The organism is Edwardsiella hoshinae NBRC 105699 = ATCC 33379, from assembly GCF_000474215.1.
Taxonomy (GTDB): Bacteria; Pseudomonadota; Gammaproteobacteria; order Enterobacterales; family Enterobacteriaceae; genus Edwardsiella; species Edwardsiella hoshinae.
The window spans coordinates 57,672-156,192 of sequence record NZ_BAUC01000022.1 but is presented as its reverse complement, the minus strand read 5'-3'; the positions used below and the strand labels follow the sequence as shown (position 1 = coordinate 156,192).

The window sequence follows — 98,521 nt, the reverse complement described above, 5'->3', positions numbered from 1 at the left end:
CGCTGGCGGTATGGTGTCTCCTCTGCGCGCTGGATGAAAATTTCTCACGCAGTGCACTCTGTACAAGCTGGTTAAAACTGATTATTTTGGCTATCCAGATGTCTAAAAATAAACATGGACTGTCTTTCCTTACCGCTGGAGCGCACGCATGCCAATCAGGATCCCCGATGCCTTACCCGCCGTTAACTTCTTGCGTAATGAAAACGTATTCGTCATGACGCATTCGCGTGCCGCAGGACAGGAGATCCGTCCGTTGAAGGTATTGTTGTTGAACCTGATGCCGAAGAAAATCGAGACAGAGAATCAATTCCTACGCCTGTTATCGAACTCTCCCCTACAGATCGACATTCAATTACTCCGTATCGATCGACGTGAGTCGAAAAATACCCCGAGCGAGCATCTGAATAACTTCTATTGTCATTTTGAAGATATTCAACAGCAGAATTTCGATGGTTTGATCGTTACTGGCGCACCACTAGGATTGGTCGATTTCGGTGATGTCGCTTACTGGACGCAGATTGTGCGGGTAATCGAATGGGCACGAGCTCATGTGACGTCGACGCTCTTCGTCTGTTGGGCGGTACAAGCGGCGCTGAATGTGCTATATGGGCTACCCAAGATAACGCGTAGCGAGAAGCTCTCTGGCGTGTACGGTCATCAAACGCTGCAACCCTTGGCATTGTTAACCCGTGGGTTCGATGAACGTTTTTGGGCTCCGCACTCGCGTTATGCCGATTTCCCGACATCGTTGATCCGCTCGGCTACTGACTTGCAGATCTTCGCTGAATCGGAGCAGGCGGGGGCTTACCTGTTTGCTAGCGCCGATAAGCGCATGGTGTTTGTCACCGGTCATCCGGAGTATGACGCCTATACGCTGGGTGATGAGTATCAGCGTGACGTGAGCGCCGGCCTGGAGCCAATGCTACCGTGCAACTATTTTCCACAGGATGATCCCGCGCGCACGCCGACGGCGACCTGGCGCAGCCATGGTCATTTGTTGTTTACGAACTGGCTGAATTACTATGTCTATCAGATAACCCCCTATGATCTACGCCGGATGAATCCAACCCTGGAGTAAGCCGCCGCTCCAGATGGCGCTCCATCGTCGCACTGCGTTGGGTGTCAGCGCCAGGCCGTCACGCGCCCTCCCGTTTGGGGATGGCGCATGGGCTAACATCCTCTTGATTTCTTTTCTTGGCCGTAATGCGTATAATCGCCGCCCTGATCCTGATGATTTGTTCACCAGACCCGCCTGTCTTACCAATACAAGAGTAGCGTCATGAGTAGTGTCAGCCTAATCCAACCGGAGCGCGATCTGTTCTCCTACACCCCTTATTGGGCCGAATGCTTCGGCACCGCACCGTTCTTACCGATGTCGCGTGAAGAGATGGATAAGCTGGGGTGGGACAGCTGCGACATTATCATCGTTACCGGTGATGCGTACGTGGATCACCCCAGTTTTGGAATGGCCATTGTTGGCCGCATGCTGGAGGCGCAAGGTTTCCGCGTTGGCATCATTGCCCAGCCGGACTGGACCAGTAAAACTGATTTTATGCGCCTGGGTAAACCGAATCTGTTTTTCGGTGTAACCGCTGGTAATATGGATTCGATGATCAACCGCTATACCGCCGATCGCAAGCTACGTCATGACGATGCCTATACGCCGAATAACGAGGGGGGAAAGCGCCCGGATCGCGCCACCCTGGTGTATAGCCAGCGTTGTAAGGAGGCGTTCAGTGATGTGCCGGTGATCCTGGGCGGTATCGAAGCCAGCCTGCGCCGTGTAGCGCACTATGACTATTGGTCGGACACCGTGCGTCGTTCGGTCTTGGTGGACGCCAAGGCCGACATGCTGATGTACGGTAATGGGGAGCGCCCATTGGTCGAGGTCGCGCACCGCCTGGCGGCAGGCGAGCCGATCGCCAGCATCTGCGACGTGCGAAACACCGCCATCATACGTAAGGAGCCGCTAGTGGGCTGGAGTGGCGTCGATTCGACCCGCCTCGATACGCCGGGGCGGATTGAGCCGATCCCAAATCCGTACGGCGACGATCTGGCCTGTTCCCCCAAAAACGCCGAAGAGGCGACGCCGATCACCGTTCGGGCGCCTAAGCCTAAGCCGTGGGAAAAAACCTACGTCCTGTTGCCGTCCTTCGAGAAGGTGAAGAGTGATAAGGTGATGTACGCCCACGCCTCGCGCATTTTGCACCACGAAACTAACCCGGGTTGCGCGCGAGCCCTGATGCAGAAACACGGCGATCGTTACGTCTGGGTTAACCCGCCGGCCATTCCGCTGAGTACCGAAGAGATGGATAGCGTCTATGCTCTGCCGTTCCAACGGGTGCCGCACCCGGCTTACGGCAAGGCGCGGCTACCGGCCTATGACATGATCCGTTTCTCGGTCAACATTATGCGTGGTTGTTACGGCGGTTGTGCCTTCTGCTCGATCACCGAGCATGAGGGACGTATCATTCAGAGCCGCTCCGAAGACTCGATCATTCGCGAGATCGAAGAGATCCGCGATAAAGTGCCGGGTTTTACCGGGATTATCTCCGATCTCGGCGGACCGACCGCTAACATGTATATGTTGCGTTGCCAGTCACCGCGTGCCGAACAGACCTGTCGTCGTGCCTCCTGTGTCTACCCAGATATCTGTCGCCATATGGATACCAATCACGAGCCGACAATTAAGCTCTATCGTCGCGCCCGCGATCTCGCGGGGGTGAAGAAGATCCTGATCGCTTCCGGCGTGCGCTACGATCTAGCGGTACAAGATCCGCGCTACATCAAAGAGTTGGCGACCTATCACGTCGGCGGTTATCTGAAGATTGCCCCAGAGCATACGGAGGAGGGGCCGCTGTCGAAGATGATGAAGCCGGGGATGGGCAGCTATTACCGCTTTAAAGAATTGTTCGATAGTTATTCGAAGCAGGCGGGCAAAGAGCAGTACCTGATCCCCTATTTCATCTCTGCCCATCCGGGGACGCGAGATGAGGACATGGTGAACCTGGCGCTATGGTTGAAGCAACATCGTTTCCGCCTCGATCAGGTGCAGAACTTTTACCCGTCGCCGTTGGCTAACTCGACCACCATGTATTACACCGGTAAAAACCCACTGTCTAAGGTGGATTACAAGAGTGAAGAGGTCGTGGTTCCGAAAGGAGAGCGTCAACGCCGTTTGCACAAGGCGTTACTACGCTATCATGATCCGGCTAACTGGCCGATGATCCGTGCCGCGCTGGAGGAGATGGGGCTGCAACACCTGATCGGCAATCGCCGCGAGTGCCTGGTGCCGGCGCCGACACTGGAAGAACAACGCGCCGCTCGCCGTGGTTATCAGCGCAACATGACGCCAGCGATGACCAAACACACCGGTGCGCCTCGCCGCTCCGCTGCGCGTCCCCAGGGTGCGGGACGCGCGGCAGCGATGCGTGGGGAGACGAAGGGGACGGCACAACCCACCCCGCGTTCGGGAGGAAAGGGCGATCATAGCCGTCCCGCTCGTCCCGCAGAGCGAACGTCCCGCCCGACACGCCCCGCCGGGCAGGCTAAGAAACCGCGCTAAGCGCTTCGGCGGCGGCCTCAATGCTTGGCGTTAGGGCCGCCAGAACGCTTCTTAGCGCCTACAGGCGCATATAGGTGGCAGGATCGGAACCGAGCCGCTTGCCGCACTCCAAACGGGCGATCTGTGCCAGCTCGCTCGCCTCCAGTTTAAAGTCGAACACGGCGATATTCTCCCTCAGGCGCATGGCCGAGACGGTTTTCGGAATGACGATGCGCCCACAATCCAGATGCCAACGAATGACGATCTGTGCCGCGCTCTTGCCATACTTGGCCGCCAGACGGCGAATCGGCTCGGCGTCAAACACGCCCTCTCCCCCCTGAGCTAAGGGGCTCCAGGCCTCGGTCGCGATGCCATGGCGGCGGTTCCAGGTTTGCAGCGTCGTTTGTTGCAGCAAGGGATGGAGTTCGATCTGATTGACAGCCGGCACGACACCGGTCTCGTCCAATAGGCGCTGGAGATGCTCAGGGTTGAAGTTACACACTCCGATGCTCTTGACTAACCCTTGTCGTCGCAGGGCGATCAGATGGCGCCAGGCGTGAACGAAGGTATCTTGTAGCGCCATCGGCCAATGGATCAGGTAGAGATCGATATACTCCAGGCGAAGTTTATGCAGGCTAGCATGAAAGGCCCGCTCGACCTCCAGATGGTCGGCATTCCACAGTTTGGTCGTGATGAAGAGCGACTCACGCGCCAGGCCGCTCTGCTGTAATGCCTGGCCGACGCCATGTTCGTTACCATAGATAGCGGCGGTATCGATGGCACGATAACCGACACGCAGTGCCTCGGCGACAACATCACGCGCCAGGGTATCGCTGACCTGCCAGACTCCTAACCCTAATTGGGGGATGCGGTTGCCGTCATTCAGCGTAATCGAGGGATAGGTGGGCATGGCGATCTCCATTGCGGGTTGCAGCGAATGATTTCTCGTCAGATTTTTTACCTTATCACACTCTTGTGTATCGGGGATCGCCTGGGCGGCTCGGCATGCGTAACGCGTGAGCCAGCTAGTATTTTTCTGTGATATGGGGTTATGTTATGGCCATCAGCCAAAAGGAGAGCCACCCCATGTTTGAACATGTAGATGACTATGCCGGCGACCCGATCCTCTCTCTCATGGAGCGTTTCAAGCAGGATCCCCGTCCCGAGAAAGTAAACCTGAGTATCGGCTTGTATTATGACCAACGGGGTGAAGTCCCGATGCTTTCTTCGGTCGCGAGCGCCTTAGCCCGCGTGAATGCCGCGCCCGCGACGGCGCCGCTCTACTTGCCGATGGAGGGACTGGCCAGCTATCGCAGCGCCGTGCAGTCGTTGCTACTGGGGGCCGATCATCCGGCGCTGCGCCAGAAACGGCTGGCAACGGTGCAAACGGTCGGGGGATCGGGGGCCTTGAAGATCGGCGCTGATTTTTTGCGGCGCTATTTCCCCACGGCAGAGGTGTGGGTCAGCGATCCGACGTGGGAGAACCATGTTGCCATCTTCGAAGGCGCTGGTTTTCGTGTTCACCACTATCCCTATTTCGATGTCCAAACCTTGGGGGTGCGTTTCGACGCCATGCTGGCGACGCTGGAGCGGTTAGCGCCGCAGAGCATCGTGTTGTTACATCCCTGCTGTCATAACCCGACGGGCGCGGATCTGACGCCTGCACAGTGGGATACGCTGGTGGCATTGTTGCGTCGGCGTGCATTGATTCCTTTTCTGGACATCGCTTATCAGGGATTGGGAGGCGGAATGGATCAAGATGTCTACGCCATTCGCGCCATCGCCGATGCCGGACTACCCTGCCTGATCAGTAACTCCTTTTCCAAGATCTTCTCACTGTATGGCGAACGGGTTGGCGGCTTATCGGTGCTATGTAGCGACAGTGCCGAGGCGGCGCGGGTCTTGGGGCAGTTGAAGGCCACCGTGCGGCGTAACTACTCCAGTCCGCCGTTGCACGGCGCCACCCTGGTGGCAGGGGTGCTCTGCGATCCCACACTCCATCGCCAATGGCGGGAAGAGGTCGAGGCGATGCGCTTGCGTATCATCGACATGCGTAAGCAACTGGCTGCCAGGCTCAATCAGGCGCTGCCACAGTGTAATTTTGATTACCTGCGTCGTCAGCGCGGCATGTTCAACTACACCGGGCTATCGCCTCAGCAGGTGGCGCAGTTGCAACAGCAGGATGCGGTCTATCTGGTGGGCAACGGTCGGGTCTGTATGGCTGGGTTGAATGAGCACAATCTTGAACGCGTCGCGGCGGCGTTGGTTCGTGTGATGGCCTAACCCCCGCAGAGGGGCGGACTGGAGGGGCGGCACGACGCCCCCCTATGCATCGATGGTGGTTGACGTAGATTCTGCGTTCACTCCCGGCGCTTCGGTCCCCTTATCCTTTTCTGACGCTGCGTCTGCCTATCTTTACAGAACTTTCCGCTGCGTTTTCTTGCCGCTGGCTGTACAAAGAATATACTTATCGAGGACGTTATCGACATGTGGTATCAGCAAACCTTGACGCTGCGGGCGAGAGCGCGCGGTTTCCATCTGATCACGGCGGAGATCACCGCCGCCTTACCGGCCTTGGGGCAGGTTCGGGTGGGGCTGTTGCATCTGTTGTTACTACATACGTCGGCGTCGCTTACCCTCAATGAAAACTGTGATCCCACAGTGCGTCATGACATGGAACGTTATTTTTTGCGTGCGGTGCCGGAAGATGCTCCCTATGCACACGACGATGAAGGGGCGGACGATATGCCCGCGCACATCAAGTCGTCTCTGCTGGGAACCTCGCTGGTGGTGCCGATACGCCAGGGCGCGTTACAGCTTGGAACCTGGCAGGGTATTTGGCTTGGCGAACACCGTATACAGGGCGGGATACGCCGTATCGTAGCAACCATACAAGGGGATAGGATTGATGGATAATTCGGCATTTATGCAATATTGCCTGTCGAAGCCCGGGGCGCAGCAAACATTGCAAAACCGCTGGCGCACCCACCAGGTGCGCGTCGGCGGCGTATTATTTGCGATGGTGGAGAATGGTGAGGCGCGTCCGGCAGTGGCGGTGAAGACTAGCTGTGAGCAGGCCGTCAGACTGCGCAGCCTCCACAAGGACATCGTGCCCAGCCGCCGCCTGAATAAGGCGCACTGGAGTACCGTATTCCTCGACGGTGCCCTCAACGATTCATTGCTCTATCAACTGGTGGATGGCTCTTACCAGTTGGCGCTGCACCAAGCCAGCGAGCAGCACTCGTTACAGTAATTGCTCTCCGTTCAAGCGGGCCCCAGCGCCGGATGTTACGCCTGACGCTGGGGCTCGTGTCAGCCTTGCTCGAGGATGGGGCGCAGGAAGCGCGCCGTATGCGAGGTGTCACACTGCGCGACGGTTTCCGGTGTCCCGGCGACCAAAATCTGTCCGCCTCCACTGCCGCCCTCCGGCCCCAGGTCAACGATCCAGTCCGCCGTCTTGATCACATCCAGGTTATGTTCGATGACGACAATGGTGTTGCCCTGATCGCGCAGTTGGTGCAGCACCGCGAGCAGTTGTTGAATATCGGCGAAGTGCAGACCGGTGGTGGGCTCATCCAGAATGTACAGGGTTTGCCCGGTGCCACGCTTAGAGAGCTCACGCGACAGTTTGACGCGTTGCGCCTCACCGCCGGAGAGGGTAGTCGCCGATTGCCCCAGGCGGATATAGCCCAATCCGACATCCATCAACGTCTGTAGCTTACGCGCCAGCGCCGGGACGGCGTCGAAGAAGCTGCGCGCTTCCTCAATCGTCATCTCTAGCACCTCATGGATGTTTTTCCCTTTGTACTTAATCTCCAAGGTCTCACGGTTATAGCGCTTGCCCTTGCAATGATCGCACGGCACGTAGATGTCCGGAAGGAAATGCATCTCCACCTTGATCACCCCGTCGCCCTGGCAGGCCTCACAGCGCCCGCCGCGCACGTTAAAGCTGAAGCGACCGGGGGTATAACCGCGAGCGCGCGACTCCGGTACGCCAGAGAACAGCTCGCGGATCGGGGTAAAGATACCGGTGTAGGTCGCTGGATTGGAGCGTGGAGTCCGCCCGATAGGGCTTTGATCGATGTCGATCACCTTATCGAAATGCTCCAGTCCCGTGATACTGCGATAGGGGGCCGGTTCGCTCAGCGTGGCGCCGTTTAGCTGGCGTTGTGCGATGGGGAATAGGGTATCGTTGATCAGTGTCGACTTGCCGGAGCCGGAGACACCGGTGATGCAGGTAAATAGCCCAACGGGCAGGGTTAACGTCACCTCTTTCAGATTATTGCCGCGTGCACCGCTCAGCTTGAGTACCCGCGCGGGATCGGCCGCGACCCGCTCGCTGGGGATGGCAATCTTACGTTGTCCGCTAAGATATTGACCGGTGAGAGAGGCGGGGGTCGCCATGATTTGCGCCACGTCGCCTTGGGCGACGATCTCACCGCCATGCACTCCGGCACCGGGACCGATGTCGATGATGTGGTCGGCGGCGCGGATGGCATCCTCATCGTGCTCGACCACAATCACCGTGTTGCCCAGGTTGCGTAGGTGCATCAGCGTATCGAGCAGGCGCTCGTTATCGCGTTGGTGTAAGCCAATAGAAGGCTCGTCGAGCACATACATTACCCCGACCAACCCGGCGCCGATCTGGCTGGCCAGACGGATACGCTGCGCCTCACCGCCGGAGAGTGTCTCGGCAGAGCGCGACAGGGTCAGGTAGTTCAACCCGACGTTAACCAAAAATTGCAGGCGCTCGCCGATCTCTTTCAGTACCTTCTCGGCGATTTTAGCGCGCTGTCCACTGAGTGCTAGTTGCTGGAAGAAACGTAAGGCCGCGCCGATGCTGAGATCGGCGATCTGCGGTAGCGTGGTGTCCTCAATGAAGACATGACGCGCCTCTTCGCGTAGTCGGGTCCCACCGCAGGCGGCGCAGGGGCGGTTGCTGATAAACTTGGCCAGCTCCTCGCGCACGGCGCTGGATTCGGTCTCTTTGTAGCGGCGCTCCATATTGTGCAGCACCCCTTCGAAGGGATGATGGCGCACGGTGGTATCGCCACGATCGTTAATGTACTTGAACTCGATCGCTTCTTTTCCCGAGCCGTAGAGCACCACCTTCTGTATTGCCTCATCCAGTGTGTCGAAGGGCGCTTCAATATCAAAATGATAATGGTCGGCCAACGAGCGTAGCATCTGGAAATAGTAGAAGTTACGACGATCCCAACCGCGAATAGCGCCGCCAGCCAACGAGAGCTCGCCGTTCTGCACCACCCGCTCCGGATCGAAGTACTGCTGGACGCCTAGGCCGTCGCAGGTGGGGCAGGCCCCGGCCGGGTTGTTGAAGGAGAATAGGCGGGGCTCGAGTTCGCGCATGCTGTAGCCGCATAAAGGACAGGCGAAATTGGCGGAGAAGAGCAGTTCTTCCGCCTGGGGATCGTCCATATCGGCGACCACGGCGCTGCCGCCAGAAAGCTCCAGGGTGGTCTCGAATGACTCGGCCAGACGCTGTGCCATATCGGGGCGAACCTTAAAGCGATCGACCACCACGTCGATACTGTGTTTCTTTTGCAGCTCCAGCTTCGGCGGATCAGAGAGATCGCAGACCTCGCCATCGATCCGCGCCCGGATATATCCCTGCGCGGCCAGATTTTCCAATGTCTTGCTGTGCTCACCCTTACGATCCTTGATGATCGGTGCCAGCAGCATCAGACGCTTACCTTCCGGCTGCGCCAATACATTATCGACCATCTGGCTGACGGTCTGCGCCGCTAGCGGCGTGCCGTGCGTTGGGCAGCGTGGCTCACCGACACGGGCGAACAACAGGCGCAGATAGTCATGGATTTCGGTGATGGTGCCGACGGTAGAGCGCGGGTTATGCGAGGTAGACTTTTGTTCGATGGAGATGGCGGGCGATAAACCTTCGATATGATCGACGTCGGGTTTCTCCATCAACGATAAAAACTGACGGGCGTAGGCGGAGAGTGACTCGACATAGCGCCGCTGTCCTTCGGCATACAGGGTATCGAACGCCAGAGAGGACTTACCGGATCCGGACAGACCGGTGATGACCACCAGTTTATCGCGGGGAATGATCAGGTTGATATTCTTGAGATTGTGGGTGCGAGCACCCCGTATTTCTATTTTATCCATTACCGACTTCCCGGATTAACAGTTACCGATCTCTGCGTGCACAAGCGTGATCAATAATTATGACATATTAAAAACTGAATGAATATCCAGTATTCAATAACCGTGTTCGTGCCGGATTACGGCGTACGCCGCAGAAACGATCGAGGATGCTCAAGCGTCGCTGGCGTGTTAGAATTTACCGTTTAGACTGAATAAATTTACTACATCAGGAGAGTCGATATGGCCAGCAGAGGCGTAAACAAAGTGATTCTTATCGGTAATCTGGGTCAGGATCCGGAAGTCCGTTATATGCCGAACGGCGGCGCTGTTGCCAACTTGACGCTGGCGACCTCTGAAACCTGGCGCGACAAGCAGACCGGTGAGCAGAAAGAGCGGACTGAATGGCATCGTGTCGCGCTGTACGGCAAGCTGGCGGAGATTGCCGGCGAGTACCTGCGCAAAGGCTCTCAGGTATACGTTGAGGGGCAGCTGCGCACGCGTAAGTGGCAGGATCAGAGCGGCCAGGATCGCTATACCACCGAAGTCGTCGTCGACATCAACGGCTCTATGCAGATGCTGGGGGGGCGTCAGGGCGGTGGTGCTCCGATGGGGAACCCAGGTCAGCAGGGGGGGTGGGGCCAACCACAGCAGCCGCAAGGCGCGGCTTTCAGCGGCGGGCAATCCGCACCGCGTCAGCAGCAGGGAGGCTATGCCGCACCGGCACAACCCGCTGCGCCGCAGAGCAGCGAACCGCCGATGGATTTCGATGACGATATCCCATTCTGATTGCGCGGATAACCGATTTGCAAGCCCCGCGTCGCGGGGCTTTTTATTAGGCATCGTTCGCCCTGGCGGGTAGAGGTATTGCAGACGGCGATGCGGCGGCACGGGGTCGTCGCTCCCGCCGCCCGGCAAAGATGAGAGAGGATGATGGTACTACGACGACTTTCTTGGATGGTGGGCAGCGGTGCTTGGCTGATGCCCTGGGTACTGTTGCTCTGGCAGTGGCTGGAGACCGGGCGTTACCAGGCGGCGCACTCCGCCCAGGCGTACCGTAGCTGGCAGGTGACGGTGTTGCTGGCCGATGCCGCCTTTGCCGGCGGTCTGTCGTTGCTGGCGCTGTTGATCGGGGCGCTCGCCCTGGCGCGTAGCACACCGGAAAGCGTGCGGCCTGGCCGGCGTATGGCAGAGTTGGTCTTGCTGGCCTTACCGCTGCTATTCGCCCTGTTCGTTGTCGGGCGATTCTGGCTACACGGTTGAGCGGGCCCGCTTAGCGAGCCCGCAACGTATGCGGTTATGGCGTGGTGAGCTCGTATTTTTTGATCTTGCGGTAGAGTGTCGCGATACCGATCCCTAACTCTTCCGCCGCCTGTTTCTTGTTACTGTGACGAGACAGCGCCTCGCGGATCATCTGCTTCTCCATCTCCTCCAGCGCGGTGCTGCCATGATCATCGCAGGCCACACTGCTCTGATAGTGGCTGGTGTCTTCGCGGTAGACCGGCGTGACTTGGCCGTTGACCAAGTTCGGCGGTAGCAGTGCCGTATCGATCACCTCGCCGCTTGGCACCACGTTGATCAGGTATTCCATCAGGTTGCTCAGTTCGCGCACGTTGCCCGGCCAGCGGTAGCGTTTGAGCAGCATCATCACCTGAGGGGAAATGCCGGGATAGACCAAGCCGATGCGTTTGGTATGTAGATTGAGGAAGTAGTGGATCAACAGTTCGATGTCGCCATTGCGTTCGCGTAACGGTGGCAGCGCGACGGGAATGACATTGAGACGGTAGTAGAGATCCTCGCGGAACTTCCCCTCGGCGATGTATTGCTCCAGATTTTGGTTGGTCGCCGAGATAATGCGGATGTCGACGGCGATTGGATTGCTAGAGCCGATCGGTTGAACCTCACGAGCCTCAATGGCACGCAGCAGCTTGGCTTGGAGCGTGAGTGGCATATCGCCGATTTCGTCTAAAAATAGCGTACCGTGATTGGCGGCCTGGATCAGGCCGACCTTACCGTTGGCGGAGGCGCCAGTGAAAGCGCCCTTCACATAGCCGAACAGTTCGCTCTCCAGCAGTTGGTCGGGAATGGCGGCACAGTTGATGGCGATGAAGGGTTTGTTGTTGCGATCGCTCAACTGGTGGATCGCGCGTGCGACCACCTCTTTCCCGGTGCCACTCTCGCCGACGATCAGCACGCTGGAGGGGCTGGGAGCCACGCGGCTGATTAAACGTTTGAGGGTGCGCATCGGACGGCACTCCCCCACCAAATGTTCGATGCGGGGATCGTCCGGATTCAGCTCGACGCTCATCGGTGAGTGAGACTGATGGAACGCCATCAGGAACAGCTGGTGGTCCTGTATATCGTGGAGTTGGCCGATGACCAATTCCTGGTGCTGATCGAAGGTGACGATATGTTGCAGATGGCCGCTCAGATAGTTCTGTTGATAGGTCAGTGGCCGAATATTAAATGTTTTACCAATAACTTGCTCATTAATGGCATTCAGTTGTTTTAATGCGGTGGCATTGGCAAATTTCGCTTGGTTATTTTCGTCAAGCACGATCACGCCCTGATCCATATTCTCGATCAGGCTAAGCAGTATTTTACTGACGCCATCGTTTGCTCCTTGGCTTTCCAATAGTTTAGAGACGAATATGTTGGATATATGACGAACATAGTCGGAGAACTCGTGTAAATTATCTTTTATTCGCTCCTGTTGCTCCTGGGTAAAGGCGACCAGACTGATCACCCCGATGCAGTTTCCTTGGAACAGGATGGGCGTACCGAGGAAAGCTTTCTCCTTACAGTTATCCTTACTGTTGCACCCCTCACAAACGGGATCGAAACGTGAGCGGATCACCACCTTTTCCTGTTTAGTATCGAGGACGTAACGCAGTAAGCGCGAGTTGCTGTTGAGCTTGCGGCCGAAGAACTTGCCGTAAGGTCCGGTGCCCGCGACGCGTGTCATGGTGGCATCGACGATTTCAACTTCCAGTTGCAGTACGCTCGAAAGCATCTTGGTAAAGCGCAGAATGATGGGTTGGATCTGCATCAAAACGGATTGCGTGTTTGCCGACGTCATAATTAAACCTTTCTTTTAGCACTTAACCAGTTACCTGTTGATATGGGTATATTGGCGGTGGTGACAACCTATTCCATTAGGTCACATGCATCTTCGTTTATCGCATGATACTAACTCAGCAAAATTGAATTTTGATAAAGATGGATTTCTTTTCGTGCGCGATACGACAAATATGTAATAGCCATCACACTTTATTATCAAAATGAGAGCGATGGCGGAGAGGTTATCAATATGGGTTGCTGATGGGTGAAAAAAAAGTGCCGCCGCAGGCCAAGCGAGTAAGTATTTAGTGTATTTACTCTGCTGATAATATGCACCCAACAGATAAAGCTGACCGCCTTTCAGGGCTTTTGAACATTATTTTGTGATGGCTCTCGCACAATATCATGGGCATGTCCGTTCCCCCCAGATAGAAAACAAATTTGGCACAGTTATTGTTTAAGTCTTATCAGTCGCTGTTATCGGCTGTTTGCAGGTCGGGCTCTCACCGCCTGGGCGGCGTAGCAGGTTGTCAGGTAGCCAGTCACTTACTCATTAGGGCCATACGATGAAAACTGTTAATGAAATTATCAAGGATATCAACGCGCTCAAGTCTAACCTTCATGACAAGGACTTTTTGCTGACCTGGGAGCAGAGTCCGGAAGAACTCAAGTTGGTGCTGGATGTCGCCGCCGCGCTGAAGACGATGCGGGCAGAAAACATCGCGACCAAAATCTTTAATAGCGGGCTGGGTATCTCCGTATTCCGCGATAACTCAACCCGTACCCGTTTCTCTTATGCCTCCGCATTGAACCTGCTGGGTCTGGCACAGCAGGATTTGGATGAAGGGAAATCGCAGATCGCCCATGGTGAAACGGTACGTGAGACCGCCAACATGATCTCTTTCTGCGCTGATGCTATCGGGATCCGCGACGACATGTATTTAGGCGCTGGTAACGCCTATATGCGTGAAGTGGGAGCCGCGTTGGATGAAGGCTATGAGCAAGGCGTATTGCCGCAGCGCCCGGCGCTGGTCAACCTGCAATGCGATATCGACCACCCGACACAGTCCATGGCCGACCTGGCGTGGCTGCGCGAACACTTTGGCAGCCTGGAAAATCTGAAGGGCAAGAAGATCGCCATGACCTGGGCCTATTCTCCGAGTTACGGCAAGCCGCTGTCTGTCCCGCAGGGCATCATCGGCCTGATGACTCGCTTTGGGATGGATGTCACCCTGGCCCACCCGGAAGGCTATGACCTGATCCCGGATGTGGTTGAGGTGGCGCGTAACAATGCCAAAGCGTCCGGCGGAAGCTTCCGTCAGGTGAGCTCCATGGAGGAGGCATTCAAGGATGCGGATATCGTTTATCCCAAGTCGTGGGCACCTTACAAGGTGATGGAGCAGCGCACCGAGCTGCTGCGCGCCAATGACCATGATGGCCTGAAGGCGCTGGAGAAACAGTGTCTGGCCCAGAACGCCAACCATAAAGATTGGCACTGCACCGAAGAGATGATGAAGCTGACTCGTGGCGGTGAGGCGCTGTATATGCACTGCCTACCGGCTGATATCTCAGGTGTTTCCTGCAAAGAGGGTGAGGTCACCGAAGGGGTATTCGAGAAATACCGTATCGCTACCTACAAAGAAGCCAGTTGGAAGCCGTATATCATCGCCGCGATGATCGTCGCGCGTAAGTTCCCGAAACCGGGTCTGTTGCTGGAGCAACTGCTCAAAGAAGCGCAGAAACGCATTAAGTAACACCGTCGGCCGGCCTGCCGGGCCGGCCTCTCCGCCAGCGCGGATCTCTTTTTCGATGGATGAGGTTGGTTTATGTCTGTTTTCTCGTTGAAGGTGGATATTGCGCAGAACCGTTTCTTCAATGGTGAAACGTCGCCACTGTTCTCCCGTGCCGAAGCACAGAAAGCACGGGCCTTTCATAAAAAAATTACCGGCTACCGTCCTACGCCGCTGTATGCCTTGGATGAACTGTCTCACCTGTTCGGCATCGGCAAGATTTTGGTGAAGGATGAGTCGCAGCGTTTTGGTCTCAATGCCTTCAAGATGCTGGGGGGAGCCTACGCTATCGCGCGCCTGCTGTGTGAAAAGTATCACATGGATATCAATGACTTCTCCTTCGAGAAGCTCAAATCCACCCTGAGCGAACGCATGACCTTCGCCACGACCACCGACGGCAACCATGGTCGCGGTGTGGCTTGGGCTGCGCAGCAGTTGGGCCAGCATGCGGTGGTGTACATGCCGAAGGGCTCGGCGCGTGAGCGGGTAGAGCATATCCGTAACTTGGGCGCAGAGTGCATCGTTACCGATATGAACTATGACGACACCGTGCGCCTAACCATGAAGACCGCGCAGGAGCGGGGTTGGGAAGTGGTGCAGGATACCGCTTGGGAAGGCTATACCAAGATCCCGACCTGGATCATGCAGGGTTACGCCACACTGGCGGATGAAGCGGTTGAGCAGATGGCGCAGATGGGGATCGAGCGCCCGACGCACGTCTTCCTGCAAGCTGGTGTCGGTGCCATGGCCGGAGGGGTGTTGGGCTATTTGGTGGATGTGTATGGCGCCAACAATCTGCACTCGGTGATCGTGGAGCCGGATCTGGCGGACTGCGTGTTCCGTTCTGGGGTGAAGGGGGAAATCGTCAACGTCGGCGGCGACATGGCCACCATCATGGCTGGTCTGGCCTGCGGCGAACCGAACCCGTTGGGCTGGCCGTTGCTGCGCAACTGCGCCACCCAGTTTATCTCCTGTCAGGATAACGTCGCCGCCTTGGGAATGCGTGTGCTGGGTAACCCGTTGGGGCAGGACGCGCGCATCATCTCTGGCGAATCAGGCGCCGTCGGTCTGGGGGTATTGGCTGCCGTTCACCATCATCCGCGTCGTGAAGAACTGATGAAGACGTTAGGGCTGAATCGCGATTCCGTGGTGCTGTTGATCAGCACCGAAGGGGATACCGATGTGAAGCACTACCGTGAAGTGGTTTGGGAAGGGAAATACCCGGCGTGTGAATAAGCGCGGGGGCATCGTTGAATTCATGCTCCCCGCCCGGCGGGGGGATTACCACTGGAGAAGAATATAATGGCTAAGCAAGTTCCGTTCGATATGATTCTGGAGAAGGCACATCAATATAAAGACGACATGTCCCGTTTCCTGCGCGACATGATTGCCATCCCCAGTGAAAGCTGCGATGAAAAGCGCGTGGTGTTGCGCATCAAAGAAGAGATGGAGAAAGTGGGCTTCGATCGTGTTGAGATCGACCCGATGGGGAACGTGCTGGGTTACGTCGGCCACGGCCCGCATCTGATCGCCATGGATGCTCACATCGATACCGTTGGCGTCGGTAACATCAAGAACTGGACCTTCGATCCCTATGAAGGCATGGAGACCGACGAACTGATTGGCGGACGCGGTGCGTCGGATCAGGAAGGCGGTATGGCCTCCATGGTGTATGCCGGCAAGATCATCAAGGATCTGGGACTGGAAGATCAATACACCCTGCTGGTGACCGGTACGGTACAAGAAGAAGATTGCGACGGTCTGTGCTGGCAGTACATCATCGAGCAGTCCAAGATCCGTCCGGAGTTCGTGGTCAGTACCGAACCGACCGATTGCCAGATCTACCGCGGTCAACGCGGTCGTATGGAGATCCGCATCGATGTACAGGGGGTCAGTTGCCACGGCTCTGCGCCGGAGCGCGGCGATAACGCCATCTTCAAGATGGGGCCGATCCTGAATGAATTGCAAGAGTTGTCACAGAACCTGGGCTATGACGAGTTCCTCGGTAAGGGGACGCTAACGGTCTCCGAGATCTTCTTCACCTCGCCGAGCCGTTGCGCCGTGGCTGATAGCTGCGCCGTCTCTATCGACCGCCGTCTGACCTGGGGTGAAACCTGGGAAGGCGCGCTGGAGGAGATCCGTGCTCTGCCGGCGGTGAAGGCCGCCAACGCGACCGTCTCTATGTATAACTATGATCGTCCCTCCTATACCGGTCTGGTTTATCCGACCGAGTGCTACTTCCCTACCTGGAAAGTCGAAGAGGACCATATCACGGTTAAGACGCTGAGCCAGGCCTATCAAGGACTGTTCCGTAAGCAACCGGTCGTCGATAAGTGGACTTTCTCCACCAACGGTGTCTCCATCATGGGCCGCCACGGCATCCCGGTGATCGGCTTCGGCCCGGGTAAAGAGCCGGAGGCGCATGCGCCGAACGAGAAGACCTGGAAGGATCATCTGGTGACCTGTGCGGCGATGTATGCCGCCATCCCGCTGACCTACATGGAGCAGCTGAAGAAGTAAGTTAACGTCCCTCGCCCCGGCGCCGGTGGTGCCGGGGCTCCTCTGCGGAGTCACAACGATGAGAACGCTGATTAAGAATGGCACGGTGGTGAACCACGACGGCGAGCGATGGGCGGATGTGCTGATTGAGCACGGTATCATCAGTCGCGTTGACCCCGGCCTGAGCGAGGACGAGGCGGATGAGGTGATCGACGCGCAAGGTTGCTATGTGTTGCCCGGCGGTGTCGATGTGCATACGCACTTTAACATCGATGTGGGCTTGGCACGCAGTTGTGATGATTTTTTTACCGGCACCCGCGCAGCGGCGTGTGGCGGTACAACAACCATTATCGACCATATGGGCTTCGGCCCGAAGGGCTGTTGCCTGCACCATCAGTTGGCGGCCTATCATGACTATGCCGCCGGCAAGGCGGTGATCGACTACAGCTTTCACGGAGTGATCCAGCATATCGACGAGGCGATCCTCGACGAGATGGCCTCGATGGTGCACGAAGAGGGCATCAGCAGTTTTAAGCTCTATCTTACCTATGGTTTTAAGCTGGACGATGATGCGGTGTTGCGTGCCCTACGCCGCCTGCATCAGGTCGGCGCGCTGACCACGGTACACCCGGAGAACGATGCTGCCATCGCGCAACGTCGCGCCCATTATTTGGCGCAAGGCGAAGTGGCGCCGATTTTTCATGCCCGTAGCCGTCCCTTGGAGTGTGAGGCGGAGGCCATCGCTCGGATGATCAACTTGGCGCAGTTGGCCGGTAACGCGCCGCTGTATATTGTCCACCTCTCCAACAGGTTAGGGCTGGAGTATCTACGCTTGGCGCGGGCGCGTCATCAACCAGTGTGGGTGGAGAGTTGCCCGCAGTATCTGCTGTTGGATGAGCGTAGCTACCTGCGTGAGGATGGGCTGAAGTTTATCCTTAGTCCACCGCTGCGCAATCTGCGCGAACAGGACGCCTTGTGGTGTGGGATCAGCGATGGCGCTATCGATGTGGTGGCCACCGATCACTGCACGTTTCCTTACAGCCAGCGGCTGGCGCTCTCCGGCGGCAATTTCAGTCGTTGCCCCAATGGACTGCCAGGCGTTGAGAATCGCATGTTATTGCTGTTCTCCGCCGGGGTGATGACCGGGCGTATTTCGTTGCCACGTTTCGTGGCGCTGACCAGTGCCACGCCGGCGCGGCTGTTCGGCTTGTGGCCGCAGAAAGGGGTGATCGCCCCGGGCGCCGATGCCGATGTGGTGATCATCGATCCGCGCCGCACCACCACCATCCATCACAGCGCATTGCATGATAACGCCGATTATAGCCCCTATGAGGGCATGGTCTGCCGCGGCGAGATCCGCCATACCTTGGCGCGTGGCGAACGCATTTTCAGTGAGGGACAGTTTTGCGCCGAACCGGGGCGCGGGCGTTTTCTGAAGCGTAAAGCGTTTCAGGCACCGCTATAGGCAGTACGGCTGCGCCCGCATACCGCCGGGAAGCTTGCGCGACGGGATGCAGTCCGGTCCAACAACATACGAGTGAGGATATGATGAAGAAAAAAATCGTGCTCGCGCTGGGGGGTAACGCACTGGGCGAAGGGCTGGCCGAACAGATGCAGGCGGTGAAAACCACGGCACGGGCGATCGTCGATCTGATCGCCCAGGGCCATCAGGTGGTGGTCACCCACGGCAACGGCCCGCAGGTTGGCATGATCAACCTGGCGTTTGAGGCGGCGGCAAAGACCGAGGCGCATACGCCGATGTTGCCGATGTCGGTCTGTGTCGCGTTGAGCCAAGGGTATATCGGCTACGATCTGCAAAACGCGCTGCGTGAGGAGTTACTGGATCGGGGGATGGATACGCCGGTGGCGACGCTGATCACCCAGGTAGAGGTCGATGGTAACGATCCCGCGTTCCTCAATCCGAGCAAGCCGATCGGCTCGTTCTTCAGCCAAGAAGAGGCGGAGCTGCTGATGCGTAACGGTTACAACATGAAAGAGGATGCCGGGCGCGGTTATCGCCGCGTGGTCGCCTCGCCGAAACCGGTCGATATCGTTGAGAAGGAGACGGTGAAGGCGATGATCAATGCCGGTCAGGTGGTGATCACCGTCGGCGGCGGCGGGATCCCGGTGATCCGTGAGGGGAATCATCTGCGCGGCGCCAGCGCGGTGATCGATAAGGATTGGGCCAGCGCCAAACTGGCGGAGATGATCGATGCCGATATGCTGATCATTTTGACGGCGGTAGAGAAAGTGGCGATCAACTTCGGTAAGCCGAATCAGCAATGGCTGGATCGCCTCAGCCTGGACGATGCCCAGCGCTTTATCGATGAGGGGCACTTCGCCAAGGGCTCGATGTTGCCGAAGGTCGAGGCGGCGCTCTCTTTCGCCCGTACCCGGGCGGGCCGTGAGGCGCTGATTACCGTATTGGATAAGGCAAAAGAGGGGATTGAGGGTAAGACCGGCACCGTGATCTGCCAATGATCCTCGCCGGGCACCGGGCGTAGCGCTCGCGGTCATAAATGTCATCGTAAACCAGGGGGCGCTTAGCGCCCCCTGATTCATTGGTTTTATTTATTAACACGCTGCACGAGTGGCGTTTAAACGGGCTCAAGATTGTGGGCTGAGCTTCATCATGGCCTCCAGCACCGCGCCACCGATAGCGCGCGCCTTGTCGGAGACGGTGGTGTAGTCGGCCTGTGCGCCACGCGGATCGACATCGCCGATCTTAAAGCCAGCGCTGACCTCTAGCCCCTCGCTTAGCAGGCCGCGCACCATGCCTGGCAGCGGCGCCATTACCGGGGTGTTATCGATATGGGCCAGAATGTCGCCTTCATTGACCAGATCACCCAGCTTGACACAACAGTGCATGATGCCGGCGTGCGGCGCCCGGATCACCCTGCGGGTGGTATGGCCGTTGATATTGCCAGGGATACCGGTGTTCGCCTGGGCAAAGCCGCGGTAGATCACCCGTCCCAGATGGTGGCCGCGGTTGGTTTCGATCACCGCATCGCAGTCTTGACCGGCATCGAACCCGGGGCCGAGGGCAATGGTGACCGGCGCCATGTCACGGCGGGTCCCCAGATTTTGTTTGGCCAGGATGGCATCGACCAGATAGTGGGGTTGCAGTGCCGCCAGGGTGAGGCACTGCGGATCGACCAGCACTGGGATGATGCCTTGTTCGATCAGGCTGAAGGCCTGCTCGGCGCCTTCGGCGCGGCGGGCGGTTACCCCTTCGACGGTCATCTCACCATCGAACACCGCCTGGGCAAAGGCGACGCTGCGGCGGATCACCGTCGGTTTGGCCACCTCTAACATCAAGACGCGGAAGCCAGCGTGATACAGGCGTAGCGCTACGCCCGTCGCGATATCGCCCGCGCCGCGGATCGCCACTAAACGGTTGCGCTGTAGACGAATGTTCTGCTTCATTTGGCCACCGGCGGCGCGATTCTTGATCTGTAAGACCTCCGCCAGAATGCTGACGGCGATCTCCTCCGGCGTCTCGGCACCGATGTTATAGCCGATAGGCGCGTGTAAGCGTGCCAGTTGCTCCTCATCGACGCCGCTCTGGCGCAGTTGTTGGCAGAAAGTCTGTACCTTGCGTCGGCTGCCTAGCAGCCCTAAATAGTACAGCGGCTTGTCGATCAGACAGTCGAGCGCCTCTTTGTCCTGACTGTTGGTGGCGATAATGACGAAGCTCTCTTCCTCGATCTGCATCGCCGCGATGAGGTGAGTATAGCTGTCGCCGTGGTGTAGGCGGGTACCGGCGGGAAATAGCGCTGGATCCAGGCTCTCCTGGTAGGTATCGCCAACATGAATATCGAAGCCTAATGGTGCGGCCGCGTGAGCGATGGCGCGATTGACATGCCCGGCACCGATCAGTACCAGGCGAGGACGTAGACCGTGGACATCGATATACACCGACATCGCCCCGCCGCAGTCGGAGCCGACGGCATCTTGCCCACTGCGCGCCATGCGACCGTGGAAGACGCGTGGCTTACGTTCGGCTAGCGCCTGCATGGCTTGCTCAATGACCAGGCGTTCGACCATCCCGCCACCGATAGTCCCGATGATACTGCCGTCCTTTAATACCAGCATTTGGGCCGAATGGCGCGGTGTTGAGCCCCGGCTCTCGATGATCTGAGCCATAGCGAAGGGGCGGTTCTGTTCCTCAAGTTGCGCGGCTTGTGCAAAGATATTCATAACGACCTCAATGTTTACTGCCTTGTTGTTATTCCCAGCGCTGCCGCACGCATCCGCCGGCAGGGGGGGTGTCATGGCGCTGCAAGATGCGCGTAATCGGAGGATGTTCACGGACGGCGCCGAGCCAGATGGCATCCAGCGTGCCGTCATGCAGCAGGGCATACAGATCGGCGTCCGTAACATTATCAGATTGATAAAAGCGGTTGATCAGCCAGACCCGTCGAGCCCCCTGCGGGGTACCCTTGAACATCCCCTGCGGATGGCGGATAAAGCGGCTCATCGCCACCATATCCAGGCGTTCTCCCTCCGCCAGACCGCTGCATGCGGCGAACAGCGGCCAACGGTGTACGCACTGTGCGCCGACGGGATGCCCTAAGGGCGCGCCCCCACTCACGGCGATTACGCAATGGCTACTTTCAGGGATGCAAGGTTCGTGCCCCGCCGGTGCTTTTAGCGCTAGGCGATGCGCGCCATCGGCTTCCACCAGGATCACATCGGCCAGATCGCGTTGGGCCAAGGCGTCGATCTGTGCCGGCATGAAGCCGCGGACCTTACCGTTGGTTGCATCCCAGGCGGAGAAGCAGGCGGTGATGGGGGCGCGCAGCGCGTTGGCCGGTAAGGCCGCCGGGTGACGGCAAAAGAGAGTCGGGAGCGTGTCGGGGAGATACATGCGGGTCGTGGTGGTAACCAGTACCCGTCGCTGCTGGGCGGCCCAGGCCCGCGCCAGCCAATGCAGGGCGCTGGTTTTCCCTCCCGCGCCGATCACGCTGATCAGCAAGGGCTGCGCGCGCGTTTCACGATCACAAAACAGAGTATTGAGTTCGGGTATTATGCGGTTCACCGTCATGTGCTATGAATAATGTCATTAATCCCGTGGAAAAATAGAATGATGCCAGCAGAAGAATATATTAATCCCGAGGCAGTGAGTGCGATCATTCCCGCCGCCGGGCTATCGTCACGGATGGGGCAGTGGAAAATGATGCTTCCCTATCGCGATGGCACTATCCTGGATGCCAGTATTAATAACGCATTGGGATTTTGTCAGCAAATAATATTAGTGGTAGGGTTCCGCGCCGAGGTGTTATTACAGCGTTATGGTGATCATCCTCGCATTCAGCTGGTGGTGAATAACGATTATACCAGCGGTTTATTTTCCTCGCTCTGCTGCGGCGCGGCGCAGGTACAGAGTGACTATTGTTTTATCTGTCATGGTGATATGCCTTGCCTGACGCCGGCACTGTTCGCCCAGCTGTGGCGGCAGCGCGGGCCTTATGCCTTGCTGCCGCGTTATCACGGCACTCCCGGCCATCCGGTCCTCGTGCCTCGCAGCGTATTGCCGCAGGCGGGGCAGCGCTACCCCCAGCGCAGTATGCGTGAATATTTGCTGGCAAAAGATTATCGCTATCTTGATATAAATGCAGAAGAAATTATTTTCGATGTCGACACACCTCAGGCGTATCAATTGCTTTTGCAAAAATAAGTGCTTTAGTTTTTATATTTAAGCGATTGCGTTCACAATTAAAATAATTATATCAAGATTCGCATATCAAAGTGATACGAATTCTCTTTTTTTGATAATCTGATTGGCGCTGAATAAACCGCCAGGAAGTGAATGTGTTTTAGTGATTGGTATTCTCATTTAGCCGGTGTGAGCTGTTTCACAAATAGATAAAACAATTAGATATTACTCACGGTTTTTATCATCCAAAAGAAGGGAATAAAGATTTGGCGTGATTGTTGCTGATATCTAGCTAGCCGCCGGTGTGCGCGGGACGTACCCCGGTAAATCAATATCAGCGTTATGTCGCAGCAAGGAGAGAGTCATGGGTGATATTATGCGTCCCGTTCCATTCGAGGAGCTTCTGACGCGCATTTTTGATGAATACCATCAAAACCGCTCTATCTTTGGGATCCCCGAACAGCAGTTTTACCGCAAAGATAATCAGAATCTGATCAAGGTGTTCGGTGAAACCTGTGAGACCCCCATCGGCCCCGCCGCCGGCCCACATACTCAGCTGGCGCAAAATATCATCGTATCTTGGCTGACTGGCGGCCGTTTTATCGAACTGAAGACGGTGCAGATCCTCGACCGTCTGGAGTTGGATAAGCCGTGTATCGATGCGGAAGATGAGTGTTTCAACACCGAATGGTCTACCGAGTTTACCCTGCTAAAAGCCCACGATGAATACCTGAAAGCCTGGTTCGCTCTGCATCTGTTGGAGGAGATCTTCGACCCACGCACCCAGGGTGAGGCCAAGTCTTTCATCTTCAACATGAGCGTGGGCTATAACCTCGACGGCATCAAGCAACCGCCGATGCAACAATTCATCCACGACATGATGGACTCCGCCAAGCATCCTAAGTTTGCCGAATATCGCCGCATCTTAGCGCGTTTGGTCAACGATGAGGCATTCCTGGCCCGTCTGGGGCTGACGGAGCGGCGTGACCGCCTGGCCGCGTTGGCAGAATCGATTCCGGGCGACATGGCGCACGGCGTCACCTTGTCGACTATGCATGGTTGCCCACCGGATGAGATCGAGGCTATCTGCCGCTATATGCTGGAAGAGAAGCAACTGAACACCTTCGTCAAGCTGAACCCAACCCTGCTGGGGTACGCTCGGGTGCGTGAGATCCTCGATACCTGCGGCTTCGACTATATCGGTCTGAAGGAGGAGTCCTTCGAGCACGATCTGAAGCTGGCGCAAGCGTTGGAGATGTTGCAGCGTCTGATGGCGCTGGGCCGGGAAAAGCAACTGAGTTTCGGTGTCAAGCTGACCAACACGCTGGGCACCATCAACAACAAGGGTGCGCTGCCCGGTGACGAGATGTACATGTCCGGTCGCGCCCTGTTCCCGCTTTCCATCAATGTGGCGGCGGTGCTGTCGCGTGCTTTCGACGGCGAACTGCCGATCTCCTATTCCGGTGGTGCCAGCAAGTTCAACATCCGCGACATCTTCGAAACAGGTATTCGCCCGATCACCATGGCGACCGATCTGCTCAAGCCAGGCGGCTACCTACGCCTGACCGAATGCATGCGCGAGTTGGATCGCTCTGAATACTGGCAGATGCCGAAGGTCGATGTCGCGCGCCTGGAAGCACTGGCTGCCCGCGCCGTCAGCATGGAGTACACCCAGAAACATTGGAAGTCCGAGGATCGCATCGATGCTGGTGGCCCGCTGCCACTGACCGATTGCTATGTGGCCCCCTGTGTAACCGCCTGTGCTATCAAGCAAGATATTCCTGAATATATTCGTCTGATGGGCGAGGGACGTTATGCCGATGCGCTGGAGGTGATTTATCAGCGTAACGCCCTGCCGGCGATCACCGGCCACATTTGCGACCATCAGTGCCAGTACAACTGTACTCGCCTGGATTATGACAGCGCCTTGAATATCCGCGAATTGAAGAAGGTGGCGTTGGAGCGCGGCTGGCCGGAGTATCAGCAGCGTTGGCACAAACCGGCCGGCTCTGGCGACAAGCACCCGGTCGCGGTGATCGGTGCCGGTCCCGCCGGTCTCTCCGCGGGTTACTTCCTGGCGCGGGCCGGTCATCCGGTCACCCTGTTCGAGCGCGAAGCCAACGCCGGTGGGGTGGTGAAGAACATCATTCCGCAGTTCCGTATCCCGGGAGAGTTGATCGCCCATGACATCGACTTTGTTGCCGCTCACGGAGTGAAGTTTGCCTTCGGTTGCGATCCGCAGCTAACGGTCGAACAGCTACAGCAGCAAGGTTTCGCTTATGTCCTGGTGGGGGTCGGAACCGACAAGAACAGCGGCGTTCGTCTGGCGGGCGATAACCGTAACGTCTACCGCTCTCTGCCGTTCCTGCGTGATTACAACCGCGGCGTAGCCTTGCAGTTAGGCAAACACGTCGCCGTCGTCGGTGCCGGTAACACGGCGATGGACTGCGCCCGCGCTGCTCTCCGGGTCCCGGGGGTCGAGGACGTCACCGTGCTATACCGCCGTACCCTGAATGAGATGCCAGCTTATCGCGAGGAGTATCAGGAGGCGCTGGAAGACGGGGTGAAATTCATGTTCCTGACTAACCCGGAACGTTTTGAGCAGGACGGCACCCTGGTGGCGCGCGTCATGGCGCTCGGCGAGCCGGACGAACAGGGGCGTCGCCGTCCGGTGGCTACCGAACAAACCGTTACCCTCCAGATGGACGCCCTGATCACCGCCATCGGCGAGCAAGCCGACTGTGAGCACCTGGCTGCCATCGGCGTGCCATTGGACGACAGCGGCTGGCCGGCGGTACGCGATGCCAGCGGCGAAACCACGCGTGACAACGTGTTCTTGATCGGTGACGTGCAGAGCGGCCCCTCCTCTATCGTGGCGGCCATTGGCACCGCCCGTCGGGCGACGGACGCCATTCTGGCGCGCGAAAACATCGCGACCCGCTACGGCGACAAGTACTGGAACAACGTCGACCCGGCGCGCATCTACCAGCGTAAGGGCGCGATCGCCGTCACCCTGGTGGATAAAGACGACCGTGACGCCTTCGTGGCGCAGGAGGCGCAGCGTTGCTTGGAATGTAACTACGTCTGTAGCAAGTGTGTGGATGTTTGCCCGAACCGCGCCAACGTCTCCATTGCGGTTCCGGGGTTCCAGAATCGCTTCCAGACGCTGCATCTGGATGCCTATTGCAACGAGTGCGGCAACTGCGCCCAGTTCTGTCCGTGGCAGGGTAAACCTTACAAAGATAAGGTCACTATCTTCAGCTTGGCGCAGGACTTTACCAACAGCAGCAACCCCGGCTTCTTGGTGGAGGGTTCCCAGGTGCGTGTGCGTCAGGATGGTCAAGAGTGGCAGTTACATATCAATGAGGCCGGTGAGTTTGCCGAGGTACCGCCGGTGTTGAGCGACATGTGCCGCATCATCAGCCATGTCCACAATCATCACCATTATCTGCTGGGCCGGGTGGAGGAATAATCATGTTGATTCTGAAGAATGTCACCGCCGTGCAATTCGAGCCGGCGCTGGTGCGGGAAGGGATCGATATCGCCATCGACGGCGCAGAGATCCGCGCCGTCGGCGATAACCTGCATGCTCAGTTCCCTGACGCTCAGGTGAAAGAAATGCACGGGCGTCTGGTGATGCCGGGCATCGTCTGCGCGCACAACCATTTCTACTCCGGTCTGTCGCGCGGCATCATGGCCAATATCGCCCCCTGTCCGGACTTCATCTCCACCTTGAAAAATCTGTGGTGGCGGCTGGATCGGGCGCTGGATGAGGAGTCACTGTACTACAGCGGCTTGATCTGCTCGTTGGAGGCGATTAAGAGCGGCTGTACGGCGGTGATCGACCATCACGCCTCACCCAACTATATCGCCGGCTCCCTGGCGACGCTGCGTAAAGGTTTCCTGAAGGCGGGTCTGCGTGGTATGACCTGCTTCGAAACCACTGACCGTAACGGCGGTACCCGTGAGCTACAGCAGGGCGTCGAGGAGAACATCCGCTTCGCCCAATTGATCGACGATGCCAAGGCCAAGGGGAGCGAACCCTACCTGGTCGAGGCGCATATCGGGGCGCACGCACCGTTTACCGTCTCCAACGCCGGGTTGGCGATGCTGAGTGAGGCGTTACGCGCCACGGGTCGTGGGCTGCACATCCATGCGGCAGAGGATCGCTACGATGTCTCTCATAGTCATGACAAGTACGGTCAGGATCTGGTGGTACGCCTGGCCGAGTATGGCCTGATCAACGATAAGACCCTGTTAGCCCACGGGCTCTACCTCTCCGACGAGGATATTCGCATCCTCAACGAGCAGGATGCCTTCTTGGTGCATAACGCCCGCTCCAACATGAACAACCATGTCGGCTACAACCAACGTTTGGCGCAGTTCCGTAACTTGGCGCTTGGTACTGACGGTATCGGCGCGGATATGTTTGAAGAGCTGAAGTTCGCCTTCTTCAAGCATCGCGATGCCGGTGGTCCGCTGTGGCCGGATAGCTTTACCCGTTTCCTTTACAACGGCAATCAGCTGCTTAACCGTAACTTCGGCGCGCGTTTCGGGCGTCTCGAAGCGGGATATAAGGCGGATCTCACTATCTGTGACTACCCGTCTCCGACCCCGTTGGCGGCGCAGAACATCGGTGGGCATCTGGCCTTTGGTCTGGGCTCCTCTAGCGTACATAGCGTGATGGTCGAAGGGGTCATGGTGTATGAGGATCGCGCCTTCCCATTCGATATCGAGCCGATTTACGCCGAGGCCCGTAAGGTCGCCGCCCGGATGTGGCAGCGTATGGATGCACTGAACTGAGACCATAAAAGCGCCTCGGCCCGTAGTCGAGGCGCTTTTACACAAAGAGGGTGGAACATGATTGAGCAATTTTTCCGGCCGGACTCCATAGAGCAGGCGTTGGAGCTTAAGCGCCGCTTTCAGGATGAGGCCGTCTACTTCGCCGGAGGAAGTAAATTAAACGCCACGCCGACACGTACCGAGAAGCGTGTTGCCATCGCCCTGAAAGGGTTGGGCTTGGATCAGGTGACCTGGCATGGCGGGGCGTTGCACCTCGGCAGCATGAGTACGCTGCAACAGCTGCGCGACATGGCGTTGTTGCCGCAGGCGTTGCAAGAGGCGCTCGGTTTCGTCTACTCGCGCCATCTGCGTAACCAGTCGACGCTGGGCGGCGAGCTGGCGGCTCACCAGGCAGAATCGGTGCTGGCACCGGTGTTGCTGGCGCTGGATGCCCGTGTGCAGAGCGCCGATGGTGCGGAAATCGCCCTAGAGGATTACTTGGCCGCGCCAGACGATCGTCTGCTGACGGCGGTGATCATCGCCGATCCCTTCCGCTGCTGTGCCACGCGTAAAGTGAGCCGTTCGGCGGCCGGTTGGTCGGTGGTGACGGCGGCCGTCGCCCTGCCGGATGAAGGGGGGATACGCATCGCATTGGATGGTGTCAGTGAGCGCCCATCGCGGCTGCGCGATGTGGAAGGTCTGGGCTTGGAGGGTGAGCAATTGGAGCAGGCGGTCAGCGCTGCGATCGCACCGCGTGCCGATCTGAGCGGCAGCGAGGCGTACAAACGCTATATCGCGGGCGTCGTGGTGGCTGAACTGTTGGCCGACTGCCAGCAGATGAGGGAGGAAGCAAAATGACAATTCGCTTTACGCTGAACGGTATTCCTCGCACGCTGGAGTGCCAGCCGGGCGAGAATGTGCAGCAACTGTTGTTTGGACTCGGCATGCACTCGGTTCGTAATAGCGACGACGGTTTCGGCTTTGCCGGCTCCGATGCCATCATCTTCGATGGCGTGGTGATCAACGCCTCTCTGCTGATCGCCGCCCAATTGGACGGTGCGGTGGTGCGTACCGCCGAATCACTCGGCGCCTGGAACCAATTGAGTCCAGTCCAGCAGGCGATGGTCGACGTCGGAGTGGTGCAGTCCGGTTACAACGATCCGGCGGCGGCGCTGATCCTGACCGAACTGTTAGAACGTATTCCGGCGCCGAGCCGCCAGGACATCGACGATGCCCTCTCCGGGCTGTTCAGCCGCGATGCGGGTTACCAGCAGTTCTACCAGGTGGTGGAGCTGGCGGCGGCGCGGATGCGCGATCCGCAGTACCAGATGGAGGTCGCTCCGGAGTTTCGTGACGATCTGACGGTCGTCGGTAAGAACTGCCCGAAGGTGGATGCGGCCAAGATGGTGCAGGCCAAGCCCTGCTACGTCGAGGATCGTATTGCGGCGGATGCCTGTGTGATCAAGATGCTGCGCTGTCCGCATCCCCATGCGTTGATCACGCATCTGGATGTCAGCCGTGCCGAGGCTTTGCCGGGGGTGGTGCATGTTATCACCCATCTGAATTGCCCGGACGTCTATTATACGCCTGGCGGCCAGAGCGCACCGGAGCCGTCGCCGCTCGATCGCCGCATGTTCGGCAAGAAGATGCGCCATGTCGGTGATCGTGTCGCCGCCGTGGTGGCGGAAAGTGAGGCGATCGCCCTAGAGGCATTGAAGCTGATCGAGGTGGAGTACCAGATCCTGCGGCCGGTAATGTCCATCGACGAGGCGATGGCCGACGATGCGCCAGTGATCCATGATGAACCTATCGTCTATGTGAACGGGGCTCCTAGCGATCTGGAGGTGCAGAATCGGGGCTCGGCGCAGCGCGGCGAACATATGATCATCAACTTCCCCATCGGGGCACGCCCGCACAACAATATCGCCGCCAGCGTTCACGGCCGTATTGGGGATGTTGAGCAAGGCTTCGCTCAGGCGGATGTCGTCATCGAACGCACCTATGAGTCCACTCAGGCTCAGCAGTGTCCGACCGAGCCGCATATCTGTTACAGCTATATGGATGGTGATCGCCTGGTGGTGCACGCCTCTACCCAGGTGCCGTGGCACGTACGCCGCCAGGTGGCGCGTATCGTCGGGATGAAACAGAACAAGGTTCACATCATCAAGGAGCGCGTTGGCGGCGGTTTCGGCTCCAAACAGGATATCCTGTTGGAAGAAGTGTGCGCCTGGGCGACCTGTGTCACCGGACGTCCGGTCTACTTCCGCTATACCCGTGAAGAAGAATTTATCGCCAACACCTCGCGTCATGTCGCCAAGGTGAAAGTGAAGATCGGCGCGACCAAAGAGGGGCGTCTGACTGCCATCGACATGGACTTCCGCGCCAATACGGGGCCATACGGTAACCACTCCTTGACGGTGCCGAGTAACGGTCCGGCGCTGTCGTTGCCACTCTATCCTTGTGATAACGTTAATTTCCAGGTCACCACCTATTACAGCAACATCTGTCCGACGGGGGCTTATCAGGGTTACGGGGCGCCGAAGGGGAACTTTGCTCTGACCATGGCGCTGGCCGAACTGGCCGATCAACTGGGCATTGATCTGCTGGACATCATCGAACTTAACCGGGTGCATGAGGGGCAGGAGTTGAAGATCCTCGGTGCCATCGGCGAAGGCAAGATGCCGACGTCGGTTCCGTCTGCCGCCAGCTGTGCCTTGGAGCCGATCCTGCGCAAGGGACGTGAGCTGATCGCGTGGGATGCGCCGAAACCGGCCGACGGCGATTGGCGTATCGGACGCGGGGTGGCGATCATCATGCAGAAGTCAGGCATTCCCGATATCGACCAGGCCAACTGCATGATCAAGTTGGAGTCCGACGGGACCTTCATCGTCCATTCCGGCGGCGCCGACATCGGCACCGGCTTGGATACGGTGGTCAATAAGTTGGCGGCCGAGGTGCTGATGTGCCCGATGTCCGAGGTGCATGTCATCTCCGGCGACACCGACCACGCGCTGTTCGATAAGGGGGCTTATGCCTCATCCGGTACCTGTTTCTCAGGTAACGCCGCCAAGAAAGCGGCCGAGAATCTGCGCGAGAAGATCCTGTTCCACGGCGCACAGATGCTGGGTGAGCCGCGCGAGGATGTGGTGCTGGTCGCCCCAGGGATCGTGCGCGGTAAGCGGGGTGAGGTCAGCTATGCCGACATCGCCCATAAAGCCGAGACCGGTACCGGCTTCGGTACGCTGGTGGCGACTGCCAGCTACATTACCGCGGACTTTGCCTTCCCCTACGGGGCTAACTTTGCCGAAGTGGCGGTCAACGTGCGTACCGGTGAGGTTCGGCTGGATAAGTTCTATGCTCTGCTGGATTGCGGTACGCCGGTGAACCCCGAGCTGGCGTTGGGGCAGATCTACGGTGCCACCATGCGCGCCATCGGTCACAGCATGAGCGAGGCGATCCGCTATGACAGCGAGGGACGGCCGATCACCCGCGATCTGCGTACCTACGGCGCGCCGATGATCGGCGATATTCCGCGCGATTTCCGCGCGTTCCTGGTGCCGAGCGACGATCAGGTCGGCCCGTATGGTGCCAAGTCGATCTCGGAAATCGGGGTTAACGGGGCGGCACCGGCCATTGCGACGGCGATCCACGATGCCTGCGGTGTCTGGTTGCGCGAATGGCATTTCACTCCGGAGAAAATACTGCACGCGTTAGGAAAACTGTAAGACCGCTGAGGGCTGCCCCGCGGGGCAGCCCTCGGCCAACGATTCAATTAGCCGTTGGATAATAAATATCTGCATGACACAGCGACAGACGGATTAATGGGGACGAGACGTTCAGGGCACCCCTTTGCCGTTAGCGAGGAATCGCTGTAGGTGGATATTTATTAATTGGATCAGATGATCAAATTTACCCGAGGAGTAAAGGGATGTCTGATATACCGCGTGCTGGATCCGATCTTATTTATCAACTTGAGGATAAACCGCCTTTTCACCAATTAATGGTAGGTGCGGTGACACACCTCTTAGCTATTTTCGTTCCCATGGTGGCACCGGCGTTAATTGTCGGCACCGCCTTAGGCTTATCAACAGAAATTACCGCCTATCTGGTTTCGATGGCGATGATTGCCTCCGGCGTTGGCACCTGGCTACAGGTGAACCGTTATGGCTGCGTCGGCTCCGGGCTGCTGTCGATCCAGTCGGTCAATTTCTCGTTTGTCACCGTGATGATCGCGCTGGGCAGTGCGATGAAACACGATGGCTTGCATGAGGAGTTGATTGTCTCGACCCTGTTGGGGGTCTCCTTCGTCGGCGCCTTCCTGGTGGTCGGCTCTTCCTTCGTGTTGCCCTATCTACGCCGGGTGATCACCCCGACGGTGAGTGGGGTGGTGGTGCTGATGATCGGCCTGAGCCTGATCAAGGTCGGTATCATCGACTTCGGTGGCGGTTTCGCCGCGAAGAGCAGTGGCACCTACGGCAACTATGAAAACATCGGCGTCGGTCTACTGGTGTTGCTGGTGGTGATCGGTTTTAACTGTGCGCGCAATGCGCTGTTGCGTATGGGCGGTATCGCCATCGGCCTGATCGTCGGTTATATCGTGGCGCTGTGCCTAGGGATGGTGGATTTCAGCGCCCTGCGTGACCTGCCGCTGGTGACCGTCCCGGTTCCCTTCAAGTATGGCTTTACCTTCGACATGCACGCCTTCTTGGTCGCCGGCACCATCTACTTGCTGAGCGTGCTGGAAGCGGTCGGGGATATCACCGCCACCGCCATGGTCTCTAACCGCCCGATCGAGGGGCCGGAGTATCAGTCGCGCCTGAGCGGCGGCGTGCTGGCCGATGGCCTGGTGTCGGTCATTGCCTCCGCCCTCGGTTCGCTGCCACTGACCACCTTCGCCCAGAATAACGGGGTGATCCAGATGACGGGCGTGGCTTCACGCTATGTCGGTCGGGCCATCGCCGTGATGCTGGTGATACTGGGGTTGTTCCCGGTAATCGGTCGGTTCTTTACCACCATTCCCGCCCCGGTATTGGGGGGCGCGATGACGCTGATGTTCTCGATGATCGCCATCGCCGGGATCCGCATCATCATCTCCAACGGCCTACGCCGCCGCGAGACGATTATCGTCGCCACCTCCCTCGGTCTTGGGTTAGGCGTCTCCTATGATCCGGCGGTGTTCCGGGTATTACCGGATTCCCTGTATGTGTTAGTGGAAAACCCCATTTGTGCCGGCGGCCTGACCGCCATCATCCTGAATCTGCTGATCCCGATGCGGAAGAAAGCCGAGGTGCGTGAAGAGAAGGATGCGATGGTTGAGCCGTTACGCGGCGAAGAAGAGATGGATTGAGTCAATGAGTTGGCTGACGAGGAGTTAACCATGGTTTGTGAACACACGCTGAAGGCAGTGCGCGGCAGCATTCTGGATGTCACCCGTCGGGTCAGTGATCCGCAAGAGGTCGAATCCGCCCTGCGTTTTATCGAAGATGGCCTGTTGCTGATCTGTAACGGCAAGGTCGATTGGTGCGGTCCGTGGGAGGAGGGAAAGACACGTATTCCCGACTCGATCCGCGTACGCGACTACCGCGGCAAGTTGATCGTGCCCGGCTTCGTCGATACCCATATTCATTATCCGCAGAGCGAGATGATCGGTGCCTATGGCGAGCAGTTGTTGGAGTGGTTGAATAAGCATACGTTCCCGACCGAACAGCGCTATAACGATCTCGAGTATGCGCGCGAGATGTCTAACTTCTTCCTCAAGCAGTTGTTACGTAACGGCACCACCACTGCGTTGGTGTTCGGTACCGTGCACCCGGAGTCAGTGGATGCTTTGTTCGAGGCGGCCAGCCACATCAATATGCGCATGATTGCCGGTAAGGTGATGATGGATCGCAACGCCCCGGATTACCTGTTGGATGACGCTCAGAGCAGCTATGAACAGAGTAAGGCGCTGATTGAGCGCTGGCATAAGAATGGCCGCCTGCTGTATGCGGTCACGCCGCGTTTCGCTCCGACCTCCAGTCCAGAGCAGTTGGCGATGGCCCAACGTCTACGTGAAGAGTACCCCGACACCTATGTGCACACCCACCTGTGTGAGAACCGCGAGGAGATCGCCTGGGTGAAATCGCTCTATCCGCAGCATGATGGCTACCTGGATGTGTATCACCAGTATGGTTTGACCGGGAAGAACTGCGTGTTCGCCCACTGTATCCACCTAGAAGAGAAAGAGTGGGATTGTCTGAGCGATACCGGCTCGTCGATCGCCTTCTGCCCGACCTCTAACCTGTACCTCGGTAGCGGACTATTCAACTTACAGAAGGCTTGGCACAAGCGAGTGAAAGTCGGGATGGGGACCGACATCGGCGCGGGTACCACCTTCAACATGCTGCAAACCTTGAACGAGGCCTACAAGGTGATGCAGCTACAGGGGTGCCGTCTCTCCGCCTATGAGGCGTTCTACCTGGCAACGCTGGGGGGGGCCGCTTCGCTGGGGCTGGATGATCGCATCGGTAACTTCCTGGAGGGCAAAGAGGCGGACTTCGTGGTGTTGGAGCCGACGGCGACGCCGCTGCAACAGTTGCGCTACGACAACTCGGTCTCCTTGGTGGATAAGCTATTCGTCACCATGACATTGGGCGACGATCGCACCATATATCGTACTTATGTAGATGGTCGTTTAGTGTACGAACGCACCTAGAATGGCCCATTTTTGGGTTGAAATGACGTGGTATTAGGCCAGATAATCGTTTGCCTTTTACTTCCGTCCCATTTTTACCCGAATTTGGTCGCAGGATGTAGTGGCAGGGAGTAACGGCTGCCGATAAGGCAGCCGAACATGGGGCGGAGGGCAGATAAGAATCATAGGCCGCTCTGCATCAACAGACGTAAACGATTACGTTACAGATTAGTTTTCTAAATCACTCAGAGGACATCATCATGTCTAGCGATTCTTCTCAGGTATCGACGGCAGGGAAGTCACAGGGATCACTCGATAGCTTTTTTAAGATCTCTGCGCGTGGTAGCAGCGTACGTCAGGAGGTGCTCGCCGGTTTAACGACGTTTTTGGCGATGGTCTATTCGGTGATTGTGGTACCGGGCATGCTGGGCAAGGCCGGATTCCCGCCGAGCGCTGTCTTTGTAGCGACCTGTCTGGTGGCTGGCTTCGGTTCACTGGTAATGGGATTGTGGGCCAACCTGCCGATGGCGATCGGTTGCGCCATCTCCCTCACCGCCTTTACCGCTTTTAGCCTGGTGCTGGGGCAGCAGATTAGCGTGCCGGTGGCGTTGGGCGCGGTATTCCTGATGGGGATTTTGTTTACCGCCATCTCGGTGACCGGGGTGCGGACCTGGATCTTGCGGAACTTGCCGATGGGCATCGCGCATGGCACCGGCATCGGTATCGGCCTGTTCCTGCTGCTGATTGCCGCCAACGGTGTCGGCTTGGTGGTGAAGAACCCATTAGAGGGGCTGCCGGTGGCACTGGGGGCTTTCACCTCGTTTCCAGTAATGATGTCGCTGCTGGGGCTGGCGGTGATCTTCGGCCTGGAAAAACTGAAGGTACCGGGTGGGATCCTGCTGGTGATCATCGGTATCTCTATTATCGGCTTGATCTTCGACCCTAGCGTGAAGTACCACGGCCTGGTGGCGATGCCGAGCCTGGCTGGGGCTGATGGCCAGTCATTGATCTTTAGCCTGGATATCATGGGGGCCTTGCAGCCGGTGGTACTGCCGAGCGTATTGGCGCTGGTGATGACCGCGGTGTTTGATGCGACCGGGACGATTCGCGCGGTAGCGGGTCAGGCCAACCTGTTGGATAAAGACGGTCAGATCATCAACGGCGGCAAGGCGCTGACCGCCGACTCCGTCAGCTCGATCTTCTCCGGCCTGGTCGGTGCGGCACCGGCAGCGGTGTACATTGAATCGGCTGCCGGTACGGCTGCGGGTGGGAAGACCGGTTTGACCGCCGTGGTCGTCGGGGTGCTGTTCCTGCTGATCCTGTTCCTCTCTCCGCTCTCCTATCTGGTTCCGGGCTATGCGACGGCACCGGCGTTGATGTATGTCGGCCTGCTAATGCTGAGCAACGTGGCGAAGCTGGACTTCAACGATTTCGTCGATGCTATGTCCGGCCTGGTGTGTGCGGTGTTTATCGTGCTGACCTGTAACATCGTGACCGGCATCATGCTGGGCTTCAGCACCCTGGTGATCGGTCGTGTCTGCTCGAAAGAGTGGAACCGCCTGAACATCGGTACCGTGGTAATCGCGGTGGTGTTGGTGGCGTTTTATGCTGGCGGTTGGGCGATCTAACCGCGTCGGGAGTTGTTGCTGGAAAAGCGCCTACGGGCGCTTTTCTGCTTTCTGGCACCGGTGAAGTTCAACACGCATGCTACCAGATTGCATTTTCCGCGCCATTCTGGCCGTTTACGCTAGATTTCCCTTCGGTGAAAAATTCATAAGGTGATATTTTGTAACATGTTGCATTAATTACCTAGGCTGTGAGTCGGAACTAGCATGGAAATATTCTTCACAATCTTGATCCTGATTTTGGTGGTATCGCTCTCCGGTGTGCTGACGCGCATGCTGCCGTTTCAAGTGCCGCTACCGTTGATGCAGATCGCCATCGGGGCGTTGCTGGCCTGGCCGCACTTTGGGCTACATGTCGACTTTGATCCGGAGTTGTTCCTGGTGTTGTTTATCCCGCCATTGCTGTTCGCCGATGGCTGGAAGACGCCGACGCGCGAGTTTCTCCACCATGGGCGCGAGATTTTCGGTCTGGCATTAGTGCTGGTGTTGATCACCGTGGTCGGCGTCGGTTATTTCCTGCATCTGTTGTTACCTGAGGTACCGTTGGTGGCGGCTTTCGCGCTGGCCGCCGTACTCTCCCCCACCGACGCCGTGGCGCTTGGCGGGATCGTTGGTCAGGGACGTATTCCGAAGAGCATCATGGGGGTGTTGGAAGGCGAGGCGCTGATGAATGATGCTTCCGGCCTGGTCGCCTTGAAGTTCGCCATCGCCGTGGCGATGGGCACCATGGTGTTTACCGTCTCCGGCGCTACGCTGGAGTTTCTCAAGGTGGCGCTGGGCGGTCTACTGACCGGCGCGGCGGTCACCTGGCTGTACAGTAAGTCGTTGCGGGTGATGAGCCGTTGGGCGGGGGATGATCCGGCCACCCAGATCGTCTTCCTGATGTTGTTGCCTTTCGCTAGCTACCTGATCGCCGAGCATATCGGTGTTTCCGGCATCCTGGCGGCGGTAGCGGCCGGGATGACCATCAGCCAATCGGGGGTGATCCGTAACGCACCATTGACCATGCGCTTGCGCGCCAATAGCGTGTGGGCGATGCTGGAATTCGTATTTAACGGCATGGTCTTCATCATGTTGGGGCTGCAATTGCCGGGCATCTTGGAAAACTCCATCATCCAGGCCGAGCGCGATCCTAACATCGAAACCTGGTATCTGTTCGCCGATGTGGTGCTGGTTTACGCCCTGTTGTTGCTGCTGCGCTTTCTCTGGTTGTGGGGGATGAAACGCATCAGCCTCCGCTTTTTTCCCCGAAATCCATTGCAGTTCGCCACCTATAGCCTGCGCGATCTGTGGATCGCCTCTTTCGCCGGGGTGCGTGGAGCGATTACCTTGGCGGGCGTACTCTCCATTCCATTATTTCTGAGCGATGGTGCGCCTTTCCCCGGGCGCTATCAGTTGGTGTTCCTCGCCGCTGGAGTGATCCTGTTCTCCCTGCTGGTGGGGGTGGTCGCCTTGCCGTTGCTGCTGCGCGGCGTCGAGGTGAGCGATGGCAGCACCTATCGTGATGAGGAGCTGATGGCGAAGTCGATCAGCGCCGAGGTGGCCATCGAGAGTCTGAAGAAGATGCAGGAGCGCTTGGCGGCAAATAGTGAAGAGAATATCGATCCGCAGTTGCTCACCGAAGTGAGCTCTCGGGTGATCGGGAGCCTACGGCGGCGGGTGATGACCAAAGAGAATGCCGACGAGATCCGCGAGGTGGAGAACCTGGAGCGGCGTTTCCGTTTAACGGCGTTGCGCGCCGAGCGAGGCGAACTGTACCACCTGCGCGCCACGCAGAAGATCAGCAACGAGACGTTGCAGAAGATGCTGCACGATTTGGATTTGCTGGAGGCGTTGTTGATCGATAAGGCGTAATCGGGTACACGCCGCCGGATTGCGCCCCGGCCGCCATAGGCGGTCGGGGCGTTTTTATGACGCGCGCTCAATCGAGGCGGGGGGCGGGTGCACTGCCGTCGGCGCAGTGTGTCAGCCGTTCGGGGTGCATGGTTCCCGCCGGCCAAAATTCACGGCAGCGGGCAATCCAAGCTTGGGCGCTGTGTGACAGGTAGCGTCCATGGCACCAGATAAGCCCCAGGCGCCACATCAACGCCGGCTCTAGCGGTAACCACAACAGGCTGTGTGGATCGAGACGCAGGCAGATCGGCTGCGGCAGGATGGCGATACCGACGCCGGCCTGCACCATGGCGGCCAAGAAGTCCCATTGCCCGCTACGCACCGCGATCTGCGGTTGCACCCCGGCGGCGGAGAACGCTTGCATCAATTGTTGATAGAGGGCGAAGTCCTCGTTATATAGCAGAATATTTTGCTGGGCGAGGTCGCTCATGCTCAGGGCGCTGCGGTTAAGCCAGGGGGCCTGGCGTGGCAAGAGTACGTACAGCGGATGGCTGAACAAGGGGAGGGAGGCAATCGCCGGATCGGGGTGGGCCGACAGTGCGGTCAGCGCCAGATCTAGCTCGCCGGACAGCACCGCCTGCTCGACGGCCAGGCCGCCGAACTCGGCGATGTGCAGTTCGATGCCGGGGTAGCGCTGGCGAAACTCGCCGATTAGCCCAGCCATCTGGGTACCCACCATCGGCGGGATACCCAGCTTTAGGCTGCCTTTCTTCAGGGTGCCCAGATCGTCCAGCTCGGTTTTCAACTGGGCAAATTGGTCGAGGATAGCCAACGCGCGCTGGTAGACCACGTTGCCGCTGTCACTCAGTCGTAGCCCACGTCCCTCGCGGATCAACAGGGTACACCCCAGCTCCTCCTCCAGGTTGCGTAGCATCTTACTGATGGTCGGCTGGGTGACGAACAGCTTCTCCGCCGCGCGGGTGAAGCTTTGTTGCCGCACCACTTCAACAAAGTAACGTAACGTTCTTACGTCCATGCAGGACTCCGCTATACAGGGATAGGTATGCCATTTATCAATGGAGCCAATAATTTTAATTCATTTTATGCCTGTGATCCTCTCTGCCTATACTGTGCGCCTTATCACATAAATTCCCCTTCTGAGGTGAGTATGTCGCTGGCGTTACGCCATCGTTGGCTACCGCTATGTGCCCGTTTGCAGGTTCCGGCACAGGTGGCGCTGTATGCGCTGTTGTTTGTCTTTTCCCAATGGTTGGTCAGTCGCTTTGCTCTACCGGTGCCGGCCAACATCGTTGGTATGTTGCTGATGCTGGCGTTGATCGCGCTGCGTATTGTACCGCTGGCCTGGGTCAAGGCAGGTTCCCGCTGGCTGCTGGCGGAGATGTTGTTGTTTTTCGTGCCGGCGGTGGTGGCGGTCATGAATTATGCCGCGTTGCTGATGGTAGAGGGCTGGCGCATCGTGGCGGTGATCGCCCTGAGTACCCTGTTGACGCTTGGCCTGACGGCGCTGGTGGTGGATCGGGTGTACCGTTTCGAGCGGCGTCTCCAACGGCGGCGGCGCGCCGAGGTGACGCCATCATGAGCCGTCTGACGCTGAGTCTGCTGTGCCTGGCGGTGACACTGGCGCTCTACTTCGCCAATAAGCGCCTTTACCGGCGTGTTCATCGCATTTGGCTGATGCCATTGGTGTTGACGCCGTTGCTGCTGGTGGTATTGCTGCTGCTGGGGCATATCTCTTATCGCGATTATATGGGCGAGAATCACTGGTTGCTCTGGCTATTGGGGCCGGCCACCATCGCCTTTGCCGTGCCGGTGTATGAGAATCTGGCGATCATTCGCCGCCACTGGCTGTCGTTAACCATCGGCGTGTTGACCTCGACGCTGGTGGCGGTACTCAGCTCTGTTTGGTTGGCACGTCTGCTGACCCTACCGGAGAGTATCCAGCGCAGCCTGGCGGTGCGGTCGATCACCACGCCGTTCGCCATCGAGGCGGCCAAGCGTCTGGGAGGACAGCCGGATCTGGTGGCCTTGTTCGTGGTGATCACCGGAGTATTTGGTATGGCGGTAGGTGATCTGCTGTTATTGCGTCTGGCGGTGCGTAGCGGCATGGCCAAGGGGGCAGGATTGGGGGCGGCCTCCCACGGTGCCGGTACGGCCAAGGCTTATGAGTTAGGGCAGACCGAAGGGGTCGTCGCCAGCCTGGTGATGATGCTAGCTGGGGTGGCAACGGTGTTGCTTGCACCGCTGATCGGTCGCCTGCTGTGGTGACGCGCCATGAGGCCCCGCCGATAAGACGGGGCGCGCCCTCAAGGAAACATCTGCGCCAGATAGCGCGTTAAGCGCTCGCGGGACGTGAAGCCGTGAGGGATGCCGACGAAAGTCGGTGAGGCGGCATCGGGCAGTGGCGGGAAGCGGACATAGGCCGGGCTGCTGCGTTGTGCGTCGGAGGGTTGGGCGAAGCGTAGACTACGCTGGGCCAGCGCTGGGTGGATCAGCAATGCGGTTCGTCCCAGGCGTACCTCTCGATTGACATAGACATAGTGCTCCCCCTTGTGAAAACCATAGGCTTGATCACAGACGGCGTCGCGGATAAACCCGGCGCGCAGCAGGACTTGCGCAACCTCGTCGGGACGTAAATACATCATCATTCTCCCTGTTTATTTTTGCCCTCTGACCTTAACGGATCGCTGCCGCGTCACAAGCGGACTTTTCTGGAACGGCCGAGATCGACGGCGATCGCCAGTCAATCACTAGGCTTTTTAGCTGATCGTCGATATTGCGCCGTGCGAAGGCGACGAGGCGGTTAGCGGCCATACCTGGTAGGCTCTGTATGGCGAGAGGGAAACGACGGGGCGGGCGCCTTATCACGGCGCCCGGGTGGCATTACGAGAAGATGGTGAACGGCGAGCAGACGAATTGCTGATTGCCGATGGTCATATTGTAGCGGTCAGTACCCGGCTGGCCGCTCTGCATCTTGATACCGAAACGGATAGTAATATGAGCCGGGTCTGGGGTGAACGTGCCGCTGGCCTGATCATAGCGCGACAGGGTATAGACCACATCGTCGGACATATCGGCGGTACGTTTGGCCACGTAGGTTTGCGTCAGATTATTCGAGGGATCAGTGATCTTCAGCGCCATCATGTTGTCGCTATTGATCGCCGTGGAGAGCACCTTTAGCCCGCCGCAGTTGGTTTGCCCGACGGCTGGATAAGGGCCGATCATCTCCGCCGCTTGGGCGATACCAGAGAAGGAAGCCACCGTTAGTAAAGCGATAAACGTTTTTTTCATCATCATCGTGTCTGCCTGATGTAATCAAGGACGTCAGTGTCGTCAAAATGCAGCCGAGGCCGAGCCTGTTTGCAGTCGAAAAAATGCCGCCAACGTCAGCGCGTGGCGCAGTAAGAAGCAGCGCCTAGTGTAGGGAAACGCACTGTGGCGTCTAGCGGGGCAATGCAAAAATTTATGACAACGCGGAGAGAGTGGGGTTCCGTCGGTGCGCCGCGTACGACGCTGAATGTCAAGCTGGGTCAGGGGGAGAAATATTTATTTGCCAAAAAACGGCGTTAAAGGACGCTGGAGCCGCTTGAGGCATGTCGTGTCTAGCGCCATGTACACCGCTGAGCGCCAGTAACGGCGCGTCATCAAGGCGGTAAAGAAACGGGTGTAGGTTGTCACCATACACCCGTAGTTTGTTGATAGTCGTCTCGGCGAACGCTACGTTACAAGGTGGCGTGCTCCTCCTCCGGCGTCGCGCTGATGGTATTCATGGCAATATCACTTAGAGCCGCGATGTTATCTAGCGCACTTGAACTGCTGGCAGCAATGAACGGCGGGGTTGCTGGCGCGCGATCGACATCGACAATAGCCAGCGTGTCGTTGCTATTGTTGGCCGTGGCCGCGTCATTCAGTGGCGTGATGCCATCCGCTGCGCTGGCACTATTGGCGGCGTCAGACAGCAGGGTCGCCAGTACGCTGTGGCTGGTCTGGTCGTCGCTAGGGTTAGCCGTGCTACTGCCGTTCAATAGCGTGCGGCTATCGGCGGCATCGGCATCGGCATTAGCGACGGCGTCGGGTGGCGAGGAGAGAGGCACGCTGAGGCTGGGCTGCGGGGCGTTGTCAGGGCTCGCCGCGGCGTCATCCCCTGTCGCACTGCTATCGTGTACGGCATTGGCATTGGCGGCGGCACCGAACAGCGGGGGCGTTGGTGTGCTGTCGACGATAGTCAGTGTCTCGCTGAGCTGACTGGTATTCCCCGCCGCATCTTTGGCCGTTACCGTATAATCATAGGTCTGTGCGCTCAAGGGATGGCTAACCGTGATAGTCCAGTTCCCGCTGCTATCCGTTCGGGTGACATAATCCTGATTATCAATACGCAACGTTATCTCGACATCGGCCTCAGAGGCGCCGGTAAATGATGGTAAAGTGGCACTGGTCGTCTTATCTCCTGCGCTACCCGTTGCGGAACTACTGGCGAGCTCGGCCGTCGGGATTATCGGCGCTGTTGTGTCGATGGTGATCCACTGCTTTACGATCTTGGAGCGGTTCCCTGCCTTATCGATAGCCTGCACCGTATATTTATGTATGCCATCGCTTAAAACGCCAGAGGGCAAGGTGAAATCCCATGCGCCATTTGCCTGCGCCTGAATGTCATAGGTGTGGCTATTGATGGTGAGTTGGATCGTGGCGTCGGCCTCGGTCATACCCACGAACTTGGGCACGGCCAGGTTGGTTATCTGATCGCCGCTGATACCGCTGTCGGTCGATGCGTCCAGCGCCACGCTTGGGAGCGCGGGCGGCGTACTATCAATCGTGACAGAGCCCGTCAGCGGGGACGAGGTATTCCCCGCCGCATCGCTAACCTGTAGCGTGTAGGGATAAGCCCCATCCGGCAGTGCATCCTGGGATGGGAGCGTGAATGACCATGCTCCCGCCGCGTTGGCCTGAAACTTATAGCTCTGACTATTGAGGGTTAGCGTGATGGTGGCATTGGCCTCCGTGCTACCACTGAATGTGGGGGTCGTGGTATGGGTTAGGCTATCGCCGAGGGTGCCGCTATCCGAAGCCTGATCGAGTCCCCCTGTGGTACTGGGCGCGCGCGTATCAATGGTCAGAGCGCCGTTAAGGATGGCGGAGGTATTACCGATGGCATCTTTACCCTGGAGAGTATAGGTGTATCGTTGGTCGGTCAGGGCATCCGCCGCAGGCAAGGTGAAGCGCCAGGCTCCCTGGGTGTCCACGGTGATCTCATAAACCTTATGGTTAATCGTCAACAGCACCAGCGTATTGGGCGTCGCCGTTCCGCTGAACGTCGGCAGTGGGGTGCTGGTGATATTATCACCAGTTGTGCCGCTGTCTGTGTCGAGCGCAAGTCCCCCGTGGGGCGTGTCTGGCGGCGTGGTATCAATAGTTATCGTTCCTGTGGTGGACGGGGAGCTGTTGCCTGCGCTGTCCTTTACCGCAACTTGATAGGAATACGTGCCCGTCGAGAGGGCATCGCTGGCGGGCAACGTGAATGCCCAGCTACCATCGGCCGTAGCCGGAAAGGCATAATCCTTGTTGTTGATGGTCAGCGTAACGGTGGCACCCGGCTCAGTGTGTCCAACGAATTTGGGGGTGGTGATATTGGTGATGTTATCCCCCGTGACGCCCGAGTCGTATTCGGCGGCCAATGCAGCGCTTGGTGCCGACGGCGGAGTAGTATCAATGGTGATGGTGTCGGTCAGGGCGCTTGATAGATTACCGATCGCGTCTTTACTCTGAAGGGTGTAGGTGTAGGTGCCATCACGCAGCGCGTCTTCTGACGGCAAGGTGAAGCTCCAGGCTCCATCATTACCCACCGGGATCTCATAAACCCGACTATTGATGGTTAAGATGACCGTGGTGTTGGCATCCGCCTTACCGATAAACTTGGGCACAGTAATCGAGGTGATGTTATCACCAGGCCCCGTGTCCGTGTCGCTACTCAGCTCCCCGCTGGGCATAGCAGGGGGCGTCGTCATGATCGTTACGGATCCCATCGTTGCCGTCGATGTATTGCCGGCCGCGTCTTTGGCGACGACAGAATAATCGTGTAGTCCCTCGGTTAAGGCTTGGCTGAGCGGTAAGGTAATCGACCAAGCACCATCGTCTCCCGCCAGTGTGCTGTAGCTCATTCCATTGATGGTCAACACAACCGTTGTGTTACTCGCCGCCGTTCCGCTAAAGGTGGGGGTTTTTACGTTGGTGATATTATCCCCCACGACACCGCTGTCGCTCATCGCGCCCAACTCGACCGTTGGCGGCGTCGCGGGCGGCGTGGTATCCACGGTAAACTGCCCGTCATACAAGGCTGTGTTGCCAGCGTTATCCGTCGCGATGACCTGGTAGCGATACTCTCCCTCGGCCAGCGCGTTGGGGATCTGGAAAGACCAATATCCCAGGGCATTCACCGAGACGGGGTAAGTGACGTCGTTAAACACCATGACAATCGTCGAGCCCGGCGTGGTCTGCCCGGAGAGTATGGGATGCGCCTGGTTGGTGATTTGGTCGCCAATGATACCACTGTCGCTGCCGGCCTGGAGACCCGCATTGGCAGAGGGGGGCGTCGTCTGAATCGTTACTTCACCGGTTAGCGTCAGACCACTTGGGTTGCCGCTGCTATCCCTTACCGTAATGGTATAGGGATGATTGCCATCCGTTAAGACGCCGATGATAGGTGGCAATGTGAGGGTCCACTCACCATTAACGCCTGCGACCGCGGTAAACTCCCGCCCGCTGATACTCAAGGTGACCGTCGCCCCGCTTTCTGTGGTTCCGCTAAAGGTCGGCCTGGCGTTGTTGGAGATCTGGCTGCCTGGCGCACCTGTTTCACTGCTGCTATCCAAGCCGCCGGTTAACTGGCTGGGCGGAGTGGTATCAATGGTGAGGGTAGAGGTTACTAATTTAGTGTTACCCGCGATATCGGTGGCCGTTACCGTATAGGAGTAAATGCCATCCGCTAAAGTATCTGTCACGGGGAGCGACCACTGCCCATTCGCATCCGCAGTGGTGCTATAGCGATTACCATTAATGGCTAAGCTGATCGCGGCGTTCGGCTCTGCCGAGCCGATTAACGTGGGGGTTGGGTTATCGGTAATATTATCGCCTGGGGTCCCAGAGTCCGTATCGGGGTCTATCCCATTCAGTCGCAGAGCGCTGACGCTGTCAATGGTGACTTGCCCTGCCGTCGGCGCAGACTGGTTACCAGCAATATCTTTCAGGATAACCGTATAGTTATGCGTGCCATCGCTAAGCGGGTTAGTGATGGCGAGTTTCCAGTTCCCATGGTTATCGGCGACCGTTGAGTAGCTTCTCCCGCCAATCGTAAGCACGACGGTGATGCCGGCAGGGGCCGTACCTGAGAAATTTGGCGTCTTGTTATGGGTGATCGCGTCTCCGGCGGTGCCGCTATCGCTATCAGCATCTAAACTCACGCTCGTCACGGGGGCTAGCGTATTGTTTTGGAAGATGTGCAGGTTACCTTGCTGTGGGGCGCTGGTATTTTGCGCCAAATCCGTCACGTTCACCGTATAACTGTACGCGCCATGGGTCAGGGATGTTGGGAGGGTTATTTGCCAGTTACCCTCACGGTCGGCCGTCGCGGTATAGGATTGACCGTTGAGTGTCAGCGTGACGGTGGCGCCGGGTTTGGTCTGTCCGATAAAGACCGGTCGGTCGACATTGGTAATAAAGTCGCCCAAGGTTCCGCTATCCGTAGCGGTGTTGAGCATGACCGTCGTCGTGGGCGGGGTGTTATCGATAGTGAAATGACCGTTAATCGTCGATGTGGTCCCCGCCGGGTTTGAGGCGGTGACAGTATAAGAATAGTTGTCATTAGCCAGGTTAGCGAGGTTGAGGCTCCATTCACCGTTTGCCGAAACGGTCGCAGCATGAACCGTGCCATTGATGGTCACGGTGACCGTGGCGCCCGGCGATGTCATTCCTTTTAATGTCTGGTTGTTCGTGCTACTCCAACCATCGGCAATGTTCGGATCGGCGGTGGTATCCAGCCCGCCAGTCAGCACGACGCTGGCGGTATCGACCGTGATGGTTCCCGATACCGGAGTAGCGGTATTCCCGGCTTTGTCAACGGTGGTGATGGTGTAATCATAAGGCCCATCACGCAGATCGCGCGGGACGGTAAAGCGCCAGTCACCGGCGCTATTCGCGTTAACGCTATAGGTGCTACCCGCGATCACGATGCTGACTTTCAGGCCGGCTTCTGTTCTGCCACTCAGCGTTGGCCGCGGGTTATTGGTGAGGCTATCCCCTTGAATACCGCTATCGCTGTTACTATCCAACCCGCCGTTTAACTGGGGCGGCATAGAGTCAAGCGTAATTCTGATCGGATACTCGGTGGTCAGTCCGTAGCCGTTGGTCACACTCAAGGTATAGGAGTAGTAGCCCCCTTCGGGGGTCGTGTCAGGGAACAGATCGGCCGGCATCATGATCTGCCAGCGGCCATCATTATTGACGACGGTGGAGTAAGACGATGCATTGGGCCGATAGATGGTGACCGTATCGCCCGGGTTACCACGGCCGATGATCACGGGTGGCGTCGAATTATAGAACACGGTGTTGGGGGTACTGACGCTCGGTGAGCCGTCTAAATAATCTGGATGAGCGCCAAAGTTGGTTGTCGGCGGCAGGGCGTGACCATTGCTAATCGTGCCTGTCAGTCGACCCGTGTTACCCGCGCCGTCAGCGGCGATGACGGTATACTCATAACTCTGGTCGGTCTGGAGCTCGGCGCCTCTCAGCTCTAAGGACCAGTTACCCTGTTCATCGGATGTGGTAGTAAATCGTTTATTATTAATTAATACAATGACTTCACGATTCGGTTCGGTCGTGCCCTGTAGCGTGGGGTTCGGGTAGATCGACGCGCTGGCATCATTAGGGGTGTGATCCGCCTCGCGTAAGCCGGCCGTGATGTCTGGCGGGGTATTGTCGATTTTAAACGTGCCGTTAAATGTTGTGGTGGCTTGCGGGGTAATTTCCGTCAGTTTGTAAGTATAGTCGCCATCGATGAACGGCCCTCCCGGCAGCCTGAATGTCCATGTTCCGTTTGGCGTAACCGGAATACTGTGTGTTTGGCCATTAAACTCAATACGCAGGGTAGAACCAATGGCGGCTTTCCCTGACAGAGTGGGGGCGCTATTTTGCGTCAGATTGTCCCCGACGGTGCCCGTATCATCCGCGGGGGAAAGGTATCCGGCTAACGTACTGATCGTCACCGTAGCCGTGTGTGAGGTTTCGGTACCGAATTTATCAACAAAGGTGACGGTATAGTTATGCTCGCCCGAGGTGAGCGGGGCGCTGCTTGGAACGCGAAAAGACCATTCGGTTCCATCCGCGTTAATCGTCAGCGGGTAGGTTTTGCCGGCAATGGTGATCGTCCCGCGTAAGTTATCGGCGGCCTGGCCACCGCTAATGGTTCCGGTAAGGGTCGGGGCATGCACAGAGGTGAGGTTATCTCCCTTGGTGTCCGTATCCGTATTCTCGGAAAGACCGCTGGTAATCGTCAGTTGGCGTTTGGCGATATGGATTTGATCGGCCCTACTGGTGGCATTCCCTGCCGCGTCTGTCGCGGTGACGGTAAAGTTCACCGTATGATAGTTACCGTTATCGGCAACGATGCCGGCAGGCAGTTTAAACTTCCAGGTCCCGTCGGCCGCGACATCGGTAATGCGGTAATCCTGGCCGTTAATCCGGATGATGAGGCGCGTGCCTGGCTCGGCTCGCCCGGTGATCGTCGGAGTCAGTTGGTTGGTGTCGTACCGATCCCTATCGCCGGTATCACTCGCGCCGTCTAACTCGGCCGGCGTTAATGTCGGCGCCGTATTGTCGGTGGTGAGCCTACCGGTCGTCGTAGTGCTATTACCCGCCTGATCGGTGACTTGGATGCGGTAATCTGCGGTGTAGTTCGGGGGCAGACCCCACGTCGGCGCTTGGATTGACCAGTTACCGTTGGCGTCGGCGGTGACGGTGTGATTTTGCCCATCGATGCGCAAGAAGACGGTGGCGCCGGGCTCGGTGTTGCCGCGAAAAACTGGCCGCACTGTCTGGGTGATCATATCCCCTTTGATGCCGCTATCCGTGGCATCGGTGAGTTCGACCGTGGTGACTGGCGGGAGGGTATCAATAAACACGTTATTGTTGACCGCGGTGGACAAACTTGATGACTCATCGGTGGCGATAACCTCATAAGTATTTAATCCTTCCGGTAACGGACGGTCAACCCGGATAGACCAGGCGCCATCATTCGCCGCCGCCGTTGTGGTGTAGCTGTTGCCTGCGATGGTCAGCAGAATGGTCGTGCCGGGGGTGGCTCGACCAATAAACGTGGGGGTGTTGATGTTGGTGATACTGTCGCCTTGGGTGCCGGAGTCACTGGCCGTGTCTAACTGAACCGAAACTTTGGGAGGCGTAGCGCCCGACGAGATGTAAGTAAAGTTGCCGCTAATGGTGGTTTTATTTCCGGCAACATCTTCAGCCGTGACGGTATACGGGTTAATACCGGCGCTGGCATCTCTGGGTAATTCGAGCGACCATCTGCCGTCGTCATTGACGGAGGCGGTATAAACGGCATTATGAATTTCAACTTTGACGATGCTCCCTGGCTCTGCCATGCCGCTGAGCGTCGGCCGAACCAGGTTGGTGACGTTGCCACCGGTGGTGCCTTCCATCACGCTGGATAAATCGAGGCCGCCATTCAATTGAGAGACCGTATCAACCGTAAATTGATGCTGGCTGGTTGAGGTATTGCCCGCCTGATCGGTGGCGGTGACGGTATAAGTATAATCGCCCTGGGCAAGTGAGGTCGGCAGCGTAAGGCTCCACACGCCATCCGCGTCACTATTCAGGTTGTGGTTAGTGCCTTGAAATGTGACGACAATGGTCGAGCCCGGCTCGCTGGTACCGGTGAGGGTCGGCCGGGTCACATTAGTAATCCCATCCACCGATGATTGCCCGCTATCAGAGGCGGTATTTAAACCTGCCGCAGATGAGGGCAAGGTGGTATCAATGGTCAGCGAGCCGGTAATGGTCGAGCTTGTGCCGGCCGCGTTCTCAACCTTGACGGAGTAGACATAGGTCTCATCGGCCAATGCATTAGGCAGCGTCAAACTCCATTGCCCATCCGCACCGACGCTGACGCGATGATCGGTATTATCGATGGTAAAGATAACCGTGGTATTCGGGGTGGCGCTCCCATGGAAACGGGGACGCGTCACGTTGGTGATGCCATCATTGTCCGCGCGACCGGTATCATCGGCGGTTAACAAGCTCGCGCTCACCTCGGGAACGCTGGTATCGATAACCAGTGTCATATTGCCGCTGACTTGGCTGAGATTACCGGCAATGTCTTTAGCGGTGACCGAGACAGGGTAGTCGCCATCGGGCAATGGACTACTCAGCGTGAGCTGCCATTGCCCCTGGTCATCGGCTTTCACGGCGTAAGTTTGGCCATTGATCGCCACGAATACATCGGTATATGGATCTGAAGTTCCCGTCAGCGTCGGTGTTTTTACGTTGGTGATCGTATCGGTAGGATCACCGGAGTTGCTGCTGAGGTCGAGGTTGACACTGGGGGCGGACGGCGGGGTTGTCACCAGGGTGAACGCGCCTGTGAATGGCGTCGCCGATGCGTTGCCTGCCACATCGGTTACCGATAAGGCGTAATTATGGCTACCGTCACCCAATACCAGGTCGTCAGGAATTTGCCATGACCAGGCGCCACTATCATCGGCTTGCACGGAGTAATGATTACCCGCAATCGTAATCGTCACAACGGAAAAGGGCTTCGTACTTCCGGTTAAGACAGGATGGGGATCATTGGTAATGTTATCCGTATCGCTATCACCCGAGTCGGTTGCTGCCGAGAGGGCGGCGGTAACGGTTGGCAGTTGCGTATCGATGATGAGATAACCCGATTTAGATGCGCTATTGCCGGCGATGTCATCGACTTTAATCGTGAAGTTATGGCTGCCATCCGCCAATGGCGGCGAGACCGTCAACGCCCAAACGCCCTGTTGATCGGCGGTTATCTGGTAGACCTTGCTATTTAATGTGAGCGTCACGTTGGCGCCCGGCTCGGTTTTCCCCGTCAATGTGGGCTGCGTGTTGTTGGTGAGAAAGTCACCCTGCATGCCTGAGTCTGAGGCGGCAGATAAGGTAAATGTCGCGTCTGGGGCGCTGGCATCAATCGTGAATGTTTTATTAACCGTCGCCGTATTACCCGCTTCGTCACTGGCCGTCACCACATAATCATATGTGCCATCATTAAGATTGGTTCCCGGCGAGACGAACCAGTTGCCCTCTTTGTCGGCAACGGTAGTGAGTGTCATCGCGTTAATTGTGACGGTAATGACTGAATCCGGCTCGGATGTCCCACTAATAATCGGCTTGGGATTATTAGTGATGGTATCGCCAAGTACACCGGAGTCGGTTGCCGCATCAAGATCTGCGCTAAGCCCAGTCAGTTGAGTATCGATAGTCACATGAGTGGTGGTGGTGACGCTTTCTCCCGCCCTGTTCGTGATGGTAAACGTGACTTCATGGTTCCCATCGGGTAATGCTGGGGTAACCTGTTGCAGCCAATTACCATCCTGATCAATGGTTAAAGGATAGCTCACCGCGTTAATCGTCAGGCTAGCCGTGGTACCCGGCGTGGCACGGCCGATAAATGTAGGGGTATTGACGTTAGTCAGATTGTCCCCAACTCGGCCAGAGTCGGATTTTTCATCCAGCTTTCCGTCGATGAAGAGTAGAGGATCTTGTTTGGGGGGCGCGATAATCTCTTCTGGTTGTCCTGACGAACTATCGCTTGATGACGAACTTGAGACCGGCGGTGCCTGCGGTGTGGGCACGGAAGCACTCGCATCGGGGACTTCAATTTCGTTGGGTTTTAACTGTTTAGATAATTCACGCGTGACTTGTTTATCAACGACCTCTTTTTTATCAGCGGATTCATTGATTTCTTTTAATCTCTCATTCTCTTGCTGTTTTACCAACTGCTCTTGTTTTTTTATTAATTCTTTATACTCTTCAATTTTTTTCTGCAAATCAGCCTTTAATACTTCATCTTGTTCGGGGGAAATTTCTTGCGGTTCATTCTTATTATCGTCTGGGGCGTCGTCAGAGGTCATGCCTTCTAATTTGTCGCGCAGATAGACGGTATCTAACCCCAGTTGCTGGCTCTGGATGGTTGAAATGATGGCGTCTTGGCTGATGGTTTGTCCTGCGGTGTTACGCAGTTCAACTTTACCCAGCACAAGATTGGTCAAACCATCTTTTAATGTGGTGGTCGTGCCATCACTGGTGGTAACAATAAGATCAAACCCACTCACTTTATACGATTTTATATCGTTAAGTATTTCTCTGGTTGTTGAGTCTGATGCATTATTGGGGCTGGTGTTGTTGGTTGTGCTCATCGCAGGTGTCCTATAAGCTATGTTATTTCTCTTGAAGATAGAAATCAAACAATAGACTTCATCAAGCTACGACTCTACAAGCCAACCAAGGTAGAATAAATAAACCGAGGCGAATTTGAGCCTAAATTTTAAGTTGTTGGGCTGATTATTATAACGGATAAATGAGGTGAGAAACATATAATCAGCATAGCAATGTGGGCGTAATTTAGCTATTGTAATTAAAGGCAAAAATGGACGATGAGATCAATGCTGACAATGAAGAGCTCGCCCCCATGGTCGATGGGCTAAGCGGTGCGCTCTGTATTTTAATTTTAGTATCCAGTGTTTTTATGTTATCCAGCTCTGATTTACTGGTGGAGTCAGATGGCGGCGCATTTAAAATCAGAGACTCGTATGTGGAATTCGATAAGAAGACCATCCACTATGAAGCGGTGGTTTCGTTGTCGGCGACAGATCTATACCAGTTGAGGAAGCATTTTATTGATTCTGGCAAGAAAAAAATTGTCTTGTATGGCGCAGTGGCAAGTTCGGTTAAAAGTTTTAGAGAGAAAAACACTTACAACTTATTAAAGACTTACGCAGATCTTAAGCTACCTTCGAATATAGAGGTGATGTTTAAAGTAGGAGATATCTCTCTATGTGATAAAAGCACATCGTGTATTTACTGGGGATTTGACTAATGTATTATTTTGGTATTCTTTTTTATGCATTGACAATAAGCGGCTATTTTTTATTCGCCGCTGTAAAAAACGTGGTTAACCAGGCTGTGTTACTGGCCCCACAGATAACTTACGCCTGTGCTTTCTTATATTTTTTTCCATTATTTATCTTCTTGTCACATTTTGTTTTTAAATTAAAGTCAAGACGCTATTACGCATTATTAGCCACACAAACGAAACTGGCCGCGTCAGTCGCGGTGTCGTTGGGGTTGATTGGAACATTCATCGGGCTCACTGATATGGTGTCAGCGATTGCCGGTTCTCTCGGTGGCGACGGGGGGGATATCACCAGCAAATTAGGGGCAATGGTTACATCGATCTCCTCCGCCTTGAGTGCTATGGCGTTTGCTTTCTTGACCTCGATCATCGGCGTGTCCGTTTCGGTATTACTCTTAGTCAGTTTGAATTTCTGGGAGTTTTATTATGAAGCAGATAACTCGAGTAATAAAAACGACAAGAAAGCCACGGCTTCTGATGCCGAATTGCAATCATTACTATACCGAATGGAGACACTGGAGACGATTAACACCAATATTGCCAGCAAGTTAGTGTATGTGCCTGAAAATAGTAAGCTGGCGGAGTTGTTAGTTGACAATAGTCACATCATGGCGGAGCGTTTGCGTGAGATTAATGATTCCGTATTGCGACTTTCTGCAACTCAACGGGAATTATTAGGCGTAGTCAATAACGCGTTTGAGCATGTCGCAACATCCTTGAGTACGCTATCAGAGAACGGTCGCGAGGTTAACCAGTCTGTTAGCCAGGTAGCTCTGTCATTAAATACAATGACGGAAAGTACGCGTATGACGAATCAGTCTTTGGAGCATCTGGCAACGTTATTGGATGTGATTTCGCAGAATAGCACGATCTGTAATGAGAGAATAGAACTGAATCTTGACCAATTGCTCATGCTGAATGCCGACATTAATTTATTGATCGCCTTATATCAAAAAAGCCATCAATTTAAAGAAGATACGGAGGCGGCGAAGTTGGAAAAACTTAGCGCAATTATTACTCATCAAGAAAATTATATTCAAAAGCAGAACGAATTTAAAAATAAAATAAAGAAAATAGTAGAGGTGTTAGGACATGAAGGTTAACGCTCTCGTTGTTTTTTTCTGTGCCTGGAGTTCAATGGCTGCCGCAAATCAAAGCGAAGATAAATATTCATCCTTTGTCAATAATATGTATCAGGAGTCTGACATTATTAAATCGAAGGCGTTAGAGTTGGAATCCGAACTATTGCGTGCACAACAAACTAATCTATACTTTTTACCGAAGGTTGCGGCTGAGAGCAAGTATAAAACCGATGATGCGAAAGGGGCAGTTTTTGACCATAAAATCACCGCCAACTCATTAATTTATAGCACGTCAATCATCGAGCGTTTTAAGGAGAAAGATAGTAAGATCCGTGCTGCGGAGATCTCTTTATCAAGAGAGAAAGAGAGCTTATATAAATCCATCGTTGAGAATTTAATAGGCATTAAATATTATAGCAATCTTAATTTACAGGCCGCTAAGTTAGAGCAGACGGCTACCGATCTGTATAATCAAATCGAAGCTAGGTATTCCTCTGGGGTGGCTAAAACTAGTGATGTGGAGCAAGCGCGCCTACTCGTACAAAAAATAAAAACAGAGTCTGAAAGTATTAGCAAAGAAATAGAATTGCTTAAGGCGAATATTGAGCTGTCCACAGGCGTTAACTTTCCTGCTGATGTTGAATTGCCGGACAATATTTTGAGTAAAATAAATGCGCATAGTGCTAACGAAAAAGATATCTATAATAACTTAGATTATCAAATTTTGAGTGAACAGGCGGATGCGGCTAAGTTTAATGCCAAGCAACAAGATTCTTTTTTACAGGTCAGTCTGGTAGCCGAGGAGAAATATGATAATAACGAACGCGTCGCTAAAGATTCATATGCGGGTGTGCAGTTATCGATGAACATATTTGATTTCGATAAAAAAATAGCCTCAGGCGTCGGTATGCTCTCCTATAAAGCGCTAAAGAGTAAGATGGATTTTAAATATAAAGAATTGCTGGCCAGAATGAAATCAGTACAGTTAACGTTAAAATCGACAGCAAAAGAGATCGCCGGGCTGGAGGCACAGCGTAATACGACGGAGATGATCCTCGCCAGTCAGCGAAGAGAATATAATATTTCACAATCATCTTACTATGAAATGCTGAATACACAGTTTGATTACTTTGCGTTGCAACGCAGGATATCCGAGATGAAAATATCTTATGCTATCAATAAAGTATCGTTATTGCAGGTCTCCGGCGAATTGTTAAGACTATGACTAGTGGCAAGGTTTCACGCAAGTTTGTCATTTTGCTAGCAACGATGCTCTTTTTGCTTGCATATATTGGTATTGCGAAAATAGATATTGTTTCTCCTGGTACTGGCGTGATCACTGGGGCTTCGGATAAATTGGTTATCGTTAGCCCCGACTCAGGGTTTATTAGTAAGTTTGATCTTAAAACCGGATCTGAGGTTAAGGTCGGAGACATCTTGTTTTCATACACAAATCTTGATGTATTTCATCAAGAAAAAACGCTTAATGAACTAGTCTTGTTTGCCGATAAGCGCATTCGTGTTCTAGAAGAAGATCAGCGTCTGCTAAAAATAATATTAGATGAGAATGTAACCGATGAGGTTAAACTGCAAGTAGAAAATGATAATGATTTTGACCAGGAATTAAGTGCGCATAAATTCCTTAATGAGTATCTTTCTTTAAAGTTTGAGGCGGAAAATTTAAAACATCGAGAAAGTAAAATGTTGGAAGAGCGGGATGACCTGCAAAACAGACAAGCGCTATTAAAGAAAAAAGGTAACTTGTTGAGATTAGCGGGCGCGCCAGAAATAGAAATCATTAATAATAAAACCGAGATCAGTCAGATTATATCGCAGATAACGGCTGGTGATATTAGCCTGTTATCTTTGCAGAATGATATTAAGTTAGCGGATAAGCGTTTCCGCAGTAGTATTCTAGAACAACTCAGCAGTAATTCTGAACAGCTGGTTCAGTTACGCCGAGAACGCTTGGAAAACGTCGGGCAATTAGACTTGTTACGCAATAAAATCAAAGCGAATAGTGTCGTCTCACCGATTATGGGGGTGATTTTAAGCTTGGAGCGTAATTTTGATAAAGGCTCTTATGTGGAAAGTTCCCAGCCGGTAATGACGATTAAGAAGAATAACGAAAATCAAGTTATTGATGCAAAGATATTAGCTAAATATCGGCCGTTTATCTTCGTTGGTGCTAAATCAAAAATCATTGTGAACTCACCTGGCTATAAAGCTAACATTATTGGTGGCGTCACTAAGATTAGCGCCGACTCATTCTCTGATGATGAGAAGAATGGTCTTGAACGTTATTATAAAGTGGAGATAAAACCCGATGATGAGAGTGTTATCTCTCCGGAGATCGAAGGCGTTCAGGTCAATGTTTTCGTCCTGAGTAAAAAAGTCACATTGCTGAACTATATTACGGCGTTAGTCGGCAATAATCTTGTCTTTAATGTTTGGTAATATATATTATGCTTGGATTTGTCTCTGCATTATCATCCGCCGTAGCGGTGATGATATTACTGATGGCCGTGTTGTTAGTTAATTTATTATCGTTGGCGTTAGAACAGGATAGAAAAAAGGACTACGCTAACTTAATCTATAATAGTGAAACCGAACAAAAGAATAGAGTGGTGATGCCATTGAAAGGTTTTTCTTTTTCGGTGACTGATCTGCTACCTTTTCGTGCCTCGAAAGAAGGTGTGGTGATCCGAATCTATTGCACCTACGGCAATAATCTGAGTCTGGATATCGCCCAAAAATATACCACCTATAATTATATCGTAGCAAAAAAAGCACTCAGAGATATCGATCAGGTTTTGGTGGGACAACCGGTCTATGAACCTAGCGGTAAGAATAATTGTATTGCCGAGGAGGTTGCAAAATGACAAATGATTTTTTTGATGCGCTGCGCAGATATTGTTTTGTCGAGGGTGAAGATTTTATTATAAAAAATAAAAGCCGCGATATGCATGATATTTTAAATAACTTCAATGATTATATCAAAAATGATTTTTTCGATTTTAAATTAATTGCTGAAAGTTATCAAGATAATGCTTATTTGCCAAAAAATTTCATTGTCGAGTGGACGGAATCTCGCTTTATTATTTTGCAAAAAGAAAAAAATAAGATCGTTAATTTAAGTACGTCTGATGTGGTAACGCATGATGAGTTGCTCAGTAAGAAGGTGTTTTTCTTGGCCAAAGAGCTAAAGAAAATAGATGATGAAGATATCTATCATGCGATAAAGAAAATGACACCGAAAAGTGGTTATCTATCATTGGGCTTGATTGTCTTTGCATTAATGACGCCATTATATTCTAACTTATTTAATACGCGCTTAATTTATAGCGACTCTTATCATTCGATTTTTTTTGTCACTGGTATCTTTATCATCTTTACTATTTTCGAATTAGTGCTTAAAGGGATTATTTATGACAAGACATCACAGCAAGTTAAAAATAATAATATAAAGTGTAATGCCTTCTACTTACAGATATTGAAACTATCCAATTGTAGAGGGGCAGCGGTAAAAATACGTACAGTAGATTCTTCGGTCGTTGCACTATGGGAGTCATATCCGTTGATCTCGGTGGATGTCTCGTTAGCTTTTTTGTTTTTGATGTGCCTGTTTCTTATGATGGGCGGCTATGCCTTTCCTCTTTTGTTCTATTATGTCATTCTGACATTCCTCTGCGTTTACATTCGTTTCTCCGCCTATAAGAAAACATTACAGACGAATGCAGCCAGTTATGAAAAAATGACCACTCTTATCTCATTAGAGGAGAAAAGAAAAGAGTTGAAATTTTTAAGGAATTCTTTTTTTGAAAAATTACTCATGGATAAGGCAAATAAAGATGAGTACACTAAAATGGAGATGAATATCGATAATCACCATTGGAGTGAAATGATAAAAGCTAACTCATTTATTTCGATGATTGTTATGTTTATCTCTTCCTATTTTGCTGTGGTGAATGGTGTTTTAACGACAGCATCCATCATTGCGATTATGATTATTAATTCTCGGCTATCAGGTTCGCTGGTTAGCGGCGTTAATAGAATGTATATGTCGAAGTTGCATATGTTTCACATTAAGAGTAGTTTGACGGGGTTGCTGAAAGACCGAGATACTAACATATCCCATGACGGTATTGTTATCCCTGCTCTGGAACGTTTTACTGTGGAGAATTTAACGATCTCCTTGGCTGATAGAAAATTGGTCGAGAATTTGTCATTTTCAGCTACTCCCGGTGATATTATTGGCATCATTGGTCGTTCGGGATGCGGTAAGACATCGTTAATCAACGTATTATCTAATATAACGAATAACTATACTGGCTCAATAAAGTTGAATGATGTGGATATAACGCATATCTCTGAAACCTATATCCAGAATTGTATCGCCTATCACTCAACGAATAGCTCATTCATTAAGGGGACGATGCGCGATAATTTCACCCTATATGGCGTGTTGGATGAGGGAGACATTATAAAAATACTGAAGTTATGTTGTGAGAGCCTCGTGTTGTCAAAGGAGAATATCGATGAAAAGTTTGTCGATGAGCTAAACCTTTCCAATGGGGAAAGGCAAAAAATACTCTTGTGTCTCTCTCTGTATAAAAAGGCGCAGATCATTTTTATGGATGAGTCGACATCCTTCTTATCCTCCTCGGATGCCATAGCCTTTTTACAAAAAATAAAAAATTTATACGCAGGTGCTGTCGTTATTTTCGCAACCCATGATGTTTCTTTGCGAAAACTCTTTAGTCGTACTATTGAGTTATCAAACAGTGGGGTCGTGATGAAAAATGATACTGTGATTAATATTCCCTTTATGAAAGTGTAGTTGAACATAACGGCGTTGCAATGGGAGAGCAGATTGACCGCTTGGCCCCTCCGAGCGTGACGGCGCCTGATCCGTCGCTCGTTGTGGATAGGCGCTACCATCGTCACACGATGGATGACCTCATCGATGAAGATTTCATGCTAAAATTTATCGTGATAGCGGTGACGCTGCCTCTCGACCGTCGTAATAATGCGTTCAAGGCGTTCAAGGCGTTCAAGGCGTTCAAGATGCTTTACATCCGTGAGGCGCTGCCACGTTAGCCAGCTCTGCCAGGACGCCATCCAGGCTGCCCATTCTCCCGCTTCTATTCTGTTTCGTCTGCGCGCTGCCACGTTAGCCGGCGTCGGGTCATACTGCGATGCTTCACTGCGCCGCCGACGATCATACTGTCACGGCCCGATCCGCAGCATGCATGATGTTGCATGCCGGTATGCTCACACTGGTGAGTGGCCAGACCGATATTTATCTAACGCCCCGCGCAAAAGGGCGTGTCTGCGCACATGGGCTGACGGCAAAGTAGGAGAGCGGAATACCAGGCGTGAGCGGGGGGAGCGTCGATGTGCTCAGTACAGAGGCAATACCGCAGCATATGTCCTTCCTATGGTTAATAACGCGTGTTGTATCTCGGCGGGAGAGGGCATCAATGGCGCGACGCTTATCGGTGCAGCACCTTGATTGAAGCCAATGCTCGCTTGTTAAGGCGGATGATCGTGTGCGGTTTGGGCCGTGATGATTTGCCGCCCCGGCCGGCTACACAGGCGATGGGCGGCGGGCCAGGGTATAAATAGAGCCGGTTGGACGCCGTGGCAATGTGCTTCCTCTGCGTCGTGAGAGGCCAGTTGGCGGGACTGGGTGGTACCAGAGAACGGCGACATGCATGAGGGTGAATAGCGTGTATTACCTTGAGCCTATTTGGTAAACCACGTGCACGTAGCACACGATCTACGGTCATGGTCATTTGCCTTGACAATATGGTTAATATTTCGTTGATTCATGTTGTCATTATTTTGCAAACTGGTAATGTTTTGAGTCGATAGTTACATAACTTGAGCCCTTTTTTATATACGGAGCCGAAGATATAAAGATAGGATACTTAGCGAATCATTGTGTTGCAGTGATAATTTTAAAAGATTATCTAATGATGGACAGCCACGGAAACCAATAGGCTGAAGTTTAAGTTATACCAAAAATTATAATCAGTAAACTTATAGGGTACTAGGCCATTTTTTTAAAGAATATGCATGGGGAAATAATGTCCTGCGCAAAAGAAAAAAGGAAGTGAAAAGTAATCGAAAAGGATGATGGTTATTGACGCATGCGGGCATATTTATAGAAATGGCAAGTATGATTACAAATCAAATAACATCTCATTGATACATTTCCCTATTGTCGGCTTTATCAATGATAAAGTCTTGTCAACTGAAATTAATATCATTGCAATCCAAGGAAATCGACAGGATGAATGTATATTCAATACATGAGCATAAGCCTGTGTTTTTATCAGTTTATGGTGTTGCATTATTGCAATCTATTATTATTAAATTGACCTCTGGTAGAATGACAATAAATTCATCATTCAACGAGTCTATCTGTGTCACTGGTCCGGTTTTTATCTTTTTAGCTAAGGAGCAGACAATTAATGTCACTGTGGAGAAGACCGATGCGAGTATTTGCTATAGCGTGATTGAGGTGGATGCCCTTTCTATAAAAAAAGCCTGTGATAACTTTCTGTCTAACGGCGCAGACAATCCGCATTGCTTTAAAAATAGTGCCAGTAAGTGCTTGCTTGCCCCGGTTAACGCCGGCGTCTCTAAAGTGTTCGATCTTCTACAAACTAGCAATGAAATGCAGTCGTTATCCGCAGAGAAGCGAGGCTACCTGCTCCAACTGTTGCTCTCTGAATTTATTGATAATCAGAATGCCTTGCCGTTGTTTAGATTACTTTCGCTGAAGTCTTTGCGCGAAGATATCTATTATATGATTACCAATGATCTGAGTCAGCGTTGGTCGCTGAAAAAAATCGCGAGCAAGCTCTACATGAGCCCATCAACGCTGAAGAGAAAACTGATGCAAGAAAACACTTCCTTTAGCGAAATTTACCTTAATGCTAGGATGAATAAAGCGGTAAAACTATTAAGACACCATGAGTTTAATGTCACGCAAGTCGCTTACATGTGTGGCTATGACAGTGTTTCTTATTTTACCACTGTGTTTAAAAAGCATTTTAAAATTAAACCATCAACTTTCTTGGCCTTCGGGAAAAATAAGAATAAATCCTCTCGCTACCCATCATGAGTGCCGCCGCGGCTGTTGATAGCGAGGTCGCTGCGGGCGTATCTGTCGGTTCACGCGCTTTCTGGCCTGCGATCAGCATGACGCGATGCATGTGGGGCCGCTCTGTCGGTATTGCCGCATGCGAGCAATCCCTACGTATCCCGGTGGATTACCCAAGGCGCTAAGCGCGTTCCCATCTCAAGGTAGGCGTTGCTGTTGCGCCGATAAGGTGCCATGGCGGCGTGGGAAGGACGCCGCGTGCCCGCGTCGGGAGGTCAACATCTCATCATGCTCTCGCTTTGTTTTTGCGCGCCGCTCTGCTCAAGCGCGGGCGCAGGGGAATGGCTAGCTGGCGCGGCGGGGGAAATATTTATTTGCCAAAAAAAGGCCTGCTATCGCGAGCGTCGGCGTAGGATCGGCCATAGAGAGTCCTGGTATGGGTAGACTAAATGGAGGCATAGACGATGAGTGAGCGCATGAATATTCGACGTTTGACCTTCGATGTCGATAAGGCGATCTCTCAGCCGACGATCATTGAGATCGCGCAAGCGATCCATGGTTGCCGTGGGGTGAGCGCTTTTAATATCACTGTGAGTGATATCGATATCGAAACTGTCGGGATGGATGTCACCATCGTGGGCGACTACCTCGACCATGATCAATTGGTCGAGGCGATGGAGAATACCGGGGCGGCGGTGCACAGCGTCGATCAGATTGTCTGTGGTAGTGAGATCGTTGAGCGTAGTCCACGGGCGCGCTGAGTATGCGCCTGCTACGACGCGAGCACCATAACTACAATCTGGTCGCCCTGTTGGGGGGCGCTGTCTCTGGGACGATGAGTGCCGCGCTACTCGCCATCGGCACGTTATGGGCCGGCGCAGCGCCCCTCGCCAGGCCGATGTTGCTGACTATCGGCGCGGTCAGCGTCCTCTCCAGCGCCTTTGCCTTCCTACTCTCTCACTATGCCGGGTTACGGGATGATCTGCTGCATGCCGAACGTCAGCTTAATCTGACGGCGTCTGGGCGATTGGCCAGTGGCATACTGGGGCGTAAGATCTGGCGCCAGGCATGGCATGCAACCCTGTATACGGCGCTCGCCTACGTGTTTTGCTTTAGCTTGCCCTTTCTGGCGGCGTGGCCGTTTCCTCAGGTGTGTTGGTTACCCGCCGCCATCACGCTGCTGCTGATCGTCGTGATGGCGTTGCTTTTGGCGCGGGTGATGCGGGCGCGGCGCTGGGCGACCCTGGGCGTGGTATCGGTCGGTTTCGTGCTCTGCGCCGTGATCGGGGCGTTGTTGCGCTACCGTTGAGCGGGGTATCGCGCCGGAACGGGGGAAAGTTAATGGGAGCGAGACGATAAAAAAGGCGCGGCACCCAGAGGGGAACCGCGCCTTTTTTCAATATGTTAACTGATATTAATCAGTTCATGCCGTATTTTTTCAGTTTCTTGCGCAGCGTACCGCGGTTGATGCCCATCATCAGGGCTGCACGGGTCTGGTTGCCGCGGGTGTACTGCATCACCATGTCTAACAGAGGCTGTTCCACTTCAGCCAGTACCAGCTCATACAGGTCGTTTACGTCCTGACCGTTCAGTTGAGCAAAATAGTTCTTCAGTGCTTGTTTAACCGAGTCACGCAGGGGCTTTTGAGTCACCTGATCCTGAGAGTTAACGGTAGAAACGGTCAGTACGTCAGAATTTACGCGTTGTTCGAACATAGTTCTGTCAGCTCTTTTTTTACGCTAAGTTTTTCGAAGTATGCCTCCAACGCCTCCAGCTGCTCGCTGGCGTCCTCAATGGCGTTGAATGTGCGCCGAAACTGGTCATTCGGGGCGTGTGCCTGGAGATACCAGGACACGTGTTTACGGGCGATGCGCAGTCCTTTTCCCGAGCCATAAAAATCATGCAGCTCTTTGACATGCCCGGCCAATAGCCGCTTTATTTCGCCCAAGGGCATGGGCGGCAGCAGCTCCCCTGTGTCCAGATAATGCTGGATTTCCCGGAAGATCCAGGGTCTTCCCTGGGCGGCGCGACCAATCATCAGAGCATCCGCTCCAGTGTAGTCGAGCACCGCCTTGGCTTTATGCGGGTCAGTTATGTCTCCGTTCGCGATGATCGGAATGGAAACATGCTGCTTAACTGTCCGAATGCTGTCGTACTCGGCCTCGCCGTTAAATAGGCAAGCACGGGTTCGGCCATGAATGGTCAGGGCCTGAATGCCACAGCGTTCAGCCAATTGGGCAATCTCGACACAGTTACGGTGCGCCGGATCCCAGCCAGTGCGTATCTTAAGGGTCACCGGAACCGTCACCGCACCAACCACGGCGCGGAGGATCTGTTCCACCTGGTCGGGGTACTGCAACAGGGCAGAGCCGGCCAGTTTGCGATTTACCTTCTTAGCCGGACAACCCATGTTGATGTCGATGATCTGCGCGCCAGAGTCTGCATTGATTCTAGCTGCCGCGGCCATCTCATCGGGGTCGTTACCGGCGATTTGCACGGCTCGGATACCTGGCTCATCCATATGCACCATGCGCAGCCGGGACTTATCCGTGCGCCACACTTCCGGGTTGGAAGAGAGCATCTCGGAAACCGCCATTCCGGCGCCCATCTCATAGCACAACGTGCGAAAGGGGCGATCGGTGATGCCCGCCATGGGCGCGGCGATAAGGCGATTTTTAAGTTGGATATTTCCGATGCGCATAGACAAAGAGTGACCATACTGTGCCTGCAAGGGCGCGTATATTACGCATTTTTGCGCCGATATGAAAGGCCAAACTTTGAACAATCAGCTGTCGTAGATCAAGGAAAGCGGGATGCTCGCGACATATCGTCAAAATAATACAATATAAACAATTGCTTATTTATTTTTGCGTAAAAATTATGCTGGATTATTTTCTGCAAAGTTATTGTGACTGTCACGCAAAGGAAACAGTGCATCTCGAGGCGATTGCTGTTTTTATCAGCATGATCGCACTATTTTATGCGAGCGGAGTCTCATTTTCTTCTTGAATGCGCTGCAAAAGTAGCCGATGACCTGCCATGCGTGAGGGGGCGCGAATGGCGCGCCGTCTTGCGATGCCGAAAGCGGCAGCAAGGGCGCACGGAATAGGGAGATCGGCTGGCGGCAGAGGCCGCCGCCAGCCATGGCGCTTAACGGCGCACGCCGGTGATGCGACACCACTCTTCGCGTTCGGCCACGGCATCCAGCGCGAACTGGTCACGGTAGGCTTCGCAGACGCTCTCCGCCTGGCTCGCCAGGATGCCAGAGAGCCCCAGATGCCCTCCTTGCCGCGGCAGGCAGCTGATCAGCGGTGCCAGCTCACGCAGCGGGCCGGCCAGGATGTTGGCGACCACCACATCGGCGCTGAGATCGGCGGGTTGCTGCTGTGGCAGATAGAGTTCTAAGCGTTCGGCGACACCGTTGCGCTCGGCATTGTCGCGGCTGGCCTGGATCGCCTGCGGATCGATGTCGATGCCGATGGCCCGCGCGGCGCCCAACTTCAGGGCGGCGATAGCCAGAATGCCGGAGCCACAGCCGAAGTCGATCACCGTCTTGCCGGCCAGATCCAATCCATCGAGCCACTGTAGACACAGGGCGGTGGTCGGATGGGTACCGGTACCGAAGGCCAGCCCCGGATCGAGCATCACGTTGACCGCATCGGGATCGGGGATTTCGCGCCAGCTCGGGCAGATCCACAAGCGTCGGCCAAACTGCATCGGGTGGAAGTTATCCATCCACTCACGTTCCCAGTCTTTGTCTTCGATCTGTTCGATCTTATGGTGGAAACCATTACCGAGCGCCGGGTGGCGCGCCAGCTCGGCGACCACCTCGGTCATCTCGGTCTCGGCATCGAACAGGCCGATGACGTCGGTATCGCCCCACAGCAAGGTTTCGCCCGGCAGTGGCTCGAACACCGGATTATCGTGGCTATCCTGGAAGGTAACCGAAACGGCGCCGCACGCCATCAGCGCGTCGCTCAGGGTCTCCGCCTGACGGCCGGTGGAGTTGATTTTGATTTGGATCCAAGGCATGGCATGTCTCTTTTACTAGTCGGTTGATTCGCTGGCAGCGAGCGCAGGGGGCGTACGGCTGCCGAAATGGTTTCCTACCCAGAAGGCCAGCAATCCCAACAGCAGGGAGGGCACGATCGGGTGCAGGTGGAACAGTTGGATCTTTAGGCTGGCCAGCAAGGCGTAGCTGGCGGCTCCGGCGATCATCGAGCTGAGTGCGCCGTGCGCGTTGGCCCGCTCCCAGTATAGCCCCAGCACCAACGGCCAGAGGAACACCGCCTCCAGCCCGCCGAAGGCTAGTAGGTTCAGCCAGATGATCATCTCGGGTGGCCGCCAGGCCGCCAGCAGCAACAGGGCGCCAAGAATCAAGGTCGAGGCCGCCGACAAGCGGGCCAAACGGCGTTCGTTATGTAGCGCTTGAGGACGCAGGCCAAGATACAGATCTTTGACAATGGTTGCCGAGGACTGTAGCAGTTGGGCGTTGATCGTTGACATGATCGCCGCCATCGGTGCGGCCAGGAAAATGCCGGCGGCGAAGGGCGGCAATACCCGTACCATCAGCGTCGGGATTACCATGTCCGGCACCGTCAAATCGGGCAGTACCGCCCGGCCGAGTGCGCCCGCCAAATGCATGCCGAGCATCAATAGCGCGACGACGATGGTGCCGATGATGATGGCGCGATGCACCGCCTTGCTATCCTTATAAGAGATGCACCGCACGGCGGTGTGCGGTAAGCCGATGACTCCGAAGCAGACCAAGATCCAGAAGGAGGCCATAAACGGCAGGCTCAGGATATCGTCGGCGCCATGCGGCGACACCAGCTTGGGGTCGATGCGTTGTAGGGTCTCGACGGCGGCGTGCATCCCGCCAGCGGCATGGATGATCCCCGCCAGCAGCAACAGGGTACCAAGCAGCATCACCAGACCTTGCATGGCGTCGTTCAACACGCTCGCTCGGAAGCCGCCGAAGGCGGTGTATAGGGCGATGGTCACCCCGAAGATCAACAGCCCGGCATCGTAGGGGATGCCGGCGGCGCTCTCCAGTAGACGGGCGCCGCCGATAAACTGCACTGTCATCGCGCCGATAAAGGCGACCAGCAGGCTGAGGCTGGCGACCCACACCAGCAGGCGGCTGCCGTAGCGAGCGTACAGCATGTCATTGAGTGTTACCGCCTGGTACTTCCGCGCCAGGATGGCGAACTTCTTGCCCAGTACGCCCAGCGAGAGCCATACGGCGGGCAACTGGATCATCGCCAGCAGTACCCAGCCGAGCCCGTACTTATAGGCCGCGCCGGGACCGCCGATGAATGAACTGGCGCTGATGTAGGTCGCGGTCAGGGTCATGGCGAGCACGAAGCCGCCCATCGACCGGTCGCCGAGGAAGTAGTCGTTGAGAAAGTTACCTTTCTGACGGCGACGGTAGGCGTAGAACGATAGGCCGAAGACCAGCACCAGGTAGCCAATCAGAGGCAGGATTACGTCAGTCTGCATTATCGCTCCCTAGCGGTATCGATTTGAAAATCAGGCGAACCATCGCCCAACACAACAGAATAAATAACAGCGGCAGCAGTAGACAGGCCATTTCGAACCAGTGCGGTAGGCCGGTGATTCCCAACAGGCTATCGGGTAGATAGCCGGCGGCCAGCCAAGCCAGCAGATAGGCCAGGGTCAGCCATAAAGCCCAGCGGGCCTCACGGTGCGCCTGCGCGAAACGTGCATCCATGGGATCTCCCAGTGTTGGTAAGCAAATAAGCAAAAGCAGGGAATTGTACGGCAATGCGCCCGTCGATGCAGCGTCGGCTTAGCACCAGGAAAGCAAAAGGCCGGTTGCCCGGCCTTTGAGGAGTGTGCCATACGGACGGCGATTACTTGTCCTGTAGGCCCAGTTTCTTCTCCAGGTAGTGGATGTTGGTGCCACCGGCCTGGAAATTCGCGTCGTTCATGATCGACTGTTGCAGCTCGATGTTGGTCTTGATGCCATCAATGATCAACTCCGCCAACGCATTTCGCATGCGGGCGATGGCCACGTCGCGGTTCTCACCGTAGCAGATCAGTTTACCGATCATGGAGTCATAGTACGGCGGTACGGTATAACCGGCGTAGATGTGGGACTCCCAACGCACCCCGAAGCCACCCGGCGCATGGAAGCGGGTGATCTTGCCCGGACTGGGCAGGAAGGTCTTGGGATCTTCGGCATTGATGCGACACTCGACCGCGTGGCCGCGTACCTGCACCTCGTGCTGTTTGATCGACAGCGGTTGACCAGCGGCAATGCGTAGCTGTTCTTTGATCAGATCGACGCCAGTGATCATCTCGGTGACCGGGTGTTCGACCTGAATACGGGTGTTCATCTCGATAAAGTAGAACTCACCGTTTTCGAACAGAAACTCAAAGGTTCCCGCGCCGCGGTAGCCGATGTCGACACAGGCCTTGGCGCAGCGCTCGCCGATATAGCGACGCAGCTCCGGCGTGATGCCTGGTGCCGGTGCCTCTTCCACCACTTTCTGGTGGCGGCGCTGCATGGAGCAGTCGCGCTCGGCCAGATAGATAGCGTTGCCTTGGCCATCGGCCAGCACCTGGATCTCGATATGACGTGGATTCTCCAGGTACTTCTCCATGTAGACCATGTCGTTGTTGAAGGCTGCCTTGGCCTCTGCCTTGGTCATCAGGATGGATTGCGCCAGATCCTTGTCGCCTCGTACGACACGCATGCCACGGCCGCCGCCGCCGCCGGAGGCCTTGATGATCACCGGGTAGCCGATGCGCTTGGCGATGGCGCGGTTTTTCTCCATGTCATCATCCAACGGCCCATCGGAGCCCGGTACGCACGGCACGCCGGCTTTCTTCATTGCGTTGATGGCGGAGACCTTGTCCCCCATCAGGCGAATGGTTTCCGCCTTGGGGCCGATGAAGATAAAACCGGAACGCTCCACCTGCTCGGCGAAGTCGGCGTTTTCAGACAGGAACCCATATCCCGGGTGGATCGCCACCGCGCCAGTGATCTCCGCCGCGGAGATGATAGCCGGAATATTGAGGTAACTTTTAACGGACTGCGCCGGGCCGATGCAGATGGTTTCGTCCGCCAGCAGTACGTGTTTCAGATCGCGATCCGCCGTGGAGTGCACCGCTACGGTCTTGATCCCCAGCTCCTTACAGGCGCGCAGGATCCGCAGGGCGATTTCACCACGGTTAGCGATAACAATTTTATCTAGCATGTTCGCCCCGTTATTCGATGATGACCAGCGGCTCGTCGAATTCAACTGGTTGACCGTTTTCGACCAGGATCGCCTTCACTACACCGGATTTGTCGGCTTCGATCTGGTTCATCATTTTCATCGCTTCAACGATGCACAGCGGATCGCCGGCATTAACCTGCTGACCGACTTCGACAAACGCCTTGGCTTCCGGGCTCGGCGTACGGTAGAAGGTACCGACCATCGGAGAACGGACGACATGGCCGCTCAGGGCCGCATTACCGTTGTCGGCTGGCGTTACCGCCGCAGCCGGAGCCGCTGCCGCCGGTGCCGGCTGCGGCGCAGGGGCGGCGGCGTAGAACGGTTGCATGGCTGGCATGCTGGCCATCGCCGGGGCACGACTGATGCGTACTGACTCTTCACCTTCCGAGATTTCCAGCTCAGCGATGCCGGACTCTTCAACCAGTTCGATCAGTTTCTTGATTTTACGAATATCCATGTGTGATTCCGTACTCGTTGTTGTTACGAAGATTGTGGATGCACGCCGCGCACGGCGGCAGACAGGCGCACACTCCGGTTTAGCGTGATGCCGTCAGGCGGTTAACCGCCGCCTGTAGGGCATATTCATACCCCTCGGCACCCAGGCCGCAAATGACTCCCACGGCGACATCCGACAGATAGGAATGGTGACGGAACGGCTCGCGGGCATGCACGTTGGACAGGTGGATCTCAATAAACGGGATCTGCACCGCCAGCAGGGCATCGCGCAGCGCTACGCTGGTATGGGTAAACGCTGCCGGGTTAATCAAAATAAAATCGGTATTGCCGAAGGCGGCATGGATCTGGGCGATCAGTTCATGCTCCGCGTTGGACTGCACATGGCGCAGCTGCACGCCGAGCGTCTGTGCTCGTTGATCCAAGCGTGCCGTAATCTGCGCCAGCGTCTGGCTGCCGTATTTTTCCGGCTCGCGTACGCCTAGCATATTCAGATTGGGACCGTTGAGAAGCAAAATGTTGAACTTGTTGGCCATTGTGCTGCCATCTCCGGCAATCAGACGAATTTTGCCAAAATAACCCGATGTCGCCGCCTTGTCACTCTTTCTCTGCTAATTTGTGGCATCGATCGACATACAAGGTCGGGCATTATAATGATTTCGGTTCAATTCGCAGCTGAATACTGGTCGAATCAGCGAAGATATGCAACCCGCCTCGCTGGCGGGCGCGTCAGCACAGTAGCGATTAGATACTAAAAATCGCTGCAAGTTCCATTGGTTATCGCCACCATTGGCGGATTTTTTGATAACGCAATGCTAACAAGATCAGCGCGCCGAGTGCGTAAAAAAACGGCGGCGGAGAGAGGGTCTTGAGCGACCAGAGATAGTGGATCGGCGCGGCGATCGCCACCAGATAGATCAGATTGTGCAAGCGTTGCCAACGCGCACCCAGCGCCGACATGGCTCGCCGGGTCGAGGTGAGTGTTAGCGCCAACAGGATCAACCAGGCTGCCAGTCCCAGCGTGAGGTAAGGGCGGCGCAACAGTTCGCTGCCCAGGAGCCTCAGGTTGCCGCCCAGCTCCAGCATCAGGTAGCTCAGTAGATGCAGACTGGCCCAGGCGAAGCACCACAACCCTAACAGGCGTCGGGTGCGCATCAGCGCGGGCTGATGACCAAGGCGTGCCAGGGGGGAAACCAGCAGGGTCGCCAGCAGCAGCTTCAGTGCCATCAACCCGGTAAAATGTTGGATGTCCTTGGCCGGATCGGCGCTGAGCCACCCCTGTGACGCCGCCAGCGGCAGCCACAGCAGCGGCAGGGTGGCAGCCAGCCAGATGGCGATCTTTAGCCAGGTAATGTGAGACGTACTCAGCCGCTTCATCAATAGAACTTCCTCAGATCCATGCCTTGGTATAATGCGGCGACCTGTTCGCCATAGCCGTTAAACGGTAACGTCGGCTGGCGTTTGACGTCCAATAGGCCACCGCTGCCGATGAAGCGTTCGCTGGCCTGAGACCAGCGCGGGTGGTCCACCTGCGGGTTGACGTTGGCGTAGAAGCCATACTCGTTCGGGGCGAGCTGATTCCAGGTGGTGGGCGGCGCATTCTCTACCAGGCGGATATGAACGATGGACTTGATGCTCTTGAAGCCATACTTCCACGGCACCGTCAGGCGGATAGGCGCGCCGTTTTGCGGCGCTAAGCCCTTGCCGTAGACGCCGACGCTGAGCAGGGTCAACGGATGCATGGCCTCGTCCATGCGTAGCCCCTCAATATAGGGATATTTCAGCCCACCGCCGATAAAGCGATCCTTCTGACCCGGCATCTGCTCGGGGTCGTACAGGGTGGTGAACGCGACATAGCGAGCCCGGCTGGTGGGCTCGGCCTGGCGTAGCAGGTGTCCTAGTTCGAAGCCGACCCAGGGGATCACCATCGACCAGGCCTCCACGCAGCGCATACGGTAGATGCGCTCCTCTAACGGGAAGCGGCGCAGGATATCATCCATATCCAGGGTCATCGGCTTGGCCACCTCGCCGTCGATGGTGACTTTCCAGCCCGCGGTACGCAACGACCCGGCATTGGCCGCCGGATCAGCCTTATCCAGACCGAATTCATAGAAGTTATTGTAACCGCTGACCTTATCCTCGGGGGTCAAGGGAAGATCGGCCTGCCAGGCAGCGGGGCGGGTAAAGGTCAAGGGATCGCCCGGCGGTGCTGGGGGACGATCGTTGCCCTTAAACCAAGATAATAAATTGGCTTGGGCTAGGGGAGTTAAGGCCAGCGCCGCGCTACTAATACCGAGCGCCTTTAACACGCGGCGGCGCTGAAAGAAGAGCGCTTCCGGGGTGACATCGCTGTCGCGCAGTTTCGGGTATCGGGCCATATTCGACTCCTTGGTGATGAGGGGGATGATGACATCATGGCAGGAAATAGCGCGGAGGCGGGGAGTATCACAAAATTGTTATAGTTACGCGCGGCGGGCTCGCCACCGCGCGTTGGCGCCGTTAGCGCAAACGTACCAAGGTACGGCCGGTGATGCGGTTAGCCAACAGATCGGCCGCCGCTGGGATCGCCTGCTCCAGCGTGATCTCGTGGGCGCACTGTTGGTAGAAGCGCTCCGGCAAGAGTGCCGCCAGACGCTGCCAGGCGAGGGTGCGGCGCTTGGGCGAAGCCATCACCGAGTCCACCCCCTGTAGACGGACATTGCGCAGAATAAACGGCATCACGGTGGTGGGCAGGGTGAAGCCGCCGGCCAGCCCGCAGGCCGCGACAGTGCTGTTGCTATCCATTTGCGCCAGTACCTTGGCCAGGATCTCGCCGCCGACGGTATCGATAGCGCCAGCCCACAGTTGTTTCTCCAGCGGGCGTGCCGGTGTCTGGAACGCCGCGCGTGCCAGGACGCGTTCGGCGCCGAGCGCCAACAGATAGTCGTGGTTCTCCTCGCGCCCGCTGACGGCGACCACGCGGTAACCCAGTTGGCTGAGTAGGGCGACGGCGGTGCTGCCGACCCCGCCACTGGCTCCGGTGACCAGCACTTCGCCGCGCTCCGGGGTGACGCCACCTTCTTCCAGGGCCAGCACGCACAGCATGGCGGTGAAACCTGCGGTGCCGATGATCATCGCCTGACGACCATCTAGCCCTTGCGGTAACGGCAACAGCCAGTCAGCCGGCACTCGGGCCTGCTGTGCCAGCCCGCCCCAATGATGTTCGCCGACGCCCCAGCCGGTCAACAACACCGCCTGGCCGGGGACGAAACGGGCATCGCTGCTCTGGTTGACGACGCCGGCAAAGTCGATGCCGGGGACCATCGGAAACTGGCGGACGATCTTACCCTTACCGGTAATGGCTAGCGCATCCTTATAGTTCAGGCTCGACCAATCGACGTCGACCAGCACCTCGCCCGCCGGGAGATCATCGCTGCGCAGGTTTTGGATATGGGCGAGGGTTTGGCCGTCGCGTTGTTCGAGTAGCAATGCTTTCATGGTGGCATCCTGTTGATAAAGTGGCTCAATGCCGCCCAGTGCAGAGGAGGGCGACGCAGCTTATTCTATACCAGTAATCGGCCCCCGCCCGCTATGGCCGTGATCTCACCTGTGCGTGACCTGGGAACATCCCCCACCGGGCAGCACGCGCGACCCGTGCCACGCCTCACCCTGATTAATTGAGATAGTTTATTGTTTTTAAATGTATTTCTAATGATTACATCCGCTATGAATGCGTGCGTTGGCAAAACCGCGGCTCAGTCAGGCCGGTTATGACGACGATGATAGGCGCGCGCGGCCATTTGTAGTAAAAGTAGAAATGAAGTCGGCTAAAATAATTCGTAGAAATGATACTATGCCTGCGCGACGCGAGGTGTGGGGGCGCCGTTCCGGCCAGTGTCGGGCGGTAGTGCATCGTCAGGCGGAATGGGCCGCGATGTGTAACGGATCGGGTAGGGACAGGGATGCGTATTACGACCAAACTCTTTGCCTTCATTACCTTGCTGGTGGCGCTGGGCATGTTCCTCATGCTGTTGGGCAGCACCTATAGCTTTTATAACCAGACGCACCAACGCGCCGAGACACAACTCAACATCCTGACGGCAATGATCGATCAACAGTTGTTGGTCGAGTCTCCCGACAGCGTCAAGCGCTGGCTGCCGGTGATGATGCGCTCGGCAGGCGCGGTCGAACTGGCGGTCTACCATGATGATCGTCAGGTCTACGCTCACCATCTGCCGGCACTCTACCGCGCCTGGCATACACGCGATAATCTGCGTCATTTCGAGGCCCCGCTGCTGCAACATCCGGGCTACCGTCTGAAGATGGTGTATATCGAACCAACAGCCAGCTATAGCCATTCGTTAGAGCGTATGTTCCCGCTTTCGCTTTCCATTGCCATCATGGTGATCATGCTGGTGTTTGCCTACCGTTGGCTGCGTGGGCAGATGCAGGGGGTCGAGCGTCTGGAGCGGCGCTCCCGCCGTATCCTCGCCGGTGAACGCGATCTCAGTGCCATTGGCAGCCTGAACGAGTTGCCGGCCAGTGCCAGTAGCGCCCTGGACCGGCTATTATGGGAACTGGCCGAGGCGCGCGAGGAGCGCAGCCGCATCGACTCGTTGATCCGCGCCTTCGCTGCGCAGGACTCGCGTACCGGGTTGAATAACCGCCTGTTCTTCGACAATCAGCTCACGACGCTGTTGGAAGATGAGGCCGCGCATGGCGTGGTGATGATCCTGCGCCTGCCCGATCTGGAGGCGTTAGCCGATCAGCCGGGGCGGCGCGAGCGTGAGGAGTTCCGCTACGCGCTGACCAATATGCTGTCGACCTATGTGATGCGCTATCCCTCCGGCCTGCTGGCGCATTACTTCCAAAATAATTTCGCCGTGTTGTTACCGCACCGTTCGCAGAAGGAGGCGGAGGGGTTCGCTGCCCAACTGTTGGCCTCGCTGGCCGCTATTCCCGCGGCGCCGGGTGTGATCGCCGATGAGGTGCTGCATATCGGCATCACGCTTTACCGCGCCGGCGAGCAGGTCGAGGCGGTGATGGATCGCGCCGAGCAGGCGGCGCGTAACGCTAGCCTGCAAGGCGGCAACGGCTGGTATGTCGATCCCATTCCGCAGCCGGAATTGGTGCGTGGCAGCGTGCGCTGGCGCACGCTGCTGGAGCAGACGCTGGCGCGTGGGGGCGCGCGTCTGTTCCATAAACCGGCGGTGACGGTAGCCGGCGCGGTGCATCACCACTATATTTTGCCGTTTATCTACGACGGTAATCAGCCGATCCCCAGCGCTGAGTTTATGCCGCTGGTGCAGCAACTCGGCCTGGCGGAACGCTTCGATCGTCAGATGGTGAGTCAGATTATTCCGTTGTTGCGTCGCTTACCGGGGCAAAGGCTGGCCTTTCCGTTGACGGTTGACTCATTATTACAGCGCAGCTTCCAGCGTTGGCTGCGCGATACCCTGTTGCAGAGCGAGCGCGCATTGCGTCGGCGCATCCTGATCGAGCTGAATGAGGCCGATGTCTGTGCTCATCAGGCGCGCCTAGCCCCCATCCTGCGCCTGCTGCGTGGCCTCGATTGCCAATTGGTGGTGGCGCAGGCGGGGTTACGCATCGTCAGCACCACCTACATCAAGCAGTTGCAGGTGGCGTTGATCAAGCTGCACCCGGCGTTGGTCCGCAACATCGACCAGCGCATCGAAAACCAGTTGTTTGTACAAAGTATCACCGGTGCCTGCGAAGGCACCTTGGCTCAGGTCTTCGCCACCGGGGTACGGAGTCACGAGGAGTGGCGAGTGCTACAGGAGAAAGGGATCGCCGGTGGGCAGGGCGATTTTTTTGCAAAATCGCGACCGGTTCTCTAGTTGGAAAAAATATTGTGACGGATAATGAATTGGCCTTTTTGTCAGGAAAAATTCACGTAGAATAGCGTGCAATCTATGCTTATACGGTTGGTAGGCGCTTACGCTTCGTCGAGACGGTCTCCCGTCGGCGGCGCAATGAATTCAGCGTGCGTCTATCATTTTTTGCCGTCGTGATAGACATTATCTGTGATGAATTGTTATGCGCTGTGTTGTAGCCGGGAACGGAAGCGTGGTGCGATAACGTGGCGATGCGGAGTGTTTTGCCGTGTGGCGACTGGCGGGTGTGCGTCAGTGCCGCCTCCCTCTTCCGCTGTGGTGCCATGCTCATGAGCACCCTAATCTGTTGAATGGTAAACATGGTGTGATTTTTCACCGGAGCAGGACGTTTTTGCGCCTTGTCGCTGTTCCGCGTGGTTGGTAAAGTAAGCGGATTTTATTTTTCGCCTCCAGCTTTCAGGATTATCCTTCAGTTATGTTTAAAAAATTTCGTGGCATGTTTTCCAATGACTTGTCCATCGACCTGGGTACTGCCAATACCCTGATTTATGTAAAAGGACAAGGCATTGTTTTGAATGAACCTTCGGTGGTCGCCATTCGCCAGGACCGCGCGGGTTCTCCGAAAAGCGTTGCCGCCGTGGGACATGAGGCCAAGCAGATGCTCGGTCGTACGCCGGGCAATATCGCCGCCATTCGTCCGATGAAGGATGGGGTGATCGCCGACTTCTTCGTGACCGAGAAGATGCTGCAATACTTCATCAAACAGGTACATAGCAACAGCTTTATGCGGCCAAGTCCGCGTGTGCTGGTGTGTGTACCGGTGGGGGCTACCCAGGTTGAGCGCCGCGCCATTCGTGAGTCTGCCCAGGGCGCCGGTGCACGCGAGGTGTTCCTGATCGAAGAGCCGATGGCGGCGGCGATCGGCGCTGGCTTGCCGGTTTCCGAGGCGACCGGCTCGATGGTGGTGGATATCGGTGGCGGTACCACTGAAGTGGCGGTGATTTCCCTGAACGGCGTGGTGTACTCCTCCTCTGTGCGCATCGGTGGGGATCGCTTCGACGAGGCGATCATTAACTACGTGCGGCGTAACTACGGCTCACTGATCGGTGAAGCGACGGCCGAGCGTATCAAACATGAGATCGGCTCTGCCTATCCCGGCGACGAGGTACGTGAGATCGAGGTCCGCGGCCGTAACCTGGCTGAAGGGGTGCCACGTGGCTTCACGCTGAACTCCAACGAGATCCTGGAAGCGTTGCAAGAGCCGTTGACCGGCATTGTCAGCGCGGTGATGGTGGCGCTGGAGCAGTGCCCGCCGGAACTGGCCTCCGATATCTCCGAGCGCGGTATGGTCCTGACTGGCGGCGGCGCGCTGCTGCGTAACCTGGATCGTCTGCTGATGGAAGAGACCGGCATTCCGGTGGTGGTGGCCGAAGATCCGTTGACCTGTGTGGCGCGCGGTGGTGGCAAGGCGTTGGAAATGATCGACATGCATGGCGGTGATCTGTTCAGCGAAGAGTAATTCCTCTGCGGCGAAGGCATTGCATCGCCGTGGATGAGACGAATGCCGGGCACCGGGCGGAGAGGCTCTCCGCCCGGTGTTCGCGTATCGCGCGATCGCTACATGCACGGCGCGGCGCCGACGTCGAGGATAACGCAAATTTATGAAGCCGATATTCAGCAGAGGACCCTCTCTGCAACTACGACTTTTTCTGGCGGTGGTGGCGGCGGTAGGATTAGTGGTGGCTGACAGCCGACTCGGCATGTTTCAGCAGATCCGTACCTATCTCGATACCTCCGTGAGTCCGTTCTATTATCTGTCCAACGCTCCCCGTCAGCTCCTGGATACGCTCTCTAACACCTTCGCCACTCGCGAACAGTTGGCGCTGGAGAACCGGGCGCTACGCCAAGAACTCTTATTAAAAAATAGCGACTTGTTGTTACAGGGGCAGTTGAAGCAAGAGAATGCGCGTCTGCGCGAGCTGCTGGGCTCGCCGTTGCGCCAAGACGAACACAAGATGGTCACTCAGGTGATCTCGACCCTGCCTGATCCCTACAGCGATCAGGTGGTGATCGACAAGGGCAGCAACAGCGGTGTCTACTTTGGTCAGCCGGTGATCAGCGACAAGGGCGTGGTCGGCCAAGTGGTGGCCGTTGGTAAGGCAACCAGCCGCGTCTTGCTGATCTGTAACGCCGCCCATGCGTTGCCGATCCAGGTTTTGCGTAATGATATCCGTGTGTTGGCTGCGGGCAACGGCTGTAGCGACGATCTGCAACTGGAGCACCTGCCGGCCAACACCGATATCCGCGTCGGCGACGTGCTGGTGACCTCCGGCTTGGGGGGCCGTTTCCCGGAAGGCTATCCGGTGGCGGTGGTTTCGTCGGTGAAAGTGGATAATCAACGTGCCTACACGGTGATCAAGGCGCGCTCGACCGCCGGGCTACAGCGCCTGCGCTATCTGTTGTTGCTGTGGAGCGGCGATCGCGAGGGCAGCGTGCCCCTACCGCCGGATGCGGTGCAGCGGGTCGCCAACGAACGGCTGATGCAGATGATGCCGCAGGTCTTGCCGGCGCCTGCCGTCATGGGGCCGCCGGCACCGGGCAGTAGCACGCCGGCGACGCCGAGCACGCCGAAGACGGTCGAGGCCGCGGTGCAACCGGCGGCATCGACGCCCTCCGTCGCGCCCAAGGTGACGCCGCGTCGTAGTCAGGAGGGGCGTTGATGGGCGGTTATCGTAGTCATGGTCGTTGGATTATCTGGCTGTTCTTCTTGCTGGCCTATGTGTTGCAGATCATGCCCTGGCCAGACAATATCGCCATGTTCCGTCCGAACTGGCTGGCGCTGTTCCTGATCTATTGGACGATGGCGCTGCCGCATCGGGTCAACGTCGGCACCGGTTTCTTGTTGGGGCTGGTGTGGGATCTGATCCTGGGCTCGACCCTGGGGATCCGGGCATTGGCCTTCAGCCTGCTGGCCTATCTGGTGGCCTTCAAGTTCCAGTTACTGCGCAACATGGCGCTGTGGCAGCAGGCCTTGATGGTGATGGTCTTAACCGCGGCGATGGAGGCAGTGATTTTCTGGGGCGAGTTTGTCGTCGCCAATGCCAGCTTCCGTCCCGAGGTGTGGTGGAGTAGCGTGGTCAATGGGTTACTGTGGCCGTGGCTATTTTTATTGATGCGTAAGGTGCGTCGCCAATTCGCCGTGCAATGAAGTGGCGGCGCTAGACACAGGACTCTCGAAAGCGTATGTGTGAGATTTATCTGGCCTCGGGATCGCCCCGGCGGCGCGAGTTGTTGACCCTGATGGCGATCCCCTTCGAGCGCCTGAGTTGTGCGGTGGAGGAGCAGCGCCAGCCGGGCGAAGCGCCGCTGGCCTATGTCCGCCGCCTGGCGCGCGACAAGGCGCAAGCCGGGGTCGGCACCGCCCCGCAAGATCGGCCGGTGCTGGGGGCCGATACCATCGTAGTGCTCGACGGTGAGGTACTGGAAAAGCCGCGGGATCCGGCCCATGCGGCAGCGATGCTGCGTCGCCTGTCCGGACGTCGTCACCAGGTGATCACCGCGCTGGCGCTGGCCGACCGGCGTCATTGCCTCGACCACTACGTGGTGACCGAGGTGACTTTCTGCCCGCTGAGCGACGCAGACATCGCCGCCTACGTGGCCAGCGGCGAGCCGTTGGATAAGGCTGGCGCCTACGGCATCCAGGGTAAGGGCGGCTGCTTCGTGCAGGCGATCAACGGCAGTTATCATGCCGTAATGGGGCTACCGTTGGTCGAGACTCGTGAACTGCTGGCACGCTTTATGGCGTTAAGGGAGGAGTAGAAAGAGCATGACGACTGAATTGTTGGTGAACGTTACGCCATCGGAGACGCGGGTGGCCTACATCGATGGCGGCATCCTGCAAGAGATCCACATCGAACGCGAGGCGAAGCGCGGCATTGTCGGCAATATATACAAAGGGCGTGTGAGCCGGGTACTGCCCGGCATGCAGGCGGCCTTTGTAGATATTGGTCTGGAGAAGGCAGCTTTTCTACATGCATCCGATATCATGCCGCATACCGAATGTGTCGCCGGCGATGAACAGAAGAACTTCCATGTGCGCGACATCGCCGAGCTGGTGCGTCAGGGGCAGGATCTGATGGTGCAGGTGGTGAAAGATCCGCTCGGCACCAAGGGCGCGCGCCTGACCACCGATATCACCCTGCCGTCGCGCTACCTGGTGTTTATGCCGGGCGCCAGTCATGTCGGCGTGTCGCAGCGCATCGAGAGCGAAGCGGAGCGCGAGCGGCTGAAGGCCATCGTCGCCCCGCACTGTGACGAGCTGGGCGGCTTTATCATCCGTACCGCGGCGGAGGGTGCCGACGACGAGGAGTTGGCACAGGACGCCGCCTTCCTCAAGCGCCTGTGGATCAAGGTGATGGAGCGTAAGCGGCGTAATCAGACCAAGTGCATGTTGTATGGTGAGTTGGCGCTGGCTCAGCGGGTGTTGCGCGACTTCGCCGGGGCTTCGCTGGATCGCATTCGAGTCGACTCGCGCCTGACCTATGATCTGCTGCAAGACTTCACCCAGGAATACATGCCGGAGATCACGCCCTGTCTCGACCTGTACACGGGCAAGCAGCCGATCTTCGACATGTATGACGTGGAGAACGAGATCCAGCGGGCGTTGGAGCGGCGGGTGGAGCTGAAATCGGGCGGCTATCTGATCATCGATCAGACCGAGGCGATGACCACTATCGACATCAATACCGGCGCCTTCGTCGGCCATCGCAACTTGGATGAGACGATTTTCAATACCAACGTCGAGGCGACACAAGCCATCGCCCGCCAACTGCGTCTGCGCAACCTGGGTGGGATCATCATCATCGACTTTATCGATATGAATAGCGAAGATCACCGTCGGCGAGTGCTGCACTCCCTGGAGCAGGCCCTGAGCAAAGATCGGGCAAAAACCAGCATCAACGGTTTTTCGCAGCTAGGCTTGGTAGAGATGACGCGTAAACGCACGCGCGAGAGCATCGAGCATGTGCTGTGTGGTGAGTGCCCGACGTGTCATGGCCGCGGTACGGTGAAGACGGTGGAGACGGTGTGCTATGAGGTGTTACGCGAGATCGTCCGCGTGCATCACGCCTACGACAGCGATCGTTTCCTGGTCTACGCCTCCCCGGCGGTAGGCGAGGCGCTAAAGAGTGAAGAGTCCCACGCCCTGGCCGAAGTGGAACTGTTCGTCGGGAAGCAAGTTAAGGTACAGATCGAGCCACTCTATAGCCAAGAGCAGTTCGATGTGGTGATGATGTAACGCGGCACCGGCTTAGGGGCCTTGCCCCATAGGATGAGTTGGAAGGATAGGAGAACGCTGTGAGGCGACTGCCCGGTTACCTGCTGGTAACGCTGGCGACCTTGATCGTCTTGGTCGCCCTGCTGGTGAGTGGGCTGCGCTTACTGCTGCCACACCTCGATCGGCTGCGCCCACAGATCGCCGAGCAACTCAGTCAGTTGACCGGCGCATCGTCGACCATTGGCGCCTTACAGGCCAGCTGGCAATCCTTTGGCCCGACCCTGGAGGTGCGCGATCTGGCGATGCACGGCCGCGCCGGGCAACTCAAGGTGCGGCGCGTAACGCTGGCGTTGGATGTGTGGCAATCGCTGCTGCATGCCCGGCTTCAGTTCCGCGATCTCACCTTCTATCAACTTCAGGCGGTCACCGACCGCCCACTGGCGCGTGAGCAAGGTCATGGTGGATTGCAAGGCGATGAGCTGAGCGACATCTTCCTGCGCCAGTTCGACCACTTCACTCTGCGCGATAGCCGCCTGAGTTTCCCTTCACCGTCGGGGACTCAGCTGCAACTGACCATTCCCCAGTTGACCTGGCTGAATGGCCCCGAGCGCCATCGCGCCGAGGGCGAAGTCAGCTTTACCACGCCACAGGGCCAGCATGGCACCCTACAGGTGCGTATGGATCTGCGTGATAAGAACGGCTTGCTCAGCGATGGCGAACTCTACTTGCAGGCGCAACAGATCGATTTGTCCCCCTGGCTGAGCCGCTGGGTTAACCGTAATACCGGGGTGAATGGTGCCGACTTCAGCCTGGAGGCTTGGCTGACCATCCATCAGGGCGAGACGCAGGCGGCGCAGATCCGGCTGCAAGAGGGACAGGTGGGCTGGCAAGCCGCCGGTCAGCGCCACCGTTTGACCGTCGATGATCTGACCTTGCGCGCCGCGCGTACTCCGGAGGGATGGCGCCTGGATGTTCCGCGACTCAATCTGGCGACAGACGGCCACCCCTGGCCGGCGGGACGCCTGAGCCTGCTTTACCTGCCACCGGGGGCGCCGGGCCGCGGAGATGAATTGCGTTTGCGTGCCACCGATCTGCAACTGGCCCGCATTACACCGTTGCTGTCGACCCTGAACTTACTCTCGCCAGCCCTGGTACAACCGTTACAGGCGTTGCAGCCACAGGGAACGATTACCCGTCTAGGGCTAGACATTCCGCTGCGTCAGCCGGATCGCAGCCGAGTACTGGCTGATTGGCATGATCTCAGTTGGCAGCCTTGGCAATGGCTGCCCGGCATCGACCATTTCAGTGGTTCGCTGCGCGGTAGTGGGCAAGACGCCCGCCTGCGCTTTAGGTTGAACGACAGTACCCTGCCCTATGCCGCCTTGTTCCGCGCGCCGCTGGCGGTGGCGCAGGCGACGGGGGTGGTCAACTTCCAGCGCGATAGCGCCGGGTGGACGCTGAGCGGTCAGGATCTCGACCTACAGGCGCGCGCCCTGTGGACGCACGGCGGCTTCCGTTACCATCAACCCGCGACCGGGCGTCCCCTGCTCAGCATTCTGGCGGGTATTCGTCTGACGGATGCCCGCCAGGCGTGGCGCTACTTCCCCGAGCCGTTGATGGGGACGGCGCTGACCGATTACCTGAGCGCGGCACTGGAGGGGGGACAGGTCGACAACGCCACCCTGCTGTACGATGGCGATCCACACCAGTTTCCCTATGCGCAGCATGAGGGGCAGTTCCAGGTGTATGTGCCGCTGCGCCAGGCGACCTTCCGCTTCCAGCCGGACTGGGCACCGTTGACCGACCTGACCATCGATCTCGATTTCCTTAACGATGGGCTATGGATGTTCGCGCCGTCGGCCCACCTTGGCGCGGCGCGCGGCAGCAACATCCACGCCGATATTCCGCGTTATGCCGAGGAGCGGCTGCTGATCAACGCCGAGGTCGCTGGCAGCGGCAAGGCGGTACATGACTACTTTATGCAATCGCCGCTGAAGGACTCGGTCGGCGCCACGCTGGGCGAGTTGCAGGTCGGTGGTGCGGTCAACGGCAGCCTGCGTCTGGCGATCCCGCTCGATGGGGGCGTCACGCATGCCAGCGGCGAGGTGCGGCTGCGTAACAACCGTCTGTTTATCAAGCCGCTGGGCAGTGCGATGCAGGCGGTCAGCGGTCGCTTCCGTTTCGACGACGATCGCCTACAGAGTGACACGTTGAGCGCTCAGTGGCTGGGGCAACCGCTCAACGTGCAGTTCTCGACCACGCCGCAGCCCAAGCAGTACCAAGTGACGGTGGATCTGAACGGTGATTGGCTGCCTGCCCGTCTGCCTTGGCTGCCGGCGGGGGTGGCGGAGCACCTACAGGGGAGCGCCCCCTGGCAAGGGAAGGTGGCTATCACCTTGCCGGATCGCGGCACCAGCCGTTATCAGGTGGCGATCGACGCCAATCTGGGCGGGGTAGGGAGCACGCTGCCTGCCCCGCTGAGTAAGCGGGTGGCTACGCCTCAGACGCTGAAGGTGAATGTTGAGGGCGGCCTGGATGACTTTCTGCTCGACGGCAGTCTGGGGCGCGACGATCGTTTCGCCGCCCGAATTCGGCTTGGGGCGCTGGGGCCGGCGTTGGAGAGCCTGAGTTGGGTGCGCCAGCCAGGCCTGGCGCCCACCCTGGAGGCCGACGAAGCGCGTTTGCAACTGCCGGCGTTGGACGGCGCCGAATGGTTGGCCCTGCTGGCGGCACCGCTTGCCAGCCAACTGGATAGCCATAGCGTGTTACGTTTACCGGCCCGTCTAACCCTGACCACCCCACAGTTACATCTGGCCGGGCAGGTGTGGCACCAGCTGCAACTGCGCCTCGCTCGTCAGGGCGAGACGACGCATCTCCAGGTCGATGCTCAGGAGGTGCGCGCGACGGCGACGCTGGCGAACAAACGATTGGCGGCGGCGTTCGACTTTCTCTATTACAATCCTCAACCCGCGACCCGAGGGCTGGCGACGTCCGGCGCAGAGGCGACATTGCCCGGCGTGAATCGTCCGGCCTTGTTCGCCGACTGGCCGGCGATGCAGCTACGTTGCCACGCCTGTTGGTTTATGGGCCAGAATCTGGGACGAGTCACGGCCGATCTGCGCGTCGTAGGCGACACCCTACAGCTTACGGATGGCTTGCTCGACAGCGGCAATACACGGTTAACCCTACATGGGCGCTGGCAACAGCGCGCGGGGCACGATCAGAGCTGGCTGACAGGCAGCGTCAAGGGCGCCAATCTGACGGATAGCGCCGATTTCTTTGGTTTGACGCTACCGCTGCAACAGGCGCCGTTTAACGGACAATTCGATCTCAACTGGCAGGGGACGCCGTGGCAACCGCGCATCGCCAGCGTGAACGGTACGCTCCATGCCAGCCTGGGCAAAGGGGTGATCGAGAGCATGGATACGGGACATGCCGGGCAGTTGCTGCGCCTGGTGAGTTTCGATGCCTTGCTACGTAAGCTGCGACTGGATTTTCGCGATACCTTCGGCGCCGGCTTCTACTTCGATGGGATTAAGGGCAGCGCCACCCTGAACAACGGCGTGATGTCGACCGATGATCTGCTGGTTGATGGCCTGTCGGCCGATGTGGCGATGAGTGGCTCGGTGGATCTGGTTCAGCGCCGCATCGATATGCAGGCGGTGATCGCGCCGGAGCTGTCGGCCACCGTCGGGGTGGCGACGGCCTTCGCCGTCAACCCGGTGGTCGGGGCGGCGGTCTTCGCCGCCTCAAAAGTGCTGGCGCCATTGTGGAATAAGATATCGCTGATACGCTACAACATAAGCGGCGGGCTCGACAGCCCGACGATCCATGAAGTGTTACGTCAGCCGAAGAAGGAGAAGGCTCCATGAGGAATGCCAACGTCGCCTTATTGCAACTGTGTAGCGGTGAAAACAGTCGTGCCAACTTGGCCCAGATCGAGCAACAGCTCAAGCAGTTGAACGGCGCGATCAAGCTGGTGTTGACTCCGGAGAATGCATTGCTGTTTAGCGATGCAGCCGGTTATCGCCAGCACGCCGAGCGCGAGGGCGACGGGCCACTTCAGGAGGCGGTGCGCGATCTGGCGCGCCGCTACGGGGTCTGGCTGTTGGTCGGCTCTATGCCGTTGCTGGCGGATGAGGCTGCCGGCGGCATCACCGCCAGTAGTCTACTGTTCGACGACAGCGGAGCGCTGCGTGCCCGCTATGATAAGCTGCATCTGTTCGACGTCGATGTGCGTGATAGCCACCGCCATTACCGTGAATCCGACATCTACCGTTATGGCGAGCGGTTGGCGGTGGTCGATACACCGGTCGGCCGACTGGGAATGACCATCTGCTACGATCTGCGTTTCCCCGGCCTGTTTCAGGCGCTGCGCGCGCAGGGCGCCGAACTGATCTCGGTTCCGGCCGCTTTCACCCGCGTCACCGGTGAGGCGCACTGGGAGGTGCTGCTGCGCGCCCGGGCGATCGAGAACCAGTGCTATATTCTGGCGCCGGCCCAGGTCGGTAGCCATGGCGCCACGCGGCGCACCTGGGGCCACAGCATGGCGGTGGATGGTTGGGGCAGCGTGCTCCAGCAAAATGCCGATGCGGTGCGCCCGTTGAAGATTAAAGTGAATACCGACTCGCTGGCGGCGCTGCGTGGTCAGATGCCGCTGGCGCAACATAATCGATTCCAGCCTGAGCTGATCCACCTTCACCAAGGGTAAAAACACCATGAGTCTGACGTTTGTCAGTGAGCAGTTACTGGCTGCCAATAACCTGAATCATCAGGATCTTTATAACGTATTAGGGCAATTGAGCGAACGACGCCTGGACTATGCCGATCTCTATTTTCAATCCAGCGTACATGAATCCTGGGTATTGGAGGATCGCATCATCAAGGAGGGCTCCTACCATATCGACCAAGGGGTCGGGGTACGGGCCATCCACGGCGAAAAAACCGGCTTCGCCTATGCCGATCAGATCACGTTGCAGGCGTTGACCCAGAGCGCCCATGCCGCACGCAGCATCGTGCGCGAGCAGGGCGATGGCCGGGCACGGACCTTGGGGGGCCTGGAGGCGGTGGCGCGTTATGCCAGACATGATCCGCTGCACAGTCTGCCACGCGAAGAGAAGATCGCCCTGTTGTCTCGGGTGGATCGGGTGGCACGGGCGGAGGATGCCCGCGTGCAAGAGGTCAACGCCAGCCTGACCGGGGTGTATGAGTTGGTGCTGGTCGCCGCCAGCGATGGCACCCTGGCAGCCGACGTGCGCCCGCTGGTGCGTCTCTCCGTCAGCGTACTGGTGGAGCAGGATGGCCGCCGTGAGCGGGGGAGTTGTGGCGGCGGAGCGCGCTGTGGCTATGACTACTTCCTCGCCACCAGCGAGGGGGAGATCCGCGCCGAGGCTTACGCCCGCGAGGCGGTGCGCATGGCGCTGGTTAACCTGCACGCCGTGGCGGCACCGGCCGGCACTATGCCGGTGGTCTTGGGAGCCGGCTGGCCGGGCGTCTTGCTGCATGAAGCGGTCGGTCACGGGCTGGAGGGCGACTTTAATCGACGCGGTACCTCAGTCTTCAGCGGTCAGTTGGGGCAGCAGGTGGCCTCGCCGTTGTGCACCGTGGTGGATGACGGCACCCTCGAGGGGCGGCGCGGCTCCCTGGCTGTGGATGACGAGGGGGTTCCGGGGCAGTATAACGTGCTGATCGAAAATGGCATTCTGCGCGGTTACATGCAGGATAAGCTCAATGCCCGCCTGATGGGGATGGCACCGACTGGCAATGGCCGTCGTGAGTCTTATGCCCATCTGCCGATGCCACGCATGACCAATACCTATCTGCTGGCCGGCGAGAGCACCCCACAGGCGATCATCGAGAGCGTCGAGTATGGCTTGTACGCCCCCAACTTTGCCGGTGGTCAGGTCGACATCACCTCCGGCAAGTTTGTCTTCTCCACCTCAGAGGCCTACCTGATCGAGAAGGGGCGCATCACCCATCCGGTGAAGGGGGCGACCCTGATCGGTTCTGGAATCGAGGCGATGCAACAGATCTCGATGGTCGGCAACGATCTGGCGCTGGATAAAGGGGTCGGGGTGTGTGGCAAAGAGGGGCAGAGCGTACCGGTCGGCGTCGGCCAACCGACTCTGAAGCTGGACGCGATGACCGTCGGCGGCACAGCTTAAAGGTTGGCCGCTGTGCATTGATCCCACGAGGGGCCGGCATTGCCGGCCCCGCCTTCGCCGCGGGTGGGGAGCCCTTCGCCGGCGCCATCCGCTATCGTGGTTGGCTGCGCATCATCAGGCACCCTGATAGGCTGTTTGTGTGCGTTGCTGTTGATGATGATCTTCATCCGTGCGCCGTTTGTTGTGCTGCCTATGGGCCGGGCTGTGTACCTGGCTGTCGTCGCTGGTGCGCATCGAGAACGCCTACGCCTGGGGACTCTCCGGCTATACGACGCTGATCATCGTGATCTCCAGCCTCGCCGAGCCGCCGTTTATTCTGCCATTGGCATTAGAGCGTTGCGGCGAGATCGTGTTGGGTATCGTCTGCGCGGTAGTGGCGGATACCCTGCTGTCCCCACGCTCGGTCAAGGGCGAGATAGATCGGCTCGTTAGCGGGCTATTACTGAACCACTGGCAATTCCTCCCGCGTTGTGTGGCGAACGACGATCGCGCGGCGCTCGATCGCCATTGGCATACCCTGCTGCGTGAGGGGCAGGCGCTGGAGGGGATGCGCGCGAGCCTGGCCTTGGAGTCGCTGCGCTGGCAGGCAACCTGCCGCCGCTTGACGTATCTGCCTACCCTGACACTGAGTCTGATCACGCGGGCGTGTGAGATCTGCCTACAGGGCGAACGGCCGCCGCTGCCCACTTGCTTTCAGGCGCTGATCAGTGCTCCATTGACCACCCCGGCCGAGGCGTATCAGCGTTTAAAGCGGCTGCGTCGTCTCTTGGCGGCGTATGGCGGTACCCGTTTGTCCCCGGCGTTGATCGCCTGGATCGCCGCCGCCAGCCAGTTACAGTGGCTGAGTAAGGGGGGAGTGAGCGCGGTGCCCATCGGTCAACAGGAGGCGGCGCTGCTGCGCGATAGCGCGTCAGGACGTCCACTGCGCACCGCCGAGGGGCGTCATGCGTTGATCAACGGGGGCGTACCTGGCTGGCCACCACGCTGGGGACGCTGTTTTGGCTGTGGAGCGGCTGGCAGGCCGGCAGTGGCTGTATGATCATGATCGCGGTCGTCACGTCGTTGGCCGTGCGTACACCGAACCCGCGTATGGCGGCGATCGACTTCTTGTTGGGGGCGTTGCTGGCGTTGCCGATCGGCGCCCTGTATTACCTGCTGATCTTGCCCGCCAGCGAGCCGAGCCTGATGCTGCTATGCCTGAGCCTCGGGGGGCTGACCTTTCTCTGTGGGATGGCGGTGCAGAAGCGCTGTCTCGGTTCGCTGGGAACCCTGGCGTCGACGCTCAACATCCTGGTGTTGAGCAACCCGATGCATTTTCCGCTACAGCGCTTTCTCGACAACGCCCTCGGTCAGGTGATCGGCTGCGCGCTGGCCCTGCGCCAGGTGGTACGACACTTAGCGGCCTATGCTGAGGCGTGGGATGCTGCCGGGCATGAGGCCAGCCAGATCCAGCCACTGCGCCAGCTACAGCGTGTGTTGCAGCGCTATCGTACGGTGTTGCTGAATTAACCAAGATGGCGCTTGTTTAAGCGGGAAACCGTTTGCGCCGTGTCCAATTTCTCTGCATTTTGTGCTTGCGGTACGGCGGTCGCTGAGTATAATGCCGGACAATTTGCCGGGAGACAGCATGAAAAATAGCATCGGTCATTGTGGTTTGTCGGTCGTGATGCGACCGCAGCACCTGCCCTACCCGGGCAGCCACCAGCCGTTTTTCTCCCGTCGCATTCTCGATCGTGGAAGACCCCTCATTTGAGGGGTTTTTTTTTGCCCGTAACACGGCAAGGCGAAAAATTAACCCGAGTGAACAGTCTGCCAGCGCCGCGTGACGCCGGCGCCAGAATAGGAGAGCACAGAATGGCCAATCCCTTGTATCTAAAAGATATTATCTCCATCAACGATCTCAGCCGCAGTGAACTGGAGCTGGTGTTGGCGACCGCCGCGCGTCTGAAGGCCGAGCCGCAGCCGGAACTGCTGCGTCACAAGGTGATCGCCAGCCTGTTCTTCGAAGCCTCGACCCGTACCCGCCTCTCTTTCGAGACCGCGATGCATCGCCTCGGTGCCTCGGTGGTGGGGTTCGCCGATAGCAGCAACACCTCATTGGGGAAGAAGGGGGAGACGCTGGCGGATACTATCTCGGTGATCGGCAACTATGTCGACGCCATCGTGATGCGTCACCCGCAAGAGGGCGCCGCGCGCCTGGCGACCGAATTCTGCGGGCGCATCCCGGTGGTCAACGCCGGTGACGGTGCTAACCAGCATCCGACGCAGACGCTGCTGGATCTGTTTACCATTCAGGAGACGCAGGGACGGTTGAACGACATCAACATCGCCATGGTCGGCGACCTGAAGTATGGCCGTACCGTGCACTCACTGACCCAGGCGCTGGCCAAGTTCGAGGGTAACCGCTTCTTCTTTATCGCCCCGCAGGCGTTGGCGATGCCGGACTATATTCTGGCGATGCTGGAGGAGAAGGGTATCGCCTACAGTCTGCATGAAACCATCGAAGAGGTGATGCCGCAGTTGGATATTCTGTACATGACCCGGGTGCAGAAAGAGCGCCTAGATCCGTCGGAGTACGCTAACGTCAAGTCGCAGTTCATCCTGCGCGCCGCAATGCTGGAGGCGGCGCGCGATAATCTGAAGGTGTTGCATCCGCTGCCGCGTATCGATGAGATCACCACCGATGTCGACGCCACCCCCTATGCCTACTACTTCCAGCAAGCGGGTAATGGCATCTTTGCCCGCCAAGCGCTGCTGGCCCTGATCCTGAATGCCGAACTGAATTTCTAAGGGAGAGATGAGATGACTCACGATAATAAACTACAGGTTGAAGCGATTAACTGCGGCACCGTCATTGACCATATCCCGGCCCGCATCGGCTTTAAGCTGCTGACCCTGTTTAAACTGACTGAGACCGACCAGCGTGTCACCATCGGCCTCAACTTGCCCTCTAACGCCCAGGGTAGCAAGGATCTGATCAAGATCGAGAACGTGTTCCTCACCGAGGCCCAGGTCAACCAGCTGGCGATCTACGCGCCGCGCGCCACGGTCAACTGCATCGAAAACTATGAGGTGGTGCGCAAGATGGTACCGAGCCTGCCAGAGCGTATCGAAGCGGTGTTGAGCTGCCCGAACAGCAACTGCATCAGTCGCAGCGAGCCGGTTCACTCCAGCTTTAGTGTCCGCGCCCGTGACGGTGAGGTGCTGCTTAAGTGTAAGTATTGCGAGAAAGAGTTTGAACATCACGCGGTGATGGAGCAGTAATCGTCACCGTCGCCCTAGGGTTACCGCTCCTGGGCGAGCGTATTGCACGGCATGAGGCCGATGGTGGGGAAAAATGACGCCTGCGTCATTGAGAGGAGGGGGGCGGACTCCCTATAATGGGGGCGGTTACCGTAGTCCCGCGGTAATGGCCCATCCATCATCCTAAGGAGCAGATATGTCTGGTATTATCAGCACTGAGCACGCACCGGCCGCCATTGGACCCTATGTTCAGGGCGTTGATCTGGGCAACATGGTCATCACCTCCGGTCAGATCCCGGTCGACCCGAAAACCGGCCTGGTCGCGGACGATGTCGCTGCCCAAGCGCGCCAGTCGCTGGAGAACGTGAAGGCGATCGTTGAAGCGGCCGGCTTGCGTGTGGCCGACATCGTGAAGACGACGGTATTCGTCAAAGATCTGAATGACTTTGCGACGGTGAATGCCGCCTATGAAGCCTTCTTCAACGCACATAACGCCCCGTTCCCGGCGCGCTCCTGCGTCGAAGTGGCCCGTCTGCCGAAAGATGTGAAGATCGAAATCGAAGCCATCGCGCTGCGTCGTTGATGACGCCGGTCAGCCCATTCGGGCTGACCGTTTTCTACCGTCTCCCGCCGTACTTAACTCTGCATCTCTTCCGGCGCTGATTTGTCGAAGAACAGCTCAGTGATCAATTTATTATCGATCGGCTCTCCGCTCAGGGTACGCACCAACAGCTCGCTGCCCAACTGCTGCAACGAGAACACCATATCCGGTTGTACCCGCTTAATCTTCTGCAAGTGTTTGCTGGCGTTGACCAGGGAGATGGTCTTGGTGCCACTGCCCGCCACCTCTTTGGCCGCCAGAACGATAAAGGCGTTTTCTGCGTCGTCCTCGCGTAGCGCCAGGATATAGAGCGCCCGCGGCGCTCCGGCCTCTTTTAGCACCTCGGCGCTGGAGGGATCGCCGAGTACCACATCGGCATCCTGTGGGTATTCGTGCGGGATCCCCATCGGTACGATGGCGGTGATGGCGTCGCCGCGCGTTTTCAATCCATTGTAGATACTGAGGGCCAGCGGCGAGGCACCGGCGATGATAAAGTGGTTTTTCCGCATCACGTGAGAGATCCTGCCTTTAACCATGCGTTTAAGATTGCCGCCGATCACCGGGCCGATGATGGCGCTGACGGATGTGGCGAATACCGTAATCCCCATCACGATCACCGAGAGGGTGAACAGCCGCGCCGTGGCGGTATAGGGCACGATATCACCGTAACCGACGGTAGACATGCTGACCACCGAGAAGTAGAAGGCGGTGACCACATCGAGGATCGGCGGCTTGAACTCATCGCCCAGATAGAGCGAGCCGAAGAGAGCGTAGATCAGCAACGAGACGAAGCTGACTAAGGCAAACAACGAGCCGGCCGCCAAGCTGGCGCGGTCGAAACGCTCCCAATAGCGGATCAACAGAGCCAGCAACACCAGGGTATACAGCGTCAGGTTGTGGCTGTAATTCTCTAGGCTGGTCAGCGAGATATCCTGCCAGGTCCACTGGCTGAAGTCATGCCACAGCAGGCGCACCAGATCTTGCGCCTGCCAGATGGGCAGGCTGGGGTCCTGGATCAGCGACAAGATGGCGATGGCAAGCAGCAACAGCAGGGTGAACGCCCAAGCGACACGGGCGCGCAACACCAGACCGATGGACATCAGTATCAGTGCTACCCCCAGCATCACCCGCGGGATCTCCAGCAGGTTCACCATCGAGAGCGCCTCCTTCCAGCTGTGGAAGGTTTGCAAGGCGCCCGGCACATAACGAAACGCCTGGATCACCACCGGCTCGGCAAACAGGTAGCCTTCCAGGGCAACCAGCAAGGCGAGAACCCAAGAGGGGTGAAACAGGTTAGACACGCGGTGGAACAGTCTTTTCATGGCGATGCGTGATAAAGGAAATAATAAAAAGTGTAACGCGAATGTGCGCTTATGAATAGGGCGACCCGCCTGAGCGGCGGGTCGCTTGCGGTGGAACGAGTAAAATCAGAAAAAACCAAGCGCCTGGTCGCTGTAGCTGACCAGTAGGCATTTGGTCTGCTGGTAGTGCTCCAACATCATCTTATGGGTCTCTCGGCCAATCCCCGATTGCTTGTAACCGCCGAAGGCGGCGTGGGCTGGATAGGCATGGTAGCAGTTGGTCCAGACGCGCCCGGCCTGAATGCCCCGTCCCATCTGATAGGCCAGGGTGCCGTTGCGGGTCCAGACTCCGGCACCGAGGCCATAGTGGCTATCGTTAGCCAGCGCCAGGGCCTCGTCGCGATCGCGGAAGGTGGTCACCGCCAGCACCGGGCCGAAGATCTCCTCTTGGAAAATGCGCATCGCGTTGCTGCCGTGCAGGATGGTGGGTTGCAGGTAGTAACCTTGGGCCAACGCCCCCTCTAGGCGCTGCACGCCGCCGCCGGTCAGCAACTGCGCCCCCTCCTGTTGCCCCAGGGCGATGTAGTTCAGGATGGTTTCCAACTGGCCGGCGGAGACTTGGGCCCCCATCTGGGTATGGGGATCGAGGGGGTTGCCGCAGCGGATAGCCTCGACGCGTCGTAGGGCGCGCTCGATGAAGCGCTCGTAGATCGACTCCTGGATCAGCGCTCGGCTGGGGCAAGTGCAGACCTCGCCCTGGTTGAAGGCGAACATGGCCAACCCTTCCAGCGCCTTGTCGAAGAAGGCATCCTCCTTATCCATCACATCCGCGAAGAAGATATTGGGTGACTTGCCACCCAGTTCCAAGGTCACCGGGATCACGTTCTGGGCGGCGTAGCCCATGATGCGTTGGCCGACCTCGGTCGAGCCGGTAAACGCCACCTTGGCGATGCGTGGCGAGGTGGCCAGGTACTCGCCGATATCGCCGCCGGCACCGTTGACCACGTTGACCACCCCGGGGGGCAGCAGGTCACCGATGAACTCCATCAGCACCAGGATCGACATCGGCGTCAGCTTGGCGGGCTTAAGCACCACGCAGTTACCGGCCGCCAGCGCCGGTGCCAGTTTCCAACAGGCCATTAACAACGGGAAGTTCCAGGGAATGATCTGGCCGACGACGCCGAGGGGCTCATGGAAATGGTAGGCGACGGTCTCATGATCCAACTCGCTGATGCCGCCCTCCTGGGCGCGAATGCAGGCGGCGAAGTAGCGGAAGTGATCGATAGCCAGCGGCACGTCGGCGTTGAGGGTCTCGCGGATCGGTTTGCCGTTGTCCCAGGTCTCGGCATGGGCCAGTTGCACCAGGTGCTGCTCCATACGATCGGCGATCTTATTCAGCAGGGTGGCGCGCTGCTGCACCGAGGTCTCTCCCCAGGCTTGGCGGGCGGCATGGGCGGCATCTAATGCCAGATCGACGTCGCGCCGCCCCGAGCTGGCTACCTCACACAGGGGTTGGCCGGTGATGGGCGTTAGGTTAATGAAGTAGTGGCCGTCGACGGGGGCTTGCCACTGGCCGTTGATGAAGTTGTCGTAGCGCGCCTTGAGGCGGAGCGGAGAGCCGGCGCTGGCCGGCGTAAAGGGAGGGTGATCGGTCATTACTGTCTCCTTGGCAGATGGCGCCAGCGAGGCTGGCGGGTAACAGGCAATAACGCAGTCATCCTGTCAGCATAGGCGGCATTCCGCCGCCTCGACACCGACCACCGAGTAATATCCGCTGTGGCTCACAGATTTAGCAACTTTTTTGCATCACTTAATTGACTTCATCGCTACAGAAGAGCGCGCGATCGCGCAACAGATGGTCGTTGGCGCGTCGCCGGGTAAACCCGCTGCGATCGAAGAACTCGAGGATCTGCACCGCCAGCTTTCGGCCAATGCCGAGCTGATCACGGAAGTCGGCCGCGCTGGTGCTGCCCTGGCTGGCATCCAACTGGCGGATCAGTGCCGCGAAGTGGTACAGGCGTTCGGTACGGTAGTAACGGTCACGCACCACGGCGGTGATGTGGCCGAGCAGCGCCGCCTGACGTAGCGTGCGGCGCATCGTCTCCTCCTCGACGCCGAGCGTGGTCGCCAGATCGCGCACCCACCACGGCTCGTCGGCAAACAACGGCGCGGCGCGTTGCCACAGGGCGAGTTGCTGCGGCGTCATGGCGATGTTGTGCTGCGGCAGATGTAACCATCCTCGGCTGTTGCACAGCGCCCCTTCGGCCAGCAACTCGCCGAGGAGATGGAACACCAGGCCTTCCGGCTCGGTCGGCAGCGCCATGCGTCGCAGGCGAGCGCGCCCGACACCGAGCTGATCGCCGTGCTGTTGATGGTAGTCTGCCAACGTCTCCAGTAGGCGTTGGCGCAGCTGCTCTGCCGTCGTCCGGCTGAGCAGATGATCGCCGACCAACAGCAGATCGTCGCGCGCCAGCAGCGCCTGACAGGCGCTGTCGCTCAGTTGACGCGCCCACCCCAGCTCGGCGACACTCAGCGTCGCGTCGGGCAAGCGTAGCGCCAGAACCGTGGCGTCGTCATCCGCTTGCGCCAGGCGGCGTAGCGTGTCGAGGAACACGGGTTGGCGTTTGCCTCGGCGCGGGACGGTGAGTTGTAACACCCGCGCCGCGCCCAGGGTATGGCGCGCCGCGATGTCGCGCAGGATCAGGGTGTCGCCCTCCGCCAGCCAGAGGGGGTGATCGAGGATCAGCTCGGCCAGTGCTTCCCCCTGGGCGGTGGAGTGGGTCTCCAGCAGCGAGAGACGCCCGGTAATATGGCGGGCGGCATGATGCAGATGCAGCGGCTGCCAGTGTTGCAACGGGGCGACGCCATCCAGCGCCACCAGAACCCGTTGCGTCGGTGGAACGGCGGGACGTTGAGCTAAGAGCCAGTCGCCGCGTTGGATCTGCGCCTTCTCGACGTCGCCGCTGAGGTTCAGTGCCACGCGTTGGCCTGCCTCGGCCTCGCTCGCGTCGCGGTTTTGCGCATGCAGGGTGCGTACCCGCACCGGCTTATCGCAACCGGTTAGCCATAAGGTATCGCCGACACGCACCCGGCCTGCCAAGGCGGTACCGGTCACCACCAGCCCGCTGCCCTTGACGCTGAAGGCGCGGTCGATGGCTAAGCGGAAGCGGCGATCGACCCGGGCCGGGGCCGCACTCTGGCTAAGCAGATGTTGACGTAGGGCATCGATGCCCTGGCCGCTGAGGGCATCGGTTTCGAACAGCGGTGCGTCGGGCCAGCCCTGCTCGGCCAGCAGGGTCTGCACCTGGGCGCGTACGCGTGCTCGCTGCGCCTCATCCGCCCGCGTCGCCTTGGTCAGCGCCACGGTCAGTGCCGGACGCCCCGCCAGACGCAGCAGCAACAGATGTTCGCGCGTCTGCGCCATCACCCCATCATCGCAGGCGACCACCAGCAGGGCATGCGGGATGCCGCCGATCCCGGCCAGCATGTTGGCGAGAAACTTCTCGTGTCCGGGCACATCGATAAAGCCGACTACCCGTCCATCCGCCAAGGGGAGATAGGCGTAGCCGAGATCGATGGTCATGCCACGCCGCTTCTCTTCCGGCAGGCGGTCGGTATCAACCCCGGTCAGGGCGCGCAGTAGGGTGGTTTTGCCGTGATCGACGTGTCCGGCAGTAGCGATGATCATGGGCACAGTTCCTCTAATAACGCCTGTTCATCGTCCAGGCAACGCAGATCGAGCCAGAGTTTACCTTCTTGGATGCGACCGATCACCGGGCAGGGCAGGGCGCGCCAGCGTTCGGCCAGCGCCGCCAGGGTAGCGCCGCGTCCATCACGCGGCGTGAGGGTGATGGCGTGGCTAGGCAGGCGGTCTACTGGCAGCGAGCCGCTGCCGATCTGCGAGAGGCATGGCTCCAACGCCAGGTCGAAAGTCGCCTGGTAGTGGGGACGAAGGCCGCCGAGTAGGCGCTCGCCGCAGGCGGCGATCTCACTGGCCTCGCGCGTCAGGTGACGCAAGGTGGGCAGCGCCTGGCGCAGTTTTTCCGGCTGTTGATAGAGTTGCAGGGTGGCGTCCAGCGCCGCCAGGGTCATCTTGCCACAGCGTAGGGCGCGTTTGAGCGGGTGGCGTTGCAGGCGGCGGATCAGATCGCGCCGACCGACGATGATCCCGGCCTGCGGCCCGCCCAGCAGTTTGTCGCCGGAGAAGCTGACCAGATCGACGCCGTCGGCCAGCAAGCGCTGCGGCATCGGCTCGGCCGGTAGCCCATAACGGGTCATGTCCAGCAATGAACCGCTACCGAGATCGCTGATCACCGGTAGGCGGTGTTCGCGGCCCAGCTCGACCAGCTCGGCCTCGCCGACGGCGGCGGTGAAGCCGTGGATGGCGTAGTTACTGGTATGCACCTTCATCAACAGCGCGCTCTGTTCATTGATGGCCTGGCGGTAGTCGTGCAGGTGGGTACGGTTGGTGGTGCCCACCTCGTGCAGGCGGCAACCGGCTTGGATCATCACGTCAGGGATGCGGAAAGCCCCGCCGATCTCCACCAGTTCACCGCGTGAGACGATCACTTCGCGTCCCGGCGCCAGGGCGGCGAGCATCAGCAATACCGCCGCGGCGTTATTGTTGACTAGGCAGGCATCTTCGGCACCGGTCAGGGCGCACAGCCGCTCGGCGATGGCGCGATCGCGATGGCCACGCCCGGCGTCATCCAAGTCGTATTCGAGGGTGACCGACGCCGCCATGGCTTGGCTGGCGGCGGCGATGGCCTGTTCGGCCAGTAATGCCCGTCCTAGGTTAGTGTGCAGTACCGTTCCGGTTAGATTGAAGACCCGGCGTAGGGCGGGAGAGAGGGTGGCGGCGATCTGCGCGGCACAGGCTTGCGCCCAGTCCGTGCTCCAGTCAGGCAGAGCCTGGCAGCGGTGAATGGCGTCGCGGGCCTGCTGTTGCAGCGCCCGCAGGGTTTGGGTCACGAGTTGGCTGCCGTACTGGGCCTGTAAGGCGACGCAGGGCGGCGTTCGCAACAGGGTATCGATCGCGGGGATCTGGCTGTAAAGCACCTGATGATCTGAACTCATTGGACTATTCCATACCTTTATCTGCTAGCTACGCGGGGCGATAGCTTGCCATGATAAAGGCTGACGACAGAGGAATACAGCGGCAACCCGCCGATGGCGCAGGCCTTAGTCGGCAGGCGGCGCGGTACGCAGGAAGCTGTCGCGTTGGAACAGACGTTCCGCCAGGCAGACCAAGGCCGGGCGCCCGACACACCAGTTGGGGTAGACGCGGCGGAAGTTGAGGTAACTCAGGCAGCAGCCAGTGGCGATATCCGCCAAGTTAAGCGCCGATCCGTTCAGCCAGCGTCGTGCGGTGACCTGGCGCTCCAGCGCATCTAATCCACGCTGGATCTTGGCGCGTTGGCGTTGCAACTCTGCGCTATCCTGGCGTTCAACGGGGCGGCGTAGCTCGCGGACGATGCTGACGGCAGCATCGCAGACACCATCGGCCAGCGCCTCGACCTGGCGCACACGCAGCGCCTCGGCGCGATCGCACGGTAGGAAGCGCGGTGCCGCCGTTAACTGGTCAACATACTCGGCCACCAAGGGGGAGTCGAAGAATATCTCGCCGTCATCGGCGATCAGCGCCGGGACTTTGCCCAGCGGGTTGACGGCGAGGACACGTGCATCATCGAGATACGGATTGTCGCTGACGAATTCGAAGGTGAGCTGCTTTTCCAACAGCAGGACGACGATTTTACGCACAAAGGGACTGGTATAGCTGCCGATCAGTTTCATGCGGGCCTCCGGTTAGCGGGCGGCGCACGCGGGGGCGTGCGCCGTAGTGCTCCAGTATGGCAGAGTTTTCCGCACGGTGACTGTGCTCTCGCTGGCGAGAATCGACTCGCACTGTCGGCTCCGAGCCGGAGGTCGCCGCGGCAACGCGGCGTTAGGGCGCGAGGCCGGCGCGCGCCCTCCCTCTGTTGCGGCTTACTGGTGCTGTCCCTGCTTCTGTAGGAATTGCACCCCCTTGTCCGGGAAGTCGGTAAAGACCCCATCGACGCCCGCCTGGTTGTAGATCACCTCATACAGTTGGTCGACGTTGCTCACGTAGTCCGGCAGCTTATCGGCGCGGATGGTGTAGGGGTGGACCGCCATCTTATTGGCGTGGGCCTCCTTTACCATCTCCGTCAGCTTGATGTTCCCCTTACGCGAGTCGGCACTGACCAGCATGTGGTAGTCCGGCCCGATGCCATCGGCATACTGGGCGATCTGTTTCATCGCGCCCGGCTTAAACATCCAGTCGTAGCTGTAGTTGACCCAGGTGCCGTCCGGCTTCTTCTCTTGGGTTTCGTTCCAGTCGGTGTAGGCGATCAGCTGGACCAGTTTGAGGTTTTGCCCGTTCTTCGGCATCAGCTCATGCTTGATACGCTTGAGTTCGTTGGCATCGAAGCATTGCAGGTAGACGTTGTCATCCTTCGTGGTATAGCCATACTTTTTCAGGACCTGTAACACCTTGGCGGAGATATCCTTCCCCTCTTGCTGGTGGAACCAAGGGGCCTTGATCTCCGGATAGATACCGATGTTCTTGCCGGTCGAGTGGTTCAACCCCTGGATGAATTCGATTTCTTCCTCAAAGGTGTGTACGCGGAAGTCGGATTTGCCCATCGGGAAGCGGCCCGGGTAACTCTGTACCTTCTTGCCGTTTTCGATATCGAACCCTTCGGTGAATTTGAGCGATTTGATCTCATCCAGGGTGAAATCGATGGCGTAGTAGCGGCCATCCTGACGCGCTCGGTTGGGGAAGCGTTCGGCGACGTCGGTTACCCGATCCAGATAGTGGTCATGCAACACCACCAACTGATCGTCCTTGGTCATCACCAGATCCTGTTCTAGAAAATCAGCGCCTTGGGCGTAGGCCATCGCCTTGGCCGGCAGGGTGTGCTCCGGCAAATAACCGCTGGCACCACGGTGAGCGATGACCACCTTCTCGCTCGCGGCATAGGCACTCATTGCCAGGCTGCCACCGAGCAGGAGACCGGCTACTATTGCATTAATTTTCATAGCATTATCCTTATTTCTGCTGTGGTTTTGGCGACAAAAAAGGCTGCGCCTCGCATGCGCGGCACAGCCCTAGGTTAATCAGGACGGCGCGTACGGCGCCGCCGTTGCAGGGTTAGGCTTTCTTGTCTGCTTGCTCGCGCAGATGGTGTTTGTGTTCGTTGATCATCACCACCAGCAGCAGGATGACGGCCAGGATGCTGCCGCCGATCATTACCATGAAGCCGCCGTTCCAGCCGAAGAAGTCGACGGTGTAGCCGACGATGGCGCTGGCGGCTACGGAGCCACCTAGGTAACCGAACAGGCCGGTGAAGCCCGCCGCGGTACCGGCCGCTTTCTTCGGTGCCAACTCCAGGGCATGCAGACCGATCAGCATCACTGGACCGTAGATCAGGAAGCCGATGATGATCATGCAGGCCATGTCGACGTTGGGGTTGCCCGCCGGGTTGAGCCAGTACACGATGGTGGCGATGGTGACCAGGGTCATAAAGAACACCCCGGTGGCGCCACGGTTGCCGCGGAAGACCTTGTCGGACATCCAGCCACAGATCAGGGTACCGGGGATGCCGGCGTACTCATACAGGAAGTAAGCCCAGGAGGATTTATCCAGCGCAAAGTGCTTCACTTCTTTCAGGTAGGTCGGCGACCAGTCCAGAATGCCGTAACGCAGCAGATAGACGAACACGTTGGCGATGGCGATATACCACAGCAGCTTGTTGGGGAAGACATACTGCATGAAGATTTGCTTGGCGGTCAGCTCTTGCTCGGCCTTGGCGGAGTAATCGTCCGGGTAGTCGTTCTTATACTCCTCGATCGGCGGTAAGCCGCAGGATTGCGGGGTATCGCGCATCATGGCGAAGGCGAACAGGGCAACCAGGATGGCGGCGAAGGCGGGCATATAGAGAGCGGCATGCCAGTCGTTGAACCAGGCCATCCCCAGCAGGAATAGCAGCGGCGGCAGGCCACCGCCCACGTTATGGGCGCAGTTCCACACCGACACGATACCGCCGCGCTCTTTCTGCGACCACCAGTGCACCATGGTGCGGCCACACGGCGGCCATCCCATGCCTTGGAACCAACCGCACAGGAACAGCAGCACGAACATCACCATGATGCTGGAGGTGGCCCACGGAATGAAACCCATCACCAACATCACCACTGCCGCCAGGATCAGACCGGCTGGCAGGAAGACGCGCGGGTTGGAGCGGTCGGAGACCGAGCCCATGATAAACTTAGAGAAACCGTAGGCGATAGAGATGCCGGAGAGGGCAAAACCGAGATCGCCACGCGAAAAGCCCTGCTCGACCAGGTAGGGCATCGCCAGGGTAAAGTTTTTGCGTACCAAGTAGTAAGCGGCGTAGCCAAAGAAGATCCCCATAAA

Annotated in this window: 72 protein-coding genes and 1 pseudogene (1 of these 73 running past the window's edge); 46 read left to right on the top strand and 27 right to left on the bottom strand. The window is 57.2% G+C overall.

The features are described from left to right. Positions 1-148: 148 nt before the first annotated feature. Together metA and EHO01S_RS11010 are read left to right on the top strand one after the other, a co-directional pair. Positions 149-1,078, top strand: a complete 930-nt coding sequence (gene metA / locus EHO01S_RS11015; RefSeq protein ID WP_024523997.1) for a homoserine O-acetyltransferase MetA — start codon at positions 149-151, stop codon at positions 1,076-1,078. 201 nt (positions 1,079-1,279) lie between these two features. After that, positions 1,280-3,565 (top strand): YgiQ family radical SAM protein, encoded by a 2,286-nt coding sequence (locus tag EHO01S_RS11010; protein ID WP_024523996.1) that lies wholly within the window; start codon positions 1,280-1,282, stop codon positions 3,563-3,565. Positions 3,566-3,623: 58 nt separating this feature from the next. Here the strand turns inward: EHO01S_RS11010 and dkgA are convergent, their stop codons facing one another. After that, complete coding sequence (gene dkgA / locus EHO01S_RS11005; protein WP_024523995.1) at positions 3,624-4,454, bottom strand: 2,5-didehydrogluconate reductase DkgA; 831 nt, start codon at positions 4,452-4,454, stop codon at positions 3,624-3,626. A gap of 176 nt (positions 4,455-4,630) precedes the next feature. Between dkgA and EHO01S_RS11000 the strand changes: the two genes are divergently transcribed. The 3 genes from EHO01S_RS11000 (at position 4,631) to EHO01S_RS10990 (ending at position 6,797) form a co-directional block, all read left to right on the top strand. Then, positions 4,631-5,827, top strand: a complete 1,197-nt coding sequence (locus EHO01S_RS11000) for an amino acid aminotransferase (protein ID WP_024523994.1) — start codon at positions 4,631-4,633, stop codon at positions 5,825-5,827. A 204-nt stretch (positions 5,828-6,031) separates the two neighbouring features. Then, positions 6,032-6,460, top strand: a complete 429-nt coding sequence (locus tag EHO01S_RS10995) for a secondary thiamine-phosphate synthase enzyme YjbQ (protein WP_024523993.1) — start codon at positions 6,032-6,034, stop codon at positions 6,458-6,460. After that, positions 6,453-6,797, top strand: coding sequence for an MmcQ/YjbR family DNA-binding protein (locus tag EHO01S_RS10990; protein ID WP_024523992.1), 345 nt, complete (start codon positions 6,453-6,455; stop codon positions 6,795-6,797). Before EHO01S_RS10995 ends, EHO01S_RS10990 begins: the two co-directional genes overlap by 8 nt. 59 nt (positions 6,798-6,856) lie before the next feature. Here the strand turns inward: EHO01S_RS10990 and uvrA are convergent, their stop codons facing one another. Further along, positions 6,857-9,688: an excinuclease ABC subunit UvrA gene (gene uvrA / locus EHO01S_RS10985; RefSeq protein WP_024523991.1), complete on the bottom strand. Its 2,832-nt coding sequence runs from the start codon at positions 9,686-9,688 to the stop codon at positions 6,857-6,859. Positions 9,689-9,907: 219 nt separating this feature from the next. Between uvrA and EHO01S_RS10980 the strand changes: the two genes are divergently transcribed. Further along, positions 9,908-10,453, top strand: coding sequence for a single-stranded DNA-binding protein (locus EHO01S_RS10980; RefSeq protein ID WP_024523990.1), 546 nt, complete (start codon positions 9,908-9,910; stop codon positions 10,451-10,453). Positions 10,454-10,597: 144 nt separating this feature from the next. After that, complete coding sequence (locus EHO01S_RS10975) at positions 10,598-10,927, top strand: hypothetical protein (RefSeq protein WP_024523989.1); 330 nt, start codon at positions 10,598-10,600, stop codon at positions 10,925-10,927. A gap of 34 nt (positions 10,928-10,961) precedes the next feature. Here the strand turns inward: EHO01S_RS10975 and EHO01S_RS10970 are convergent, their stop codons facing one another. Then, on the bottom strand, positions 10,962-12,743 hold the full coding sequence (locus tag EHO01S_RS10970; RefSeq protein WP_024523988.1) for a sigma-54 interaction domain-containing protein: 1,782 nt from the start codon (positions 12,741-12,743) through the stop codon (positions 10,962-10,964). 547 nt (positions 12,744-13,290) lie between these two features. Here EHO01S_RS10970 and ygeW point away from each other — a divergent pair. From ygeW to arcC, 5 genes are all read left to right on the top strand, one after another. Further along, positions 13,291-14,478 (top strand): knotted carbamoyltransferase YgeW, encoded by a 1,188-nt coding sequence (ygeW, locus tag EHO01S_RS10965; RefSeq protein ID WP_024523987.1) that lies wholly within the window; start codon positions 13,291-13,293, stop codon positions 14,476-14,478. A gap of 72 nt (positions 14,479-14,550) precedes the next feature. Continuing rightward, positions 14,551-15,750, top strand: coding sequence for a diaminopropionate ammonia-lyase (gene dpaL / locus EHO01S_RS10960; RefSeq protein ID WP_024523986.1), 1,200 nt, complete (start codon positions 14,551-14,553; stop codon positions 15,748-15,750). A 66-nt stretch (positions 15,751-15,816) separates the two neighbouring features. Then, positions 15,817-17,034, top strand: coding sequence for a YgeY family selenium metabolism-linked hydrolase (locus EHO01S_RS10955; protein ID WP_024523985.1), 1,218 nt, complete (start codon positions 15,817-15,819; stop codon positions 17,032-17,034). 58 nt (positions 17,035-17,092) lie between these two features. After that, positions 17,093-18,478, top strand: a complete 1,386-nt coding sequence (hydA, locus tag EHO01S_RS10950; RefSeq protein ID WP_024523984.1) for a dihydropyrimidinase — start codon at positions 17,093-17,095, stop codon at positions 18,476-18,478. An 83-nt stretch (positions 18,479-18,561) separates the two neighbouring features. Next, complete coding sequence (gene arcC, locus EHO01S_RS10945; RefSeq protein WP_024523983.1) at positions 18,562-19,494, top strand: carbamate kinase; 933 nt, start codon at positions 18,562-18,564, stop codon at positions 19,492-19,494. 126 nt (positions 19,495-19,620) lie between these two features. On the opposite strand, the gene yqeB is transcribed toward arcC, so the two are convergent. Further along, positions 19,621-21,213 (bottom strand): selenium-dependent molybdenum cofactor biosynthesis protein YqeB, encoded by a 1,593-nt coding sequence (gene yqeB, locus EHO01S_RS10940; RefSeq protein ID WP_024523982.1) that lies wholly within the window; start codon positions 21,211-21,213, stop codon positions 19,621-19,623. Positions 21,214-21,241: 28 nt separating this feature from the next. Beyond that, on the bottom strand, positions 21,242-22,060 hold the full coding sequence (gene yqeC / locus EHO01S_RS10935; RefSeq protein WP_024523981.1) for a selenium cofactor biosynthesis protein YqeC: 819 nt from the start codon (positions 22,058-22,060) through the stop codon (positions 21,242-21,244). A 39-nt stretch (positions 22,061-22,099) separates the two neighbouring features. On the opposite strand from yqeC, the gene EHO01S_RS10930 reads away from it, so the two are divergent. The 9 genes from EHO01S_RS10930 (at position 22,100) to EHO01S_RS10890 (ending at position 37,606) form a co-directional block, all read left to right on the top strand. Continuing rightward, the gene (locus EHO01S_RS10930; protein ID WP_024523980.1) at positions 22,100-22,693 is read left to right on the top strand and encodes an NTP transferase domain-containing protein; all 594 of its coding nucleotides are present in this window, start codon (positions 22,100-22,102) and stop codon (positions 22,691-22,693) included. Between the two features lie 343 nt (positions 22,694-23,036). Further along, positions 23,037-26,144, top strand: a complete 3,108-nt coding sequence (gene ygfK, locus EHO01S_RS10925) for a putative selenate reductase subunit YgfK (protein WP_024523979.1) — start codon at positions 23,037-23,039, stop codon at positions 26,142-26,144. Between the two features lie 2 nt (positions 26,145-26,146). Beyond that, positions 26,147-27,475 (top strand): putative aminohydrolase SsnA, encoded by a 1,329-nt coding sequence (gene ssnA, locus EHO01S_RS10920; protein WP_024523978.1) that lies wholly within the window; start codon positions 26,147-26,149, stop codon positions 27,473-27,475. Positions 27,476-27,532: 57 nt separating this feature from the next. After that, positions 27,533-28,312, top strand: coding sequence for a molybdopterin-dependent oxidoreductase FAD-binding subunit (gene ygfM, locus EHO01S_RS10915; RefSeq protein WP_024523977.1), 780 nt, complete (start codon positions 27,533-27,535; stop codon positions 28,310-28,312). Continuing rightward, positions 28,309-31,179, top strand: coding sequence for a molybdopterin-dependent oxidoreductase Mo/Fe-S-binding subunit (locus tag EHO01S_RS10910; RefSeq protein WP_024523976.1), 2,871 nt, complete (start codon positions 28,309-28,311; stop codon positions 31,177-31,179). Before ygfM ends, EHO01S_RS10910 begins: the two co-directional genes overlap by 4 nt. Before the next feature lie 203 nt (positions 31,180-31,382). Further along, positions 31,383-32,801, top strand: coding sequence for a nucleobase:cation symporter-2 family protein (locus EHO01S_RS10905; RefSeq protein ID WP_024523975.1), 1,419 nt, complete (start codon positions 31,383-31,385; stop codon positions 32,799-32,801). Positions 32,802-32,831: 30 nt separating this feature from the next. After that, entirely contained in the window at positions 32,832-34,148 is a 1,317-nt protein-coding gene (gene guaD / locus EHO01S_RS10900) for a guanine deaminase (protein WP_024523974.1), read from the top strand. A gap of 239 nt (positions 34,149-34,387) precedes the next feature. Then, positions 34,388-35,755, top strand: coding sequence for an NCS2 family permease (locus tag EHO01S_RS10895; RefSeq protein WP_024523973.1), 1,368 nt, complete (start codon positions 34,388-34,390; stop codon positions 35,753-35,755). A gap of 204 nt (positions 35,756-35,959) precedes the next feature. Continuing rightward, positions 35,960-37,606 carry a Na+/H+ antiporter gene (locus EHO01S_RS10890; protein WP_024523972.1) on the top strand — a complete coding sequence of 549 codons (1,647 nt, stop codon included), beginning with the start codon at positions 35,960-35,962 and terminating at the stop codon, positions 37,604-37,606. Between the two features lie 67 nt (positions 37,607-37,673). Here the strand turns inward: EHO01S_RS10890 and EHO01S_RS10885 are convergent, their stop codons facing one another. After that, a complete protein-coding gene (locus EHO01S_RS10885) occupies positions 37,674-38,621 on the bottom strand; it encodes a LysR family transcriptional regulator (protein ID WP_024523971.1) in 948 nt (315 codons plus the stop codon). A 132-nt stretch (positions 38,622-38,753) separates the two neighbouring features. Between EHO01S_RS10885 and EHO01S_RS10880 the strand changes: the two genes are divergently transcribed. Both EHO01S_RS10880 and EHO01S_RS10875 read left to right on the top strand, forming a co-directional pair. Beyond that, entirely contained in the window at positions 38,754-39,185 is a 432-nt protein-coding gene (locus tag EHO01S_RS10880) for a CidA/LrgA family protein (RefSeq protein WP_024523970.1), read from the top strand. Next, entirely contained in the window at positions 39,182-39,871 is a 690-nt protein-coding gene (locus EHO01S_RS10875; protein ID WP_024523969.1) for an LrgB family protein, read from the top strand. The genes EHO01S_RS10880 and EHO01S_RS10875 overlap by 4 nt, the downstream gene beginning before the upstream one ends. Positions 39,872-39,909: 38 nt before the next feature. Here EHO01S_RS10875 and EHO01S_RS10870 read toward each other — a convergent pair whose 3' ends face one another. From EHO01S_RS10870 to EHO01S_RS10860, 3 genes are all read right to left on the bottom strand, one after another. Further along, on the bottom strand, positions 39,910-40,245 hold the full coding sequence (locus tag EHO01S_RS10870; RefSeq protein ID WP_024523968.1) for a DUF2002 family protein: 336 nt from the start codon (positions 40,243-40,245) through the stop codon (positions 39,910-39,912). 241 nt (positions 40,246-40,486) lie between these two features. Continuing rightward, a complete protein-coding gene (locus tag EHO01S_RS10865; RefSeq protein WP_232238252.1) occupies positions 40,487-40,900 on the bottom strand; it encodes a hypothetical protein in 414 nt (137 codons plus the stop codon). A 425-nt stretch (positions 40,901-41,325) separates the two neighbouring features. Further along, positions 41,326-50,970, bottom strand: coding sequence for an Ig-like domain-containing protein (locus tag EHO01S_RS10860; RefSeq protein WP_071991016.1), 9,645 nt, complete (start codon positions 50,968-50,970; stop codon positions 41,326-41,328). A gap of 314 nt (positions 50,971-51,284) precedes the next feature. Between EHO01S_RS10860 and EHO01S_RS10855 the strand changes: the two genes are divergently transcribed. The 10 genes from EHO01S_RS10855 to EHO01S_RS10810 all read left to right on the top strand — a co-directional run bounded on the left by EHO01S_RS10855 (position 51,285) and on the right by EHO01S_RS10810 (position 61,275). After that, positions 51,285-51,734, top strand: coding sequence for a hypothetical protein (locus EHO01S_RS10855; protein WP_024523965.1), 450 nt, complete (start codon positions 51,285-51,287; stop codon positions 51,732-51,734). Then, the gene (locus tag EHO01S_RS10850; RefSeq protein WP_024523964.1) at positions 51,734-52,873 is read left to right on the top strand and encodes a hypothetical protein; all 1,140 of its coding nucleotides are present in this window, start codon (positions 51,734-51,736) and stop codon (positions 52,871-52,873) included. Before EHO01S_RS10855 ends, EHO01S_RS10850 begins: the two co-directional genes overlap by 1 nt. Beyond that, complete coding sequence (locus EHO01S_RS10845) at positions 52,863-54,077, top strand: TolC family protein (RefSeq protein ID WP_024523963.1); 1,215 nt, start codon at positions 52,863-52,865, stop codon at positions 54,075-54,077. Before EHO01S_RS10850 ends, EHO01S_RS10845 begins: the two co-directional genes overlap by 11 nt. Then, positions 54,074-55,309, top strand: a complete 1,236-nt coding sequence (locus tag EHO01S_RS10840) for an HlyD family secretion protein (protein WP_024523962.1) — start codon at positions 54,074-54,076, stop codon at positions 55,307-55,309. Before EHO01S_RS10845 ends, EHO01S_RS10840 begins: the two co-directional genes overlap by 4 nt. 8 nt (positions 55,310-55,317) lie before the next feature. Then, positions 55,318-55,734 (top strand): hypothetical protein, encoded by a 417-nt coding sequence (locus EHO01S_RS10835; RefSeq protein WP_232238251.1) that lies wholly within the window; start codon positions 55,318-55,320, stop codon positions 55,732-55,734. Then, positions 55,731-57,692 carry an ATP-binding cassette domain-containing protein gene (locus tag EHO01S_RS10830; protein WP_024523960.1) on the top strand — a complete coding sequence of 654 codons (1,962 nt, stop codon included), beginning with the start codon at positions 55,731-55,733 and terminating at the stop codon, positions 57,690-57,692. The genes EHO01S_RS10835 and EHO01S_RS10830 overlap by 4 nt, the downstream gene beginning before the upstream one ends. Before the next feature lie 20 nt (positions 57,693-57,712). Continuing rightward, complete coding sequence (locus EHO01S_RS18885; protein WP_024523959.1) at positions 57,713-57,952, top strand: hypothetical protein; 240 nt, start codon at positions 57,713-57,715, stop codon at positions 57,950-57,952. A 1,198-nt stretch (positions 57,953-59,150) separates the two neighbouring features. Beyond that, on the top strand, positions 59,151-59,987 hold the full coding sequence (locus EHO01S_RS18880) for a helix-turn-helix domain-containing protein (RefSeq protein ID WP_024523958.1): 837 nt from the start codon (positions 59,151-59,153) through the stop codon (positions 59,985-59,987). Positions 59,988-60,442: 455 nt separating this feature from the next. Further along, a complete protein-coding gene (locus EHO01S_RS10815; protein WP_035370496.1) occupies positions 60,443-60,727 on the top strand; it encodes a DUF211 domain-containing protein in 285 nt (94 codons plus the stop codon). Positions 60,728-60,729: 2 nt separating this feature from the next. Then, positions 60,730-61,275, top strand: coding sequence for a hypothetical protein (locus tag EHO01S_RS10810; protein ID WP_024523956.1), 546 nt, complete (start codon positions 60,730-60,732; stop codon positions 61,273-61,275). A 109-nt stretch (positions 61,276-61,384) separates the two neighbouring features. Here the strand turns inward: EHO01S_RS10810 and fis are convergent, their stop codons facing one another. The 11 genes from fis to acuI all read right to left on the bottom strand — a co-directional run bounded on the left by fis (position 61,385) and on the right by acuI (position 71,143). After that, complete coding sequence (gene fis, locus EHO01S_RS10805; protein WP_000462905.1) at positions 61,385-61,681, bottom strand: DNA-binding transcriptional regulator Fis; 297 nt, start codon at positions 61,679-61,681, stop codon at positions 61,385-61,387. Then, the gene (dusB, locus tag EHO01S_RS10800) at positions 61,663-62,667 is read right to left on the bottom strand and encodes a tRNA dihydrouridine synthase DusB (protein WP_024523955.1); all 1,005 of its coding nucleotides are present in this window, start codon (positions 62,665-62,667) and stop codon (positions 61,663-61,665) included. Before dusB ends, fis begins: the two co-directional genes overlap by 19 nt. 449 nt (positions 62,668-63,116) lie before the next feature. After that, a complete protein-coding gene (gene prmA, locus EHO01S_RS10790; protein ID WP_024523954.1) occupies positions 63,117-63,998 on the bottom strand; it encodes a 50S ribosomal protein L11 methyltransferase in 882 nt (293 codons plus the stop codon). 15 nt (positions 63,999-64,013) lie between these two features. Then, positions 64,014-65,468 (bottom strand): sodium/pantothenate symporter, encoded by a 1,455-nt coding sequence (panF, locus tag EHO01S_RS10785; RefSeq protein WP_024523953.1) that lies wholly within the window; start codon positions 65,466-65,468, stop codon positions 64,014-64,016. Then, positions 65,458-65,700: a DUF997 family protein gene (locus EHO01S_RS10780; protein WP_024523952.1), complete on the bottom strand. Its 243-nt coding sequence runs from the start codon at positions 65,698-65,700 to the stop codon at positions 65,458-65,460. The genes panF and EHO01S_RS10780 overlap by 11 nt, the downstream gene beginning before the upstream one ends. A gap of 142 nt (positions 65,701-65,842) precedes the next feature. Then, positions 65,843-67,192, bottom strand: coding sequence for an acetyl-CoA carboxylase biotin carboxylase subunit (accC, locus tag EHO01S_RS10775; RefSeq protein ID WP_024523951.1), 1,350 nt, complete (start codon positions 67,190-67,192; stop codon positions 65,843-65,845). A 10-nt stretch (positions 67,193-67,202) separates the two neighbouring features. Continuing rightward, on the bottom strand, positions 67,203-67,670 hold the full coding sequence (gene accB, locus EHO01S_RS10770) for an acetyl-CoA carboxylase biotin carboxyl carrier protein (RefSeq protein WP_024523950.1): 468 nt from the start codon (positions 67,668-67,670) through the stop codon (positions 67,203-67,205). A 79-nt stretch (positions 67,671-67,749) separates the two neighbouring features. Continuing rightward, positions 67,750-68,202: a type II 3-dehydroquinate dehydratase gene (aroQ, locus tag EHO01S_RS10765; RefSeq protein ID WP_024523949.1), complete on the bottom strand. Its 453-nt coding sequence runs from the start codon at positions 68,200-68,202 to the stop codon at positions 67,750-67,752. A gap of 241 nt (positions 68,203-68,443) precedes the next feature. Next, positions 68,444-69,043 carry a protein-methionine-sulfoxide reductase heme-binding subunit MsrQ gene (msrQ, locus tag EHO01S_RS10760; RefSeq protein WP_024523948.1) on the bottom strand — a complete coding sequence of 200 codons (600 nt, stop codon included), beginning with the start codon at positions 69,041-69,043 and terminating at the stop codon, positions 68,444-68,446. Further along, positions 69,043-70,044, bottom strand: coding sequence for a protein-methionine-sulfoxide reductase catalytic subunit MsrP (msrP, locus tag EHO01S_RS10755; protein WP_024523947.1), 1,002 nt, complete (start codon positions 70,042-70,044; stop codon positions 69,043-69,045). Before msrP ends, msrQ begins: the two co-directional genes overlap by 1 nt. Before the next feature lie 121 nt (positions 70,045-70,165). After that, entirely contained in the window at positions 70,166-71,143 is a 978-nt protein-coding gene (acuI, locus tag EHO01S_RS10750; protein ID WP_024523946.1) for an acrylyl-CoA reductase (NADPH), read from the bottom strand. 464 nt (positions 71,144-71,607) lie between these two features. Between acuI and csrD the strand changes: the two genes are divergently transcribed. The 13 genes and pseudogenes from csrD to ridA all read left to right on the top strand — a co-directional run bounded on the left by csrD (position 71,608) and on the right by ridA (position 88,765). Next, on the top strand, positions 71,608-73,503 hold the full coding sequence (gene csrD / locus EHO01S_RS10745) for an RNase E specificity factor CsrD (RefSeq protein ID WP_024523945.1): 1,896 nt from the start codon (positions 71,608-71,610) through the stop codon (positions 73,501-73,503). Positions 73,504-73,975: 472 nt separating this feature from the next. Beyond that, positions 73,976-75,019 carry a rod shape-determining protein MreB gene (gene mreB / locus EHO01S_RS10740; RefSeq protein WP_005289819.1) on the top strand — a complete coding sequence of 348 codons (1,044 nt, stop codon included), beginning with the start codon at positions 73,976-73,978 and terminating at the stop codon, positions 75,017-75,019. 142 nt (positions 75,020-75,161) lie between these two features. Further along, on the top strand, positions 75,162-76,220 hold the full coding sequence (gene mreC, locus EHO01S_RS10735; protein WP_024523944.1) for a rod shape-determining protein MreC: 1,059 nt from the start codon (positions 75,162-75,164) through the stop codon (positions 76,218-76,220). Beyond that, a complete protein-coding gene (mreD, locus tag EHO01S_RS10730; RefSeq protein WP_024523943.1) occupies positions 76,220-76,708 on the top strand; it encodes a rod shape-determining protein MreD in 489 nt (162 codons plus the stop codon). The genes mreC and mreD overlap by 1 nt, the downstream gene beginning before the upstream one ends. Before the next feature lie 35 nt (positions 76,709-76,743). Continuing rightward, entirely contained in the window at positions 76,744-77,319 is a 576-nt protein-coding gene (locus EHO01S_RS17595; protein ID WP_035370494.1) for a Maf family protein, read from the top strand. A 7-nt stretch (positions 77,320-77,326) separates the two neighbouring features. After that, positions 77,327-78,796 carry a ribonuclease G gene (rng, locus tag EHO01S_RS10720; RefSeq protein WP_024523942.1) on the top strand — a complete coding sequence of 490 codons (1,470 nt, stop codon included), beginning with the start codon at positions 77,327-77,329 and terminating at the stop codon, positions 78,794-78,796. Between the two features lie 59 nt (positions 78,797-78,855). After that, positions 78,856-82,647 carry an AsmA2 domain-containing protein YhdP gene (gene yhdP, locus EHO01S_RS10715; protein ID WP_024523941.1) on the top strand — a complete coding sequence of 1,264 codons (3,792 nt, stop codon included), beginning with the start codon at positions 78,856-78,858 and terminating at the stop codon, positions 82,645-82,647. After that, a complete protein-coding gene (gene nit1 / locus EHO01S_RS10710; RefSeq protein WP_024523940.1) occupies positions 82,644-83,486 on the top strand; it encodes a deaminated glutathione amidase in 843 nt (280 codons plus the stop codon). Before yhdP ends, nit1 begins: the two co-directional genes overlap by 4 nt. 7 nt (positions 83,487-83,493) lie before the next feature. After that, entirely contained in the window at positions 83,494-84,939 is a 1,446-nt protein-coding gene (gene tldD / locus EHO01S_RS10705; protein ID WP_024523939.1) for a metalloprotease TldD, read from the top strand. 38 nt (positions 84,940-84,977) lie between these two features. Continuing rightward, a pseudogene (locus EHO01S_RS19425) lies at positions 84,978-86,448 on the top strand (FUSC family protein); the annotation flags it as partial. A 345-nt stretch (positions 86,449-86,793) separates the two neighbouring features. Next, positions 86,794-87,729, top strand: coding sequence for an aspartate carbamoyltransferase (gene pyrB / locus EHO01S_RS10695; protein WP_024523938.1), 936 nt, complete (start codon positions 86,794-86,796; stop codon positions 87,727-87,729). A 12-nt stretch (positions 87,730-87,741) separates the two neighbouring features. Further along, positions 87,742-88,203 (top strand): aspartate carbamoyltransferase regulatory subunit, encoded by a 462-nt coding sequence (pyrI, locus tag EHO01S_RS10690; protein ID WP_024523937.1) that lies wholly within the window; start codon positions 87,742-87,744, stop codon positions 88,201-88,203. A gap of 175 nt (positions 88,204-88,378) precedes the next feature. After that, positions 88,379-88,765 carry a 2-iminobutanoate/2-iminopropanoate deaminase gene (ridA, locus tag EHO01S_RS10685; protein WP_024523936.1) on the top strand — a complete coding sequence of 129 codons (387 nt, stop codon included), beginning with the start codon at positions 88,379-88,381 and terminating at the stop codon, positions 88,763-88,765. A 53-nt stretch (positions 88,766-88,818) separates the two neighbouring features. Here ridA and kch read toward each other — a convergent pair whose 3' ends face one another. From kch to glpT, 7 genes are all read right to left on the bottom strand, one after another. Continuing rightward, on the bottom strand, positions 88,819-90,105 hold the full coding sequence (gene kch / locus EHO01S_RS10680) for a voltage-gated potassium channel protein (protein WP_024523935.1): 1,287 nt from the start codon (positions 90,103-90,105) through the stop codon (positions 88,819-88,821). 105 nt (positions 90,106-90,210) lie between these two features. After that, positions 90,211-91,740 (bottom strand): acetaldehyde dehydrogenase ExaC, encoded by a 1,530-nt coding sequence (gene exaC, locus EHO01S_RS10675; protein ID WP_024523934.1) that lies wholly within the window; start codon positions 91,738-91,740, stop codon positions 90,211-90,213. Between the two features lie 154 nt (positions 91,741-91,894). Further along, positions 91,895-93,772: a selenocysteine-specific translation elongation factor gene (gene selB, locus EHO01S_RS10670; protein WP_024523933.1), complete on the bottom strand. Its 1,878-nt coding sequence runs from the start codon at positions 93,770-93,772 to the stop codon at positions 91,895-91,897. Beyond that, positions 93,769-95,160: an L-seryl-tRNA(Sec) selenium transferase gene (gene selA, locus EHO01S_RS10665; protein ID WP_024523932.1), complete on the bottom strand. Its 1,392-nt coding sequence runs from the start codon at positions 95,158-95,160 to the stop codon at positions 93,769-93,771. Before selA ends, selB begins: the two co-directional genes overlap by 4 nt. 105 nt (positions 95,161-95,265) lie before the next feature. Further along, a complete protein-coding gene (locus EHO01S_RS10660) occupies positions 95,266-95,877 on the bottom strand; it encodes a glutathione S-transferase (protein WP_024523931.1) in 612 nt (203 codons plus the stop codon). 192 nt (positions 95,878-96,069) lie between these two features. Beyond that, the gene (gene glpQ / locus EHO01S_RS10655) at positions 96,070-97,143 is read right to left on the bottom strand and encodes a glycerophosphodiester phosphodiesterase (RefSeq protein WP_024523930.1); all 1,074 of its coding nucleotides are present in this window, start codon (positions 97,141-97,143) and stop codon (positions 96,070-96,072) included. A 112-nt stretch (positions 97,144-97,255) separates the two neighbouring features. Beyond that, on the bottom strand, positions 97,256-98,521 hold the 3' portion of the coding sequence (gene glpT, locus EHO01S_RS10650) for a glycerol-3-phosphate transporter (RefSeq protein ID WP_024523929.1). Its footprint extends 90 nt past the window's final position; 1,266 of the gene's 1,356 nt are visible here — the last part of the coding sequence; its start codon lies beyond the right edge, outside the window — the gene reads right to left on this strand; the stop codon is at positions 97,256-97,258.

Excerpts from the sequence above, each read along its gene's own strand:
- EHO01S_RS10955 (WP_024523985.1), top strand. The coding sequence starts at position 15,817 with ATGGCTAAGCAAGTTCCGTTCGATATGATTCTGGAGAAGGCACATCAA.
- hydA (WP_024523984.1), top strand. The coding sequence starts at position 17,093 with ATGAGAACGCTGATTAAGAATGGCACGGTGGTGAACCACGACGGCGAG.
- msrQ (WP_024523948.1), bottom strand. The coding sequence starts at position 69,043 with ATGAAGCGGCTGAGTACGTCTCACATTACCTGGCTAAAGATCGCCATC.
- EHO01S_RS18880 (WP_024523958.1), top strand. The coding sequence starts at position 59,151 with ATGAATGTATATTCAATACATGAGCATAAGCCTGTGTTTTTATCAGTT.
- pyrB (WP_024523938.1), top strand. The coding sequence starts at position 86,794 with ATGGCCAATCCCTTGTATCTAAAAGATATTATCTCCATCAACGATCTC.
- EHO01S_RS10855 (WP_024523965.1), top strand. The coding sequence starts at position 51,285 with ATGGACGATGAGATCAATGCTGACAATGAAGAGCTCGCCCCCATGGTC.
- yqeB (WP_024523982.1), bottom strand. The coding sequence starts at position 21,213 with ATGAATATCTTTGCACAAGCCGCGCAACTTGAGGAACAGAACCGCCCC.
- EHO01S_RS17595 (WP_035370494.1), top strand. The coding sequence starts at position 76,744 with ATGTGTGAGATTTATCTGGCCTCGGGATCGCCCCGGCGGCGCGAGTTG.
- panF (WP_024523953.1), bottom strand. The coding sequence starts at position 65,468 with ATGCAGACTGACGTAATCCTGCCTCTGATTGGCTACCTGGTGCTGGTC.
- acuI (WP_024523946.1), bottom strand. The coding sequence starts at position 71,143 with ATGAAAGCATTGCTACTCGAACAACGCGACGGCCAAACCCTCGCCCAT.
- EHO01S_RS10865 (WP_232238252.1), bottom strand. The coding sequence starts at position 40,900 with ATGATGATGAAAAAAACGTTTATCGCTTTACTAACGGTGGCTTCCTTC.
- dkgA (WP_024523995.1), bottom strand. The coding sequence starts at position 4,454 with ATGCCCACCTATCCCTCGATTACGCTGAATGACGGCAACCGCATCCCC.
- EHO01S_RS10875 (WP_024523969.1), top strand. The coding sequence starts at position 39,182 with ATGAGCCGTCTGACGCTGAGTCTGCTGTGCCTGGCGGTGACACTGGCG.
- ssnA (WP_024523978.1), top strand. The coding sequence starts at position 26,147 with ATGTTGATTCTGAAGAATGTCACCGCCGTGCAATTCGAGCCGGCGCTG.
- arcC (WP_024523983.1), top strand. The coding sequence starts at position 18,562 with ATGAAGAAAAAAATCGTGCTCGCGCTGGGGGGTAACGCACTGGGCGAA.
- csrD (WP_024523945.1), top strand. The coding sequence starts at position 71,608 with ATGCGTATTACGACCAAACTCTTTGCCTTCATTACCTTGCTGGTGGCG.
- EHO01S_RS10930 (WP_024523980.1), top strand. The coding sequence starts at position 22,100 with ATGATGCCAGCAGAAGAATATATTAATCCCGAGGCAGTGAGTGCGATC.
- EHO01S_RS10910 (WP_024523976.1), top strand. The coding sequence starts at position 28,309 with ATGACAATTCGCTTTACGCTGAACGGTATTCCTCGCACGCTGGAGTGC.
- ygeW (WP_024523987.1), top strand. The coding sequence starts at position 13,291 with ATGAAAACTGTTAATGAAATTATCAAGGATATCAACGCGCTCAAGTCT.
- EHO01S_RS10885 (WP_024523971.1), bottom strand. The coding sequence starts at position 38,621 with ATGGACGTAAGAACGTTACGTTACTTTGTTGAAGTGGTGCGGCAACAA.
- prmA (WP_024523954.1), bottom strand. The coding sequence starts at position 63,998 with ATGCCTTGGATCCAAATCAAAATCAACTCCACCGGCCGTCAGGCGGAG.
- accB (WP_024523950.1), bottom strand. The coding sequence starts at position 67,670 with ATGGATATTCGTAAAATCAAGAAACTGATCGAACTGGTTGAAGAGTCC.
- EHO01S_RS18885 (WP_024523959.1), top strand. The coding sequence starts at position 57,713 with ATGGGAGAGCAGATTGACCGCTTGGCCCCTCCGAGCGTGACGGCGCCT.
- exaC (WP_024523934.1), bottom strand. The coding sequence starts at position 91,740 with ATGACCGATCACCCTCCCTTTACGCCGGCCAGCGCCGGCTCTCCGCTC.
- tldD (WP_024523939.1), top strand. The coding sequence starts at position 83,494 with ATGAGTCTGACGTTTGTCAGTGAGCAGTTACTGGCTGCCAATAACCTG.
- metA (WP_024523997.1), top strand. The coding sequence starts at position 149 with ATGCCAATCAGGATCCCCGATGCCTTACCCGCCGTTAACTTCTTGCGT.
- EHO01S_RS10970 (WP_024523988.1), bottom strand. The coding sequence starts at position 12,743 with ATGACGTCGGCAAACACGCAATCCGTTTTGATGCAGATCCAACCCATC.
- EHO01S_RS10890 (WP_024523972.1), top strand. The coding sequence starts at position 35,960 with ATGGAAATATTCTTCACAATCTTGATCCTGATTTTGGTGGTATCGCTC.
- mreC (WP_024523944.1), top strand. The coding sequence starts at position 75,162 with ATGAAGCCGATATTCAGCAGAGGACCCTCTCTGCAACTACGACTTTTT.
- rng (WP_024523942.1), top strand. The coding sequence starts at position 77,327 with ATGACGACTGAATTGTTGGTGAACGTTACGCCATCGGAGACGCGGGTG.
- EHO01S_RS10780 (WP_024523952.1), bottom strand. The coding sequence starts at position 65,700 with ATGGATGCACGTTTCGCGCAGGCGCACCGTGAGGCCCGCTGGGCTTTA.
- EHO01S_RS10905 (WP_024523975.1), top strand. The coding sequence starts at position 31,383 with ATGTCTGATATACCGCGTGCTGGATCCGATCTTATTTATCAACTTGAG.
- mreD (WP_024523943.1), top strand. The coding sequence starts at position 76,220 with ATGGGCGGTTATCGTAGTCATGGTCGTTGGATTATCTGGCTGTTCTTC.
- EHO01S_RS10810 (WP_024523956.1), top strand. The coding sequence starts at position 60,730 with ATGCGCCTGCTACGACGCGAGCACCATAACTACAATCTGGTCGCCCTG.
- EHO01S_RS10845 (WP_024523963.1), top strand. The coding sequence starts at position 52,863 with ATGAAGGTTAACGCTCTCGTTGTTTTTTTCTGTGCCTGGAGTTCAATG.
- uvrA (WP_024523991.1), bottom strand. The coding sequence starts at position 9,688 with ATGGATAAAATAGAAATACGGGGTGCTCGCACCCACAATCTCAAGAAT.
- guaD (WP_024523974.1), top strand. The coding sequence starts at position 32,832 with ATGGTTTGTGAACACACGCTGAAGGCAGTGCGCGGCAGCATTCTGGAT.
- EHO01S_RS11000 (WP_024523994.1), top strand. The coding sequence starts at position 4,631 with ATGTTTGAACATGTAGATGACTATGCCGGCGACCCGATCCTCTCTCTC.
- EHO01S_RS10815 (WP_035370496.1), top strand. The coding sequence starts at position 60,443 with ATGAATATTCGACGTTTGACCTTCGATGTCGATAAGGCGATCTCTCAG.
- mreB (WP_005289819.1), top strand. The coding sequence starts at position 73,976 with ATGTTTAAAAAATTTCGTGGCATGTTTTCCAATGACTTGTCCATCGAC.
- ridA (WP_024523936.1), top strand. The coding sequence starts at position 88,379 with ATGTCTGGTATTATCAGCACTGAGCACGCACCGGCCGCCATTGGACCC.
- fis (WP_000462905.1), bottom strand. The coding sequence starts at position 61,681 with ATGTTCGAACAACGCGTAAATTCTGACGTACTGACCGTTTCTACCGTT.
- kch (WP_024523935.1), bottom strand. The coding sequence starts at position 90,105 with ATGAAAAGACTGTTCCACCGCGTGTCTAACCTGTTTCACCCCTCTTGG.
- EHO01S_RS10870 (WP_024523968.1), bottom strand. The coding sequence starts at position 40,245 with ATGTATTTACGTCCCGACGAGGTTGCGCAAGTCCTGCTGCGCGCCGGG.
- EHO01S_RS10830 (WP_024523960.1), top strand. The coding sequence starts at position 55,731 with ATGACAAATGATTTTTTTGATGCGCTGCGCAGATATTGTTTTGTCGAG.
- selA (WP_024523932.1), bottom strand. The coding sequence starts at position 95,160 with ATGAGTTCAGATCATCAGGTGCTTTACAGCCAGATCCCCGCGATCGAT.
- dpaL (WP_024523986.1), top strand. The coding sequence starts at position 14,551 with ATGTCTGTTTTCTCGTTGAAGGTGGATATTGCGCAGAACCGTTTCTTC.
- EHO01S_RS10835 (WP_232238251.1), top strand. The coding sequence starts at position 55,318 with ATGCTTGGATTTGTCTCTGCATTATCATCCGCCGTAGCGGTGATGATA.
- msrP (WP_024523947.1), bottom strand. The coding sequence starts at position 70,044 with ATGGCCCGATACCCGAAACTGCGCGACAGCGATGTCACCCCGGAAGCG.
- yqeC (WP_024523981.1), bottom strand. The coding sequence starts at position 22,060 with ATGACGGTGAACCGCATAATACCCGAACTCAATACTCTGTTTTGTGAT.
- selB (WP_024523933.1), bottom strand. The coding sequence starts at position 93,772 with ATGATCATCGCTACTGCCGGACACGTCGATCACGGCAAAACCACCCTA.
- ygfK (WP_024523979.1), top strand. The coding sequence starts at position 23,037 with ATGGGTGATATTATGCGTCCCGTTCCATTCGAGGAGCTTCTGACGCGC.
- EHO01S_RS10990 (WP_024523992.1), top strand. The coding sequence starts at position 6,453 with ATGGATAATTCGGCATTTATGCAATATTGCCTGTCGAAGCCCGGGGCG.
- EHO01S_RS10995 (WP_024523993.1), top strand. The coding sequence starts at position 6,032 with ATGTGGTATCAGCAAACCTTGACGCTGCGGGCGAGAGCGCGCGGTTTC.
- EHO01S_RS10895 (WP_024523973.1), top strand. The coding sequence starts at position 34,388 with ATGTCTAGCGATTCTTCTCAGGTATCGACGGCAGGGAAGTCACAGGGA.
- dusB (WP_024523955.1), bottom strand. The coding sequence starts at position 62,667 with ATGCGCATCGGAAATATCCAACTTAAAAATCGCCTTATCGCCGCGCCC.
- EHO01S_RS10880 (WP_024523970.1), top strand. The coding sequence starts at position 38,754 with ATGTCGCTGGCGTTACGCCATCGTTGGCTACCGCTATGTGCCCGTTTG.
- ygfM (WP_024523977.1), top strand. The coding sequence starts at position 27,533 with ATGATTGAGCAATTTTTCCGGCCGGACTCCATAGAGCAGGCGTTGGAG.
- EHO01S_RS10850 (WP_024523964.1), top strand. The coding sequence starts at position 51,734 with ATGTATTATTTTGGTATTCTTTTTTATGCATTGACAATAAGCGGCTAT.
- accC (WP_024523951.1), bottom strand. The coding sequence starts at position 67,192 with ATGCTAGATAAAATTGTTATCGCTAACCGTGGTGAAATCGCCCTGCGG.
- EHO01S_RS10660 (WP_024523931.1), bottom strand. The coding sequence starts at position 95,877 with ATGAAACTGATCGGCAGCTATACCAGTCCCTTTGTGCGTAAAATCGTC.
- EHO01S_RS10980 (WP_024523990.1), top strand. The coding sequence starts at position 9,908 with ATGGCCAGCAGAGGCGTAAACAAAGTGATTCTTATCGGTAATCTGGGT.
- EHO01S_RS10840 (WP_024523962.1), top strand. The coding sequence starts at position 54,074 with ATGACTAGTGGCAAGGTTTCACGCAAGTTTGTCATTTTGCTAGCAACG.
- EHO01S_RS10975 (WP_024523989.1), top strand. The coding sequence starts at position 10,598 with ATGGTACTACGACGACTTTCTTGGATGGTGGGCAGCGGTGCTTGGCTG.
- nit1 (WP_024523940.1), top strand. The coding sequence starts at position 82,644 with ATGAGGAATGCCAACGTCGCCTTATTGCAACTGTGTAGCGGTGAAAAC.
- aroQ (WP_024523949.1), bottom strand. The coding sequence starts at position 68,202 with ATGGCCAACAAGTTCAACATTTTGCTTCTCAACGGTCCCAATCTGAAT.
- pyrI (WP_024523937.1), top strand. The coding sequence starts at position 87,742 with ATGACTCACGATAATAAACTACAGGTTGAAGCGATTAACTGCGGCACC.
- glpQ (WP_024523930.1), bottom strand. The coding sequence starts at position 97,143 with ATGAAAATTAATGCAATAGTAGCCGGTCTCCTGCTCGGTGGCAGCCTG.
- EHO01S_RS11010 (WP_024523996.1), top strand. The coding sequence starts at position 1,280 with ATGAGTAGTGTCAGCCTAATCCAACCGGAGCGCGATCTGTTCTCCTAC.